This window comes from Rhodococcus spongiicola (assembly GCF_004011835.1).
Classification (GTDB): Bacteria; Actinomycetota; Actinomycetes; order Mycobacteriales; family Mycobacteriaceae; genus Prescottella; species Prescottella spongiicola.
Genome location: NZ_RKLN01000001.1, coordinates 461,374 through 575,162 on the forward strand (window position 1 = coordinate 461,374; position 113,789 = coordinate 575,162).

Genomic DNA, 113,789 nt, shown 5'->3' on the forward strand with positions numbered 1-113,789 from the left:
ACCCCAGTTCGCGAATCGGCCAATCGCAACGAATACGGCCAGAGCCAGCAAGACGACGTTCACCGGCAGCATCTGAATTTCGTTGCGCCGGATGTGGAAGATCATTGCCCCGACCTGAACGATCGCCAGTCCGGTCGCCGCCAACGGCGTCAGCACCTCCGCGATGCCAGTGGCCTGCGGAAGGATGAGGCCGATTGCGCCCAGCAGTTCCGCTGTCCCGATCGCGCGGACCGATCTGGCGGACAGATCCCGGGCCCAAGCCGTTCTCGGGTTCTCGATGAGCTTCTCGTACGGCACCGCCACCTTCATCAGGCCGGCCCCCAGATACACGACGGCCAGGACCACGGCGACGACCCACAGGGTGACGTTCACAGTTCCTCCTCAGGTCGGCTGAGATGCACTGCCCACCCGATTCTCCACCGCGAGCGCGCCTGATTGGGAGGAATCGCGAATCGTCGGAGTTGGGGAAGTCAGGCCGCGATGGTCGGCGCGATGACTTACATGGTTGTCGGCGCCGTAGAGTTGCGTCGCCGCTGTCTCTGTGGCTGGGCTTGTATCCCCGGTGTCTGCGTTGTGGTGGTCGGATTCGGGCGTCGAGGAGATAGTCGAGGTCTAGGTCGACGGGCGAGTAGTGGGGGTCGCGACGATCCGGCTGCCGGTGAGTCCGGCGAGGAGATCGTCGTCGATTCCATCGCGCAGGCAGCGGCCGGGTGTCGGGTCTCCGAGCTTCCCCTGGGGCTCGGTGATGGTGATCCGGGCGGTCGGGTCGACCCGTTCCAGCTGGCCCGGGCCTGCCCGACCTGCCTGGCGGTCCAATAGCCGAGGGTCTTGCGGCGTCTTGCGGCGGTGATACTTTCGGCATAGGCAGGCCAGGTTGGACTCGATGTCAGCCCGCCCGAAGCAGGATCGTCTTGTCCGCGCGGGGTGGGATTGACCGATATCGGCGCTCGGCCGCGGCGCCGGCGAGCCGCCCTGGTCGGCGTATGTGAGCGTCAGAGCCTGCCGCCATGTGGCGGCGGCAAGATCGCGAGCGCGGTCGGCGTCGATGGGGCCTTGGCCGATTGCCTTCAGTGCTTCTCGAAGTACCTGCTCTAGTTCCCGTATCCGAGCGCCCGCCGCACCGTGAGCGCGTCGTCGAAACTCGGGTCCGACGGGCTGCCGTGCAGTTCGATCCACACCCCCTCGGTCGTCTCGTCGACCCGGGCGAGGCCGGTCAGCGCCGCGCTGTCGAGGTCTATATCGTGGCCAACGTACGTCAGCCAGCCGACGGGGCGTTCGCCGCGTCGTGCGGCACGAGCGTTGATTCCCTGTGCCTTGCGGAAGGGGTGGGTAATGACAAAGCCGTAGTCGGCATCCCAGGGTTCGACGATTGCGGCGAGTGATTCGCGTAGCGCAATCGGGTCAAGCGACTCTGGCGAAGCCCAGTCTGGGTGCGGGAACTCGAGCAGGATATTGTTCCCCAGCGTGTCGTCTGCACCGCACCGGATTTCGAGTTTCACTGGGTGCCCATCGTGGAGCCGTGCGAAGCGCACTGTGAAGCCACCACCCGGCATGAGCTCGCCTCGGTCGTTACGCAGCGCTGTCGATTCCACGTAGTCCGCGAGGGCGTCGTCCGCAATCGGTACAGGGTGCAGATCCTCCGGGGCGCTGGCTTCGGGCTTTGAGATTCGCCAGCTGGTGTAATAGCCCTGGATGTCTGGAAGACCGGCGAGTGTGGCGCGGATTGCGTGCGCACACTCGAGCGGGGTCTGTGCGCGACCACCCCAACGGGCGTTCGAGTAGAGCCGTTCCATTTCTGCCCCTTCGTTACTCTGCCGGCACCCAAACGACGTCGATTCCGTCGATTCCTCGTTCGTCAAGCAGGCGTTCGATCGCTTCCGCTGACTTCTCTTCAGCAACCCGCCACTCTATCGTCGCGTCCCCTCCGCTGGCTTCCACTGCGCGGATCTGACGTTGCGCTTGGTCTACAAGGCTTTCGTCGCCTTTCCACCAGGGTTGGAAATTGCCATCCTTGTCGAGGAACTGGTCATACCCGGGACCCTTAGCTTCGACTAGTGTCCCGGGCTCGTCATCTCCACCTGCTTCCCAACCGTCGAACTTGACACCTTCGACCTCGTACTCGGTGCCGGACGATGCGCCAGTGACCTGTTCCTCGTATGCCTTCGAGCGGTCGGAGACACCGTCCCGATTGACCTCAGCCCACTCCCCCGGCCCGTTGTCTGAGAGGAACTGTGAAGGGATGTGGGAGAGGATGTCTTCGATGGAAGCGATGCCGTCGAACTTGTCGATGAGGTAGGCGATGACAGCGGCACCGGTGACCACACCGGCTGCGACGAGCGCCCAGGCCGTGATCTCGACGGCTACACCGAGTCCAGCGATCGCGACCGGCAAGAACCCTCGAACGTTGCCGTTGGTGAGAGTCAGAAGTTCGATGGCCTGGTCGATCGCGGTGGCGGCGTCGGTGTCGGCTGTAGCGAGCGTTCCGAGGCCACTCGAGATTTCCTGCACCCACTCGTCGATGACGGCCTGATCGACGTCGCCGGAGCCGGGTGTGACCACCCAGTCGTCAGTGACGACGAGGCCCTCTGCTTCGGCGTATCGCGCTGTAGCGAGGAGTCGTTGTCGTGCGGTGTCGAGGTCCGCGATGGCGGTGATCCCGTTCTTGCGTAGCACGCGGAGGGCATCCGCGCGGTCGATGGCGTGGCCTCTGATCTGCGCCAATTTCTCGACAGCGGCGGCGTGCGCGTCTCCTGTCCATCCTCCGGTGTCGGGCAGGTTCGCCAAGCGCAGGTTGAGTGCTCCGAAATGGTCTTCGATCTGGTCGGCAAGGCCAGCGAGGGCTGAGAGTGCGTCATAGGGGACGTCGGGGTGCCAATTGGCTATCTGGTTCCGTCCGTAGCCCCCGGAAAGTTCCATCAGCCGGGCTCGATCGCATTGAGGTTCGCTGTGGTGACATATTCGGTCGTCTCGTAATCATCGGCGGTGTCGGATAGGGCGGCGGTGGTCGCTTCGAGATGTTCGGTGAGTTCACCGAGCGTGACGGCAATGGCCGCATCTGCGTCGGAGAGTGCCCTGGCTGCGACTGATCCGGTCAGGTGCTCCGAGGCGCCGGCGAGGCGATCGATGGTGACCTCGGCAGCAAAGTAGTCGCGGGAATGAATGAACTCACTAGCGAGTGCGCGTAGTTGTGCCGGGTCGACTTCGAGCGGCGTACTCATGGATCCCCCCAAGGACTTCGTGGCAGCGAGTATGTCAAGCGAGGAGAATTCGGACAAACCGCACCGTACGCGTCGAAGCGGCACGTGCGGCCAGCATCCGTGGTTTGGGCAGCGAGGACGCCGAAGCAAGCCAGGATCAACTTCCCGCATTCCAACGAGGTCTGTTGTCATGGCTACCAGCGGGCACGGGAGTAGAACCGAGTGTGCCCTGGCGAGAGGAATCTTGTCGACCAGGTCAGGCCGCCATGGTCGGCGCGATGACCTCCATCTGCTCGATCACCAGCTTGATGGCCTCGGGCTGACGGTCCGGCGGGTAGCCGTGTCGAGTGAGTAGTCGCTTGATCTGCGATCGTAGCCGCGCCTTGACGTCCTCCCGGACGGTCCAGTCGGTGGATGCGTCGCGCCGCATCACCGCGACGAGGTCACGGGCGATGTCGGCAAGCTTGCCCTCTCCCTGCTCCTCGACCGCAGACTCGTTCTGGGCGACAGCGTCGTAGAAGGCGAGTTCGTTCTCGTCCAGCGGCGGTGTGAACTGGCTTCCTCGATCAGATTCGGCGGCGACTTCTTTGGCCATCTCGACCAGCGCGGTGATCACCTCCGCGGAAGTCAGTTGGCTGTTGGTGTACTTGACCATCAACGCCTGCAGTCTCTCCGAGAATGCGCGCTGGCGGACGACGTTGTGCTTCGCCGCCTTCCGGGACTCGTCCGTGATCAGCTTTCGCATTGCCTCGATCGCGAGGTTCGGGTTCTTCGCTTGCTGGGCCCGACGGACGAAGTCGACGTTGATGTCCTTCAGCGACGGCTTCGGCATGCCGGCCGCGTCGTAGATGTCTAGAACCTCACCGGACTCGACGGATGCCGCCATCAACTGGCGCAGCGCCCGCTGCACGTCCTCCGGTACCGCCTGGCCTCGTGCGTAGCGATCCTCGGCGTCAAACTTGGCCATGTAGACGCGAACTTCCTCGAAGAACTTCGCGACCGGTGCCTGCTCCCGCAGCGCCTCGTGGCTGCCACAGATCGCCCACACCCGAGACAGCTGCGACGCGAACTTGCGGTAACGAGCCGCGAGGGTCTCCTGCCCCTCACCCACCTGGTTCTCTGGATTCCGGGGATCACGCAGGTAGTTGACGGTCGCGTTGGCGGCGTCGAAATAGGCGCGGGGACCGGGCCTGTGCAGCTGCTCGCGCCAGTCGAATCCGTGCAGGATGTTCTCGATAATCTTGATGAGGTTCTTGGCGGTGTCGACCGCGGCACCGATGTCCTTGCCGATCGGCTTGTTCGCACGGTCGGCCTCGGTGTATTCAGCGAGCGCCTGCGTGAGATTGTCGGCGACGGGCGCGTAGGCGACGAGAAGCCCGTCCTGCTTGCCGCGGAAGGTCCGGTTGACGCGGGCGAGCGCCTGCATCAGCAGCGCACCCTTGAGCGGCCGGTCCAGGTACATCGTGTGCAGTGGCGGCGCGTCGAAACCGGTGAGCATCATGTCCTTGACGATGACCAGTTCGAGTTCGTCGTCGATGTCCTTGAGCCGCTTTTTGATCGCCGCGTTCTCGGAATCGCGCCGTACATGGTCGATGATCGGCGATGTGTCGCTAGGGTTGCCGGAGTAGACGACCTTGATCTTTCCAGTGGAAAGATCGTCGCTGTGCCAGTCGGGGCGCAGCGCCACGATCTCTCGATACAGGTTGGCGCAGATCTCCCGGGTCGCACCGACGATCATCGCCTTCCCCGCCGCAGCCGGGTTCTTCTCCGAGCCTACGAACGGGTTCATCGCCGCACGCCGCGCCTCCCAGTGCTCGACGAGATCGCCGGCGAGCTTCTTCAATCGGGTCGGCGCACCGTAGACCGCGTTGATGACGGCGACGCTCTTCTCGATTCGGTCGCGCTCGGTGTCGTCGAGGCCGAACGTCGCCTCATCCGCCGAAGCGTCAATGTCCTTCTCCGAGACGTCCTCGGCGAAAGACACTTTCACGAGCCGGCTCTCGAAGTAGACCGGGACGGTGGCACCGTCCTCGACGGCGCGGGTCAGGTCGTAGATGTCAATGTAGTCACCGAACACGTCTCGGGTGTTGCGGTCCTCGAACGAGATCGGGGTTCCGGTGAAGGCGATCAGCGTGGCGTGCGGCAGCGCGTCACGAAGGTGCCGCGCGTACCCGTCGAGGTTGTCGTAGTGGCTGCGGTGCGCTTCGTCAACCATGACGATGACGTTGCGGCGATCGGTCAGCAACGGATGGCTGGCGCCCGAATGCCGTTCGTCTGCGGTCCGCCCGAACTTCTGCAGGGTCGTGAAGTAGATGCCGCCCGTGGTGCGCCCGGACAGCTCCTGTCGCAGCTCCTCACGCTTGCGGATCTGCTTGGGCTGCTCCGGCAGCAACCGGGACCGCAGGAAGGTCTCGTAGAGCTGGCCGTCGAGCTCGGTGCGGTCGGTGATCACCACGATCGTCGGGTTGGCCAGCTGCGGGTGCCGGATCACCTGATTCGCGTACAGCTCCATTTCCATGGACTTGCCCGAGCCCTGGGTGTGCCACACGACGCCGGCCTTGCCGCTGCTCCCGACGGCTTGCGCCGTGGAGCCCACTGCCTTGGTGACGGCAAAGTACTGGTGTGGCTTGGCGACTCGCTTGAGCAGTCCGTTCTCGTCGTGGTCGAACGCGGTGAAACTGCGTAAGAGCTGCAGGAAGCGTTCCTGATTGAACAGGCCGTGGAGGGCGGTGTCGAGCGGTGTCGCACCGTCGAGGGTGTCGGTGGTGACGGGTTTGCCGTAGTCGTCAACGTTCCACGGAGAGTAGTGGTTGAACGGGGTGAACGGTGTCCCGTAACGAGCGGTGATGCCGTCCGATATCAGGTTGAAGACAACGAACCTGAAGGCGAGCGGGAACTCCTTCAGGTAGGTGCCCAACTGCGCATGCGCCTGGACCAGCCCGGCATTCTCTGCGCCGGCCTTCTTGAGTTCGACGATGCTGACCGGCATCCCGTTCATATACAGGACGATGTCGAATCGCCGACGGTGATCGCCCTTGACGATGGTCACCTGGTCGACCGCGAGCCAGTCGTTCTGGTCCGGGTCCTGAGACAGCAATCGGATGGTGGGCGTGACCTCCTCACCCGCGTCGTCGACGTAAGAGATCTTGCGCAGTCCCTCGGTGAGGAAGCCGTGGATCGTCTCGTTCTCGGCGATGGCGTCGCTCGACCGAGCATTCGCGATCTCAGCCACGGCCTGATCGACGACGTGTTCGGGGAGGTCCTTGTTGAACCGCACGATCGCCTGCCTCAGCCGCGGCACGATCAGCAGCTCGTCGAGTGACGCACGCTCTTCGTTGCCCGGTGCGATTTCCGTCCCGCTGAGGTGCTTCCACCCCAGTTCCCCGAGGACGTCCAGAGCCATCTGCTCCCAATCGTTCTCGGTCAATCCACGGCTCTCGATCACTGCCATGCCCTCCCTCGAGTCATCACAACACGGCAAACAGTACCGGCCGGACACAAGCGGGTCTGACGGCAGCGGCAGACCAGTCGATAACCCCGGTTATCGGCGCAGCACTTGGCTCTGCATCCGAGTCGTTCGCAGGATATGGACATCACTTCGACCGAACCAGGGAGTCTGTCTGTGACTGTGCCTATCGACCCCAACCTTTCACCCGTTGCTCCAGTCGAGCCCGAGCAGCGGACGCCGGCTCGGCGCCCCTTCTGGCTGGGTGTGGGTGTCGGTGTCGTCGCAGCGGCGACCGTCGGTGGTATCGCGTTCGGCGCGGTCGCCGGTGTCCGCGCTCTGAGCGCGCCGGCGACGTTCGAGATCACCGGCACGCTCACGCTGAACGGCAAAGCGACCACGACCGGACTGCCGACCGGATTCTCGTGCGCCGGCACCAGCGGTTACGACGACCTGTCTCCCAATGCCGCAGTGAAGGTTTCCGACGAGTCCGGAACCCTGCTCGCGAAGGGCCACATGATCGGAAGCGTCGGAGGTTCCGGCTATTGCATCTTTGACTTCGCCGTCACCGACGTGCCCCGAGGCAGCAAGTTCTACGAGGTCGAGATCGCCCGCCGTGGCGGCCTCTCCTACACCGAAGTCGAAGCCGAAGAAGGTCTGTCGCTGTCGATCGGCGACTGACCACCATCCCTCAACCCGTTCCATTTGAAAAGGACATCAGCATGACCATTCCTCAGCAGCCCTTCCAGGGCCAGCCCGTGCCCCAAGCTCCTCAGCAGCCGATCAACAAGAAGTCCAAGAAGTGGCCGTGGATCGTCGGCGTGATCGCCGCATTCATCGTGATCGGCGCGGTCTCCGGCGGAGAGGACGACAAGAAGTCGACGGACGCAGCGTCCCCTGCCGAGGTCGCCGCTGTCGACGCGGTCTCGTCCGCCGCCCCTGCACCAGCCGCCCCGGCTCCGGCACCGGCTCCGGCTCCGAAGCCGGTGCCCGGGATGGGCACGCCCGTGCGAGACGGGAAGTTCGAGTTCGTCGTCACCGATGTCGTCACAGGGCTGAGCACAGTCGGGGACAACCCGTTCCTCACCGAGCAGGCACAGGGCCAGTTCGTGGTCGTGACGATGACGGTGCAGAACACGTCCGACAAGCCGAAGGGACTGAGCCCGGACAACCAGGAGATGTATGACACGCAGGGCCGCAAGTTCACCGCCGACACGATGGCCGGCATCGCCCTCGATTCGGAAGTGTCGATCTGGGACGAGATCAACCCCGGCAACAAGGTGACGATGAAGGTCGTCTACGACATGCCGGCCGACGCCGTGCCGGCCGAAATGGAACTGCACGACTCGATGTTCTCGGGCGGTACTCGCGTCGCCCTCAAGTAAAGACTGGTCCTGGCGGGCGCGAGCGCTGGGGGGTGCACGCGCCCGCCAGGACCTCTTCGCAACACCCGGCGTCAGAGGGTGGGGCCTCGCCGAGGTGCCGATTTCGGCACCTCGGCGAGGCCCTTGTCGTGTGCCGGATTCCGGCGTGTCGAGGCAGTGTGTCGTCGCCGGAAACCAGTCCGCCCTCCACGTCCGCGCGCGGGGACACTTAGGTCGACGTGTTCCAGCGTTGCTTGAGGTCGTCCACGGTCGGGGTGGATGTCTGACGCTTCCCAGCGCCGGGCTTCGACGACTGCTTGCGCGGTCGCTGAGACCGCGGCGGTGTCATACCACGTTCTCGGCGCCGGGCAGCCAGCGCATACATCGCTTCGCGGCCTTCGGCACGAATCTTGGCCACACCCGGCACCTCGCTCGCTGCGGACACCGATTGTTCGAGTGGACGTGCGTTGAGCGCCGCGAGTGCCCTTCTTGCAGAAGCGACCTCGCGTTCGAGATGAAGGCATTCGGCACAGCACCATCGGTCCTCGAACCGCTCGAATCTGCCTTTCGGGGACTGGCATACACCGCACCTCTTGGGCTGAGGCATCTTCGACTGTTTGGCTGCCGGCGCCGATCGTGGCTGCGCACTCTTCTCCGGTACCGGGTCGGACTGCGCAGCCGCCGGAGGCGCTGACGGGGTCGGCTCAGTAGGCCCAGGTGGTGTGAGACTGGCAAGTTCCGCTCGGAGAAGCGAAATCTGCTCGCGCTTGACGACAATCAGATCGGAGAGTTCCGGCGCAAGACCTGCGGGCGATTCTTCGAGGTAGCGAAGTTCGTTCTGGGCCCGCGAGATCTCGGTCTCGAGATCGGTGAACCGCCGCCGTTTGGCAATCGCCTTCTCACACGCATCGAGGCCACCGTCCGGCAGGGTTGACTTGCCGAAGGCCGCCATCGCCAACTCGGTACGGGCCCGATTCCAATCCTTGACCAGCTGCTGGAGGTCGACCTCGAGGGATTCTTCTTCCCGGACGAGTTCGAGCGCGTACTCGAGTTCGTCGGCCAGTTTCTGCGCTGCCGCCCGCGCTTGCTGGAGTAGGACGTCGAGCTTGTCAGTGGGCGTCGTCAATTCGGGTCTCCCTCGCAATGGATGCGGTCGATGCTGGGTCAAGAGCAGTCGCCGGGCTCGCCGTGCTTGACGACGGAGAGCATCGCATCGCCCTCGTCGATCGGGATTCCCGGCGCCGGGCTCTGCTCGACGACCACCCAGTTGCGGTCGGATATCTGCATGCGTCCCTTGCCCGTCGCGTCCTGACTGCGAGAGAAGAAGACACCGGCTTCCTGAATCGTGTCCTGAGCGGCCTGCAGATTCATACACGTAACGCTTGGCATGAACACCTGTGCCGACGGCGTCGAGGCGGAGGCTGACGACTGTTCGGCGTTCGGGCCCGGTTCGGCGGGGGCAACCGGCATAGCCGCGGACGGAACAGCGGGCATCGGTGTTGCGGTGGTGCTAGACGGCGACGCGGATGACGCGTCGTCAAGGCCATCACTGATGTCGCCGATGATGCCGATCAGGACCAGCGCAGCCGCCATGAGCGATGCGGCGACGACACCTTTCCGGATGGGCCTCTTTGCCGGCGGCTCCGGTGGGGGCGCGAATGCTGCCGAGGCATCCCCGGCCAGGAACGCCTCGTGGCCGGCCTGCGCCCTGGCGGCCAGGGCATCGTTCTCGGCCTTGGCCCGAGCGAAATGGTCGCGGATCGGCCGGCCGATAGCGAGGTACCACAGCCCCGCGGCGAACAGCAGGAAGATCACGACGGAGCTGAGGTCGAGTTGGACCAGGCTCACGATCGCCAACCAGGTGCACACACCGGCGAAGAAGCCGGCGACGACGCGGAGATATGGACGGATGATGTTCATGATCTTCCTGCTTTTGGATGCAGTTGGAGCGGACTGGTCTCCTTGTATTCGAGATCGGGCCAGAGACCTAGCAGCGCATCGACAAAGCGTTCTCGTACACACTTTCCCCGGAAGTCCGGCCTCTCCCCCAGAGGCTCGAACGCCGATTCGATGTCAGGCACCGATACCGCGAACTCGGATCTCTGAACTAGGAGGTAGTAATACCGGCGTGGTGGAAAGGCAAACGAGTCCAGATAGGTGTGGACGAGCCTGCCGGGTTCGCTGACGCCCCCGTTTCGGCGCGGACTACCGGTCTTGGTGCCGTCCACGAGGACGATGTACTCGTCGGTGTCGTACTTCACCGACTCCTCACCGTCCCGACTGAGTATGTCGATCTGGTAGTCAAGGCTGTCGACGATCCCGTACTTCTCGGAAAGCTCGTCGGCCCTGGCCTCCGCTTCTTCTGTCAGCTTGACGTCCCGGTCCACCGGGCACAGGTGTATGACAGTCGGGCGCGACGACCTCTCGGCTCCGATGTCCGGCTCGGCGAGTTCTTCGTCATCGGGCTCGATCCCCGCTTCGTCATCGTCGTCGACGTCCGGTGACGCGGTTCGATCGATTCCGAACTGCTCGATGAGATGCTCGAGGTCGGCAAGCTTGAGTGGTGTTGCCGCGCTCTTCCATTCGATCAGCGCAGCACGAACCTCATCCAGGCACTCTCCATCGGCGAGGGCGACCGATTCGAACAGTCTCGTTGCCGACGACTGCGACAGGTTCGCCGATCCGATCACTGCGAACGCGTCGTGTTCGGTGCCGACCGCTTCGGCCAAGATCATCTTGGCGTGCAATCCTTTCAGTGAGTACACCTTGACACCGGCTTTGACCCAGGCAAGCAAGACGCGCGGGTCTGTCGAGCCGGCCCGCACCGTCCTCCGGTCGGCGTCGACGATGATTGCGGATCCTCGTTGAAGATCCAGGACAGTTGACGCTTCACCGCCTACATAGGCGACGGCAGCGGTGATCGACCTTGAATAGGGCTTGAGCAGAGGAGTCAGTTCGTCCCAGATGTTCTGGCCGGCAATGACCCGTGCGGTGCGGTCACCAAGTACATCGGACATTCACTGGCCTGCTTTCTGCTGAATCTCGGGGACCCGATCGACGCCTGTGATGCAGCTGTCGGTCACAGCACCGCCTCCACTTCGCGCTCCGCGTCGCGGACGCGGAGTTCGCCGGCCATCAGGCGTGGGAGGAGCGCATCGCGCGTGGCGGCGAGGGTTCGGGACTCGTCACGTGCGACACCGAGGCGCTTGACGAGTGGGACCGCGATTGCACCCCAGCGGTTCAGTGCTGTCGGTTCGACCGAGCAAAGTGGGTATTCAGTCAAGTCGTTTGCGGACAACCGCTGTCGGCCAGATGTCCCCACCATATGCCGGATCGCGAAAGTTCGGAACCGTTCACTCGTCGCAAGGAAATACGATAGCTCCGAGGGTATTCCGGATTTAGATCGGATCACAATGTACTCAGTGGAACCAATCGCGACCTCCCCTTCGTCCAAGAAGTCGACGTAGCCAGTCTTCCTGTTCTGCAGACACGGCGTAATTCGGGCCAGAAGTGTGTCGCCGTTCATGAAACGCGCTCCACCCTTCGCCGGACGCGATTCCCAATCCTCGACCATCATCGAACTGGTCGGAAGCTTCTGCATGTCAACGTAGGTCGGTTCCGATTCTGTGACACGCGGACATACCGGATTGAGGTCGAAGTACTCAGTGAGCGCGCTCGCGCGTTCACCGTCGACCCCTCTATCGAAGCCCAGGAGTTGAAACTCCGCTGCAAGCACCGCCTCCGCCACGCCAGCGAGCTTGCGGTTCGCGGCAATCTTGTCGTCGAGGGCGCCGAGGACCTCGGCGATGGCGCGCTGCTCACCGATCTCCGGCAACGTGATTGGTATGCCCCTCAACGAGCGAAGAGGCTGACCAATACCTGGCGTACCGACCGTGGAAGCGCGATCCAACAATTCCTGTCGACCACGGCCTCTGAAGTAGTAGAGAACATACTTGGGATCGGCAATTGCCTTGTCACAACTGAGCTTCATCATGCTGGATGACAACAGGCATTCCCTACCTCCCATCAGACCGACAGCGCCAATGGCACCTCGATGCGGGAACACCAAGTCATCCGGTCGCACGATCGCGCTTGAGAGCGAGCTCGCGACTTCCTCGGAAACGAAGACAGGGTCATCGAGGCTTATATACGGTGCATCCTTGATGTCTTGACCACGGATGACCGGAACACCCTCTGTCGTGTACATGTCCGACTTCAATCTTGAACCGAATGGGCCAATCGCGACCGATCGAGCACCAGACGCCGCTATCGCGTCAATGACCGTTCGCCGCCACCCGTGCGGGAGATCAATCTGCCCTTGACTCACGACACCCTCCCCAACTGCTCACGCACTACAGCCTGCAGTCGCGCCGACTCGTCGAACTGCTCGAAGAGCTCCTTCTTCAACCGCTCCAACTTCTCGGCGATCGGCTCCCCATCGTCTTCGATCGGCGGAGCACCGACGTAGCGACCCGGCGTGAGCGCGTAGTCGGTTTCCTTGATCTCCGCGAGTGTGGCCGAGTAGCAGAATCCGGGCTCGTCTGCGTACTCGACTCCCTTTGCGGATTCCGTTCCGCGCCAGGCGTGGAAAGTGCCCGAGATCTTGGCGATGTCATCGTCACTCAACGCTCGTTCGGCGCGGTCGACCATGTAGCCCAGGTTCCGCGCGTCGATGAAGAGCGCTTGGCCCTGTCGGTCGATCTTGCCCTTCGGTCCGACAGCTTTGTCCTTCGCGAAGAACCACACGCACACCGGGATACCGGTGCTGCGGAACAACTGCGTCGGCAGAGCGATCATGCACGACACCAGGTCGGCCTCGACCAACCTGGCTCGAATGTCGCCCTCGCCACTGGAGTTCGACGACATGGACCCGTTCGCCATAACCACACCTGCACTGCCCCGCGCGGACAGCTTGGAGATGATGTGCTGGATCCACGCGTAGTTGGCGTTACCAGCCGGCGGCACACCGAACTTCCAGCGCTTGTCATCTTCCTTGCGGGTCCAGTCCTTGATGTTGAACGGTGGGTTGGCAAGGATGTAGTCCGCCAACAGATCCGGATGTTTGTCCTGTGCGAACGTGTCCTCCCACCGGTCACCCAGGTTGCCGGTGATGCCGTGGATAGCGAGGTTCATCTTCGCCATCCGCCACGTGCGCTCGTTCAGCTCCTGCCCGTAGACGGCCACCTCGCTCGGATTGCCGCCGTGCCGTTCTATGAACTTCTCCGTCTGCACGAACATGCCACCCGAACCGCAGCACGGGTCGTACACCCGGCCGCTGTACGGCTCGAGCATCTCCACCAGTACCCGCACCACGCTGGCGGGGGTGTAGAACTCGCCGCCCCGCTTACCCTCGGCGCGGGCGAACTTCTCTAGGAAGTACTCGTACACCTCACCGAGCAGATCCCGGGCCTTCGTGGCGCCGTGGCCGGTGAAGCGCGTGTCGTTGAACAGGTCGATCAACTCGCCGAGTCGGCGCTGGTCGACGTTGTCCCGGTTGAAGATCGTCGGAAGCGTGCCCGCGAGAGTCGAATTGGCCTCCATGAGCGCTCGCATCGCGGCATTGACCAGTTGGCCTACCGTCTGCCCCTCGACACCGGCCGTTTCCTGGATACCCTTTGCGTTCTGCGCCAGGAAGCCCCACCGCGCCGTCTCCGGCACCCAGAACACGCTGCTGCCCAGGTACTCGTCCTCGTCGTCGATCAACGTCGCGATCTGGTCCTCGTTCAGCCCGTCCGCGACCAGCTCCGCACGGATCTGCTCCCGCCGCTCATCGAACGCGTCGGAAACGTACTTGAGGAACACCAGACCCAAGATCACATCCTTGTACTGGGAAGCATCCATGGAGCCGCGCAACTTGTCCGCGGCCTTCCACAGCGTGTCCTTGAGTTCCTTCATCGTCGACGGCGCGGAGACCGTGTCCTTCGTGGTCTTTTTCCTCGGGGGCATCGTCAGCCTTTCTCTGTGACGGTCTCTGGTGCCGGTGCGACGGTGAGCGCGCCGTGCGCCACACCGTCCACCAATGTGGTGGTGAGGTCTTCGAGTGTGTCGAGCAGTGTGCGCGCGGTGGCGCGGCGGGTACGTAGGTCGGCGAGGGCTGCGGTGATCGCGGGCACCTCGTCTGGGTGCACCCGTGGGATCTCCCACTTCCGCCACGCCGATCCGTCACGGATCGCACCGGATGGCTTCTCTGTCGTTACTCGTGAACGGATATGTCGGGCAACGAGTTCTGGGATCAGCCCCGAACGTTGTGGGTCGCTGATTCGCAGGATCCGCGCCGGTGACTGCACCACGGACGCTCCCTCGTGATCGACGAGCGTGCCGAACGACGAACCGACGCAGAAGACGATGTCACCCGGCTCGGTGTAGCGCGCACTCGCGTACTTCGCGGTCAGCGTCAGTCGGTCGATCCCCCGCTCGCCGATAGCGCAGCGCCCGGTCACCTCGTCCACGCCGATCACCGGCACCGTGCCGTCCAACTCGATGTCGTCGGGGTCGATGCGGCACCCCGACACCACACGCATCTCCTTCGTTTTCGCCAACTCCCCGGCCGTGAGCATTCGCCGGGCGTCGGACTCCCGGTACTCGACCCGCAGCCCGAGCCCTACCTCGATCCCGACGGCGGCGATGTCGGCGTCACCCACCAGTTCGAGCACCCGTGCGGCGGTCTCCGCCGGTATCGGCCGCAGACGGTGGACGCGGGGCAATGCGACGAGTGAACCGGAGTCCGCGAGAAGATCGGACGTCCGACGCGCATGACCGAATCGGAACGCGTGCGCCCGCACTGCCCGCGATGATCCCATCGCCGCCGCGACATCGGCCATCACGCCGTCGATCACGTCGTCGGACAACTCGGCGGCGCCGAGATCGGCCAGCATCATGTGACGTTCCGCTGCCGGCACGGAATAGTCGACCGCGCCGAGGACCCATAGCGCCATCGACGAGCCCGGCCGCGCCGGCAACAGCCCCTCCGGCAACCGGATCGCGGCACGCAGATGGCCGGACCGGAGCAACCCGGAACGGATCGACGCGCACTCGCGATCACGCAGCGGATCGACCAGCACGGCGGCCGGACCGATGATCACCGCACGCTGACCCGGACCCATCTGCATGGCGATGTTGTCGATCTCGCCCAGGATCTCGGTGTCGGTGTAACCAATGGTCGTCGGCGACGGATACTGCGTCACGAACATCCCCGGCCGTTCGAGGCTGAACCCGTCCTCGAAGCCGCTCTCCGGGGATGGAATTCGCACCGCCCGGTGCACGGCCAGCCGCCGCCGCGCACGCCGCGCGCCGGCGGTGTCCGAGGCTCTGGTCATGACGGTCAGGTCGCTGAACTCTGGGAGCGAATCGCGCACGGCGACGAGTAGGTCCGTGCTCTCCGGTGCCGGGTCGACGAACAGTGGATGCTCCCCCTCGGCCAGCGCCACACACAACCGCGCACAGAGCGTGCGGGCGCCGGCGCCGAGGGTGGTGTCGGACAGGGCCGACCACCTTTCACGGAACCTTCTCGACATCAGCGCCTCGAACGCATGCGCCGGGGTGAAAGCGGCGTCGGCCATCTGATCCACGTGGGATGCAACCACGGCGAGCTGTTCGCCCAGCGCGTCGGCCTCGGAGTAGAGGAACTCGTCGTCCGGGTCGAGTTCGTCGACCTCGTCGAGCAGGTCGTCCGGGTCGAATTCACCCAGCTGCTCCCCCAGCAGGGCCTTGACGCACAGCAGCGCAGTGATGCCGTCGGCAACCACCACCGGATCGACCCCGGAGGCGTGCTCGAACGCCGCATACATCGCCAGGTCGCGAGCGAACGAGTCACTGTTGCCCAACCCGCGCGCTTGCACCCAGTCGGCGACTTCGTGCGCGTCGAACTTCTCGATGCGGCCGTCAACGGTGACCGGGTTCGGAAAGGGCTGATCGCCGCTACGGGATCGCCTCACCCACGTCGTGACGACCGGGCGCTGCACCTTCGCGAGGGTGGCGATGTCTCGCTTGGTGAGGAGGAGCGTCGGCAACGCGGTCGTCTGCTGCACGCGACATACCCCCTCCGAAAAGCCCACGGCCCCGATTGGTGGCCGCCCGAGAAATCTAGCCGATCAAAGGATCCGACAGAACCCCTAGGTCACGCATGGCGCGATAACCCGGGTTATCGCGCTCTTTGCAGACTCTGTCGGATGGGCCAGGCACTGTGTCCAACATCCGGTCAATCAATGTGAAGGAGGCCCCGTTGCTCGCCGTCATCCACATCCGCCGATACTCGAGTACGCAAGACGACCTGGTCCGCGCCGTCGCCGCATGGCAGGTGAACGGCGCGGTTTCGACCCGGCAGTTCGAGTATGCCGACGCAACCGATGCGTCCTACTACCGTGCCGGTCTCGACGCCTTCGCGCTGCTCCTCGATATGTCGACGGTGACGTCGGAACCTATCCTCCTCCACATCACCGACAACAAGCTCCGCAACGAAATCGACGCCGTCGTCGAGTCTTTCCCGTCGGTGACGATCGTCGACGTCGCTCGCGGCGCGGTACTGGATCTCACTCACGCCGCGCTCGACACCCTCGTTTCGCACCACCGCTACCTCGTGGCGGCCGACGAGGAACTCGAGCGCGCGGCGGCAGAGGAAGAACGTGCGCGTGTGGCGGCGGAAGAGGAACGAGAGCGTGAGCGGATCACCGCGCTGCCGGTGCTGACCGTCGCCACCGACGCGTCCAAGTCACGCCGCCGGGGAGTCGGCGTGGCCTGTGTCAGTGAGGACGGCGTCCGGCACCAGAAGATGGTCCCGAACGTCACGACGGTGCTCGAGGGTGAGTTGCTCGCGATCGAGCTCGCCATCGACCGCTTCGCCGAGCGGCGGCTCCACATCCTCACCGACAGTCAGAGAGCCTTGCAGCACCTCGGTGTCCTGCAGACTAAACGGTGGCCGCTGCGCCTGACCGTCGGCGAAAAGGCCGCCGTGGCCCGTATCCAGGAGGCGATGCAGGGCCGCAAGATCCGGCTGTCGTGGGTTCGCGGACACGACGGACACCTGCTCAACGAGACCGCTCACCGGCTCGCCATGGCGGTGCGCCGCGCCCACGAGGCCCGCATCCCTGCGGAGACCCGGCGGGCCATCGCCGAGCAGATCGTCGAACCGCTGCGTGTTGCGGCCTGAGCGCTCCCTGAGTGCTCCTTGCCGAGTTCGCTCAGCCAGAAGTACCGTCCGCGAATGTTTTACGACCGAGACGGTATCTCGCTCAGCTTCGGCTCGGATCGACGATCACGATCGCCTTGCCGGCGACCGCGCCCCCGACCAGGTCTGCCAAGGCTCGTGGCATCTCGTCGAGTGCATAACGGTGGCCGACCATCGAGACCACCGAGCCGGCCACTAGGAACTCCGCGAGCCGCTCGAGGTGTTCTCGACGCTCGGCGCTGATGAACGTCGTCAGCCGCTGCCGCACAAAGGGCGAGAGCGATACGGCCCGGAACTGACGGCCGACGCCGCCGGTGAAACGGCCACCGTTCTCGCCGCCGCAAATCACGAGCGTTCCGGTCGGCTCGAGGATGCGACGAAGCCGATGGACCGGCGTGTTACCCCCGATGTCGACGATCAGATCGAATCGGCCGGGGAGGCTGGTGACTTCAAGCTCCCGGTAGTCGATGACCGAATCGGCACCGAGCGACCGCACAAGGTCGAGTTTGGCGGCGCTGGCCACCCCGGTCACGTGGGCACCGAGCGACCGCGAGATCTGGACAGCGAACGAACCGACGCCACCCGAGGCGCCGAGCACCAACACACGCTGGCCGGCGCGAATGCGTCCGACATCGACGAGCGCAAGCAAAGCGGTAATCCCCGAAACCGGTGCAGCTGCCGCTTGATCGAACGGGATCCGAGCCGGTTTGCGGGCGAGCTTGCCCGGATCGGCGACGGCGTACTCGGCGTACGAGCCGTCGGCGACGCCGAAAACCTCATCGCCGACAGCGAAGTCGGAGACATCGGCACCGACAGCCTCGATGATGCCGGCCACGTCGGAGCCCAGCACCGGCTGTTTCGGACGGCGGACCCCGAACCCTGCAAGGCGCACCAGATAGGGCAGGCCGGTCGCCAGGTGCCACACGCCGCGGTCGACTCCGGCCGCGACGACGCGAACGAGCACCTGGTCGGGTCGGATCGACGGACGGCGTACCGCGGCGATCTCGACGGCTTCGGGACCTCCGTACTCCCGGCGAATGGCGGCGCGCATCGACGTCGGCCGATCGAGGGCGGGGCGGGACTCGGTCATCTAGGGGCTCCTCTCATGCTCGGTTGACCGTGGCGTACTTAGTACGGCTCACCCTCCGGTACTCTAGGCGTACTTAGTACGTTCTGTAAACCGTTGAGGTTGGAGGGGCCCGTGACCGACGAACCGACGACCGCCGCAGGAGCCGTCAGGCGGGCACGTCTCACCCGCGACCGGGTGATTCTGGGCGCTGTCGAACTGGCCGACCAGATTGGCGCGGACCAACTCACGATTCGCCGACTCGCCGCCCATCTCGGAGTGAAGCCGATGGCCATCTACCACCACGTCACCAACAAGGACGAAATCCTCGACGGCATGGTCGACCTCGTGTTCGGCGAGATGAAGCGCCCACCCGTCGAACAGCCCTGGAAGGACGCGATCCGGGTGCGGTGCCAATCGGCACGAGAGGTGTTGCGGCGGCACCCGTGGGCAACTCCCCTACTCGACGGACGCAGTGCGCCGGGGCCGGAAACCATCGGCCACCACGACGCCGTGCTGGGCTGTTTCCGGCGGGGAGGTTTCTCGATCCGGCTCACCGCCCACGCCTACGCTGTCGTTGACAGCTACCTCTACGGCTTCGCGATTCAGGAGGCGTCTCTGCCCGCCACCGGGGGCGACGACATGAGGGCGCTCGCCGAGGATATGATCGAGGCCTTCGCCGGCGCGCCGCATCTCGCGGAGCTGACGATGCAGCACGTCCTGCAGCCGGGCTACGACTTCCGGGACGAATTCGACTTCGGGCTCGAACTTGTCCTGGGCGGCCTCGAACGTGCCCTCGCAGACGAATCTTCCGGACCCCTCTGACCCCCATCAACCGGGTGTCACAACAACCCGATCGAACTCGACCTCCGCAACTTGCCCGACGACGTTTTCGGCAGAGACCCCGGACCGAGGACTGCAACGGTGCGGGGTCGCACACCGACCTCGGCAACGATGGCGTGCGCGACGTCGCGCTCGATCCGTTTGACCTCCTCCGGATCGTCAATTGCGTTGGTCTCCACCGCAACAGCGAAACTCTCCCGCTTGTCGTTGGCATCGAGACGGATGGCGACCGCATTGCCGGCGCGCACACCTTCGACCGACCCGGCCGCACGTTCGATATCGGTGGGATAGATGTTGCGGCCGCCCATGATGATCACGTCCTTGACGCGCCCGCACACGACGACGAGACCGTCCTCGGTGAAGTATCCGATGTCGCCGGTGTTGATCCAGCCATCCTCGTCCTGCGTCGCAACCGGCCCGTCGACGGTGAGATACCTAGGGGTGACTGACTTTCCGCGCAACTCGATCACCCCGACCGCACGCCGCGGCAACTCCAGGCCATCCCGCGCGACGACCCGCCCCTCGAGACCGGGAACGAGTGGCCCGAGTGTGGCCATGGGCCGGGCGTTCGCCCGGTCGGAGCGCACCGCCAGACTGGCGGCTTCGAGCAGGTCCGGGTCGACATGGTCGAGGACCAACCCCTGCCCCGGTTCGGGCACCGACACCGCCAGGGTCACCTCGGCCATACCGTATGTCGGTGCGAGAGCCAGCGGGTCAAGGCCGAAGCGGGCGCCGGCCTCGGCGAGCGCGACCATCGTGTCGGGGTCAACAGGTTCGGCTCCGTTGAGCATGCACCGCATCGAAGACAGGTCGTACTCTCCGGGACCCGACTGCGCGAGCCGGCGCGCCAACAGCGAGTACGCGAAGTTCGGTGCGGCGGTAACGGTTCCGCGGTACTTGCCCATCAGCTCGGCCCACAGCAGGGGCGTCTTGAGGAAGTCCAGTGGAGTGATGTGGACGGTGGTGGCGCCGACCTGCATGGGGACGGTGAGGAACCCGATCATGCCCATGTCGTGGAACAGCGGCAACCAACTGATCATCACGTCGCGTTCGGTGTTGAACTTGACGCGGTCGATCATGGCGTAGGCGTTGGCGTAGAAGTTGCCATGCGTGAGCTGCACAGCCTTGGGCGATCCGGTGGACCCGGATGTCAGCTGCTGCAGCGCGATGTCGGTCTCGGCTGGGTCGATCGGATCGATCTCGCGGCCCGCCCGCATCGTCTCGATCGGGATGACCTTGATGCCGCGTTCGGTGAGCAGCGGTACGGCCGCCTCGAACGGCGCGGCGACGATCACCGCCGCCGCCGAGATCATCCGGATGACCGTCTCGGTGTCCTGTGCCCACACCTCCAGATCGGTGCGTGGGGTCGGCTGGTGCAGCATCGTCACCGAGGCACCACGCATCCACGTGGCCTGACAGGCCGGCGCGATGTCGGCGGGCATCCCGGCGAGGACCCCTATCGCGTCGCCGTGACCGATGTCGGCGTCGGCCAACGCCCCGGCCATGCGGCGGGCGATGGCGTGCACATCACGCCAGGACTGTCGGAGCGGCGCATCCGGCTCACCCGTGATCAGGGCCTGCGAACTGGTCGCCGCCGTGGCATACATCTCGTCGGTGAACTTGCTCATCCAAGGCTCCTACCGTCCTCTGCGGACACTACGACCCACTGCCGTTCTGTGGGACGTATCTCGACAAGCGGTGCCGACCTGTTACCGCAGTTCTCAGCCCGCGTACCCTGGTGGCGGTTCTCACCAATCCCCCGGCCCCGACTTCCGAGAGGTTCACCGTTGAACAGCGCGCCCGACTCGGCCGAGATCACCACCGCCGAGAAGGCGTCTTCGACGGGTGGCCCCAGCGGCACGGCCGGTAGTGGCCCCAGCGGTACGGCGCCGACATCCCTCGCGGCCGAGGCCGCCCGTCGCCGCACTTTCGCCGTCATCTCGCACCCGGACGCCGGTAAGTCCACGCTCACCGAGGCTCTTGCGCTCCATGCGAAGGTCATCTCCGAGGCCGGTGCCGTGCACGGCAAGGCCGGTCGCAAGTCGACCGTGTCCGACTGGATGGAGATGGAGAAGGCACGAGGCATTTCGGTGTCGTCGACGGCCCTGCAATTCAACTACCACGCCGAGGGCACCCCCGAGGACCAGATCAACGTCGTCAACCTGGTCGATACCCCCGGCCACTCCGACTTCTCGGAGGACACGTACCGCGTCCTGACGGCCGTCGACGCGGCGGTGATGCTCATCGACGCCGCGAAGGGCCTCGAGCCGCAGACGCTCAAGCTGTTCCAGGTTTGCCGCCACCGCGGCATACCGGTCATCACGGTGATCAACAAGTGGGACCGGCCCGGCCGTACCCCGCTCGAACTGCTCGACGAGATCGACGAGCGCATCGGCCTCACGCCGACACCGCTGTTCTGGCCCGTCGGAATCGCGGGCGATTTCCGTGGTCTGCTCCGCCGTGGTGATGACGGAGTTGCGGAAGAGTACATCCGGTTCACCCGCACCGCAGGCGGCGCCAAGATCGCTCCCGAGGTACGGATGACGCCGGACGAGGCTTCCGCGCAAGAGGGATCGGAGTGGGCGACCGCGGCCGAGGAGAGCGAACTCCTCTCGGCCACCGGACAGGACCACGACCAGGAACTGTTCCTCGCCGGCCAGACATCGCCGGTGATCTTCGCCTCCGCGATGCTCAACTTCGGCGTCCGACAGATCCTCGACACCCTCATCGCGCTCGCCCCCGCACCGGGCGCCCGCAAGGACGTCGCCGAGGGTGCCCGCGAGGTGACCGACCCATTCAGCGCGGTCGTGTTCAAGGTGCAGGCCGGCATGGACGCCGCCCACCGCGACCGGTTGGCGTTCATGCGTGTCGTATCCGGCGTGTTCGAGCGGGGCATGGTCGTCACCCACGCCCAGACCAGCAAGCCCTTCGCGACCAAGTACGCACTGACGGTGTTCGGCCGTGACCGCTCCACCGTCGAGAACGCCTACCCCGGCGACATCGTCGGCCTCGTCAACGCGAACGCGCTCGCGCCCGGGCACACGCTGTTCACCGACAAGAAGGTCGAGTTCCCGCCGATTCCATCGTTTGCGCCCGAGCACTTCTCGGTTCTGCGGGCCGAGAGCGCGAGCAAGTACAAGCAGTTCCGCCGGGCCGTCGACCAGCTCGAATCCGAGGGCGTCGTGCAGATCCTGCGCAACGACATCCGTGGTGACGCCTCCCCGGTCATGGCGGCCGTCGGCCCCATGCAGTTCGAGGTGGTGGCCGCACGCATGAAGGCCGAGTTCAACGTCGAGGCGCGGATGGAACCGCTCGGCTACGCCCTCGCACGGCGCACCGACGCCGCGTCCGCGACCGAACTCGGGAGACAGCGCGGCGTCGAGGTCTTCACCCGCACCGACGGCGTGCTGCTGGCGCTGTTCAGCGACAAGTGGCGGCTGCAGTACATCCAGAAGGAGATGCCCGAGCTCACGCTCGAACCACTGGTCGCCGCGGGCGATCAGTGAGCCCGCTGCCCAGCTGTTCCTACCCCGCGTGTTCCTGCGCCACGTATTCCTACCCCACGGAATGAACCACCGACCGGTCCGGTTGGATCCGGTATGGCAGAAGTGACACATGACACAGCGACACACGACACAGTCACACACGACACAAAGGGAACGCCCAGCTACGGAAAGTTCGGGGTGTGGCGGCATGCTCTCGGATTGAGACCCGAGGTGGGTGCGGAGATCGAACGGCTCGGCTACGGAGCCATCTGGGCGGGCGGATCGCCGCCGGCCGATCTCCAGGTGATCGAGGATCTCATCGCCGGAACCGAGAGCATCACCGTCGCGACCGGCATCGTCAACATCTTCTCGGCTCCCGCTGACGAGATCGCGAAGTCTTACCACCGGATCGAATCCCGTCATCCCGGACGTTTCGTGCTCGGTATCGGCGTCGGCCACCCCGAGGTACCGGGAATGGGTGCCGAAAAGCCGTACGACGCGCTCGTCCGCTATCTCGATGTCCTCGACGACGCGGGCGTCCCGAAGGAGCGCCTCGTGCTGGCCGCGCTCGGCCCCAAGGTGCTGAGGCTCGCAGCCGAACGATCCGCCGGCGCCCACCCGTACCTGACGCCGCCCGAGCACACACGGCAGGCCCGCGAGGTCCTCGGTCCCGGCGTGCTGCTCGCCCCCGAACACAAGGTGGTCCTGTCCACCGACACCGACGCCGCCCGCGCGGTCGGACGCGAGGCCGTCGAGAACCCCTACCTGCACCTGCGAAACTACCGCCGTAACCTCGAACGCCTCGGCTTCCCGACCGCGGAACTCGACGGCGGCGGCAGCGATCGCCTTATCGACGCCCTCGTCGCCCACGGCGACGCCGAGACCGTCGCGTCTCGCCTCACTGCACACCTGGACGCGGGAGCCGACCACGTCTCGGTGCAGGTGCTTCCGATGGCCGGTGATCCGATTCCCGCCCTGCGGGAACTGGCGACGGCCTTGGAACTGGCCAGAACCTAGACCCGCGCCGGATTCTCACGAGACCCTCTCCAAGAACCCCTGCCTCGCGAAACCCTTTCTCACGAAACCCTAAGGACTCGTCAAGAAGAACCGAGGTTCGCGCACCTAACTTCGTCGCTGTGGAAGCAGCCCGGACCACCAAACCAGCCCGGACCACAGTGCACGAGGAGAACACATGCGAATCAACGCCTTCAGTAAGACGACTCGACGCAACGCGACGATTGCCGCAGCCTGCCTCGGTGCTGCCGCGATCGCGGCTCCCGGCTTCGCCTGGGCCCAGAATCCTATCGCCGACACCTCCCCCGAAGTGGTCACCGCCGACGCTGCGGCCATTGGCGATGCAGCGGTCACTCGCGATGCGGTGGTCACTGGCGATGCAGCGGTCACTGCCGCTGCCCAGTGGATGGAAATCACCGACCCCGGCAATGCCCCTGAAGGCTGCTACTCGATGGTGGAGGTCGAGATTCCCACAGAAAAAGAGATTGCTGCGGAGGACGTACAGCTCCTGATCCCCGAGGACGTCCTCGAGGAGTCCGATCTCGCAGGCAAGATAGCCGAGTTCGGTGACGTGGAAGTGCTCCCCGGAACCGAACATGGAGTCCAGCGGTATCAGCTCATCGACGGGGAGACGAACACGCCCATTGCAACGGCCATCTGCTGAGCACCCCCCGAACCGGTGCTGCGTACTCGAAGTACGCAGCACCGTCTTTGGTGAATGCAACACACTCGGTACTCGAAAGTACTTCCAATGGACGGCGATCCAACCCCACTCCTTTGGGACTGGCAACGACGCTGGAACTCCTGATGGAGGCATGATGGATCGAGTGACAGACAGTGCCCGCATCCTGCTCGTCGACGACGACCCCAAAGTCCTCACCTCCCTCACCCGGGGGCTCCGACTGTCCGGTTTCGAACTCGAGACCGCGGAAGACGGAGCTGCTGCGTTGCGGGCAGTCGCGGCCTCTCGTCCGGACGCGATCGTGCTCGACGTGAACATGCCGGTGCTCGACGGCGTCGGCGTGGTCACCGCATTGCGGGCGATGGGCAACGACGTTCCGATCTGCGTGCTCAGCGCACGCAGTACCGTCGGCGACCGGATCGCGGGCCTCGAGGCCGGCGCGGACGATTACCTCACCAAGCCATTCGAACTCGGCGAACTGGTCGCTCGCCTGCGCGCGCTATTGCGCCGGGCACCCCGCACCCCGACACCAGCGGGCACGGTCACTGTCGGCTCTCTCGAAGTCGACGTTCCGGGTCGGCGGGTCCACGTCAGCGGCGAACGCATCGAACTCACCAAACGAGAGTTCGACCTGTTGAGCGTCCTCGCGGAGAACGCTGGGATCGTGCTCAGCCGGGTTCGGCTCCTGGAACTGGTGTGGGGCTACGACTTCGACGCAGACACCAACGTCGTCGACGTGTTCGTGACCTACCTACGGAAGAAGCTGGAGGCCGACGGGATGCCACGGGTGCTGCACACTGTTCGCGGAGTCGGGTTCGTCTTGCGGGAGCAGCCGTGAGCACGCGCCGCCGCTCCGTGTCGCTGCGCACGCGGGTGGCACTGGTCTCCGCGCTGGCCGCCACCATCGTCATCGCCGCGATCGGCGTGGCGTTCGCAGTCTTCCTGCGAGTCAACGGGTCCGAGCAACTCGACAGCACCCTGGATTCGGTGTCGTTGAGCTCTCCGACATCGTTGGGCTCCGCCCCAGGGATTCCCCCTCAGCAGTACAACCTGGTGATACCCGAACCGGGCGCCCCTGTCGACTACAACACGGTGCGGACAGAAGTCGTCGACGGCAGGCAAGTGCGCCTACGAGAAGTTCCCGTCGCCGGGGTCAATGACGCATACGTCGAGGTCTCAATTCCCGAAGATGCCCTCAGTCGCGCGATTCACGAGCAGCAGTGGCGGGTCGCGGGGGCCTCGCTCGCGGCCATCGCGGTTGCCGCTGGTCTGGGCTGGCTGATGGCCGGACGAGCAGTGAGACCGCTCGAGCGACTCGCCGCCGCCACCCACACGGTGGGCGACGAGCTACCTGCGGCGCTACCGGACGTCCACGGGGCCCGTGAGGCCGAGGAACTCGCAGATGCCATTCGGCACATGCTCGAACGAATAGGCAAGGCCCAGAGCCGGACCCAGGAGGCACTGGGTGCGGCGCGTGACTTCGCGGCGGTCTCGGCGCACGAGCTGCGTACGCCGCTCACCTCGATGCGGACGGACCTCGAGGTCCTCGCGACGATGCGCCTGACGGAGGAGCAACGTACCGAGATCCTGCGCGAGCTCCGGGCAACGGAACGACAGATCGAGTCGACCCTCACCGATCTGGAAAGCCTGGCCGTCGGGGATCTGTCCGACACTATCGATCTCGAGGACGTCGACCTGGCGGAACTCGCCGACCGCTGCATACAGGAGGCGTCCCGGCGTCTGCCCGACGTGGCCCTCGAACTGTCGGCACCCCAGTCGCTGCCGATACGTGGGCTGCCGTCGGGGCTTCGCCTGGTCCTCGAGAACGCGATCACCAACGCTGCGAGGCACGGACGTGCCGATCGGATCGTGGTCACTGTCGCGGAGAATGACGTCCGCGGCTACACGGTGACGGTCGACGACAACGGAATCGGCGTTCCCGAGCGCGAGAGGGCGACGCTGTTCGAACGATTCGCGCGAGGATCGTCCGCCCACCCCGACGGATCCGGACTGGGTCTCGCGCTCATCGCGCAGCAGGCGTCGCTCCACGGGGGCACCGCCGAACTGACCGACGGCCCACTCGGTGGTGCACGCCTGCGACTCGACCTGCCCGCGGCCCAGGGCCCCGGGACCCCAGAGCGATGACTACTCGGCGGCGGACTACTCGGCGGCGCGGGCAGCCTGAATGAACAACGCGTCGATCGCGATCGGGTCGATCTCGTCGACGGTCGGCGGGTTCCAGCGCGGGTTGCGGTCCTTGTCCACCAGCAGCGCCCGCACACCTTCGATGAAGTCGTGGTTGCGGGTTACCTCCGCGCCCAGCGCAAGTTCGAATGCCAGGCACTCTTCGAGCGACTGCTCAGCACCCTGACGGATCAGCTTGGCGGTAACCCACAGGCTGCTCGGCGACGGCGACATCATGGCCTCGCGGGTACGGACTGTCCACTCGTCGTCACCGGTCAGGCGCGCGAGCATCTCCGGGACCGTGCCGGATCCGAAGACGCGATCGATCTCGTCCAACTGCTCTGCCAGCTCGGAGGGCGGCGCGTCCTCCGTGTGGGCGGCCAGCGCGGCCGAGACGTCGCCCTTACGGATCTCGTCGGCTAGTGCCCCGAGCTGCTCCGACGGGACGAAGTGCGTCGCCAGCCCCGCGGTGAGGGCGTCGGCCCCCGTTGCACGAGCCCCGGTGAGACCCAGGTACATCCCGGTCGACCCGTTCAGACGCGGCAGGAAGTAGCTGGCGCCGATGTCGGGGAAGAAGCCGATCGCAGGCTCCGGCATCGCTAGAGAGGCGCGTTCGGTGACGACACGCACGGAGCCGTGGACCGAAATGCCCAGCCCACCACCCATCGCGTGCCCGTCGATGAGCGCGACGTAGGGTTTCGGATACTCGGCGATGAGCGCGTTGAGCCGGTACTCGGCGGCGAAGAACTCGTGCACCGCATCGTGATCGCCATCCAGCGACGCCTGCCGCACCGACTTGATGTCGCCGCCCGCGCAGAAGGCACGTTCGGACGAACTGGTCACCAGAACCGCGTCGATCGCGTCGTCGTCCCGCCACTGCATCAGCGGGGTGTACATATCGCGGATCATGCTCGTGTCCAAGGCATTGAGGGCGTCGGGCCGGTCGAGCACGATCTCCGCGACGGAGCCGTGCACGTGGGTCTGGATGAACGAGGTCATCGCGTCTCTCTTTCCATCGAACGATTCACGGCCACAACGCGTCGGGGCGCCACCGGACGCCTTCACCCTGTGGGGTGCGCCGGTAGAGAACACGCAGGTGCCGCCGGTCCGGATCGGCATGCCAGAACTCGACCGTGTCCGGAACCAGGCACCAAGCCTGCCAGGTACCCGAAACCGATGACGGATCGGCCTCCACTTCTGCCACTGCCGCCCCGACCGCATCGTCGTACTCGGCGACGTCGGCGAGGATCTCGCTCTGCCTACTCGCCGCGGCGACCGCGCGGGCCGTGACCGACCGGTCCCGGAAGTCCCGCGCGCTCACGTCGGCGTCGCCGCGTTCGACTGTGCCGCGCACCCGCACCTGACGACCGTGTTCGCGCCAGTAGAACGTCAGCGCCGCAGCCGGGCTCGCGAGGAGTTGCCGCGCCTTGGGCGAGCGTAGATCCGTCGAGAACCACCACCCTCGGGCGGTGACGTCCTTGAGTAACAGCGTGCGGGCATCGGGAACCCCGGCGGCGTCGACAGTCGAGAGCGTTGCGACGTGGGGTTCGACGACCCCGGCGGCGGTCGCCTCCTCGAGCCACGACAGGAACAGCGCGACCGGGTCGGCGGGCAGTTCCGAATCGCCCGGCATCGGCAGGCCGGTGCTCGGCGGCGACGCTCGCGCCCCTGGGAAGGCGCGGATCCAGCTGCGGGTGTCCGGGAACGAGGCGCGCGATGGAACGGTCACCGGGCGACCCTATCGGTCGGGTGCCTCCGCCGTCGGACCCGACAATATCCAGCGGGGCAGCACCAGAGTCACCGACGTCGCACCGGCCCCGGGCGCCGTCAACCCCATTCCCGGGAACTCCTCGGCCAGGTAGATCATCCCGGCCTGCAGCCGCAGCTCGGCGTGCCCGATTTGACCGTCTTCCAGGACGAATGGCTCCCCGTCCAGTTCGGCCCCGAATGTCTTGCCATACCATTCGATGGCTTCCCTCGCCCCGCGGACTGTCAGGTACGGCAGGGCCCCCGATGCCGGAAAATCAGTCACGGCGCGATCTTGGACCCCGACTGCGGCGACCCGATCAGAGCCCACCGGTTGGAGGTGAGCCGGAAGCTGGGCAGGTCCGCCAGCGAGTACACCGACTCGTAGGTCCGCTCGTACTCCGTGTGCGCGATCTTCCACCGTCCCGCCGCGTCCTTCGCATAGCGGTCCTGGTAGAACGCCGCGCCATGCATCATCAACTGGTCACCGGGCACCACAACCGTGTCGGAGAGGTACCAAATGCCCGTCGCGGTGTCGCCGTGCACGTCTATCTCCGGATGCCCACAGTGGTGTTCGGTGATGACGTGCGGACCGAGCGTGTCCTGCATAAACGACACGAATCCATCCCGCGAGTCGAATCGCAGATGCTCGGCGTAGGTTGCCGTCGCGTCCGGCATGAGCGTGTCGGCGAACTCCGCCCACGACTTCGTGTCGAGGGCACGCACATACCGGTACTTGAGCCGAGTGATCTCGGCAATCGCCTCCAGATCCACAGTGCCCGCCCTCCACCCCGTGTATACGGTACAAGTGCAGGCTAACCGGCCTCGTAGCTTCTTGGGGTGTGTAGCGGCACTATCGTTGCCGTGCAGCGACACCAGTACGCATCTGGGACAGCAGCGACTCGGGTGATCACTCGAGTTCGGAGGCGAGTTCCATCCACTGCTCCTCAGCAGCCTCCTTCTCGGCCACGATCTGTTTGAGTTCGACGTCGAGGGCCATCAGTTTCTCCGGATCTGTCGCGGCCTCTGCCAGTTGCGCGTGCAACTGTTCCTCCCGGTCGGCGAGCTTGGACACCACTCGTTCGAGCCGCGCGAGTTCCTTGCGGGCCGCCCGGTCGGCGGCCCCGTTCGGAGCTGACTTCGGCGCGGCCGTCCCGGCGTTCGACGCCACCGAAGGAGCCGTCGCCTGTGCCCTTTCGGCGAGAATCGCGCGTTTGCTGAGGTATTCCTCGATGCCGCCGGGAAGGTTGGTGAGCTTGCCATCTCCGAACAGCGCCCAGGTGGAGTCACAGATCCGTTCGATGAGGTAGCGGTCGTGGGAAATCACTACCAGCGTGCCGGCCCAACCATCGAGCAGATCCTCGAGTTGCTGCAGTGTGTCGATGTCGAGGTCATTGGTCGGCTCGTCGAGCAAGAGCACGTTCGGTTCGCTCATCAGCATCCGCGTCAACTGCAGCCGACGACGTTCGCCACCGGACAGGTCAGCGACCGGCGTCCGCTGACGCGCCGGTGAGAATCCCAGCCGTTCAGCGAGCTGGCCGGCCGAGATGTCCTTGTCACCGAGAGTGATCCTCTCGGCAACGTCCCTGACAGCCTCGAGCACCCGCATGTCCGTCGGTAGATCGTCGAGTTCTTGGCGGAGCCATCCGATCTTGACGGTCTGGCCCTGAACACGTTTACCCTCCGCCGGCATCAACTCCCCCGCCAGGGTGCGGAGCAGCGTCGTTTTGCCGGAGCCGTTCACCCCGACCAGACCGACGCGTTCACCGGGCGCGAGGCGCCACGTCAGGTCGCGGACCAACTCCCGACCGTCAGGCGTGACGAGCTGCACGTTCTCGAGTTCGACGACTACACGCCCCAGCCGGCGCTTGGCGAACGACGAGAGGGCTATCGAGTCACGTGGCGGCGGGACGTCGGCGATGAGCGCCTCGGCCGCCTCGACCCGGTATCTCGGCTTGGAGGTGCGGGCCTGCGGCCCGCGGCGCAGCCACGCGAGTTCCTTGCGCGCGAGGTTCCGGCGGCGCTCCTCCGCCGCGTCGGCCTGGCGGGCCCGCTCGGCACGCGCGAAGATCCAATCGTTGTAGCCGCCGTCGTAGCTCTCGACACTGCCGTGCACCACCTCCCACGTGCGGGTGGCGACGGTGTCGAGGAACCAGCGGTCGTGAGTGACGACGACGAGGGCGGACCGTCGCGACACGAGGTGTTCGGCCAGCCACTGCACGCCCTCGACATCGAGGTGGTTGGTGGGCTCGTCGAGCACCAGTAGATCCAGATCCTGGACGAGTGCGGCGGCCAGCGCTACGCGGCGACGCTCCCCGCCGGAGAGCTCGTCGACGTTGGCGTCGAGGCCGAGGTTGTCGATCCCGATACCCCCGAGAATGCCGCGGATGCGGGCGTCGCCTGCCCACTCGTGGTCCGCGACACCGAGCGGGCCGAGAACCACCTCGCCGACCGTCGAACCCGATGGCAGCACGCCACGCTGGGTGACCACCGCCATGCGCAGCCCGCCGACACGGCTGACCCGGCCCGAGTCAGGTTCCTCGATCCCCGCCAGCACCTCGAGCATCGTGGTCTTGCCGCCGCCGTTGAGTCCGACGACTCCGATGCGTTCACCCTCCTGCACGCCGAGCGAGACGGAATCGAGCAGCGGCTTGATGCCGAAGGATTTCGAAACCTGCTCGAGATTGATCAAATTCGCCATCAGTGGCTGCCTTCCCGCTCGGGATCGATCACGCGCGCTCCCGACACGGGCCCACTCGCGACGCGTACGGTGCGGCACACTCCCGCACCCGAGAGTTCCGCCCCCACCGTCACCGCGGACTCCGCGTCGGCGCACAGGAACGCGCACGTCGGGCCGGAGCCCGACACGACGCCGGCCAACGCGCCGGCGGTCACACCGGCCCGGAGCGTGCGCCGCAGTTCCGGGGCCAGCGAGAGCGCCGCCGGTTGGAGGTCGTTGCCGAGCAGCGGCGCCAGCGCGGTGGCGTCGCCGGACGCGAGGGCATGCATCAGGTCCGCGGCGTCGCCGACGCGCGGCGGGTGGCCTTCGGCCCGCAGCTGGTCGAGTTCCCGGAACACCGTGGGCGTCGACAGTCCCCCCTTGGCCAGGGCAAGCGCCCAGTGGAAGGTACTGCGAGACAGGACGGGCAGCAGTTTCTCCCCGCGCCCGGTGCCGACGGCGGTGCCGCCGTGCAGGCTGAAGGTGACGTCGCTGCCGAGCCGTGCCGCGAACCGGTCGAGGGCGGGCCGGTCCAAACCCAGCCCCCACAGATCGTTCAGCGCCACCAGCGCGGCCGCGGCATCGGCGCTGCCGCCGGCCATGCCGCCGGCGACCGGGATTCCCTTGACGATCGAGATCTCGACGTCGGGTTCGATGCCGGCTTCAGCGGCGAGCATCTCGGCGGCCTTCCAGACCAGATTGGTGTGATCCGTGGGCACCGAGTCGGCCCCCTCCCCGCGCACTCTCACCGCAAGTGTCTCAGCGGGGAAGACGGACACGTCGTCGGTGAGCGAGAGCGCCTGGAAGACCGTTGTCAGTTCGTGGTAGCCGTCCTCACGCAGGTCACCGACGGCCAAGTGGAGGTTGACCTTGGACGGCGCCCGCGCGGTGACGGAACGTGGAACAACGGAGAGCACGAGTTCCAACAATAGGCGCTCGACGTGAGGCGCCGAGTACGCGCCTCACCGGCCACACCACCACCTAGTGCGCTACGACGGGGTCCGGCCCGGGACGTCCAGCCAGTGTCCGCCGACGTCGTTGCGGATCCACTCGACCTCGAGCCGCCGGTCGGCTATCGCCCACCGCCCGTCGCGACGCTCGAACCGGTCGAGGTATCGCAGCCAGACGGTGAGGAAGCCGCGGTTCGGGTTGCCCGCATCGGCCGCGTTGGTGTGCTGCGCCATCGCGTAGGTCTCGGTATCGGCCGTGTCCCCGGCCAGCTCGATCAGCTGATTCCCGGCAAAGTGGAAAGTGCGGTCGAACAATCCGAAGCCTGCCGGGTCGGCCAGGAACTGCATGAAGTTGTCGACATCACCCTGATAGAACGGCGCATAGTTGTTCTGCGCGTCGTCGTGGAAGCAGCGTCGAACCAGCGCCCAGTCCCGCCGGTCAACGCCCCGGAAGTAGCGGAGCAGCACGTCACCGATCTCGGCGCGATCGCTGAGTTCTTCGGGCGTCACATCGACTCCTTCCCTCTCTTCGGGTGTTGCCGAACACTAACGCCGACGGGCGCCGCCGAGGAGACGAATCGGGACACGACTCCCGGATACGCGAAACGGGGCACTACTCGTGCGAGCAGCGCCCCGTTCACATCGCAAGATGCGGATGGATGTCAGATAGTGGTGACGTCCGTAGCCTGCGGGCCCTTGTTCCCCTGGCCGATCTCGAAGCGCACGCGCTGGTTCTCCTCGAGGGTGCGGAAGCCGGAGGTCTGGATCGCCGAGTAGTGGACGAAGACGTCGGCGCTGCCGTCGTCAGGCGCGATGAAGCCGAAGCCCTTCTCAGCGTTGAACCACTTGACGGTGCCTTCTGCCATGTTTCTTTCTCACCTTGTCCGAGTGCGAACTCGGGAACCCCGGTCGGGGCCCCGGGCCGGTGTCACACGGCGGCTTGCTCGAATCTCCCAGTGGAGATCCGTCCGCCCGCAACTTCAGGATTTGCGAGCGTGGACTAACACAAACACAAAAACTACGACCGTGGACAAGTGAACCACAGCGGAGTCCGGGCCCTCGCGGCGCACCTGCCTAAGTCTCCCGAGACGTGATGATCATCTCTTCCGAGCTCTTGCCAAGCCATACCCCCGGGGGGTACTTTGATACCTGCACGGGGTAGTGGTACCAACGAATAAGGAGAACAGAATGAGCACTGCCGAGTACACCGTCACGGGCATGACCTGCGGGCACTGCGTCGCCTCGGTGAAGGAAGAGGTCGGCGCTATCGCCGGCGTCACCGACGTGGCCGTCGACCTGCCGTCGGGCCGCTTGACCGTCGCGTCCGCTGCCCCGCTCCCCGAGTCCGCGGTCACCGCCGCCGTCAAGGAAGCGGGCTACACGGCCCAGCCGATCTGAGAAAACCGATGCCAAGGTCGATCGCGCCCAGCTCCCACGCCAGGGAGCTCGCGATCGCCTTCCCCGCGAGCCTCGGCGCGGGCTCCGGCGATAGCCAGTAAGGAGGACTCTGATGCCTGTCAGCGATCTCGCTGCCAGTCGTAGCGACACCATCGAGCTCTCGATCGGCGGAATGACGTGCGCCTCATGCGCGGCGCGGATCGAGAAGAAGCTGAACAAGCTCGACGGTGTCACCGCAACCGTCAACTACGCCACAGAGAAGGCGAAGGTCGCGTACGACGACACGGTCAGCACCGACGACCTGGTCGCGACCGTCGAGAGTGCCGGATACACCGCCACTCTGCCGGCGCCCCCAGCCACCGACGAATCCGGCGCCGACGAGGACTCGCAAGACCGTGAACTCGGGGCGTTGCGGACCCGCCTGATCGTCTCCGCCGTCCTGTCGGTTCCTGTGATCGCGATGGCGATGATTCCCCCGCTGCAGTTCACGAACTGGCAGTGGCTCTCGCTGACGCTGGCCGCACCGGTGATCGTGTGGGGCGGTCTACCGTTCCACCGCGCGGCGTGGACCAACCTGCGCCACCGCACCGCGACCATGGACACCCTCATCTCGCTGGGCACGTCCGCAGCATTCGTGTGGTCGGTGTACGCCCTGTTCTTCGGCACGGCCGGCACCCCCGGCCTGAGGCACGCGTTCGAGTTCACCATCAACCGGATGGACGGTTCCGCGAACATCTACCTCGAGGTCGCTGCCGGCGTCATCACGTTCGTGCTCGCGGGACGGTACTTCGAGGCCAAGTCGAAGCGGACCGCGGGCGCCGCGCTGCGCGCGCTGCTCGAACTCGGAGCCAAGGAGGTTTCGGTTCTACGCGGCGGTGTCGAATCACGAATCCCCGCAGACCAGTTGCGAGTGGGCGACCTGTTCGTCGTGCGCCCAGGGGAGAAGGTCGCCACCGACGGCGTCGTCGTCGAAGGTAGCTCCGCGGTCGACATGAGCATGCTGACCGGCGAATCGGTGCCTGCCGAGGTGGGCGTGGGCGACGAGGTCGTGGGCGCCACCGTCAACGCCGGCGGACGACTGGTCGTTCAGGCACGTCGAGTGGGCAGCGACACACAGCTGGCCCAGATGGCCGCGCTCGTCGAGGACGCTCAGAACGGCAAGGCCGAGGTCCAGCGTCTGGCCGACCGGATCTCCGGGGTGTTCGTACCCATCGTGATCGTGATTTCGATTGGCGCGCTGGTGTACTGGATCGCCACCGGCAGCCCGCTCCAGGCGGCGTTCACCGCGGCGGTCGCGGTGTTGATCATCGCGTGCCCGTGCGCATTGGGTCTGGCAACCCCGACGGCGCTGCTTGTCGGAACTGGACGCGGCGCCCAGCTGGGTGTGCTGATCAAGGGTCCGGAGGTGCTCGAGACCACGCGGGGCGTCGACACCATCGTGCTCGACAAGACAGGCACCGTCACCACCGGCAAGATGACGCTCGTTGACGTGATCACCACCGATGGCGTCGACCGTGACGAGGCACTGCGACTGGTTGGCGCCCTCGAGAACGCATCCGAGCACCCGATCGCGCAGGCAGTCGCCACCGGCGCAACCGACAACGTCGGACCGCTACCCGCCGTGGAGGACTTCGTCAACGTCGAGGGCAAGGGTGTGCAGGGTGTGGTCGACGGCCACGCCGTCGTCGCCGGGCGGGAGGCGCTGCTGGCCGACTGGTCACTGCACCTGCCGGACGACCTCGCCCGCGCCAAGCTTGAGGCCGAGAAGCTGGGCCGGACCGCGATCGCGGCCGGATGGGACGGCAGAGCTCGTGCGGTGTTCGTGGTCGCCGACGCCATCAAGGACACCAGCGCCGAAGCGGTGCGACGCTTCAGGGCACTGGGCCTGACCCCGGTGCTGCTGACCGGCGACAACGAAGTGGTCGCCCGGACTGTCGCAGCACAGGTCGGGATCGACAGCGTCATCGCCGAGGTGTTGCCCGGTGACAAGGTCGATGCGGTCAAGGGACTGCAGGCCGACGGCAAGGTGGTCGCGATGGTCGGTGACGGCGTCAACGACGCGGCCGCACTCGCGCAGGCCGACCTGGGCCTGGCGATGGGTACCGGCACCGACGTGGCGATCGAGGCCGCCGACATCACCCTGGTCCGCGGTGACCTTCGGGCGGCCGCCGACGCGATCGAGTTGTCCCGCAGAACCCTTCGCACGATCAAGGGCAATCTGTTCTGGGCCTTCGCCTACAACGTGGCGGCGATCCCGCTCGCGGCGGCAGGCCTGCTGAACCCAATGCTCGCAGGTGCGGCGATGGCGTTCTCGAGCGTGTTCGTCGTCAGCAACAGCCTGCGGCTGCGGCGATTCAGCCCGTCCGCATAAACCGCGCGACAGTCGAAGGCCCGGAGGGAGCTATCCCTCCGGGCCTTCCCGCTGTCCGCTGCTACGCGCGAACCGTTTCGGCACAGACCGTGAACAGGCGTTCGTCGTAGACGAACCCTCCCTCCGGGCACACCGTGGGATCGGAGACACCCTCGATGATCTCTGTCACCCGCTCGACGCTGGACGCGTTCGGGTCGTCGCAGTCCACACGCTGCGGATCGTCGTCGTTGGTGGCGGGCAGGCTCATGCACCCGCCCTCGACCCAATCGACGTCGAGACACAGGACGCCGACATCACTGCCGAACATGCTCTCGGAGTAGATCTGGTCGACGTCCGACGGACACTGCTCGGAGTCCTTCGCCTTGGCCACCACCTTGTAGTTGGACCCCTCGCTGGCGCAGACAGCTTCGGCGATCGTTGCGGAATCCATGGTTCCACCCAGACGCACGCAGTCACCGATCTCGACATCGAGGTCGACCCGGCCACCACGGTCGCTGCCTTCCTGGCCCGCGATTGCCGATTCCGACGTGCTCGGTGAGGAGGACTCAGACGCTGCGTCTGCCGCCGTCGCCGTGCCCTCCGCGGATCCGCCGCAGGCCGCGGCCAGCATCGTCGCCGCCGCCACAGCGCCGGCACCGACCGATCGTCTCACTAACGTCCACATTGCTCGTCAAACCTTCCCCTCAACCACTCCGGCGGAGACCAAGCCCCGGCGATCGTTCACGCAGCGATCGCGCGCATCATTGTGATAGAAGGAAACCGTTCGGCACGAATCGTGCAGGTCGAGCGGGCTACCAGGTCGAGCGGCTGGGGGGCGTTCGGTGCGGTTGCGGGGAGCCAAGCGATAAGCGAAGGCCCGGAGGGCGACGTTCGATCCCCTCCGGGCCTGCCCACTGGTCGCGGCTACGCGCGAACCGTTTCGAGGCACACCGTGAACCGTCGTTCGTCGTAGATGAATCCTCCCTCCGAACACGGCTCGATGCCGGTAGCACCCTCGACTATCTCTGCGACCCGATAGACATCACTCGCGTCCTGGTCGCCGCAGTCCACACGCTGCGGTTCGTCGTTGTCGCTTTCTGGAACGCTCATGCACTCGCCGAGCACCCAATCGACGTCGAGACACAGGACGCCGAGCTCGTTACCCAAAATGCTCTCGGAGTACCACTGGTCGACGTCCGACGGGCACTGCTCGGTCTCCTTCGCCTTGGCCACCACCTTGTAGTTGGACTCGACACTGCCGCAGGCAGCTTCGGCGATCGTGGCATCGTCCATGGTCCCACCCAGACGAACGCAGTCACCGATCTCGACATCGAGGTCGACACTGCCGCCGCGGTCGCTGCCTTCCTGGCCGGCAGCCAACTCCGACGTGCTCGGCGAGGAGGACTCAGAGGCCGCGTCTGCCGCCGTCGCAGCGCCGTCCGCGGATCCGCCGCAAGCCGCGGCCAGCATCGTTGTCGCCGCCATGGCGCCTGCACCGGCCGATCTCTTCAGTAACGTCCACATCCGCTCGTCAAACCTTCCCCTCAAACCACTCCGGCGGAGACCAGGCTCCGGCGATCGTTCACTCAGCGATCGCGCGCATCATTGTGATAGAAGGAAACCGTTCGGCACGAATCGTGCAGGTCGAGCGGCCCAGCAGGTCGACCGGCTAGGAGGCCTTCGCCGCCGCAGCCAAGCGCACGAAGGCGGCAGCGTCGAGCTTCTCACCACGCGTGGAAGGTTCGATACTTGCGGCGACCAGACGTCGCTCCGCCTCCGCGGGCGATCCCGCCCACCCGGCGAGCGCAGCGCGAAGTGTCTTGCGACGCTGCGCAAACGCTGCGTCGATGACCTCGAAGACCCGACGCCGGTGTGCGGCGTCCAACGGCCAGGGCTCCTCGGTGTAGCGGTCGATGCGGACCAGACCGGACTCCACCTGCGGCACGGGCCAGAACACGGCCCGTCCCACGGCTCCGGCACGCTTGACCGTGCCGAAGAAGTTGGCCTTCACGCTCGGCACGCCGTACACCTTGCTGCCCGGCGCTGCAGCGAGCCGGTCCGCAACCTCGGACTGCACCATCACGAGCGCGGTGCGCACCCCGGGGAACTCGGCGAACAGATGCAGGAGCACCGGCACCGCGACGTTGTAAGGCAAGTTCGCGACCAGTGCGGTGGGCTCGCCGGGAACGTCTTGGGGCATCACCCGCATCGCATCGGCGCCGACCACGCTCAGCCGATCGGCCAGTTCGGGCGCACGATCGGCGACGGTCTCGGGTAGGCGCGCCGCCAGTCGGGGATCGATCTCGACGGCAACCACCTTGTCGACGACGTCGAGCAACGCCAGTGTCAGCGAGCCGAGACCCGGGCCGACCTCGAGCACGGTGTCCTGCGGGCCGACACCGGCCGACGTGACGATCCGGCGGACAGTGTTGGCGTCATGCACGAAGTTTTGGCCGAGTTGCTTGGTGGGGCGCACCCCGAATTCCTCGGCGAGGGTGCGAACCTCGGCGGGACCGAGCAGTGCGGCAAGTCCACGCGGTGAGGCAGGGGGCGGTGCGGCGTCTGACACCCGACGAACCTAACGCACGCAGCGAATGGTCAGCGCAGGCCCAACCGACTGCTGCACGAAGGCCACGCACCCCAGCCCTGCGTCTGCTGCGTGCGGGTCGCGATCGCAATCTGCTCCTCGCGGGTCGCGAGATCCGCACGCGGCGCGTACTTCAGTCCGCCCTGCCGTTCCCAAGTTCCCTGGTTGAACTGCACCCCACCGTAGTAGCCATTGCCGGTGTTGATCGACCAGTTCCCGCCAGCTTCGCACTGTGCGAGCGCGTCCCACGTCTCGCCGTTCTCCACCGGCGGCACCTCGGTGCCCGGCTTGGCGCCGACCCGCACGATGCTGGGTTGGGCCGGCGTCGTGACCGTGGTCGCCACCGATTGGCGACCGGTCTCGACCCCGTTGACGGTGGCGATCTCATATGTGACTTCTGCCACGCCCGGAACGCCCGGTTCCTCGACGACCGAACGGCTCATGTTCATCGTCGGATCCTCGAATCGCTCTTCCGGCGGCTCGACCGGCTCGGTGAGCACCACGGTCTCGACCCGGGAACGGGTCACATCGATCGTCATGCCGTCGGTGATCGGGGTGTCCGCAGGGGGAACGACGGTGTCCGCCTGCTCGAGCGGAGCGCCGTGTGCGGCGAGGAAGTCGCCAACCGTCGGCGCCGCGAGCCGGATCACCTTCGGGTCGGTGGCACCGTCGACCAGGTTCACCGAGCGCGGATTCAGCACCTCGAGATCCGCGCCCTCCAGCGGGAGTCGTTGCGAACGGGAGGCGGAGACGTGCACGTCCGCGGCGAGGTGGAACTGGTTGAGTGCTTCATCGACGGTGATCGCCGTGGTCCACACGGTGCGCTCCTGACCGTCCACCGTGAGCACGAGTTCGCGGCCGCGGCGTAGGACTACGGTGTCTCCGTCGTGCAGGGCCGCATCCGATGCGGGAGCAACGAGGTCGCGCTCTCCGAGTGAATACCCGGCTGCCGAAATCGCGCCACCGACGTTCGACGACATCGTGCCCAACGTGATCAATTCGCCGTCCACGTCGACAGTGACGGTCTTGTGTTGAGCGATAGCCATTCCGCTACCGACGGTCAGGGTTGCGAACGTCGCGGCCGCCACGCTGTACAACAGCGGCGAGCGGCTCGAGTTGATCTTCGCCAGCGACGACATCGTTAATTCCTTACCGGAGACCCAACTTTCGCGTACAGGCCGGCCAAGCACCCCATCCCTGGGTTGCCTGCACCTTCATGGCGACAGCGATCTGCTGCTCTCGTGTCGCCTGATCCGCGCGCGCCGCGTACTGCGTTCCGCCGAATCCTTCCCAGGTGCTCTGGGTGAACTGGAGGCCACCGAAGAACCCGTTGCCGGTGTTGATCGCCCAGTTGCCTGTCGCCTCACACTGGGCGAGCAGGTCCCATACCGAGCCGTCCGACACGGACGGTGCCGACGGCCGGGGCTTCGTGCCTACCCGTACGACCGCCGGAATGGCCTCGCGGACCAACGAAGACGATAGCTCCTGCCGATCCGTCTCGACACCGTTGACGGTCGTGACCGTCATCGTCACGGTGCGCTCGCCGGGAACACCGGGGTTCTCCACGGCGGTCTGCCCCTCGGTCAGCTCGGGGTCGTCGACGCGATGCTCGGGCGCCGGGACGGGCTCTGTCTCCGTGCGCGTCTCAGTGCGGTTGCGGGTCACGACGATGTCGAGGCCGTCCGTGAGCTCGGTGTCGTGAGCCGGCTCGACCGTGTCGCCCTGCTCGAGCGAGGCGTCGGTGACGGCGAGGAACTCGCCGACCGTGGGTGCGGCGGCCCGTGTCTCGACGGACGGGGCCCCGCCGTCGGAGATCTTCACGGTCTTGGCGTTGACGACGTCGAGCGCGATACCCTCGATCGGGATGCGCTGGCCGCGTGATGCCGATACGTAGGCGTCGCCGGCGAGGCTGAGTTGGCGCATCGCGTCGTCGACGGTGAGCGCCGTCGACCACGCCGTGCGCGGTTCGCCGTCGACCGTCAGCGCGATCTCACGGGCGCGCCGAAGGACAACGGTGTCGCCGTCGGACAGAATCGAGTCGGCGTTGGGAGCGACCACGTCGCGCTCGCCGATCGGATAGCCCGCTGCTTCGACGGCGGAACCCACCTCGGACTGCAGTGTGCTGAGCGAGATGTATTCGCCGTCGACGTCCAGGGTGATCGTCTTCTGTCGGGACACGACCAGCCCACCACCGACCAGCAGCGTCGCGAAGACTGCGGCGACCACAACGTAGAGAAGCGGAGACCTTGCGGTGTTGATCCGGGCGAAGAGCGACACGTGAAGTCCTGGGGCCGACAGCAAATTCGATAACAGCAAGGTAACGACATGGCGTTGATCTGGCAACTATCCCGTGTCGGCCGCCACATTTCTTACACAAAGATCTCTACCACATCGCCTGTCGGCCACGAAATAGCCACGGTATTGCTGGCAGCCTGGGTGCCCACTCCTCATCCACAGATGCGGGATCCCGTGTGTAACGGTCAGAAATGGGCGGAGCGGCCGAGCGTCAGCTGCGCGACGGCAGCCGGTAGACCCGCTCGGCCGTCGCTGTCGACTCCTTGGCCAGCTCGACCGGATCCTCGCCACGCCCCTCGGCCAGCGCCCGCAACGTATACGGCAGGCAGTAGGGCTGGTTGGGTGCCCCGCGGAACGGATGAGGGGTCAGGAACGGCGCGTCGGTCTCGACCAACAACTGATCCGACGGGACCAGAAGCGCGGCCTCCCGCAACGCCTTCGCATTCTTGAAACTGACTGTGCCGGAGAAGCTCAGCACGTAACCGGCCTCGACGCAGGCTCGCGCCATCGCCGCATCGGACGAGAAGCAGTGGAAGATCACCGTCTCGGGCGCGCCCTCCTCGTTCAAGACCCGCAGCAGGTCGGCGTCGGCCTCGCGGTTGTGGAGCATCAGCGGCTTTCCGAGACGCTTCGCGAGGTCGATGTGCCAGCGGAAACCATCTTCCTGCTCTTCCGGTGTGGCACAACCGTCGAGTTTGCCTGGCCAGTAGAGATCCAGCCCGGTCTCTCCGACCGCCACCACCCGCGGGTCCGCGGCGAGGCGCTCGACCTCGGCTTTGGTGGCGTCGTCGAGTGCGTTTGCCCGCGTCGGGTGGAGCGCGACAGCCGCGAATACTCGGCTGTCCCAGTTCGCCGCGTCGACGGCGAACCGCGCGGCAGCCAGATCGTCGGCCACCGTGACAACCCGTTCGACGCCGACGGACTCTGCGCGGTCGACGATCTCAGCCACCGTCGCGGCGTCAGTCGCACCACACGCGTCGAGGTGGGTGTGGGCGTCGACGAGTGGGAAGAGCGGCTCAGGCAGGTCCGGGGCAGGACGATCTTTAGGCACGTCGATAGAGTAGGCGCACCATGACTGCGCCCTCCTCGCCTGCCCAGCCGGCCGTGCCCTCCTCGCCTGCCCAGCCGGCCGTGCCCTCCTCGCCTGCCCAACCGGACCGGCCCCCGTTCTATCTGACGACCGCCATTGCGTACCCCAACGGCGCCCCCCACATCGGGCATGCCTACGAGTACATCTCGTCGGACGCGATCGCGCGCTTCAAGCGCCTCGACGGATACGACGTGTTCTTTCTGACCGGTACCGACGAGCACGGGCTGAAGATGCAGCAGACCGCCTCCAAGGAGGGCATCGACGTCCGCGACCTCGCAGCGCGCAACTCGGACGTGTTCCAGGCGATGGACCAGGCCCTCGACATCTCGTACGACCGGTTCATCCGGACGACGGATGCCGATCATCTCGAGGCGAGCAGGGCGATCTGGGAGCGCATGGTCGAGGCGGGCGACATTTACCTCGACACATACTCCGGCTGGTACTCGGTCCGCGACGAGGCCTTCCATGCCGAGGAAGAGACCACGATCCTCGACGACGGTTCGCGTATAGCCAACGAGACCGGCACACCCGTCGAGTGGACCGAGGAGTCGAACTACACGTTCCGACTGTCCAAGTACCAGGATCGCCTCCTCGCGCTGTACGAGGAAAACCCCGACTTCATCGCGCCGGCCACGCGCCGCAACGAGATCCTCAGTTTCGTCAAGAGCGGACTGAAAGATCTGTCGATCTCGCGTACCACGTTCGACTGGGGCGTCCAGGTACCGGGAAACCCGGAACACGTCATGTACGTGTGGGTCGATGCGCTCACCAACTATCTGACGGGCACCGGGTTCCCGGACACCGACTCGGAGACGTTCCGCAAGTACTGGCCGGCGAACCTGCACATCATCGGCAAGGACATCACCCGGTTCCACACGGTGTACTGGCCGGCGTTCCTGATGTCGGCGGGCATCGAGCTGCCGGAGCGTGTCTTCGTCCACGGCTTCCTGTTCAACAGGGGCGAGAAGATGTCGAAGTCGGTCGGCAACGTCGTCGACCCACTCGCGATGGTGGAGCAGTACGGCCTCGACGCGGTCCGTTTCTTCCTGCTGCGCGAGATCTCGTACGGCCAGGACGGCAGCTACAGCCACGAGGCGATCGTCACCCGGATGAACGCGGACCTGGCGAACGAGCTGGGCAATCTGGCGCAGCGTTCACTGTCGATGGTCGCGAAGAACTGCGACGCACAGGTCCCGACACCCGGCGAGCTCACCGACGAGGACTGCGCACTGCTGGCGCAGGCGGATGCGCTACTAGAGAAGGTCCGCGCCGAGATCGACGTGCAGGCACTGCACCTCGCGTTGGACGCCATCTGGCAGGTACTGGGAGAGACCAACCGGTACTTCTCGCAGCAACAGCCCTGGGTACTGCGCAAGACCGACCCCGCCCGGATGGCGACGGTGCTGTACGTGACGCTCGAGGTGGTGCGCATCGTCGGCCTCCTCGTTCAGCCCGTGATGCCCGGATCCGCCGAGAAACTCCTCGACCTGGTCGGTCAAGCGCCCGACGCACGCACCTTCGCCGATCTCGGCACGCGCATCGCGCCCGGCGCGGCGCTGCCCAAACCAGTCGGCGTGTTCCCCCGCTACGTCGAGGAGTCGACTCCCGAGTGATCACTCCGAGCGGCCGCACCTAGTGGCGGCTCCGACTGGCCGCTCCGACTGGCTCTGGGCGGCTCTGAGTGATCATTCACCGAAAGTTGTCGGTCCACCCGTGCACACTCGCACGCATGGGGAGAAATAGAACATACTTTCGAACAGGGGATCGCCTCACCGACGTACCACCACGGCACCGATCGGCGGCCGGACTCATCACCGCGCTCGCCGGCGCATACGAGCGGGGCTGGCAGCCGGCCGACATCATGCATGTCACCCGTCGCGCGCTGGGAACCAGAACTGCCCCGACTGCTGCCGCCGCGCTGCTGTTCGAGGCACGCGCATCGCAGACAGAAGCGCTGGCGCCGCAGGACTGGCGTATGCAACTCTCACGGATCGCGGATGCAGAACCCGACGCGGCACGGTTCGCCGAGGGACTGCCGGCGCGCTGTGAGCCCGACGACTTCGCAACGGCCCTGGACGCGGTCGACTGGCAGATCGGGGTGCGCGAGTGGGTCGACCTGACGGCGCTTTGGCTCGAGTTCCCCCGCCTGAACCGGCTGTGCGAACCCCCGTCGGCGTGGCCTGACGTGCGAGTCCAACACCACGCACCCGACGCAAAGGCCACCGACCACAGAGCGCTGAGCAGGATCCGCCGACTGCTGGCCAAGGCCGAGGCCACCGAATTCGTCGAGGAAGCAGAGACACTCACGGCCAAGGCCCAGGACCTCATGACGCGATACGCCATAAGCGCCGCGCTCCTCGACAGCGTCGACAACAACGGCGTCGACCCGGTATCCCTCGCGGTGCGCAGCCACCGCATCCATCTCGACAACCCGTACGTACGGGAGAAAGTGCATCTACTGACGGCGATCGGCGAGGCGAACCGGGTACGGACGGTGTGGTTCGACAGGTTCGCGATCGCGACCGTCGTCGGCAGCCCAGTCGACCTCGAGCAGGTCGACCTGCTGTTCACGTCGCTGCTGGTCCAGGCGACCCGGGCGATGCATGCGGCTGGCGCGGACGAGCGGGGAACGTCCCGGACAGGGGCATTTCGCAAGGCGTTCCTATTCGGTTTCGCGGTGCGTATCGGTCAGCGACTAAAGGAGACCGACAGTCGCGCCACCGCCGAAGCCGCCGTGGACGCGAATGTGCGGATCGACGACCTGCTCCCGGTGTTGGCCATGCGCTCCGCGGCCGTCGACGCCGAGTTCGACCGGTTGTTCCCTGCCACCAGAGCGTCCGTAAGTCGAAGCGTCGACGCCGACGGATGGTTCGCCGGTCAGTCCGCCGCTGATCGCGCCTCGGTGGCAGCAGGCGAACGCCGGATCACCCGATGACGCACTGCCGCACCGGGGGTGCGTGCCGGGTCGCCGCCGCGGACCGGTGCGGGCAGAACCGTCGGCCCATGGAAAGCTGGACCAATGCGGATCGAGCGACTCGGAGACGGTGGTCGGGCCGCCGACGTGCTCCGGGCGCTGGCTCGGCGGGCTCGGTCGCGGCAGCTTCCACCGCCGGCCGGCCTGATCGGGCGATGGTTCGACACTGCGGCCGTCATCGCGCCCAGTGTCCGGGCGGAACCATGCGACCCCGACACCGCGTTCGCCCTCCCGCCACGCGTCACGCGTGAAGCTTCGTCAGCCGACGGACCACTCGTCGGCGGCGGATGGATCGGCTACCTCGGCTACCCCGACCGGAGAGGTGCACTGCCGGCCGCGGCCGGCGGCTGGACCGATCACGTCGTGCGCCTGGACTCGTCGGGATGTTGGTGGTTCGAGAGCCTTCTGGACGAGCCGTGCCCCGACGACGTTGCTCGGGCGGTGCTCCGCCCGGAGGTTCCCCCTGCACCGTGGCACATCGACTGGACCGAACCTGACCGGCATGCGCACCGCCGAGGCGTCGAGGACTGCCTCGACAGTATCGCCCGCGGAGACGTCTACCAGGCGTGCGTGTGCGCACGGTTCCACGGCTCGAGTTCGGGTCGACCCGTCGACTTCTTTTCCGAAGCGGTCGATCGGACCCGGCCCGCCCGTGCGGCTTTCGTGCAGGGTCGGTGGGGCGCCGTCGCCTCGCTGTCACCGGAACTCTTCCTCTCGCGGCGCGGCCGGACCGTCACCTCGAGCCCCATCAAGGGCACCCTCCCCCTCGACGCGGATCCCGCGCTGCTGCGCAACTCGGTCAAGGATGTCGCCGAGAACGTGATGATCGTCGACCTCGTCCGCAACGATCTCGGAAGGGTCGCCGAACCGGGATCGGTCCGCGTGACCGATCTCTTGCGGGTCAAACCAGCTCCGGGGGTGTGGCATCTGGTCTCCACCGTGGCAGCGACGGTTCCCGACTCGGTCGACACCGGGGAGCTACTGAGGGCCACCTTCCCGCCGGCGTCTGTCACCGGGTGCCCCAAACACTCAGCTCGACAACTCCTCTCGGTCTGGGAACCGGACCCGCGCGGCGTCTATTGCGGCACGGTCGGAATGCACAGCCCCGTCGCGGGCCTCGAACTCAACGTCGCGATCCGCACGGTCGAGTTCGACGTGAACGGCGACGTGGGACTCGGCGTCGGCGGCGGGATCACGATCGATTCCGATCCCGACGCCGAATGGCAGGAATGCCTCGACAAAGCGAAGAGCATCGTGACACTCACGGCTCCACGCACACACCACGCCCCAACTCAGGCATCTCGATGCTCCCGGACTGATCCGGTTCCGGTTCGGACGTAGCAGTGCAGATCCGGGTGGTGACGGAGTCCGCGTCGAGTCGCCACGTACGCAACACACCGTCACCGCCACCGGCGACCACCAGATCGACCCGCGGCAGGAACGCCACCTGCCAGCGGCCCTTACCGATCGTCGTCAGCGGTCCGCCGACTGGCTCGCCGTTGTCGTCCGCGATGTCCCACAATCGGACCGAGCCGTCGACAGCACCGCTGACGACAAGCGAACCGTCGCCGTTGAACGCGACGCTGTACACGGTGCCGGTGTGACCGCGCAGGGGTTCGGCACGTTGGGTGAACCCGCCGTCCTCACCGCGATCCCACAGCAGCAGCGTGTGATCGTCACTCGCGGTGACCAGTGTCGAGCCGTCGGGGCTGAATGCCAGCGCGTTCACGCCACCCTCGTGCCCGGCACCCCGCAGCGGACGCGGAGTCGGGGAAGACAGGTCGGTGACATCCCATACATGGATGTCGTTGTCGTCCGCGCTTGCCGCCACGAGCAGGTCACCGTCTGGGCTGAACTGTGCGGTGCGCACGAGATTGCCCGGACCTGTCAGGCTCGACCCGATCTTGACCGGCGCACGGGGATCCTCGATGTTCCACAGTGCGACGCTGAAGTCGTCGTCGCCGATCGCCAGTGTCCGGCCGTCCGGGCTGAACGCCATCTCGAACGTGAAACGGGTGTCCGTGGCGATGGGCGGCCCGAACCGCACCGGTCGGCCCGGATCGTGCACGTCCCACAACTGGACGTGCCCACCCGAGGTCTGTGTGGTGGCGAGGATCCTGCCGTTCGGAGAGAGTACCGCGACGTTCGCGCCGCCAAACGGACGCGGAACCCTTATCGTCCCGGTCGGCTCCACCTGGCCCCGCTTGTCGACCGACCACAGTCTCACCGCTGGGTCGTACCCGGCAGTCACGAGCAGCGATCCGTCCCGATTCATCGAGGGCAACGTCATGGCCGCACCGGACACTGGGACTGTGCCGGGCGCCAGTGTCCAGATCCGGACCAGCGAATCCTGGCCGCCGGTCACGATCGTGGACCCGTCCGGGGAGAACGCGAGCGCGGGCACACCGCCACCGTTTCCGGTGAGGCCCGGCTTCATCTCGCGCAGCGCGCGCGTCGCCCGATCCACCGACCACAATTTCGCGGTCCCGTCCCACGATGCACTCGCGAGCGTCGTCCCGTCAGGAGCGAACGCGATGGTCCAGATCCCGCCGGTATGGGCCGAGACAGGTGCACCGATCAGCCGGACCTTGGCAAGGTCGGTGGTGTCGAAGATGCGGATCAGTCCGTCGTCGCTGCTGGCGGCGAGGCTGCGACCATCGGGACTGAACGCGACCGAGTGCACGACATCGTCGAAGCCCGACAGCTCACGCCCGATCTGGACCGGGCGCGCGGGATCGGTGATGTCCCACAACCGGATAGTGCGGTCGTCACTCGAAGTCGCGAGGATCGTCTCACCCCGGAACGAGACCGTCCGCACCGCGCCGGAATGACCCCGCAGCGTCCAGGTGGGCAGCTCGCCGATAGCGGGGGCGGAAGTATCGAACAGCGTCACGGAGCCGTCATCGTGGGGAACCGCGAGCAATCGACCCTCGGGGCTGAATCGCACGTTGTGGACCGCGCCGGGCGCGGCCCGAACCCCGTCGACGAGCGCTCTCGGTTCCGAAGGGCTGGTGATGTCCCAGATCCAGACCTTCCCATCGCCGCTGCCCGCCGCTAGCAGTCGGCCGTCCGGGCTGAACGACACCGAGGCCATGTACTGATCGGATCCGCCCAGCTCGGGGCCCACCTGGACGGGGTCGGAGGGATCAGCGAAATCCCACAACCGCACCGTCCGGTCGTCGCTCGCAGTCGCGAGCAGATGCCCGTCCGGCGAGATAGCCACCCCGTAGATGGGCCCGGTGTGGCCGGCCAGGGCGCGTGAGATCGGGGTGTTCTCGGTGGCCACCAGCCGGGAGAACGCGTCGTTACTTCCGGGGCGCATCTGCCAGGCCTCGAGCGACAACTGCGCGGACGTGGTCGGGTCGCTCTCGCGGAGGGCGTCTGCCAGAGCCACGACCTGCTGGAACTGCGCTGTACTGCGCTCGTTCTCGGCACGCGACTTGGCCCCGAGCGCCGCGACGCCCATCACGACCGCGATGATGGTCGAGAACGTGAGAGCCGCCATAACGGTCCGCTCGAGTCTCACTTGCCGACGAACCTGACGCACGGACGCGTCGAGGAAGTCGGAGGCCGCGGGCGTCAGAGGTGCCGCGACCTCGCGCAGCAGGGTCTCGGGGGGTGCGATGGTGTCGGACCGCCTGGCGGCGTGCTCGGAGAGCAGGTCGAGCCGTCCGCGGTGGTACAGCAGGCTGTTACTACGCTTGGCGTTCTCCCAGTGGAGAGCATCGGTCTCGACCTGTTGCCGCAGCGCCGAGTACGAGCGGTCTTCCTGTATCCAGTTCGCGAGCCTGGGCCAAGTGACGATCACCGCGTCGTGAATCAACTCGACCTTGTCGCCGTCGACAACGAGCACCCTCGCGTTGACGAAGTGATCGATCACTCGGCGTGCGACGCCGGCGTCGTCGCCTTCGGAGGCGACGAGCTGTTCGAGCGTACGACGGTTCTTCACGTCGGTGCCGGTGTTCGTGACATACACCAGGCGCACCGTGATCGACCTGGCGAGAGCACGTTCCTGGTGACCGAGTTGCTCCCACGCACGTTCGGCGGCCGACGCGATGGAGCCGCGCACGCCACCGGTTGCGCGGTAATCCGCGATGGTCAGCTGGCCACCGTGCCGCCGTTCCCACATCGTGTCGAGAAGGTGGGAAACCAGGGGCAGTACGGTGCTGCTCCCCTCGCCGGCGGCGAGCACACCGAGATCGTTGAGGATCAGGTCGACCAGGCCGGCCTCGAGCTTGAGCCCGATCATCTGGGCGGGCTGTGTGATGACCTCGACGACGTCTTCGTGGCGCAGCGGCGAGACCGTCTTGCTGCGCTGTTCCAGTGCGGACGCGAGCACGGGGTAGGAGAGCGCCTGCGCGTAGAAGTCAGACCGCATTGTCGCGACGACAGACGCCGTCTCGGACGGCTCCTGACCAGGCAGTTCGATCGCAGCGTGGTCGAGCACCGTCAGAAACCGTGCTCGCTCCTCGGCGTCGTCACACTGGGTGAAGAGTTCCTCGATCTGATCGACGACGAGGAGTAGTTGCTTGGCACCCACCCGCTCCGCGGCGCGGCGCAGAGCTTGGCCGACCTGCTCGTGGTCGGGCGCCGCGACGCAATCGCCTATTTCAGGAATCGCGGCGACGAGCACGGCGAGCGGGTGCGCCCCGGGCGCGAACACAACGGGCGCGAAAGGAGTTTCGTGCTCGCTTCCACCGCTGCGACCACGCAGTTCCGGAATCAGGCCCGCCTGTACCAATGACGACTTGCCGACACCCGACGCTCCGGTGACCACGACCATGCCTTGGCCGTGAGCCGCCAACACGGTGCTGACCAGTCTGCGGACGCTGGGTCGTCGTCCGAAGAACAACCGCTCGTCCATTTCCCGATAGGGCGCGAGTCCTCGATAGGGCCGCGCGCCCGCGGGAAGTTCCTGGACGGTCGGTTCGGCACTGTCGCCGACGGAACGCGCGGAGGTGACTGCGTTGGCATTCCGCCACCACGCCTCCCACTTCCGCAGCGAGAAGAGCCCGTCCGTCGGCGGCGGGCCATCGTGGAGCGAATCGGCGGTCCGGATGAGGACCGTGAGGACCGGCCGAACCGACTCGAACGTGGCCGGTACCCGCTTGCCGGACCGCCAGTCGCTCAGCCGCTGGACCGACGCAGGCTTGTCTCCTCCCATCGACCGGGTGAGTGCCGCAGCTTCGGATACGACTTTCTTGAGCGGTGGGCCGCCGGCGGTCGCGAACAACAGCCGTAGTTGGTCGGCGAAGAACAAGCGCGCCGGCGAGACGGCCGGGTTCGTGCCGGACTCCAGTTTCTTCTCGGACGCCATCGCCCGTACTCCTCCTCGATCCTCGCTCCCCCGTTCCGCGCCCAGTTCCGCGGCCAATTTCGTGCTCCCCGAGGGCGCGGATATCCGCTCTAGTTCCGCTGCGGAAAAATTCCTCGCCGCACGCGAGCAGCGATGATAGCGCCCCGTGCGGACCCTTCGGTTTCGGGGCCATGGGCGAACGAGGCAAAGTCGACGTCGAGGCACAACGGCCCCGAGCCGGAGCGTGTTGCCTGTCGGGGCTGAAGAAAACGAGGGGTAGCCCCAGCGGGAACACGTGGCGATCGTGGGGCTGACGTTGCTATTGGGTGCGGCCCCGCCGATCCGGATACGTCGGCAGGGGGACGGCAGGGCCGCACCCCAGTCTCACAGCCCGGCAGCCTCAGTCCCGGCGCGCAGCAAGCTCAGTCCCGGCGCGCAGCAAGCACCGTCTGGTAGAGCTCTCTCTTGGAGACGCCATTGGTTGCTACCTGTGCACACGCATCCTTGAGTCGGACCCCGTCGGCAACGAGACCTTCTACCTCCGCAATCAGATCCTCGGGAGCCACCGCGGCCGGGCGCGCGCCCTCGAGGACCACCGTGATCTCGCCGCGGGCACCTTCGACCGCCCAGTCCGCCAACTCGGCAAGGGATCCGCGGCGGACCTCTTCGTAGGTCTTCGTCAGCTCCCGACAGACGGCCGCACGACGCTCCCCGCCGAGGACGTCCACTGCGTCGGCGAGGCAGCTGGCCAACCGGTGCGGCGCCTCGAAGAACACGCATGCTCGCGACTCGGTCCGCAACGTCTCCAGCCACGCGCGACGCTGCCCCTTCTTGCGCGGAGGGAACCCGTCGAAACAGAATCGCTCGACCGGGAGCCCCGACAGCGCCAGCGCCGTCGTGACCGCGGACGGTCCCGGTAAGCACGTCACCGAAAGGTCGCGCCCGACACACGCCGCAACGAGTCGGTAGCCGGGATCACTCACCGACGGCATCCCCGCGTCGGTGACGAGCAAGACAGTGCGCCCCTGTTCGATGTCCGCGACGAGCGCAGGCAACCGGGTGACCTCGACTTGGTCGTAGAAGCTCACGACTCGACCGGTAACAGTGACCCCCAGGGCTGCCGCGAGGGCCTTGGTCCGCCGGGTGTCCTCCGCCGCGACGACGTCGGCGGATCCGAGCGCGGCGCGCAACCGATCGGAGGCGTCACCGATGTCGCCCATCGGCGTCGCGGCGAGGATGAGACGACCAGCCATGGGTGACAGCCTACGATCGACACGTGACCCAACTGACGGACGAGCGCCCCGTGCCGTCGTCCGGCAGCGCTCATTTGGTCAGTCCGGCACCGCTCGCACCCACCCCCGACTTCGGGCCCACCGACCGCATGCGCGGCTGGATAGTCACCTTGGTGGTGACGGCTCTCGCCGCGATCACGCGGTTCGCGATGCTCAACTACCCGACCGACGGCGGAACGCCCGTCTTCGACGAGAAGCACTACGCACCACAGGCCTGGCAAGTCCTCACCGGTGGCGGGCTCGAGGACAACCCGGCCTATGGGCTGGTGGTGCATCCCCCGGTCGGCAAGCAGTTGATCGCGATCGGCGAGGCACTCTTCGGCTACAACGCATGGGGCTGGCGCTTCGCGTCGGCTCTCGCCGGGACGATCCTGGTGCTGCTGGTGGTCCGGATCGTCCGGCGCCTGAGTCGATCGACTCTGATCGGCGCGGTCGCCGGCCTTCTTCTGATCGTCGACGGCGTCACGTTCGTCTCGTCGCGGCTCGGGATGCTCGACATCTTCCTGGCACTGTTCGCCGTCGCAGCGCTCGGCTGCCTTGTCGTCGATCGCGATCAGGTACGGGAGCGAATGGCCAGGGTCCACTCAGAGGGCCGAATCGCCGTCTCGGCCTTCGGTCCTCGCCTCGGCGTGCGGTGGTGGCGGTTCGGCGCGGGCATCATGCTCGGACTTGCGTGCGGCACCAAGTGGTCCGGCCTGTACTTCATCGCCTTCTTCGGACTGATGTGTGTCGGCTTCGACATCGCCGCGCGCCGCGCGTACGGGGTTCGCCGAGCATGGGTGGGGACCGCCGTCCGGGACATCGGCCCGTCCTTGTACGCGCTGGTGCTCGTACCCCTCGCCGTCTACCTGGCGACCTACGGCCCGTGGTTCGCGAGCGAAACCGGTGTGGACCGGCATGCGGTCGGCAACCAGATCGGTACCGGCGGATCGTTCGCGTTCGTACCGGACGCCCTGCGGTCGCTGTGGTACTACAGCGGGAAGGTACTCGAGTTCCATTCGGGCCTGACGAATTCGGCGGGCAACCACCACCCGTGGGAGTCGAAACCGTGGACGTGGCCGATGGGTCTGCGCCCGATGCTGTACTACTTCGCCGAAGGCGACCACGTGTCCGGATGTGGCGGATCAGACTGCGTCAAGGCAGTGATGCTGATCGGCACGCCCGCGATGTGGTGGCTGGCGGTGCCGGTGCTCGCGTGGGGGCTCTGGCGCACGTTCATCAGCCGCGATTGGCGGTACGCGACGGTGCTCACCGGCTACGCCGCCGCGCTCCTGCCTTGGTTCGCGACACTGGACCGGCAGATGTACTACTTCTACGCGGTCCCACTTGCTCCGTTCTTCGTGATGGCGATCGCGCTCATCCTCGGCGAGATCCTCGGCAGCGCGAGTGCCTCACCCGAGCGACGGGGCACCGGACTGCTCGCCGTCTGCTTGTACCTGGGGCTCGCGGTCGCGAATTTCGTGTGGCTGTTCCCGATCCTCACGGCCTTGCCGATCACCCCGGAGATATGGCAATGGCAGCTGTGGCTGCCGAGCTGGCGTTGACGGTCGGTACCAACCTGCGCCTCGATCGTGGCGGGCCCCCAATCACGACGGGGCATAGATCATGAGGGGGAAAGGATGCGGGAGTTCTTGCCGGCGAATGCATCGACGCTGAAACGACCGGCTCCCACTCCGGCGATCATCAGCGACCCGGCGCCCAGCGCAAGCACCAACTCATAGCCGCCGTCGACGACGAAGATGCCGTTTCCGACGTGAACGAACCAGAACGCTCCCAGCATGACCAGAAACAACAGGACGCCGGCGATACGGGCCGCGAATCCGATCAGCAGTGCCACTCCGCCGACCAACTCGAATGTCGCGGCAATGATCGCGGCGATGTCGGCGAGTGGGACGCTCATGTCCGTGAACATGGCCTGAGTGCCGCTGATGCCCAAGTCGAAGAACTTCTGCCAACCGTGAGCGATGAAGATGACACCGATTCCGATTCGGCCGAGAAGCAGGGTAACGTCGCGGAACGTTGCCGAGTTCATGAGAGTCCTCCGGATGAGAATGGACACGCGGAGCAGCTGTCCGCTCGAGACCTACGGACTGAACCTACTGATTCGACCCGCGGATTCTGATTCGACCCGCGGATTCCCCTTCGACTCGAGAGTCCGCTTCGATTCGAGAGTCCGCTTCGATTCGAGATTCAGGGCCCCTTGAGTGCGGTCAGGACAAAGGTCGCCGCGTCCTCGTCGGAAATCCCCATCCGACGTACCGCTGCAACGTACTCCGTAGCCGCCTGCTGCGCCTTCGCCCGCGTCGGATCGCCGCACGTGGCGACGAAGGACCCGAGCCGCCCTCGTGTCTCGATCACCCCGAGTTGCTCGAGTTCTCGATACGTTCGGGCCACCGTGTTGGGCGCGATGCCCAGGTCGGCGGCCAATTTGCGCACGGTGGGGATCTTCGTCCCCGCGACCAGCTCTTCACTTCGGACGAGTTCGAGGATGCGCACCCGCAACTGCTCGAACGGCGGTACACCCGAGTCGTGGTCGATCTCGATCTCCACGGACACCCCTTTCGTCGCAGCCGCCGTTAGAACGCATGGATTCACGGTAACGCGGCCACGGCGTCGTGGACTGGCGTCGTGCCTTCGGTCAGCATCAACGTACGGCCCACCGCCACGGGCGGGTGGCTGTCCTGTCCCGACCCGAGGAGGGCCGCGACGACCGCGGCGACGTCGGCCCGTGACACGGTCCCACGCTCGAGCGGTGGCTCGGTGAGCGTCACCTCATCGGTCGGATCCTCGTCGGTGAGACCACCCGGACGCAGGATCGTCCAGTCCAAGCCGTCGCGTCGGCGCAGGTCCTCCTCGGCCGCCGTCTTCGCCTGAAGATAAGCGGCGAACACCTCGTCGATGCCCTCCGGGACGGTCTCCCCGGCACCGAAGGAGCTGACCTGCACGTAGCGCCGCACCCCGGCACGCTCGGCGGCCTCCGCGGTCAGCACCGCCGCGCCACGATCGACCGTGTCCTTGCGAGCGGAACCGCTGCCCGGTCCGGCGCCAGCGGCAAAAACCACGGCATCGGCACCGCGCATCAATTCCGCGACCTCGTCGACGGTGGCGTTCTCGAGGTCCACGATCGCCGGATATGCCCCGAGCGCACGCACTGGACCCTCGTGTTCGGGATTTCGGATCAGCGCCACTGCTCGGTCTCCCGAGGCGGTGAGCAACTTGATCAGGTGCCGGGCGATCTTGCCGTGGCCGCCTGCGATGACGATCCGTCGATCGGTCATGGTGGACTCCTTGGGTCGGGTTCGACATGGTGCACGCGCTCACTGCCCATTGTCCCGTGGACAATGGCTGCATGGCAGGCACAGGCGACAACACGAAGACGGACACCACGAAGACGGGCACCGCGAAGACCGCGACGATCTACCACAACCCCCGCTGCAGCACGTCGCGGAACACGCTGAAGCTCATCGAGGAAGCCGGCGTCACGGCGACCGTCGTCAAGTACCTCGACACGCCGCCCTCCCGAGACGGCCTGCGCAAACTCCTCGACGACGCCGGCCTGCGCCCGAGCGAGGCCATCCGCAAGAAGGAAGCACTGTACAAAGAACTCGGGCTGGCGACGGCTACGGAAGACGAACTGCTCGAAGCGATGGTCGACCACCCGATCCTCATCGAGCGGCCGATCGTCGTAACCGATCGTGGCACCGTCCTGGCGCGCCCCTACGAGAAGGTGCGCGAGATCCTCTAGATCGGTAGTCAGCCCAACGGATCGCGAGCGAGTGGGCACGCCATGCACCTTGGTCCGCCCCGGCCTGACCCCAGTTCGGACCCCGCTATCCGTACCACTTCGATGTCGGACGCCTCCATCCGGGCATTCGTCTCGGCGTTTCGCTCGTACGCCACAACGACACCGGGCGCCAGGGCGAGGGTGTTGTTCCCGTCGTCCCACTGCTCACGTTCGGCGACAACATGATCGAGCCCCGTGTCGATCACCCGAAGCTTGTCGATGCCCATCGCGACCGCGGCGGCCTCGAGGAACGGCTCCGGCCCACCGATGGCGACCAGCCCGTCCTTGTATCTAATTGTGTACGCCGACAATGTATCCCGCACTACCGGATACATCACCACAGTGTCGGAGTCGACCATGGTCAGCACCGTGTCGAGGTGCATCGACGCTCGGGTCTGCTCGATCGGTACCGCAAGCACGGTGTGCGCGAGCCCGTCCTCGAACACACTGCGTGCCAACGCTTCCGCACCTGCCGGCGTGGTACGTTCCCCAACTCCCACTGCAATCACGCCGGGTGCCAGCAGCAACACGTCTCCGCCCTCAACCGGTGCGGTGTGCGATTCGTATGCGCGCCGCACTCCGCGAAATCGCGGATGGTGCGCGTAGATCAGATCGGTCAACGACGCCTCCCGCACCCGCGCCGCGAGTGCAAGCGAGGTGATCGCGAACCGGCCACCGACCCAGAACGACGAGTCCCGCGTGAAGAGCAGATTGGGCAGGGGGTCGATGACGAAGTCGGCACCGTGATGCATCAGACGAACCAACGAGGGCGTCGCAGCGCCAGTGCCGATCGGCAACTCGTCGAACGTCATGCCGGCGGTGAGGATCGCGGACAATTCGACGGCGGGTACACCTCGCAGGTGGGCAGCCAGGTCCTCGGCCAGCGCGTGTCCGAGCTTGCGTGGGTCCACTGCAGCCGCGATACCCTGCATGCGCGCCGCCCCGCTCGTCGTCAGGGTTTCGGTGAGCAGGTCGGCTAGTAGCAGCACCTCAACGCCATGGCCGCGCAGCACGTCGGCGAAGGCGTCGTGCTCGTCCTGGGCGCGATCAACCCAGGGCAGTCCGTCGAACAGAAGTTGATCATTGTTGCGGGGCGTGAGGCGTTTGAGCTCGTCGCCGGGGCGATGCAGCAGCACCGCCCGCAGCGTTCCCACTTCGGTATCGACGCCCAACGCGGGTCGCTCTCGCGCGCTCATGGCTAAACGGTAGTCCCGCACACGACTCTCGGCACCCCACAATCCTCGACTATCGTCGGGGCTATCGGCACTGGGAGGCCCGACGCCGTGGACATGCAGGATTGGAACGCCAAAGAGCTCACCCCGGCACAGCTGTCCGACCGCAGCGGAGTGGCGGTCTCGGCGCTGCTGTTCTACGAGCGTGAGGGCCTGATCTCGAGCCGTCGGACGAGCGGCAACCAGCGTCGGTACAAGCGCGACGTGCTGCGCAGAGTCGCGTTCATCCGGGTGTCACAGCGTGTCGGTATCCCGCTCGCGGAGATACGCGACGCGCTCGCGATCTTGCCCGACGGCCACACGCCTACCCGCAACGACTGGGCCCGCCTGTCCGACCACTGGCACTCCGACCTCAACCGCCGGATAGAACAGCTCACGCGACTGCGTGACGATCTGACCAACTGCATCGGGTGCGGATGTCTCTCCCTCCCGAATTGCGCGCTGGCGAATCCGCACGACGAACTGGGAGAGGAAGGACCGGGCGCCCGAGACCTCGATGTCGAGCTTGAATGAACCCACTCGAGCCGGTTCAGGTGCGGAAGCCCCGTTCGCGAGAAGTGTTGTCGTAATTGTCGTTTCGTCGCCCGACGCGGTCCCTGGGACCGGTGGCAAGCCCCGGTGACTACAGCAGCTTACTGAACTGGTCGTTGGCCTTCTGCATCACGAACTCGTACGGGGGCGCGAACTTTCGGGCCCACCAATACCCGAAGCGGATGTCCGTCGACGTGTACACCATGAAGCGGTTCTTCTCTATGCCGGCGAGGATGCAATCGGCCACCCGCTCGGGCGTGACGGCTCGCTTCTCGAACAGACCGGTGAGCTTCATGATCCGTGGATCGGAGCGGTCCACGCCCGCGATCTCGACCGTGCCCACAAGGGGCGTACGAACCCCTCCGGGAACGACGAGGCTCACACCGATGCCGTGTCGCTTGAGGTCGAAGCGCAGCACCTCGGACACACCCCTCAATCCGAACTTGCTGGCGCTGTATGCGGCATGCCATGGCAGCGCTAGAAGGCCCGCCGCCGACGAGACATTGACCAGATGACCGCCCCGTCCAGCCGCGATCATCGGAGGCACGAATCGTTCGATGATATGGATCGGCCCCATCAGATTCACATCAACCATCGACTTCCAGTGGCGATGCTCGAGATTCTCGACGGTGCCCCACGCGGAGATCCCAGCGACGTTCATCACGACGTCGAGGCTGCCGAACTGCTCGTGGATCGTGTCCGCGAAGGCGGTGACCGCGTCGAAGTCGGAGATATCGAACGCGCGCGAGAAACTCACCGTGCCGCCCGCGTGGCCGACTGCCGCGACCGTCTCCGCCAGGCCTACCTCGTTGACGTCGGTTAGGAACAGTTCCGCACCCTGGGCGGCCGCAGCGAGCGCGGTGGCGCGCCCGATACCGCTGGCAGCCCCCGTGACCAGACACTTCCTACCGTCGAGCGTTTTGATCGCCATCGCGTGCTGTTCCCCCCGCCTTCGTCGATCGGTTTCGATCCGTGCCCGGCAGTGTACGTGCCGCGGCCGGTGCCGGGCGATCTTCGGCACCGATCCAAGACGAAGAGCGGAAGCTTCAGAGGCGGTGTGTCATTTCGTCCTGATAGTCGCGGATGGTCTTTTCGATTCCCTCCGCGTCCTCGGGACGCCCGTGGCTGCGGGCTTCATCCGCCCGCTCACGAAGCACGCGAATCGCCCTGCGCAATTCGTTGTCGCTCATTCTGCGGTCCATGGATCCAATTTTCCCTTACGGACACCTCCATTTTCCAGACCTCCGACTCGCCACGCGGTCGTCGCCACACCCCAGAGCCTGTCGAGCTATCGCAAGGCTATTGAGCTTTCAAAGGGCTGTTGCACCGTCGCGGGCGGAGTGAGGCATTGGCGGATCGAACAATCGATCAATCACCATTCTCGAGCTACCCTATGGCTATCTGCGGTGTTACTATCGTCGCGATGTCTGACTTCGCTGAGCGGCTCAACAGGCTCTTCGAGAGCGTCCATCCCCCGGGACGGAAGCCACACACGAACGCGGAGGTGGCGAATGCGCTCATCGCGGATGGCCACAAGATTTCGAAGCCGTACATCTCGCAATTGCGTTCGGGACAGCGGAGCAACCCCTCCGACGAGACGGTCGCGGCCTTCGCGAAGTTCTTCAAGGTGAAGCCGGCGTACTTCTTCAACGACATCTACGCCGCGAAGGTCGACCACGACCTCGAACTCCTGTCACAGCTGCAGGGCTACGCGCTGCGCAGGCTCACGACCCGCGCATTCGACCTGTCCGAGGAATCACAGTCCCTGCTGACCACGCTCGCGGAGAAGTTGCGAGCAGCGGAGGGCCTCCCCGAGATTCCACCAGACGCATCGACCTGAACAGGGGAAGCGCGGATACACTCCACAGCGCGCGAAAGATGCTACGAAACACGCAAAGAGGCCCCCTCCTACCGGAGGGGGCCTCTTTTCCAGTGGAGCTGAGGGGAATCGAACCCCTGACCTCTTCGATGCGAACGAAGCGCGCTACCAACTGCGCCACAGCCCCGAGCTGCGGCCCCACTAGCGCTGACCGCTCGCAAACTCTAACAGGACACGACGGCGGACGACGAATCACCTGCTCAGGCTACGCACGCCGGCCGGGAGCGGAATGCCGCGTCACCGTAATAGCCGTCACCGTAATGGCCAAGGCCGCCACAGCAAACGGGGCTATGTCGTTGCGGCGACCGGATCACATGCCGGACGCACGCCGCATCGCGTCGCCGTATTCGTCGTAGACGTCATACTCCTCGTACTCGTCAGCCCCCTCGAAATGCTCGAGGTGGTCGAAGACCGGATCTTCGTCGTCGACCTCGAGCACCACGGCGCCGGGACGACGCAGTCGGGACGGCACAAGGCGCAATTCCTCATCGGAGTCCGATTCCACCCCGAGTCGGGAGCGGACCAGGCGTGCTGAACGGCGGCGGCGGATCTCCTGCTCCAGATTGACCTGACGGCGCAAGTAGCCCAGGTAGCCGACGAGACTGCAGCTGAAGGCCGCAAAGGCCCACCACATTACGGCGCTGACAGCCATCGCCAGCGCTGCCGTGAGAATCGCTGCGAACATGAGTCCGAGGACTGCGCGCTGCCGAAACTGGTACCGCGCCGCGCTCGCGATCGCGTCGGCCTCAGGGTCGAATCCTCCGCGACCGCGCCGGCTCGGCACGAAATCCCGCGCTGTGTCGCGCTCGTAGTCGTCGTTCATCATCTCGGAATCCATCAACTCGGAATCCATCAACTCGGAATCGGCGTGAACGTCCATTCCGTCCTCCGCGTGTGTCGCGTACATGTCGTCACCATCGTGATCGGTGGGTTCGTAGTGCCAATTCGGATCGCTGCGATGTCCGACGGCCGGACCGCGTGCCAGGCGCTCGCGGCCCCCGTGAAACAGCACCCGGGTGGCGAGCGCCGCATCCGTCGTCTGACGGATTCGAGGTCGCTTGTTGACGAGCATCGGAACCAGGACGAACAGCCAGACGGCGACCAGCGCGATCCAGATGATCGAAGAACTCGGCATACCGGCGACCTCCTCCCATTCGTCGACCAGCACTGATGATGCCAAGACCCTGCTCACAGTAGTGGCATCCAGCCACCCGTTGCCGCAGGCGCGCCGACTCAGATTTCGCAGAAACCACACCCATCACTGACTTATCATTCGTCGAAACGAGATTGCGGGCTCGAGATCCGGTGGGTCGACCCCGGGTCTCCGATACGGCAAACCGGATAAAGCACACGAGGGGGAGGTATCGGACAGTTGCGTTCGAAAACGTGCCGGTTCCTTGATCGAATTAGCGACAACACGTAGCTGAAATCATACGAAGCTGTGACAAAGAATGGATACTGAACCCGACGAAAGCCGCTCGGCAGCCGTCCCGACTATGGCCTAGGCCGACGCCTGTCGGCCGAAACTCAAGACAAGGAATTCCAATGCGCGTGAATCACCGGTCTTCTCTCCGCCGTAGGCTCACCAAATCCGGCACCGCCGTCATCGCGGGGGCCGCGGCGCTCATGCTGACGGTCTCCGTCGGCACCGCAGGCGCCGGGATCACCTATCAGCCGGACAGTTTCAACTCACTCGAAACCCTGGACGGCTGGACACTCAACCTCGCACAGCTAGGACAATCCATCAACAGCGTTCCCCCGCTGTCGGGTGTCGCCACGTCGCGGGACATGTTCGCCAGCCAGCGAGCCATCGCGACCGTCACCGGTCAGGGCAGCGCCCCATTGACCGGCGGCGTGCTCGAGGTCGGCTACCAGATCGGCTACCAGGTGGACTTCGCAGGTGCCATTCTCGAAGCCGGTGCGGGAGTCGTACCGGCCGCGGCCGTCGCCATCGACTTCGGGAGCATCGACTTCAACCCATTCGACAACGTGGCGGTCGAGTTCGCCGTCGAGACCCCGATCGAAGGCGCGATCGCCTTGGAGGTCCTCCCCGGCGAGATCGCGACGGTCGCGGTACAGCAGAAGGAGTGCGTGTACACGCAGTGCGCGATCACCCTTCGTGACATCCACCTCGATCTCGACGGCGCAGTCGGGTTGGTGTCGGTGCGCTCGTACGCACTGTTCACCTCGACCACCGACCTCTCTGACGACGTCCTCATGAGCTACGGAGAAGCAATCATCGTCTGACGGTCATCGTGTGACACGGCCCAACGGCCCCGCCGGAAGCGAACCCGGCGGGGCCGTTCCGCGCCCGGGACTACGCCCAGCTGGCGCGTCCGGCGCGCACCAATCGATCGGAAACCGACCCGGGGACCTCCTCGACAGTCATCGCCACCAGCAAGTGATCTCGCCATTGGCCGTCGACGTCGAGGTATCGCCGCAACAGTCCCTCCTCGCGGAAGCCGACGTGTTGCAGGACGGCGCGGCTCGCGAGGTTCTCAGGCCGCACGGTGGCCTCGACCCGGTGCAGACCCATCGGACCGAAGCAGTGGTCCAGGCCGAGGGCGAGCGCCGCCGTCGCGACCCCGTGGCCACTCACCGACTTGTCCACCCAGTAGCCGATCCACGCCGAGAACAACGCTCCGCGGACAATGTTGCCGACCGTGATCTGGCCACGGAAGGAGCCGTCGACGTCGATGACCATCGGCAGCATCCGGCCCCGGCGTGCCTCCGCTCGCAGGCTCGAGCACAGCCCCGGCCACGCCGTGACGTGGTGCCGGTCGGCCCATGAGGCCTGCCCGGTCGGTTCCCACGGCTCGAGGTCCTCACGATTCTCGATGCGCAACCTGCTCCATACGGCGGCGTCCCGTAACCGAATGGGACGCAGGGTCACTCGGCCGGCGCGGACCCGCAGTGGGCCGACCCTGGCCGGCCAACCCGGATGAACGGACACTTTCCGCTCAGCCCCGTTGTGCAAGGAAGGCGACTTCAACCTCTTCTCCGGCGCGAATCTCGGTTACCTCCGGCTCCAAGTGAACCAGACAATTGGCCTCGGCCAAGGTCGCCAGCAGGTGCGACGAGGCGCCAGGTGCCCCGCCGAGCGCCTGGACGAGGTACTCCCCCGTCTCTTCGTCCCGCATGAGCTGGCCACGCAGGAATCCTTTCCGGTTCGCGATGGAGGTGATCGGAGCCACCGCGCGAGCGGTGACAATCCTCCGCATCGGGTGACGACGACCCAGCGCGATCCGGATGATCGGTCGCACCATGACCTCGAACACCACGAGCGCGCTCACCGGGTTCGACGGCAACAGGAAGGTGGGCACCTCGTCGCGGCCGAGCTGACCGAATCCCTGAACCGACCCCGGATGCATGGCCACGCGGTCGACCGTCAGATCGCCGAGGTCGGACAGTGCTTCGCGGACCTCGTCGGAGGCTCCTCCACCGACGGCACCTGCGATCACCACGATCTCCGAGCGAATCAACTGGCCCTCGACGACCTCCCGAAGATGCCGGGGGTCCATCATCGCGATGCCGACCCGGTTGACGTCGGCTCCGGCGTCGCGAGCCGCGGCAGCGAGCGCGTAGGAATTGACGTCGTACACCTGGCCCGGTCCCGGTGTCCGGTGGATGTCGACGAGTTCACCTCCGACCGAGATGACCGACAGGCGCGGACGTGGATGCACCAGCACCTTGTCGCGGCCGACGGCAGCGAGCAGTCCCACCTGAGCCGCGCCGATGATCGTGCCCGCCCGCACCGCGACGTCGCCGGGCTGAACATCGTCGCCGGCACGGCGCACGTAGTCGCCGGAACGGACCGGCTTGTAGACCTTGATACGGGCGTGCCCGCCGTCGGTGCGGTCCATCGGGAGCACCGCATCCGCCAGTGTCGGCAGTGGAGCGCCCGTGTTGACCCGCACGGCCTGACGCGGCTGCAACCGGATCGGCCGCCGCGATCCTGCCGCCACCTCCCCGACAACCGGGAGGGTCAGTTCGGTGGGCTCACCATCCTCGCCGCGGATGTCCGTGCCCGCGGCGAGGACGTCGACGCTGCGCACCGCGTAGCCGTCGATGGCGGCTTGGTCGAAGCCGGGCAGCGGCCTTTCGGTCACCACTTCTTCGGCGCACAACAATCCTTGGGCCTCGGAGATCGCAACCCGGACTGGCCGGGGCGCCACCGCGGCGGCTGTCACTCGCGATTGCTGCTCCTCAACCGAGCGCATGTGGTACCTCGTCCTCCCCACCCCGTCCACCCGCCCCTGTGCTACCGGAGTCTCACTCGCCGGACGGCTGGTTCAGACGATCGATCAGCCACTGGCGCAGAGACGGGCCGTACTCCTCGCTGTCCAATGCAAAGTCAACCGCAGCGCGCAGGTAGCCGCCGGGATTTCCCAGATCGTGTCGGGATCCACGGTGCACGACGACGTGAACCGGGTGACCCTCCTCGATCAACAGCGCGATGGCGTCGGTGAGCTGCAATTCACCACCGGCGCCGGGTGCGATCCGGCGCAGCGCGTCGAAGATGGCGCGATCGAGCAGATAACGGCCTGCCGCCGCATACGTAGACGGCGCGTCCTCCATCGCGGGTTTCTCGACCATGCCGGTGACCTTGAGGACGTCCGGGTTGGTCGCGTCCGGCACGGTCTCGACCTCGAAGACGCCGTAGGCGCTGACCTGTTCTTTGGGCACGTCGATCGCGCACAGAACCGTGCCGCCACGCTTGGCCCGGACCCGACCCATCGTCTCGAGCACACCACGCGGCATCACCAGGTCATCTGGCAGCAGGACAGCGATGGAGTCCTCGTCGTCGTCGAGCACCGACTCGGCACAACCGACTGCGTGCCCCAGTCCGAGGGGCTGCTCCTGGACGACAGACTCGACCTCGAGCAAACCCGGCGCCTTCCGGACCTTCTCGAGCAGATGGTGTTTCCCACTGGCCTCGAGCTTGCTCTCCAAGACGAGGTCCTCGACGAAGTGAGCGACCACACCGTCCTTGCCTGGCGATGTCACGATGACGAGACGATTCGCCCCGGAGTCGGCCGCTTCTCCCGCCACCAGTTCGATACCCGGCGTGTCGACCACCGGGAGCAGCTCCTTCGGAACGGTCTTCGTCGCAGGCAGGAACCGTGTTCCCATGCCCGCAGCGGGAACGACCGCCGTCCGAAAGTACCTGTTGTCATTGGTGACGGGATTTGTCATAACTCAACACCCTATCCACCAGCCTCCGCCGGCCCCGCAGCCAGTGGAGTGGTCCTAAGGTGACGATCATGCAATTGCCCTCCAAGGAGGAATGGCGAACACGCGTGCTCGCCGCACGCCGTGGGCTCGACGGCAGCACCCGCGCGGCCGAGACAGCCGCCTTGGTCTCGTCGATCACATCAGTGGTCGCGGAACTTGCCGGCGCTCATCGCAACCGAACCGTGTGCGCGTACGTCCCCGTGGGTTCGGAACCCGGCTCGGTCGAGATGCTCGCGTCGCTCCGTGACGCCGGATGGCGGGTGCTGCTACCCGTCACGGGAGAACCGGGGCCGCTGGAATGGGCCGAGTTCACCGGATCAGACAATCTGGTCCCGGCAAGCTACGGACTGCGTGAGCCGAGTGGACCGGTGTTGCCGTCGGGCGAGGTCGGAGCAGCGTCGGTGGTCTTCGTTCCCGCCCTGGCGGTCGACGAGCGCGGGGTCCGCCTCGGCCGCGGTGCCGGGTTCTACGATCGCACCCTGGGGTTGGCCGCCCGCGACGCCGCGCTCGTAGCCGTGGTCCGCGACAGCGAACTCGTCGCGTCCTTGCCGGCCGACCCGCACGACGTGGCGATGACTCACGCTCTGACGCCGGTGCGGGGATTGGTACGCCTGTCACCAGGCAAGCCCGACGAGGGCATCGCGTCGTCGGAATAGCCGACTGGCTCGCGCTGTTGGCACTGTCGACTGTAGAGTGCCGACACCTGCCGTCTACTCAATGCGCTACACCTGCGGAGGACCCCTGTGCCCACCTACTCCTACGCCTGCACCGAGTGTGACAACCGGTTCGACATCGTGCAGTCGTTCACCGACGACACGCTGACCGCCTGCCCGGAGTGCTCCGGCAAGCTCCGCAAACTGTTCAATTCGGTCGGCATCGTCTTCAAGGGCAGCGGCTTCTACCGCACCGACAGTCGGGGCGGCTCGAGCACTGCGAGCGAGTCGGCCACAGCGAGCAACTCATCTACGAGCAAGGCGAGCGGCTCACCTGCGAGCACCTCCACATCGACCCCCGGCGCCTCGTCCAGCTCGACCACCCCCGCCGCCGGCTAGCCCGCTTCGGGGTTCTCCACAGCCCGCCGTTCGTCCACAGGTGGGTTCCGAACACCGGTCGAGGCGGGTTCCAGGCCCGTTCCCAGGCCTATGGTTCCGGTCATGCCCCGCGACGTGTTCCGTCGGCGCGACACCGGATCCCTGGCGCCGACTCTCAGTGGTCGGATCGGCCGGTTCTTGCGCCCGGACTGGGCTCGGGCGGACACCGCTCGAAGGGTCACCGCCGGACTCCTCGCGCTGCTGGCGCTCGTCATGCTGATACGCGACGGCCGCGGGGAGACGGGTGAACCCGTCGTCGTCGCGGCCCGCGATCTCACGCCGGGCCACGTTCTCGCCGCCGAGGATGTCCGGACCGTCGACCGTGCCCGCACCGAAGTTCCCGGCGCTGCAGTACAGGATCAGGAGGCTGCGGTCGGACGCACCGTGTCCTCGCCGGTCCGGAGCGGCGAGATCCTCACCGACGTCCGGTTACTCGGCCCCCGTCTCGCCGAGGCCGCCGTCGGGTCCTCCGACGCCCGCGTCGTCCCCGTCCGACTGTCGGACTCCGGTCTCGCCGAGCTGATCCGGGAAGGCGACCGCGTGGACGTCCTGACGGTCGGCCGTGCCCGGGACGTCGACGCCTCCCAGCCGACAGTGGCTACCGTCCTGGCCTCCGGTGCGACCGTGGTGCTGGTAGCGTCCGAGCACCCGTCGGCAGGCCGTCGGGACCCGGTCGTGATGCTTGCACTCCCTGCGCCCGCTGCGAGCGCGGTTGCGGCAGCGTCGCTGACCGACGCGATTACCGTGACACTGCACTAGTTCCGCTATGACCACAGTCCCGCCATGACCACGGATCCAATCGGCCGAACTCAACCGTGATGCCGAAGTCAACCGTGGTGTGGCGGCACCTGACGCCGCAACCATTCGTCCTGCCCGCCATCCGACGACGGTGCGCGGTCGGGGGAACGTTCGTCCGTGGTCTGCTCCGGCAGGATCACCCCGAAAACGGCGTCCAGGCGTGCCCGGTCGATTCGACGCCGACCCGACGACGGAGACTGCCTTGTCCCCGCCGCCGCGGCGGATCCGTTCTCTTCCCCGGGCATGCCTGCCGCCTCAATCCTCGATGCTCGACAGCTGCCCGATGACGTGGCTGGCCAACGGGGTGAGTGTGGCCATCCCGTCCCGCACGGCGGCCCTCGACGACGCGAGGTTCACCACCAGGGTGCTACCCGAGATCCCGGCGAGCCCACGCGAGAGGACCGCGTCGACAGCGCCGCTCACGAGCCCGGATGAGCGAAGTGCCTCACAGATGCCGGGCAGTTCCCGATCGAGCACGTCCGCGGTGGCATCGGGCGTCACGTCACGTGGCGAGACGCCGGTACCGCCGACCGAGATCACCAAATCGACGCCACCGATCACCGCGGTGTTGAGCGCGTTGCGGATCTCCACCTCATCAGCCGCCACTGCGACAGTCGCGTCGACCAGGAATCCGGCTTCGGTGAGTAGTTCGGTCACGAGCGGGCCGGTCGAGTCGACGTCGCCGTGCGCGGTCCGATCGTCGACGATTACCACGAGCGCACGTCCGACCAGCGGTGCTTCGAGTTCCATGGCCCCTACCGTAGTGGCCGCGTCCTCCGCTGCACCCGCCACCGTCGGAACCTGCTGAAGAATACTTCGCAACATCATCCGTTGTCCGTCCTTCATCAGCGGCCACCCTGGGGCTGTGCGGCGAGCTGAACGTCGACGGTCTTCGTCTCGCCCGACTGATCCTTGTAGGCCACCTTCACCGTGTCACCGGGGGCATGGGACCGGATGGCCGCGATGAGGGAATCACCGGTCGTCACGACACGATCATCGACCTTCGTCACCACGGCTCCGGCCGGAATGCCGGCCTTCTCCGCTGGGCCGCCGGGGGTGACGTCCAGCACGACCGCACCATCCGAATCGGTGCCCCTCGCAGAGACCTGGACTCCGATGATCGGTTGTGTCGCGGTGCCGGTCTTGGAGAGTTCGTCCGCTATCCGGCGGGCCTGGTCGACCGGAATCGCGAAGCCGAGGCCGATCGAACCGCCCTGACCACCCGCAGTGGCGATCGCGGTGTTGACGCCGATGAGCTGGCCCTCCATGTTGACCAGGGCACCACCCGAGTTACCGGGGTTGATCGCGGCGTCGGTCTGGATCGCGTCGATGACGGTGTTCTGGTTCCCGGCCTCCCCGCTGGTCGAGACTGGCCGGTCGACTGCCGAGATGATGCCGGAGGTGACTGTGCCGGCCAGGCCGAGCGGCGAGCCGACCGCGAGCACCTGCTCACCGACCGCGACACTGTCGGAGGCCCCCAATTCGATCGGGGTCAGATCGGACCTGCCATCGGCCTTGATCACCGCGATGTCCGACGTTGGATCCGTTCCCACCAGCGTGGCGGGAGCGGTCGTGCCGTCGGAGAACGCGACCAACAGCTGGCTCCCGGGTCCGCCACCGGTGACCACGTGGTTGTTGGTCATGATCAGACCGTCGGAGGAGAGGATGACACCCGACCCCTCACCCTGGCCGCGGGTTCCGGCGACCTGGATCTGGACGACACTCGGGACGACCTTCGCGGCAACCGCTTCGATGGAGTCCGCCGGCGCGGTCGATGCGTTGCTCATGGGGGGCTTGGAGGCGTCCAGTGCGTTCGTCACCGGGACGGTGGTCTGGTTGTTCGACGTCGCCAGCGAACCGACGATGCCACCGATGCCACCGCTCACCAGGGCCAGGGCGATCGCACCGGCGATCAGCGCGGTCCTGCCCACCCGACGTGGTTCGTCGGTCGTGGTCGCGCCGGTGGCCGGTTGCACGCCGGTCGCACCGACGTTGGGGAATTGTTCGGTGGGCGGGTGCTCGGACCGATACCCGTGCTGCGGATATCCCTGAACCGGAGCTCCGGGGTAGCCCTGGTTCTGCGGCTGGTAGGCACCGCCCGGCTGCCACGGGTTATGAGGCGCGAACTGGTGCCCCGAGCCCTGATGGGGAGTTCCCTGCTGTGGGCTGCCGGGCTGCGGGCTGCCGTGCTGCTGCGGGTTGTCCTGCTGCGGGGCTCCGTGGTCGGGGCCACCGTGCGGGTTGCCACCGTGCGGGTTACGGTCGTCGGTCATTGCACCACCTTCTGTCATGACCGCCTGTGTAGGGCTCTGTCCGGTCGTGGACTTCAGATTGCCTGTCGCAGCTGAGAAGCCCCTGAGACCCTGCTTCCAGTTTCCCGTGCACTCGCTTCGGATTCCACCCACACCGTTCACAGGGGCCGGAAACACCCAGCTCAGCGGGCTTCGTCGGTGTCCGGTTCCCCCGGTAGGACGATGCGGATGAGCGCACCACCACGCTCGGACGTCTCGACGGCGATCGTGCCGCCGTGCTTGACGACGACCTGCCGGACGATGGCCAGACCCAGACCCGATCCGGGCATCGAACGTGACGCGGTGGACCGATAGAAGCGCTCGAAGACGAGTTCACGTTCCTCGGGTGGGATCCCGGGACCGGCGTCGTCGACGGTCAGCTCGAGCAGGCGGTCACCCACCTGCCGCATCCTCACGTCGACCCGTTCGCCCGACGGACTCCACTTCGCGGCGTTGTCGAGGACGTTGAGCACCGCACGGGACAGTCCGGCCTGATCGCCGTAGATGTACCAGGGGGTGGTGGCGGCCTCGAAGTCGATCTCGTTTCGTCGCCGTCGGGCCTTCTCGAGCGACCGGTCCACTACCTCGCTGAGATCGACGAGTTCGAAGACCGTCTCGGGTGCATCCTCGCGGGCGAGATCCACGAGATCACCTACGAGAGTAGACAACTCTTCGATCTGCGCCATGACGTCGGCGCGGAGCTCCGCCATGTCCTGATCCGGAATGGTAGGCGCCCCAGGACGACTCGAAGCGATCAACAGCTCCATGTTGGTACGTAGTGACGTGAGCGGTGTTCGCAACTCGTGCCCGGCGTCGGCTACCAGCCGGCCCTGTCGCGCCCGAGACTCCGAGAGCGCCCGGAGCATCGTATTGAAACTTGTTGTCAAACGGGCCAGTTCGTCGTTGCCGGTTACGGGAATAGGCGTGAGGTCGTCGGTACGGGCCACGCGTTCCGTCGCTGCGGTCAACCGTGCAATGGGTCTCAAACCGGTGCGCCCGACCGTGGTTCCGGCAGCCGCCGCCAGCACGACACCGCACCCGCCGACCACGAACAGCACCCAGGCAAGGCGGTCGAGGACGTCCCTGGTGGGCTGGAGTCGCTGCGCGATCACCAGTGTGCTGCCGTCGCGGGTTCGCTCGGCAAGGACCCTGTTTCCCCCGACGGTTCGCAACGACACGTCGCGCTGACCACTGGCGACCGCCAGCTCGGGCGGACCGATCGGGACCACGGAACCCGGTGGGACGTACTTGTTCAAATCCGAAAAAATAAGCGCCACACTGATATCGCTCGTGTACAGCGTCGCGCCCGCGATGTACCGCGGATCAAAGGTGATCAGGTCGTTGTCGACGATTGCCGCGGCCCTCGACTGCAGCTGTTTGTCGACGTCGGCGTAGAGCGCACGCGATACGACCGCGTAAGCAGCGACGGCCATTACAGCAACGGCGACGGCGACAACCGTTGCCGCGAGCAGCGTAACCCGCCACCGCAGGGACACCGATCGGGTCAACGGCATCGGCGGGCGCATCTCCTGCCGACTCGGCCGCATCGAACCGCTCGGCTTGCCCCGACCGTTCGGACGGCCGGCCCCCGCGTTCCCGAAGGGAGCAGTCATCACGGTGGCGTCTCCCGCAGGACGTAACCGACTCCGCGCACGGTGTGGATCAACCGCGACTCACCATCGGACTCGGTCTTGCGCCGGAGGTAACCGACGTACACCTCGAGCGCGTTGCCCGACGTCGGGAAGTCGTAGCCCCACACCTCCTCGAGGATCCGGCTACGCGAAAGTACCCGACGCGGGTTCGCCATCAACATCTCCAGGAGGGCGAACTCGGTGCGGGTGAGGCTGATCGACCGGCCGCCGCGCGTCACCTCGCGCGTCACCGGGTCGAGGGTCAGGTCCTCGAATCGCATCGTCTCGGAGTCGTCACCGACGGTGGGGGCCGCGCGCCGAAGCAGTGCCCGTAACCGGGCCAGTAGTTCCTCGAGGGCGAAAGGCTTCGGCAGGTAGTCGTCAGCACCGGCGTCGAGCCCGGCCACTCGCTCGGACACGGAATCGCGGGCCGTGAGAACGAGAATAGGCAAGTCGTCGCCCGTGCTCCGCAGCCGTCGGCACACCTCGAGCCCATCGAGACGAGGCATCATGACGTCGAGTACGAGCGCGTCGGGGCGTGACGCGGCGACCTTCTCGAGCGCATCGGCACCGTCGACGGCGAGGTCGATCGTGTAGCCGTTGAAGCTCAAGGACCGCCGTAGCGACTCTCGGACCGCCCGATCGTCGTCGACCACTAGAACGCGCATACCGACATTTTGGCCCGAACTGCTGAGATCCCGCTGAGAGGTCGCCGGTGAAGCACACGGCGTGTCGGCTCGGTCCAGTGCGATCCGGACCCCGGCAGGGTCCAATTCCCCCCATCGAAGCGTCCGCTCGCCCCGACCGGATCTCCCGATGTGGCGAACGCCACAGTGTCCACAGCGGTCTACGGCGCGGCACGGACCAGCCGCCGAGTGTCACAGGCGCGACGGATCGATCACGCCGAGTTGGATGCCGCGCACCAGTCGGCGCGGAACGCGAAACGTCTGGCCACCGACGGTGACGGTCACCAGGTCCGGCACGGACGCCTTCCACTGGGCCCGGCGGCTGTGGGTGTTGGCGCGGGACATGCGCCGCTTGGGTACCGCCATTGCTCAGACCTCCCGGGTCCCGCGACGCACCCGCCGCCCGTAGCGGCGCTCGAACTTCTCGACCCGACCCGCGGTGTCGACGAGGCGGTCCGTGCCGGTCCAGAACGGGTGGGATGCGCTGGTGACGTCGACGACGACGAGCGGGTAGGTGTGCCCATCCTCCCATTCCACGGTTTGCCCGGTCCGGGCCGTGGACCTGGTGAGGAAAGCGGTACCGGTGGTGGCGTCCCGGAACACGACGGGGCGGTAGTCAGGGTGAATGCCGGGTTTCACGATGCGATTTCTCCGTTCTTCTCGACTTCTCTGGTCATCTCGGCTTCTTTGTTCTCGAGGGCGCCGGGCGGTATGTCGGCGCACGGATCGGTATGGAACTCGCCGAACGGGTCGTCCCAGGTGGACCACGACAGCTGGTCGACGAGTTCGCGCTCGGTGAGCAATGCCCAGCCGAGCGCCGCGCTGATCGCCTCAGGTTCAGCGTCGTGGACCAGAATCACCAGCGAGGTGTCCCGGTCGCCGAAGCGCTCGTCCCAGCCCACGGAGGCGAGCGCCCGCCGTTCGGGATCCACGTCGAGCAGTTCGTCGTCCGTCATGTCGGCGAGCCAACGGTCGGCGGCGGCCACCCGCAGTCCTTCACCGGCGGATTCGAGCCATAGCGCGATGTCGGGCCGGGTAGCGAGCCAGAACCTGCCGCGCGCGGCCACGACGCCGTCGAGCAGGACGTCGATAGCCTCGTGCAACCGTCCCGGGTGGAACGGTCGCCGCGCGGTGAACTCGACCAGTGCGACTCCGTGGTCGGCGTCCAGGGGTGGGTGGCCTCGCAGCAGCGGCGAGTGGGCTCCGTCGACGCGACCGCGCCGGGCATCGACCCCGACACGCGACAGCAGGTCAGGACCGTCCGGCACGGCAGAGGTCGGGGCGCCGGGAGCGAGCCTCGTGAGCACCGCAGACACCTTGTCCGCGAGCCAGGGATCCGCGGTGTGGCTGTCGACGACGAGCGCGTCGGCGAACGCCACCTGCCCGACGGCGACCTGTGCGACGGTCCGGTCGTCGTCGAGGTCCTCGTCACCGGTCACCTCCTCCCACCACGGCTCGACATCGAGGCAGGTCACGACTGCCTCGATGCGGACGTCCCGGCCGGCGGGACCGTCGATCTGCCCGACCACATCGACCACCGGCACATGTTCGACCGCCCAGCACACAGCTTCCGGCTCGAGCGCGGAGTCGAGTTCGAGGACGATGCGGTCGACGGAGCTGCGCGAGTGCAGCCTCCGCAGCAGCGGCAGCAGGTCGTGGCGAAGCGTGCACGACACGCAACCGTGGGCCAGTTCGAGCACCTCGGTGGTTGTCTCCTGCGCATCCACCGACCCCGTCGTGAGGGTGCGACGCACGATGCCCTGACCTAGATCTCCTAGGTCGTGACGCACCACCACGGTGGATGCCTCCCGGTCGCCGAGGAAGGACCGCGCCGTCGCCTCTACCGGTCCACTCCGCCCGCTCACCACGATCAGCGGGGTGCGGCTCTTCGGATCAGCAGCCACAAGCGAGCACCTTTCGAAAACGATTGTCATTACCGACTGAAGACATTACACTCGACCCTCGGCTAACGACAATGATTTTCATCAACTGTGCTTTTCATCAGCTCGGATTTTCATCAACTCGGCCGCCCAGGCCGGAAAGGAGCACCCGTGTCCGCTCGCTGCCAGGTGACCGGCAGGCAACCCGGCTTCGGACGATCCGTCTCGCACTCCCACAAACGGACCACCCGGCGCTGGAACCCGAACCTGCAATCCAAGACGTACTTCCTGCCGGGAGAGGGCCGCCGGATCACCCTGCGCCTGACGCCGAAGGGCATCCGGACCATCGACCGCGACGGCATCGAGGCCGTCGTCGCCCGCATGCGGGCCGCTGGAGAGAAGATCTGAAAACCATGGCACGCAACGAAATCCGACCTCTGGTCAAGCTCGTCTCGACGGCTGGAACCGGCTACCGGTACTACACGCGGAAGAACCGGCGCAACGATCCCGACCGCTTGGTGCTGCGCCGGTACGACCCGGTGCTGCGCCGGCACGTCGACTTCCGAGAGGAGCGCTGAGCAGGTGGCCAAGAAGTCGAAGATCGCCAAGAACGAGCAGCGCAAGCAAATCGTCGCCCGGTACGCCCCACTGCGGGCGGAGCTGAAGGAGACGATCCGGCGACCATCCAGCACACCCGAGGAGCGCGCCGCAGCACAGTCCCGGTTGGCCCGGCTGCCGCGGGACGCGTGTCCGGTACGATTGCGCAATCGAGACGCCACGGATGGACGTCCGCGCGGCCACCTGCGAAAGTTCGGCCTCTCCCGTGTGCGGGTACGCGAGATGGCTCACCGCGGGGAGCTGCCAGGCGTACACAAGTCGAGCTGGTGAAGGAAGAACAATGGCAGTCAAGAGGGCACCGTCGAAGAAGGCTCGCAGCGAGCAGGGCCGCCGCCCCAAGAAGAACCCGCTGATCGCGGCCGGCATCGACACCGTCGACTACAAGGACATCAACCTCCTGCGCACGTTCATCTCGGATCGCGGCAAGATTCGCAGCCGCCGTGTCACGGGCCTGACCCCTCAGCAACAGCGTCAGGTCGCCACCGCCGTGAAGAACGCCCGCGAGATGGCACTGCTGCCGTTCACCAGCAGATAGGTCGCGGCACCGCGCAGATCCCGGCCGGCGGACGGTCGGCGCAACGGCGTGCGCCGATCCCGCCCCCGGGGTCGGGTCTAGACTCTCGCCGAGTTCTCGTTCGGTTTTGGAGGTGCCCGCCGCGTGTCGGGTGTGGTCGCCGGCTTCACGGTCATCTTCGTCGTCATCGCGGTCGGGTTCTTCCTCGGACGCAGTGGCACCCTCGGAGACCACGGACAGTTCGTCCTGAGCCGGCTGGTGTTCTTCGTCGCGACTCCGGCGCTGTTGTTCGACACCCTCGTGAACTCCGACCTGTCGGTCGTCTTCTCCCCCATCCTCGCGGTCGCGGCCGCTACCGCGTTCGCGGTCGCCGGAATCTATTTGCTGATCGTGCGCCTGTGGCTGCGCCGGCCACTACCGGAACTCACGATCGGCGCGCTCGCGTCGTCGTATGTGAACTCGGCGAACCTCGGCATCCCGATCGCCGTCTTCGTCCTCGGCAACGCATCGTTCGTCGCGCCACTGCTGCTGTTCCAGATCATGATCTTCTCGCCGATCGCACTGACCGTGCTCGACATCAGCACGATGCAACAGACCTCCTCGCGGATCGAGACGATCACCGCGCCGCTCAAGAACCCGATCGTGCTGGCGGGCGCGGCCGGGCTCGCGGTGGCGGTGTCGGGCTGGACCCCGCCGCAGGCGTTGATGCAGCCGTTCAGCTTGATCGGCGGCGCCTCGGTTCCCGGCGCGCTCCTGGCATTCGGGTTGTCCCTGTACGGAGTACGGGTGCTCGAGAAGGGGTCCAGTCCCCGCCGAGATGTCGCTCTGGCTTCGGTACTGAAGATCTGCGTCCAACCGGTTCTCGGGTACCTGATGGCCCGATACCTGTTCGGGCTCGACGGCCACGAGCTGTTCGCCATCGTCGTCGTCTCGACCCTGCCCACCGCGCAGAACGTCTTCGTCTTCGCCAGCCGCTATCAGCGCGGCACGGTGCTCGCTCGCGATGCCGCGTTCGTCACGACCCTCGCGTCGATCCCCGCCATCGCCCTCGTCGCAGTGCTGCTGACCTGAGCAGTGCTGCTTGACCTGAGTCGAGCCTGGGGCACGCTCAGCCCGATTACCGCCCTGGCCGGCGCAGCCGCATGTAGTCGCTGACGAGCGCGGCCCCCAGGCCGTCGAGGTCGGGCGCGACGACCCGGCCCCCGACGCGTTGCGCCATCCGGTCGACCACACGCGCCAGGCCGGGGTCGTCACCGAGCCGAAAGATCGTCACCTGCGCACCCAGTCGGGCGAGGTTGTCGAGTTCGCGCACCGTCAACCCCAGGGTCCGAACGCTGGGCGGGTAGTCGAAGAACGCCTCCCCGCCGGGTTCGAGGTGGGCGGTCGGTTCGCCGTCGGTGACGATGAGCACCACCGGCTGCGCGTTCGGGTGCCGGCGCAGGTGCCGGGCCGCCAGCAGCAGAGCGTGGTGCAGGTTGGTGCCCTGATCCCATGCCCCGTCCAGGCCCGCGAGTTCCGCCGCCGACAGCGTCTCGGCGTAGCGACCGAACCCGATGAGCTGCAACGCATCTCCTCGGAACCGCGTAGTCACCAGGTGGTTCAGGGCGAGCGCGGTGCGTTTCATCGGCACCCAGCGTCCGTCCATCACCATCGAGAACGAGGTGTCGACCAGCAGAGCCACCGCGGCCTGCGCCCGCTGCTCGGTCTCCACGATCTCGACGTCGGCCACCGTCATCCGCACCGGCATCCGGCCCGGCTCCCGCAGGATCGCGTTGGTCAGCGTCCGCGTGACGTCCCAGGACTCGGTGTCGCCGAACTCCCATGGCCGTGACGCCCCGGTCGGCTCGCCCATCGCGCCGGCGCGGCGGGTCTCCCGTTGTCCGCCGCGGTCCGACAGACGTCCGGCCACGTCCCGCAGGGCCGTCTGGCCGAGTTGCCGCATCGCCTTGGGCGACAGCCGCCACTGCCCGTCCGAACCACGATCGAAGAACCCCTGCTGCTGCAACGCCCGCTCGAGGTCCGCGAGGGTGCGAGCATCCACGACCGCCTGTTCTCCGACGTGGCGGGCCAGTGCCTCGGTGTCGATATCGTCGAGTTGCGCACCCGGATACTGTTGCGACAGTTGCTCTGACAGTCGTTCGAGTTCGGCGACATCCTCGACGGCCGACGTCCCCTCTCCCAGACCGAGGCTCTCGTCCCCTCGGAACCGTGCCGAACCGTTCCAGTCCTCGGCCGGGCGGGCGGCCTGCAGGTGCGCATCCAACCGGTTCAGCTGGTCCATGAGGGAGGGATCGCCGAAAGCCTGCTGTGCCAATGCATCCAGTTCGGCTCGCTGGTCGGGTGTGAGCGAGTTCCGTAATCGCTGGGCAGCGGCAGCTCGGCGCGACAGCGAGTCCAGCAATTCCTCGGTGTTCCGGGGGTTCTCGGGGAAGTACTCACCATGCTTGTCCATGAAGTCGTCGAACTGCTGGGTGGTGTCCTCACCACGAGTATGACTGTCCAACAGGGAGTTCAGATCCTCGAGCATCTCCCGAATCCGCTGGCGGTCTGCGTCGGTGGCACCCTCGAGCTGTCGCTTCATACCCGCGAACCGCTGGTCGAGCAGCTCCCGACCCAGCAGATCGCGGATCTTCTCGTAGTCCTCCCGGGCCGCGCTGCTGCGCCAGTCGTAGTCTGCGAGGTCTGCGACCGCCTGCGCGGTCGACGGTGGCAGTTCCTCGATCCGCATCTCCGCGAACCGCGCGTCCTCGTCGAGGGCACGGGCCAGGGTCTTGCGTTCCTCGAGCACGGCGTGGTCGAGCAACTCGCGAACCTCGTCGAGTGTTCCACCGAGATTGTTGCGCGACAGCAGTTCTCGCCGCCGCTGGTTGGCTCGCGCCGCGAGGTCGTCGAGGCCGCGCCGGCCGTCGAATCCGCGCCGCAACAACTCCCGCAGGGCCTGCCGCGGCGAGGCACCCTCGAGGACGTCGTCACCGATGACGGCCAACGCCTCCCGCAGGTCCACCGGAGGGGCCAGCGGATCGCCACCCTCGTACGGTCCGTACCGCGCGCCGCGGGACATCATGCCTCCCTGTACGAGTTCCGACTACGAATAGATCTACGAATAGATCGTCTGCCCATTGTCATCCGGGTTCTTCGAGATCCGCCGGGCTAGATAAAGACCCTCGAGGGCGAGTTCTGCGGCCGACGCCCGTTCCCCGTCGGTCGCGGACCCGAGCCGGTCCGCTATCTGGTCGAGCACCTCGAGTTCCGGCAATTCTCCGAGCAGTGCCTTCGCCGTGACGCGTTCGCCGGTCACCACCGGATGGCCACCTTCGATGGTGGTCACCAACGGCGCGAGGTCGATTCCGCCCAGTTGGGCGCGGACGGTGTCGGCGGTGGCGCGCCGGAGCAGGTGCTCGAGGATCTCGAGTTCGCGCCCCTCCTCCCCCGACTCGAACTCCACCTTGCCGCGCAGCACCTCGACGATCGTGCCGAGGTCGATCGGCCTGGCAACGGCGTCGGCCTCGCCGAGCACCGCACTGCGATGCACGGCGGCTGCGCTCACCGTCTCGGCACCGGCGACCGCGAAGCGAGCCGAGACTCCCGATCGCTGATCCACCGACGTCGATTCGCGCAGCAGCCGGGTGAACCGGGCCAGCACCTCGAGCAGATGGTGCGGCACGACGGCGTGCAGGTTCGCCTCCTGTTGGATCACCGCGATCTCGTCCCCGAGCAGCGACGGGTAGTGGGTGTGAATCTCCGCTCCGAAACGGTCCTTCAGCGGGGTGATGATTCGGCCGCGATTGGTGTAGTCCTCCGGGTTCGCGCTCGCGACCAACAGCACGTCCAACGGCAGCCGCAGCGTGTACCCACGAACCTGGATGTCGCGTTCCTCCATCACATTCAACAGCGACACCTGGATTCGCTCGGCGAGGTCAGGCAGCTCGTTGATCGCAACGATGCCGCGGTGGGCTCGCGGCACCAGGCCGAAGTGAATGGTCTCCGGATCGCCGAGGCTGCGTCCCTCCGCGACCTTGACGGGGTCGACGTCACCGACGAGGTCAGCCACCGACGTGTCCGGCGTCGCGAGCTTTTCGGCATACCGCTCGCTCCGATGTCGCCATGCGACCGGCAGGGTGTCCCCCAGCTCCGCGGCCCGGCGCAGCGAGATCGGGGTGATCGGCTCGTACGGGTGCTCGCCCAACTCGGAGCCGGCGATCACGGGCGTCCATTCGTCGAGCAAAAGGTACAGGGTTCGCAGCAGCCGCGTCTTACCCTGGCCGCGCTCACCGAGCAGGACGACGTCGTGTCCCGCGATGAGCCCCCGCTCCAGCTGGGGCAGGACCGTTTCCTCGAAACCCACGATGCCGGGCCACGGATCGACCCCGTCACGCAGGGCTGCGAGGAGGTTCTCCCGCATCTCGTCCTTGACCGAGCGCTGGATGTGGCCGGACGTGCGGAGGTCGCCGACGGTCCGGGCCAGGTGGGCGGGCGGTGTGGCAGTCACCACTCCAAGTTACGAGTGTTCTTGCAATTCGGCACCTGGTCGGCAATCCCGTGCGCTGCGGTCTGCCCGCTCTGATAGACACAGGGTCATGGGCGACAACGAAATCACGTTCACCACAGGTGACATCACCCTGCACGGCAGCCTGCGCCTCCCGGCAGGTTCCGGTCCCGACACACCCGCGCCGGCGGTGCTGCTGCTCGCCGGTAGTGGACCGACCGATCGCAACGGCGACAGCGCGCTCCTTCCCGGTTCGATCGGCACCCTCGGGTACCTTGCGGACCTGCTCGAACGACACGGCTTCGCGAGCCTGCGCTACGACAAACTCGGCAGCGGGGCCACCGGGCTCGGCCCGTACGAAGTCGAGGACATCGGTGATCTCGGGTTCTCCGTGTTCGTCGACGCCGCGGCCAGTGGACTCGAATTCCTCGGTGACCGGGCCGCGGTCGACCCGAAGCGGATGTACGTCGTCGGCCACAGTGAGGGCGCACTCATCGCACTCGCACTCGCCGACAGAGGAGTAGACATCGCCGGTCTCGGCCTCCTCGAGCCCATGGGCGTGCGGTTGCTGGATCTGCTGACGACCCAGATCGACACCCAGCTGGCCGCGGTTGTCGCATCCGGACAGCTCCCTGTCGAACTGGCCGACGAACTGCGTCTGGCCCTCGCCGGCGCGGTCGATTCGCTGCGCACCGAAGCGACGCTGAGCGACGACCTGCCCGATCCACTGCGCGCCGCCGGTCTGGTGCCGACGAACGCTCGGACGCTCGCGGAGGAGGATGCGCTCGACCCGCGTGAGCTCGCCGGGCGGCTGCCCGCCGGCCTGCCCGTCGTCACGAGTTCCTCTGCCAAGGACATCCAGCTGATTCCCGGCGACATCGACGCGCTCGACGCGGCCCTCGGCCACACCACGCTGACATCGGTGCGCATGACGACCTCGAATCACGTGCTCAAGGAGATCGGTCACGCGGTCTCCACCGGCGCCGACTACGTGCAGGCGCTGCCGTGGTCGACCGAGTTCACCGATGGATTCGAGGGCTGGCTCGGCACGCTCTGAGCGCGATCAGTGCGCGAAGTGGCGCGCACCGGTCAAGTAGAGCGCGACGCCAGCCTCGCGGGCCGCCTCGATCACCTCGTTGTCACGGACCGAACCACCCGGCTGGACCACGGCGCGGACACCGGCATCGAGCAGGACCTGGAGTCCGTCCGGGAACGGGAAGAACGCGTCCGAGGCGGCCACCGACCCCTTTGCGCGATCACCGGCACGCTGAACGGCCAGGTGCGCGGAGTCGACGCGGTTGACCTGGCCCATTCCGACACCCACCGAAGCCCCGTCGTGCGCGAGCAGGATCGCGTTGGACTTGACGGCGCGACATGCGCGCCACGCGAATTCGAGATCCGCGAGGGTCTTCTCGTCGGTGGCCTCACCCGCGACGAGCGTCCAGTCGGCCGCGTCGTCGCCATCGGCGTCGAGGACGTCACGGTCCTGCAGCAGCGCACCGCCGGAGATCGGACGCAGTTCGACACCGGTCGCGATGGGTGCGACGGCCTCGAGCACCCGGATGTTCTTCTTCCGCGTGAGCACCTCGATGGCACCCGGCGCGTACGACGGGGCGATGACGACCTCGGTGAAGATGTCGGCGACCTGCTCGGCCATCTCGACCGTCACCGTGCGGTTGGCGGCGACGACCCCGCCGAACGCGCTGACCGGATCGCACGCGTGTGCCTTGCGGTGTGCCTCGGCGATGTCGGCGCCGACCGCGATCCCGCACGGGTTGGCGTGCTTGATGATCGCAACGGCCGGCTCGGAGTGGTCGTAGGCGGCGCGCCACGCAGCGTCACCGTCGGTGTAGTTGTTGTACGACATCTCCTTGCCGTGCAGTTGCTTCGCCTGCGCAAGGCCCGCCGGGCCGGCTGGGCTGTCGTACAGGGCTGCCGCCTGATGCGGGTTCTCTCCGTAGCGCAGCACGGCCGAACGGTCCCACGTAACACCGACCCAGGCGGGCAAACGCGACAGTGCAGAGTCCGCCCCCGCAGAATCCGCCCCCGCAGAATCCGCAGTAGCGTCGTCCGCGACGGACTCGACCATCGTCGACGTCATCCAGGTGGCGACCGCGACGTCATACGAAGCGGTGTGCTGGAAGGCCTGCGCGGCCAGCGCGGTGCGTTCGGCCAGTGTGAATCCACCGGCCGCAACCGAAGCGAGCACGTCGTCGTACTTGGTCGGGTCGACGACCACCGCGACGGACGGGTGGTTCTTGGCGGCTGCGCGCACCATTGACGGGCCGCCGATGTCGATCTGCTCGACACAGTCGTCCGGGGTGGCGCCCGACGCCACGGTCTGGGTGAACGGGTACAGGTTGACGACCACCAACTCGAACGCCTCGATGCCCAACTCCTCGAGCTGCGCCAGGTGCTCCGGCTTTCGCGTATCGGCGAGGACGCCGGCGTGTACACGCGGGTGCAACGTCTTGACCCGTCCCTCGAGGCACTCCGGGAAGCCGGTCAGGTCTTCGACCCTGGTGACCGGAACGCCGGCCCCGGCGATGGTGGCGGCGGTGGAGCCGGTGGACACCAGCTCGACACCGGCCTGGTGCAGGCCGCTAGCCAGTTCGACCAGGCCGGTCTTGTCGTAGACGCTGACAAGTGCTCGGCGCACAGCCTTGCGTTCACTCACTTGGGATCACGGCCTTTCGTCCGTCTGAAACAACACCTCGAAGAGCGACGGCAGCCACGACCTCGGCCAACAGTCGTCGCTCGACAGTCTTGATGCGCTCGTGCAACGTGGCCTCGTCGTCGTCGGCCCGGACCTCGACCGGCTCCTGCGCCAGGATCGGTCCGGTGTCGATGCCGTTGTCGACGAGGTGAACCGTCGCCCCGGTCACCCTGACGCCATATGCGAGCGCGTCACGCACCGCGCGTGCGCCGGGAAACGACGGCAGCAGCGCGGGATGCGCGTTGAGGATGCGGCCCCCGAAACGCTCCAGGAACGCGGGCCCCAGGATCTTCATGAAACCGGCGCTGACCACAAGGTCGGGTGCGTGTGCGGCGACAGCTTCGGTCAATGCGACGTCCCACGCACCTCGGTCGGCGTGGTCGTGCAGCGCGACGCAGAAGTTCGGGATGCTCGCGTCGGCCGCGTGCTCCGCTGCCGCGCAGTCCCGATCGACCGCGACCGCGACGATGGTCGCGGGATAGCCCTCGGTCTGCGTGGCGGCGATGAGCGCCTGCAGCAGGCTGCCCGTCCCCGACGCGAGTACGACGATCCGGGCGGGCACTGCAGGCCGCAACTGGTCACGAGTGGCAGTCAGCGCACTACTCCTGGTTTCGCAAGACGGTTCCGGCCTCATCGCAGGCCGGGTAAGAGCCTAGTCTCCCCGGGATGCGGGACCGTCCGGCAGGTCGTCGTCAACCGACGGTGGAGTCGCCGTCTCGTCGACGACCTCGGTTTCGGCGGCCGTCTCGGGCGGTGACTGCGAGGTGGTCTCCGCCGTCGTCTCTGGTGTCTCGGTGTCCGCCGGCTCCGACTTCGTGCCCGCCTGCGCCGGTTCCTGTTCGCCAGCCGCGCGGAACCGCATCGTGGGCCGCTCGAGGCGCTTGACCTCGAAGACGGGGTCGTCACCGTCGGCGGGTGCCCCGTCCTTCGTAGCGGTTGCCCCCTCCGTCGACCCCGTCCAGCGTCCGTCGGACCCGATGCGGTTGCGTCGGGCGACAAGGGCGCCTACCAGCAGCCCGGGCACGACCAGCCAGGCGAACGTGATCAATCCGAGGACGCCGGGAACCACCCCGACATATCCGAAGGACCCGATATCGCCGCCGGCCAGGAATCCCACCAGGGCGGCGAGCACACCGACGCCGGCCGCTGCAGACGCGACCATGTACGCGGTTTCCTGCATGGGCAGTCTCGAACGCCCGCAGTCACGCCCGAGCAGTGCGCCAACCACCACCGGCACGACGAGCAGAACGGGCCACGCGCTGCCCACCATCTCGGCGGGAGTTCCTCCCAGAACCGGAACGGGCGGCACCGCCCCGGGGACGACCTCGAACAAGCTGAGTGACGTCCCGCCAACCTGCGCCGTGCCGCCGACGATCACCGCCGCCGCCCCGACCGCAACGTTGGGCAGATACAACACCGACAGCACGGTCTGTCCGAACACCCCGACGATGCCGAAGTCGCCATCCATCAGTGCGCCGACCTCGGACCACGACCACACCAGGGACGCGACCGTCGCCGCGGCACCAGCCGCGAGCAGCAGTCCGGCTGCCCGCGCTGCTGGGCGTACCGCCTCGGGAACCCAATCCGGTACCCCCAACCGGACACACTCGGACCGCCCGACGACCGACGCGACACCTGCGCAGGAGGCGCCGAGGTGGACACCGCCGACCAACGCGAGCGCCAGCAACGCGTTCGGCGACTCCAGCGCGGTCACCGCCGACGCATCGGAGATGACGGCGAGTGCGACGAGCGTCGCCGCGAGCGGTCCGGCGACTGCCGCTCCAACCACCCAGCTCGCCTCGCGTAGATCGGTCTCCCGCGTCACCGCACGCGCACAACCACGCCAGACAGCCCACACCAGCAACGCCGTGGGCAACAGAGGCAGGATCCCCAGCGGTGCATCAGCGATGCTGAGCGAAACCTGATGCAACGCAAGCCAACTCGCGGCAGCAGCCCCTGCCGCACCGGTCAGGTCACTGTTCGACGACACCAACGTAGCCACGACTGCAACGCAGATCAGGGCGACGGCGACGCCAGTCGGGCGCAACGCCACCGAGAGCAGGGCCCGGGTCCGGTCCGAGCCGGGACGGCTGGGGGTGTCACGGCGGTCGCCGCGAGCAAGCAGAGAAGTCATCGGATCGAGGGTCGCACCCGCGCTCAGCTACACCGCTCAGGCGCGCCGAGCCGTGGTGTGCCCCACACGATCACTTGTTCTGGTCGTCCGTCTTCTCGTCCTTGACGTCCGTCTTGTCGGCCTCGGCGCCCGTCTTGTCGGCCTTGCCCTCCTGCGCGGGCCGTGTATCGAATGCCTCCGTCGGTGCAGAGACCGCGTCCGGCGACGGCGCACCCGGCTGCGACGGCGGCTGCTGCCCCACCGGCGGTGTCGGCGACTGCTGCGGCATCTGGTGTGTGGGCTGCTGCGCCTGGTACGCCTGGAACTGTCCGTACGGTGTGGTCGGCTGCTGCGGATAGCCCGGCGGGGGCTCCTGCGCGGAGTGACCCCCGGCCTGACCGTATCCTGGCATCTGCTGCGAATACCCCTGCGGGGCAGGATAACCCGAGGAACCGCCGTAGCCCTGAGGAGCGCCGTAACCTGGTGGCGTCTGGGGAACGCTGTAGCCCTGCGGGTGACCGTAGGCTGCCGGATGTACGTGCGTGCTCGACGGTCGCCCCTGCGGCATCTTCACAATTCCCGTGGCGAACAGGAAGACCAATACCGCAGCGACAGCCTGGATGAACCCGATAACCAGGATCGCGATCCCTCCGCCTGCCAGACTGCGGCCATCAGGAAGGCTGAGCGTGAAGACGAACGACACCAGGAAGCCGACAAGCGACGCAACCGCCGCCGGAGCCACATAGTCCTGCTCGGGCAGTAGCGAGATTCCGGCCAGCAAGCCACCCGTCAGAAGGAACGCCAGTGGGATGCCTCCAATACTTTGGAACGCGCTCACCGTGACGTAGAACGGAGAGCCGACGTTGGGCGAACTCTCCAGGTACGGCGCGAACCCGAGCAGGAAGCTCACCACACCGAGCACCAGCACGCCTAGGCCGAGGTAGAACGACAGCCCCCGCGCCCCGCTCATGGCCGGCGGCTGCGGGGGCTGACCGAAGCTCGACCCTCCGTCGGAATAAGTCATGTCTGCTCCTAGTACGGGAACCACGGGTCCCATGAACGCTACCCGCAACGTCGGCAAAGCTGCCGCTTCTGCCTGTAAAGAGCCATTGTTCCAACAGGCGAGTCTTCCCAACAGGCGAGTCTTCCCGACAGGGCGGTCTCCCCCACAGGGAGCTCGGGCGGGCGGACAGGGAAGATGAATCATGCCTTTCACCCTGACCGCAGGTTCGGACGTGGTCGTGGAGACCGTGGTCAAGCATTCCCGGTTCGTCGCGACCCTGCGGCGGGTAGACAGCCCGACAGACGCTCAGGACTTCGTCGATGAGCAGCGGCAGTTGCATCCAAATGCGCGGCACCACTGCCGGGCGTACGTCACGGGCAACGGACCATCCGAACGTGCGGAGCGATCGAGTGACGACGGGGAACCCAGCGGGACTGCCGGGGTGCCGATGCTGCAGGTGCTACGGGCCCGCGAGTTGGTCGACGTCGCGGCGGTCGTGGCACGGTATTTCGGCGGTATCAAGCTCGGCGCCGGTGGGCTCGTTCGCGCCTATTCGGGCGCTGTGGCGGTGGCGGTGGACACTGCGACCGAGGCATCGCGGTTACGGAGCCGAGAACGTCTCGACTTGATGTCGCTCGTGGTCGGACACGACACCGCCGGCCGCGTCGAGGCCGAACTCCGCAGCCGAGGGGTCACGGTGGTCGCCACGGACTACGCCACCGCGGTGACCTTCACCCTCGCGACGCGGGATCCCGGGTACCTGGCCGCTGTCGTCGCCGAGCTCACCGTCGGCAGGAGCGAACTGGTGCCGGCGGGCGTTCGTTGGGTGGATACCTGAGACGTGAACGGCGCCCACCGTCGAGCGAAATGCCCTGGCGGCGAGCGCCGTTCGTGTGATCTAGTTCGATCAGAGGTTCTTCAGGATCTCCCGAGCGAGAGCCGCGGTCTCGGACGGCGTCTTGCCGACCTTGACGCCGGCCGCCTCGAGGGCATCCTTCTTGGCCTGCGCGGTGCCCGAGGAACCGGAGACGATGGCACCGGCGTGGCCCATGGTCTTGCCCTCCGGAGCGGTGAAGCCCGCAACGTAGCCGACGACCGGCTTGGTGACGTTCGCCTTGATGTAGTCGGCCGCACGCTCCTCGGCATCGCCACCGATCTCACCGATCATCACGATGACCTTGGTCTCGGGATCCTTCTCGAATGCCTCGATCGCGTCGATGTGAGTGGTACCGATGACCGGGTCACCGCCGATACCGATGGCGGTGGAGAAGCCGAACTCACGCAGCTCGAACATCATCTGGTAGGTCAGGGTGCCCGACTTGGAGACGAGACCGACCGGCCCCTTGCCCGTGATGTTGGCCGGGGTGATGCCGACGAGCGCCTCGCCCGGGGTGATGATTCCGGGGCAGTTGGGGCCGATGATGCGGGTCTTGTTGCCCTTCTCGACGTTGTAGGCCCACGCGTACGCGGAGTCCTGCACCGGGATGCCCTCGGTGATGACCACGAGCAGCGGGATCTCCGCGTCGATGGCCTCGACGATGGCGTCCTTCGAGAAAGCCGGGGGAACGAACGCGATCGACACGTCCGCGCCGGTCTCCTTCATGGCCTCCGCGACGGTTGCGAAGACCGGCAGCTCGACCGGGTTGCCGTCCTTGTCGGTGTGCGAGACCACGGTTCCGGCCTTGCGAGCGTTGACGCCACCGACGACCTGGGTGCCGGCCTTCAACATCAGGGCGGTGTGCTTGGTGCCCTCGCCGCCGGTGATGCCCTGGACGATGACCTTGGAGTCCTTGGTCAGGAAGATAGCCATTGTTCTGTGTGTCCCTTACTTCGCGGCGAACGCGAGCTCGGCAGCCTTGTCGGCGGCCTCGTCCATGGTTGCGACGACCGTTACCAGCGGGTGGTTGGCCTCGGCGAGGATGCGACGACCCTCTTCGACGTTGTTGCCGTCCAGGCGCACGACGAGCGGCTTGTTGGCCTCGTCGCCCAGGGTCTTCAGCGCGCCGACGATGCCATTGGCGACCGCGTCGCACGCGGTGATGCCGCCGAAGACGTTCACGAACACGCTCTTGACCTGCTGGTCACCGAGGATGACGTCCAGGCCCGCTGCCATGACCTCGGCGGATGCGCCGCCGCCGATGTCGAGGAAGTTGGCCGGCTTGACGTTGCCGTGCTTTTCGCCGGCGTACGCGACGACGTCCAGGGTCGACATGACCAGACCTGCACCGTTACCGATGACACCGACCTCGCCGTCGAGCTTGACGTAGTTGAGGTCGTGCTCCTTGGCCTTGAGTTCGAGCGGATCCGTCGCGTCCTTGTCCTCGAACTCGAGATGTCCGGGCTGACGGAAGTCGGCATTGGCGTCCAGCGTGACCTTGCCGTCGAGGGCGAGGATCTGGTCGTCGGGTGTGCGGACGAGAGGGTTGACCTCGACGAGGAGCGCGTCCTCCTTGACGAAGACCTCCCAGAGCTTCTGGATGGTGACCGCTGCGGCGTCGAGCACCTCGGCGGGCAGGTGTCCCTGCTCGGCGATGCTGCGCGCGAACGCGAGATCGACACCCTTGACTGCGTCGACGGGGACCTTGGCGAGGCGCTCTGGCTTGGTGGCGGCGACCTCTTCGATCTCCACGCCGCCCTCGACCGAGCACATCGCCAGGTAGGTGCGGTTGGTGCGGTCGAGCAAGAAGGAGATGTAGTACTCCTCCGCGATGTCACTGGCCTCGGCGACGAGGAGCTTCTTGACGAGGTGGCCCTTGATGTCGAGCCCGAGGATGTTCTCGGCGTGGGTCTGCGCATCGTCCGCGGTGGCGGCGTACTTCACGCCACCGGCCTTGCCACGGCCGCCGACCTTGACCTGCGCCTTGACCATCACGGGCTTGCCGATTTCCTCGGCGATCGCGCGAGCACCGGCAACGGTGTCGGTGACACGTCCGGCGGACGTCGGTACGTCATGCTTGGCGAAGAGTTCCTTCGCCTGGTATTCGAAGAGATCCATCTGCTCACCGTCTCGTCTGCGTTGACGCCCGCTCAGGGGTAGGAGCGGGTCCGTGTCGGACTCTAACGAGTTCAATCAATCAGCTATCGCTCGCCCACATGCTATGTGGCATATGTCACGCGACGGCCGCTGCACCCTCTGAGAATCCGATGAACTCCGGTAGCCTCAACCCCCACGACGCACCCGTCCGGCCGGGCGTTCTTCCAACGGCGCGACCGGATGCAGATCGGGAAGCAACGCAGCGAGGTAGCCCGCTAGATGAACGGGACCATTTGGGATGTTTGACATCCTCCCAGCTGACGTTGTGACGACAGTCACATCCTCCCATTTGTCCGGTCCTACAGGTTGCTCCATCGCAACCATTTCGTTACCGTCGGCTCGTCTAAGTCACAGACAGGTCACGGGCAGGAGGACGGCAGGGCAAATGCGCCACCGCACTCAGTTCAGCGCCAGCCGCTTCGCTCAGACTGCCCCGGACACCAAGATGTCCCCGGCTACACCAGTTCACGAGTTCAAGCGCCTTCACGAGTTCGAGCATCGCAATCCGGCGGCGGAGCAATCTCCGGACGGGCTTACGGACGGGGTCACGACCAGTTATCCGACTGTCTCGTCGGTTCGTTACACCGAAACCGAAATTCCTGAGCACAACTCCGTAGTCGACAGCGACGCCGACCCTGAGATCGTCGGCCACAGTGGAACCGAGAACATCGGGGGACCCGAGAACTCCGAGGGACCCGAGCGCCCGACCGCAAACGTCACCGCCCCCCGCCGCGGTGGCCAGCACCGCCTCCCCGCTCCACCCTCCGCCCTCAAGGGCCGTGCCGCTGTCGTTGCAGTCGCCGCTGGCGCAGTCGTCGCCGCCGGCCAGGCAGCGACCGATGGCCCAGCGAAGAAATCCGACCAAACCGAGGTCGAACTCACCGCCGCCAACTCCGTCGCCGCTACCGCCGCTCCGCAGGCCGCCCAGTTCAGCGACATCGCGCAGTCCTCCACGGACGAACAGTCCTCCACGGACGAATCCGCACCGCAGGTGCTCGCGCTCGCAAAGCCGACCGATCTGGGCCAGTTCTCGAACCTGCTCGCCAAGGGCCAGCGCTTCAGCGAGGAGCGGGCCGCCCGAGAGGCCGCCGCCCGCCGCCCGCTGTTCGTGCTACCCGCGACGGGCACCCTCACCTCGAATTTCGGCGCCCGATGGGGAAGCCTGCACGCCGGCGTCGACATCGCGAACGCGCTCGGCACCCCGATCTACGCGGCGGCCGACGGCGAGGTCATCGACTCGGGCCCGGTTTCCGGCTTCGGCATTTGGGTTCGTATCCTGCACGCCGACGGCACCATCACGCTCTACGGCCATCTCAACTCCACGCTGGTCACGGTCGGCCAGAAGGTCATGGCCGGCGACCAGATCGCCACCATGGGCAACACCGGCTTCTCCACTGGCCCCCACCTTCACTTCGAGGTCCACCTCGGCGGCGCGAACAAGATCGACCCGGTTCCGTGGCTTGCTACACGCGGGATCAGCCTCGGCTCCTCCTAGCAAGAGGCTCAGCCCCCTAGCAGGAACGCCGGTGCCGTAGAGCCCTGACGCTCGGGGCACCCCTTCCCCCATCCCGCCTCAGAGCTTGACCATCGGCACGCCGCCGATCAGCATCAACCGGACCTTGCCGGCGGACCCGAAGTCGATCGTGACGGTGGCGGTCGGTCCGCTCCCCTTCGTCTCGAGCACCTTGCCGAGACCGTACTTGTCGTGGCTGACCCGGTCGCCGACCGCGAGAACGAGATTGTTGCTGCGTCCGCGCGGAGCTCCGAATCCCGAACCGCCGGACGCGCCGAGACCCTGCCCACGCGGGCGACCGCCACCGATCGCTCCGCCGCCGAGTACGCCCGGATCCTCGCGTCGCCAGTTCACCAGCTCCGCCGGAATCTCTTGCAGGAAACGTGACTCCGGATTCGTGACCGGTTGCCCCCACGCCGAGCGGACAACGGCACGGGTGAGGTACAGCCGATGACGTGCCCGGGTTATACCCACGTAGGCCAGGCGCCGCTCCTCCGACAGCTCGGCTGGATCTCCGAGCGCCCGCATATGCGGGAACTGGCCGTCCTCCCAGCCCGTGACGAACACGACGGGGAACTCGAGACCCTTCGCGGTGTGCAGTGTCATCAGGGTGACGACACCCTCGCCCTCGTCGGGCAGTTGATCGGAGTCCGCTACCAGCGACACCCGTTCGAGGAATGCCGCGAGCGAGCCCGGGTCAGGCAGACCCTCACCCTCGACGCCCTCGCCGGAATCCGCATCATCCGCGGCGAACGCGGCCGCGTTGCGCGCATCGGAACTGAATTCTCTCGCAACGCTCACTAATTCGTTGAGATTGTCGATACGGGTGCCGTCCTGCGGGTCGCTGCTGGCTTGGAGCACCCGCAAGTACCCGGTTCGGTCGAGAACCGCCTCGATGATCTCGCCGATGTCGGTGAGATCGTTGCCGTCCGCATCGCTGGTCACCATCAGAGCGCGCAACCCGTCGACCAACTCGAGGAACGACGCGATCGCCTTCTGCGCCCGAGTGCCGAGCAGCGGCACGGTGCCGTCGGCTCCGGCGCGCAGGGCCTGCGCGAAGCCGATCCCCTTCTGCTCTGCGTACACCGACACGCACGCCTCGGCGCGGTCGCCGATTCCACGGCGCGGGGTGTTGAGGATGCGACGCAGGCTGACCGCGTCGTCCTCGTTGGCGAGCACCCGCAGGTACGCCACGATGTCGCGTACCTCCTTGCGTTCGTAGAAGCGCGTTCCGCCGACCACCTTGTAGGGGATGCCGAGGCGGATGAAGATCTCCTCCAGTGAGCGTGACGAGTTATTGGTCCGGTAGAACACCGCAACGTCGTTGAACTTCACCTCACCGGCGTCGACCAGACGGTCGATCTCCGATGCCACGAACTGTGCCTCGTCGTGCTCGTTGTCGGCGACATAGCCGATGATGAGTTCACCCTCGCCGGAGTCGGTCCACAGCCGCTTCTCACGACGCCCGGTATTGCGGGAGATGACCGAGTTGGCGGCTGACAGGATGTTCTGCGTCGACCGGTAGTTCTGTTCGAGCAGGATGGTCTCGGCCTGGGGGTAGTCGCGCTCGAACTCCTCGATGTTGCGGATCGTCGCACCACGGAAGGCGTAGATCGACTGGTCGGCGTCGCCGACGACGCACAGTTCGGCAGGCGTCACGGAGTGCGGGTCGTCGGTCGGCTCGCCCACCAGCTCACGCACCAGCACGTACTGAGCGTGGTTGGTGTCCTGGTACTCGTCGACGAGGACGTGCCGGAACCTGCGCCGGTAGTACTCGGCGACCTGTGGGTGCGATTGCAGCAGCGAGACCGTCTCACCGATCAGGTCGTCGAAATCGAGCGCATTCGCGGCCCGTAGACGCTCCTGGTACTGCGTGTACACGCGCGCTACGAGCTTGTCGAGGTCGTTGGAGTCCCCGTCGTCCGAGCCACGGTCGGCGGCTGCCGCCGCCTCCTGCGGGCCGATCAGCTCGTTCTTGAGGCTCGAGATCTTGGTGGCGAACAGCCGCGCGGAGTAGCGCTTGGTGTCGATGTCGAGATCCTTCGAGATCATCGCCAGCAGGCGGCGCGAGTCATCGGCGTCGTAGATCGAGAAGTTCGAGTTCAAGCCGGGCAGCAGACCCGACTGGGCGCGCAGGATCCGCACGCAGCTGGAATGGAACGTCGACACCCACATGCTGTTTGCGCGCAAACCCACCAGTCCCGCAACCCGCTCGCGCATCTCTGCGGCAGCTTTGTTGGTGAACGTGATCGCCAGGATCTGTCCCGGCCCCACGCCCCGCTCAGCCAGCAGGTAAGCGATTCGGCGGGTCAGGACGGCAGTCTTGCCGGACCCCGCGCCCGCAACGATGAGTAGCGGCGATCCCGAATGCAGGACGGCCTCCCGCTGCTGGGGATTGAGACCTTCGAGCAGGGACGCAGACGACGGCACCGCTGGGGAGCCCGAAATCGTGTTCATCGTCTGTCAACGCTACCGGCGAAGGCCGACACCGTGGCACAAGACCGATACCACTGGGCGAGAACGCGGCAACCCGCTTGGGTTGCACTCGTTCGCGTGGCAAACTGGAGCGGTGATCTCCGCTGTGCAGGAACCCCGGCCGGGCGCCCGATGGTGCTCGTCCCAGGAGCACTGGCGATTTCCCAGCGGGTACCGACCGACGGTGCCCGCGACTTGATCCCCCGCGAGCCCCGAGGTCCACACCGGATCCCGGGGCGTTCTTGTGTGAACGGGACCCGGATTCGTAACGGTCCGAGGGACTCGAACGAACCTAAGTTCTGACACGAGGAGAAAACTTATGAGCAGCCCGACCGCAACGCCTTCATCCCAGTCACCGGTGCCCTCGAGCAAGGCCGAAATCGACGAACTCCGCAAGGAGATCGACCGGCTCGATGCCGAGATCCTCGCTGCCATCAAGCGGCGCAGCGAGGTCTCCCAGATGATCGGCCGCACCCGCATGGCGTCCGGTGGCCCGCGCCTGGTGCACAGCCGGGAGATGAAGGTGCTCGAGCGCTTCAGCGAGCTCGGCCAGGAGGGCCATACCCTCGCGATGCTGCTGCTGCGCCTCGGACGCGGGCGGCTGGGGCACTGACGACTGGGGCACTGACCAGGGGCTCCTTCGCGGGACTCCCCGATCCGCTCAGGTGAGCGCTATGTACTTGGTGTCGAGATACTCTGCGATACCCTCGCTACCGCCCTCCCGGCCGAAGCCGGACGACTTGACGCCACCGAAGGGCGCCGCGGTGTCGGAGATGACACCACGGTTGACGCCGACCATCCCGGTCTCGAGGGCGTCGCAGACCCGTAGTGCACGGTCGAGGTCGCGGGTGTAGATGTACGCGGTGAGCCCGAACTCGGTGTCGTTCGCGGCGGCAATCGCCTCCTCCTCGGTGTCGAACCCGGTGATCGCCGCGACAGGACCGAACACCTCCTCACGCAGTATCCGTGCCCACGCGGGCACGTCGGCCAGCACGGTCGCGGGATAGAACCACCCCGGGCCGGCGGGGGCGGTCCCGCCGAGCAGGACCTTCGCACCGGCCTGTACCGCATCGTCGACCAGGTCGGTGACGGTGGCGAGTTGGTCGGCATTGACCAGAGGCCCGAGTGTCGTCTCGGGGTCGATTCCGGGCCCCAGCTTCGACGCCGCCATCCGTTCGGTGAGCTTCGTGGTGAACTCTTCGAGAACGGCGTTTGCGACGTGGAAACGGTTTGCCGCGGTACACGCCTCTCCCCCGTTGCGGAGCTTTGCGAGCATGGCCCCCTCGACGGCCGCATCGACGTCGGCGTCGTCGAACACGACGAACGGTGCATTGCCGCCGAGTTCCATCGAGGTGCGAAGCAGGCCTTTGGCGGACTTCTCCACCAGTTGCCGCCCGACGGCCGTGGATCCGGTGAACGTGAGCTTGCGCAGCCTCGGGTCCTCGAGCAAGGGCTCGGTGAACGCGCCCGCGCGCGACGTCGGCAGCACCGAGAGCACGCCCTGCGGCAGCCCCGCCTCGACGAACAGTTCGGCGAGCGCGAGCATCGTCAGCGGCGTCTCCGCCGCGGGCTTGACGATCATCGTGCAACCGGCGGCGAGCGCCGGTCCTATCTTCCGGGTGCCCATCGCGAGTGGGAAGTTCCACGGGGTGATCGCCAGGCAAGGGCCGACGGGCTGCTTGCTCACGAGAATGCGCCCGTTGCCTGCCGGGGCCGACTGGTACCGACCCGACATCCGGACGGCTTCCTCGGCGAACCAGCGGAAGAACTCGGCACCGTACTTCACCTCGGCTCGGCTCTCGGGCAGGGCCTTGCCCATCTCGAGCGTCATCAGTTGCGCGAACGTCTCGGCGCGGGCGGTGATCTTCTCGAACACTGCGCGGAGCAGTTCGGCGCGGTCGCGGGGCGGGACCCGGGCCCAGCTCGGCTGCGCGGCAGCGGCCGCGTCGAGTGCCCTGACCGCGTCGGCGGGGCCGGCGTCGGCGACCTCGGTCAGGACCTGTCCGGTTGCCGGGTCGTGAACGGGGTACGCGGCACCGTTCTCGGCATCGACCGGGGTTCCTCCGATCCAGAGTTTGGTGGGGACGGCGCGAATCAGTTGGGCTGGGTCCATATTCCCCATCATGCGCCAGCTTCCTGCCGGGTGAGAGTTGCCGAGAATGTCGGGTGTCGTGGCGATAAGCTGATCTTCCATGAGCACAGACATCGCCGGTACCGCGGCCTGGACGACCCTGGATGCGCATCATCGAGTGATCCAATCTGCCCATCTGCGAGACTTGTTCGCTCAGGATCCTCAGCGCGGAACCGAGATGACCGTGTCGGCGGGCGACCTGTACATCGACTACAGCAAGCACCGCGTAACCCGCGAAACCGTTGCTCTTCTAGTCGATCTGGCGCGTACTGCACGGGTCGAGCAGAGACGCGACGAGATGTTCGCCGGTGCCCACATCAACACGTCCGAGGACCGCGCGGTGTTGCATACCGCGCTTCGACTCCCCGCCGACGCCGAGTTGACGGTCGACGGCCAGGACGTCGTCAGCGACGTGCATGCGGTGCTCAGGCGCATGGGCGAGTTCACCGATCGTCTGCGGTCCGGCGAGTGGCGCGGTGCGACCGGCGAGCGAATCCGCACGGTCGTCAACATCGGGATCGGGGGCTCCGATCTCGGGCCGGCCATGGTGTGCGGCGCACTGCGCCACTACGCCGACGCCGGGATCTCGGCCCGGTTCGTCTCGAATGTCGACCCGGCGGACCTGGTGGGAACGCTCGCGGACCTCGATCCGGCCACGACATTGTTCGTCGTGGCATCGAAGACCTTTTCGACGCTCGAGACGCTGACGAACGCGTCGGCGGCCCGGCGATGGCTCGTCGACGAACTCGGCGAGGAAGCCGTGCCGAAGCACTTCGTCGCGGTTTCCACACATGCGGATCGGGTCGCCGAGTTCGGCATCGACACCGCCAACATGTTCGGCTTCTGGGACTGGGTCGGCGGGCGCTACTCGGTGGACTCGGCGATCGGCCTGTCGGTGATGGCGGTGATCGGCAAGGAACGGTTCGCGGAGTTCCTGGGCGGCTTCCACGCGATCGACGAGCACTTCCGTACCGCGCCGCTCGAGCAGAACGCGCCGGTGCTCCTCGGCATGATAGGGCTCTGGTATTCAAGTTTCTTCGACGCCGAATCCCGTGCGGTGCTCCCCTATTCGAACGATTTGGCGCGGTTCGCGGCGTACCTGCAACAGCTGACGATGGAGTCCAACGGCAAGTCGGTGCGCGCGGACGGTACCCCGGTCACCACCAAGACCGGCGAAATCTTCTGGGGTGAGCCCGGCACCAACGGCCAGCATGCGTTCTACCAACTGCTCCATCAGGGCACCCGCCTGGTGCCGGCGGACTTCATCGGCTTCGCCGAACCGACCGACGACCTGGCGACGTCCGATGGCACCGGCAGCATGCACGACATACTGATGAGCAACCTGTTCGCCCAGACCAAGGTGCTCGCGTTCGGGAAGACCGCCGGGGAGATCGCAGCGGAGGGCACTGCTGCGGAGCTGGTGCCACACAAGGTAATGCCGGGCAACCGTCCATCGACGACAATCCTGGCACCGCAGCTCACACCGTCGACGATCGGCCAACTCATCGCGCTCTACGAGCACCAGGTGTTCGTGGCCGGCACGGTCTGGGGCATCGACTCGTTCGACCAATGGGGTGTGGAACTCGGCAAGGCTCAGGCACTCGAACTCGGTCCGGTGCTGACGTCGACGCAGGCGCCTCGTCGGCAGTACGACTCGTCGACCGATGCCCTGGTGCGGTGGTACCGCGCGCAGCGCGGCCGGGTCGTCTGAACCGCACAGCTACGCCGCGTACGGGCGGCTCCAACCATCGGTCATGTAGACCCGCCCCGCGCGATCAACCAGGCGGGCGGCGAGGTCTTGCTCCTCGAGCCAGGTCACGGCACCTACACCGCGTTGGATCGCCGCGGCTGCCGCTCCGTAGGCCCACAGCGCGTCGTCGTCGATCACGGATACCTGCTCCCATTCCCCTCCGACCGGATTGTCGCGCCCGTAGCTGTCATCTGCGTGGACCGTGGCCATTGCGGTCCCCGCGTGCAACTCCACCGCTCCGTCCCCGGGGACGGGAATCTGCCAGCCGCCGGCCGGGGGGTGTCCGGCCGTGGCGACGACGGATCCGATCCGAACCATGACGCCGCACTCGAGGTCACTTGCAACCAGTGCAGCCGCCCGGTCCGCGGTGTCGGCCTTGGCGGTGTCGGCGATGTCGAAGAACACGCCCCACGGCGCGAGGACGGTTGCGTTATCGACCTGCACGTCGGCGAACGTGGGTTCGGGATGAATGGGAGGGATGCCCGAAGGCGAATCCTCGACCGCGAGTGGGCTCACGGCGCCATCGGTCATCCGGGCGACCCACAGGGCAGACCGCAACAACCGGGCCAACCGCGTGCTTACCTGTACAGGTGATCCTTGAGCCAGGTTGACCGCGTGGATCTCGGCGTCACCGCGTTGCAGACTGCACGCGGACTCCGCCTCGGCGAGCACCGTCACCACAAGATCCTCCGCAGGTCCCAGGGCAGCACCCTCAGTCACCTGGACTTCGATCTCCTCGTTCCAGGCGCTCCACCGGGTGACGACCATCATGACCGTGCTCCGTCCCTCTCGGAACTGTGCTGCACCCAGTATGCGCTTACGTCGCAAATGTCATGGTCAGGTCTTTTTGCCCCCGACCGCGGTGAGGGCGAACCGCACCAGGTCGTCGATCACGCCCGGATCGTCCCGGCCGGACGCGAGCGGGCCGGCCAGCACCTCAGCGGTGGCGCCGACCAACGACGCTGCGACGAGCGGCGCGTTCTGCGGCTCGAGTTCGCCATCCGCGATGCCGTCGACGACGGCAGCCTCGAAGGCGTCGGCGAATGTTCGCCGGAAGGTCAGCCGTTCGGTGTCGACGGCGGCGTCGACTGGTTCGGCCAGCAACGTGTACGCGAGTTTCGGATTCCGCATCGCACGTCTGCCGAACGTCTCGATGACCGCGGTGATCCGCTGGGCTGCTGACTGTCCGGGGCCCGCCGCGGCGTTCACCGCCGCCACCTCCCGACCGACGATCTCCCGGAATACCGCGACGACCAGATCCGACTTGCCGGAGAAGTGTGAGTACACGCTGCCCGTCGCCACCCCAGCGTGGGTGGCAACGGCGGCGATCGTCAGCCCCTGATAGCCCGACTCGGACAGTAGGGCGACCGCAGCCTGGAAGATCGCTTCCCGCTGTGCCGCGAGTCGCGCCTCGACGGCGGGCGTTCGACGATAGGCCATGCAATTAGTGAACCAGCACGAGCAGCGAACTTGCGATTCCACCTAGCCCGGCCCGCTAGCGCGGGTAGCGTCGAGAGCATGCCGGTGCGCAGCGAACGGTCTGGGCCGGTGACGACGATCGTGTTGTCACGGCCCGAGGCGCGCAACGCGGTCGACGGCCCCACCGCCGCGGCGCTGGCCGACGCTTTCCGCGCATTCGACGCCGACCCCGGCGCGGCCGTTGCGGTCCTGTGGGGCGAGGGTGGCACGTTCTGTGCGGGTGCCGACCTCAAAGCACTCGGCACGGAACGCTCCAACAATGTCACCCCGGACGGGGAGGGCCCGATGGGTCCCACCCGGATGCGATTGTCCAAGCCTGTAATCGCCGCCGTCTCCGGCCACGCGGTCGCCGGTGGACTCGAACTCGCGCTGTGGGCAGATCTGCGAATCGCGGAGTCCGACAGTGTGTTCGGGGTGTTCTGTCGACGGTGGGGCGTTCCGCTGATCGACGGTGGGACCGTCCGACTACCGCGGATCGTCGGGGCCGGACGGGCAATGGACCTGATCTTGACCGGACGCGCGGTGGGCGCTGACGAAGCCCTCGCGATCGGCCTGGTGAATCGTGTGGTTCCGGCCGGAGAGGCCCGAAATGCCTCCGAGGAGTTGGCCGCCGAACTTGCCCGCTTCCCGCAGACGTGCCTGCGGGAGGACCGGATGTCTCTCCTCGAACAGGAGGGCATGTGCGAGGACGAGGCCCTGGCGTCGGAGTTCCGGCACGGAATGGTTGCGGCCGCGGTCGACGCGCTCACCGGTGCGGCCCGGTTCACGGCCGGCCAGGGACGACACGGACGATTCGATCGGTGAGACCGATAGCTTCCAACCGCATGGACCGATTGACCACGGTCGACGAGATCTTCCTGCGCAGGCATCACGGCTATGGGGTCCCGATCGTGATGCAGGGCATTTGGCGCACCGCGGGCGTCGTGGACCCAGCAGTCCTCGGGTCGGTGCATGAGGAACTTGCTCTGGGCCCCCTGGGTCGCCGCGTCGTGCGTCCCAGGATGCCGGGTGCCCGGCTCCGATGGGAGGCGAGCACCACCGCCTACCCCCTGCGCTACGAGACCGACCCCGTCGACGACGTGGTGCGGTGGGCCGATGACCAATCCAATGCCAACGTCGATCCGGAGGTCGGCCCAGCGTGGGCACTGTCCGCCGCGCCGGTGGTGGGCGGTGGGACCGTGATCTCGCTGGTGTGCTCGCACGTCGTCGCCGACGCTCGTGGTCTGGTGTCGGCAGTCGAGACCGCGCTCAGCGGCCGCCCCCCGACCCCCGCGCCGCCGCGGACTTCGGACGTCGCGGACGCGGTACGCACCGTGGGCACTGTCCTGATCGGGGGCGCCAAGGCGTCCTCGAGGCTCGCTTTCAGCGCGAAACGGCGCCGCGAACTACGCGAGCACACCGACGCCAACCCGAGGCCGCAACCGGGCCGCACCCACGTCGTGACCGGGACGTGCACCACGATCCTCGATGTCGACGCGGCCGCGTGGGATGCGGCCGCGACCGCCGAGGATGGCACCGCGAACGGGTTGTTCATCGCCGTCGTCACCGGGATCGCGGGCGTGGCCGGTGTCCCGATGCCGCTTCACATCAGCGTGCCGGTCGATACTCGCAACGTCGATGCTGCTGGCAGAGGCGCAGTGGACAACAGCGCTGCGGACAATGCGGTGGTCATGACGGAAGTGGTTGCGAAACCAGAGGATTCCCTCGCCGACATCCGTCGGCGGAACCGGGACGCGTTCGAACGCCCGCCGATGGGCGCTCCGCCCGGATTCCCGGAAGAGACCTTGCAGATCCTGACCGATCGGGTCGCCCACCGCTTGACCTCCGGAGCCGGGGAGCGTGACGCGCTCTGCTCGAACATCGGCCGTCTGCCGGACACGCTCACGTCCCTGGGGCCGTACCGGACCACCGGCGTCGCCACCCGCGCGATGCACCCGGGACTGACTGCGGACCGGACCCCAACAACGACGACCCGGCTGTCGGCCTACCTCTGCTCCTACGGCGACACGTACACGTTGTCGCTGGTCGGGATGGATCAGCAGTACTTCGACGATCCCGAGCGGTTGCGCGATCTCGCGATCGTGGAACTGCGGAAGTGGGGGCTGTCGGCGCGGCCGTGGTGACATCCACCAGGGGAAACGGTGGCACCACATCTGGCTCCCATTGGCACCACCTGGTCGACACTGAGCCAGTTTGGTGCCATACTGGTGCCATGGACCTTTCGCCGTATGTAGCGGCTATCAGACGAGATCTCGCCATCGCGGCCGAAGCGGGCGGCGACGATGCGCGAGCACTCGCGGAACGGCTCACCGCCCCGTTGGAGCCCGCGCTACGACTGGCTTTGCTGGGCGTGCTGTCCGACGCCGCTGCCGAGATCAGTCGCGAGTTGGCTCCCAGATCAGTCGATCTGCTTCTAAGAGAGCACGAGCCGACGTTCTTCGTCTCCCCCCCGGCCCCCGAGTCGGCGTCCGATTCACCTCGGGGGGCGGACCTTCCGCCCGCCCCCACGTCGCTGGTTGACGACGGGCCGATGACACGCATCAATCTTCGTCTCCCACAACCGCTCAAGGATCGCGTCGAGGAAGCAGCTGAGGCAGCGGGAGTGTCCGTCAACTCCTGGCTAGTCCGCGCCGCGGTTGCTGCACTGGAACCGCGCTCGGCGGGCCGGAGAAACGCGGAGCGATACCTGGAGGCCGACGACGGCTACCCCTTGCGACCAGCCGGGACGCCGGAGGAACGGCTAATGCGCGCAATTTTTGGTCCCGACAGTCCCCTCACGAAACCATTCGACCCGGCCTAACGTTGATACATGGCTCCCGAAGAATTCGATGTCATCGTGATCGGAGGCGGGCCGGCCGGAGAGAATGCGGCGGCCTACGCCATTGCCGGAAGCGACCGCACCGCGGCCCTGGTGGAACACGAGTTGGTGGGCGGCGAGTGCTCGTACTGGGCGTGCATTCCCTCGAAGGCGCTGCTTCGGCCGGGTGAGGTGCTCGGCACGGCTCGGCACATGCCCGGTGTCGAGGAGAAGGTCAACGCGTACGGGTTGGACGTCGAGGCCGTCCTCTCACGCCGGGACGATTTCACCCACAACCGTGACGACTCGTCACAGGTGCTGTGGGCCGACGCGGCCGGCATCGACGTGATCCGGGGCAGCGCCGCGCTCACCGGTGTCCGGGAGGTCACGGTCGGCGAGCGCGTGCTCCACGCCCGCCACGCGGTGGTGTTGGCGACCGGCACCACCGCGAGCGTGCCCGACCTCCCTGGCCTGCGCGATGCGCTGCCCTGGACGTCCCGGGACGCGACGAACGTCCGCGAGGTGCCGAAACGTCTCGCGATCATCGGTGGGGGTGTCGTCGCGTGCGAGGCCGCGACATGGCTCCACGAACTCGGCGCCGAGGAGGTCACGCTCGTCGTGCGTGGGGCGGGGCTGCTCGAACGCAACGAACCGTTCGCCGGGGAACTCGTCGCCGAGAAGCTGCGCAAGCACGGAGTGAACGTGCAGCTCGGGACGTCGGTGCGGTCCGTCACCCGCGAGACCCCCGCCGACACCGGCATCGGGCGCGTCCACGGAGGCCCGGTCACGCTGACGCTCGGTGGCGAGGCCGGTGATCCCGACCTGACGGTCGAAGAGGTGCTCGTCGCGACCGGCCGAACACCCGCCACCGGCGGTCTCGGGCTCGAGCTTGTCGGCCTGCCGGACCACGGCTACGTCACCGTCGATGATCACCTGACGGTCAGAGGGGTGGACGGCAACTGGCTCTATGCCGTGGGGGACGTGAACGGACGGGCACTGCTGACGCACATGGGCAAGTATCAGGGCCGGGTGTGCGGAGACGTGATCGCGGCACGCGCGCAGGGCCGAACGCTAGACGGGCCCCGATTCGTCGCGTCCGCCGACCTCGGTCAGGTGCCGCAGGTGGTGTTCACGATGCCGGAAGTTGCCGCGGTGGGACGCACCGAAAGCCAGTGCCGTGCAGATGGACTCGACGTCGAGGTCGTGACCGCGGACATCAACGTTGCCGGGTCGGCGTTGTCCCGCGACGACTACTCCGGCCGAGCGTCCCTGGTGATCGACCGGGCCACCGACACGATCACCGGTGCCACGTTCGTCGGATCGGGCGTCGCCGAGCTCGTCCATGCCGCAACCGTCGCCGTGGTGGGGAGGGTTACTCTCGACAGCCTGTGGCACGCGGTTCCGAGTTTCCCGACGGTGAGCGAGGTGTGGTTGCGACTGCTCGAAGAGCGGCGGCTACTCGAGGAGCGACGGAAACCGTCGTGAACTCCGCACCCTGATCGGGTCCGTCGACCCTCAGCCAGCGAGCGCTCGGTCGTCGTATAGTCGCGATCATGCCCTCCAGCCTGGAAGTGAGCACAGCTGAAGGCCTCGTCCGGGGCCGGCGGATCGGCGATCTGCTGACCTGGCGCGGGGTTCCCTATGCGACGCCACCGGTGGGACCGCATCGCCTGCGGGCGCCGCTGCCGGTGCAGCCCTGGACCGGGGTCCGTGACGCCACCACGTTCGGCGACGCCGCGCCGCAGCCCCCGAAGGGCACCGCGCTACGGCCGGGCAAGCACCAGCCGACCTCGGAGGACTGCCTCACCCTCAACGTGGTCGCCCCCGCCTCGCCCAGTTCGACCCCGCGACCGGTGATGGTGTTCGTCCACGGCGGATCGTTCATGATGGGCACCACCGCATTGGGGATCTACCGTGGCGATCGCCTGGTACGGCGCGGCGACGTGGTCTACGTCTCGGTGAACTACCGCCTCGGGCCGCTCGGCTGCCTCGATCTCACCGAGTTCTCGACAGCGGAACGACGGTTCGACTCCAATCTGGGGCTGCGCGACCAGGTCGCTGCACTGCACTGGATTCGGCGCAACATTGCCGCTTTCGGCGGCGATCCTTCCAATGTCACGATCTTCGGCGAATCCGCGGGCGCCACATCGGTGACGACACTCATGGCCACCCCGGCCGCCCGCAACTTGTTCGCCCGCGCCATCGCCGAGAGTCCCGCGCCCGAACTGGTGTACGACGCGCACCGCGCGACACGGTGGGCACGCCAGTTCGTGACATTGCTCGGTAGCGACCCGTCCGATCCGTCCGCCGCGGCTCGAGCGCTCCACACCGCCACTCCAGCTCAGCTCGGCAAGGCCGGAAACCGTTTGACTGCAAAGGTACTCACCGAGACACCTGGACTGCACCCGTTCGGTCCCGTCGTCGACGGCGAGTTCCTGCCCGAATTCCCACTGGACGCGTTCGCGTCCGGGCGCGCGCACCCGGTGCCGATGATCATCGGCACCAACGCCCGGGAGGGCACATTCTTCCCCAAGTTCATGGACGGCCTGCCCACCAGTCCGGCCCGGATCGAGGCCATGTTCGAACTCACCGACCCACAGGCGCGAGACCGTGTCCTCGCCGCGTATCCGGGGTACCCGGACTCGACTTCGGCGATCGACCTCGGCGGTGATGTGACGATGTGGAAGCCGTCAATCGACATCGCCGAGGCGCATGCGGGCCACGCCCCTACCTACGGCTACCGCTTCGACTTCGCGCCGCGACTGATGCACTGGCTGGACCTCGGCGCAACCCACGCCTTCGAACTGTTCGCGGTGTTCGGCTACGGCGAGTCCGCCGCTGGGCGTGCACTCACCGCTCCCGGAGGACGCCGCGGGCTGCGCGCCGTCACCGATAGAGTGCAGGAGAATTGGATCTCGTTTGCCCACAATGGCGTTCCTGCTCCTTGGTGGCCAAGGTACGAGACCGAACTTCGCAAGACTCTCGTCTTCGATGCATCAACCCGGATTGAACGGGACCCGGGCCGGGAGAAGCGCCTGGCGTGGTCCGGGTATCACGGTTACCGCGGCGTGCCCGCACTGGACAGTGGACGGCGTCCGTGAGCGGCAACGACACCGACGTCGACGTCACCCTCGTCGAGGGAGTGGTCCGCGGTCGGCGTCTACCGGATCTGTTGTCGTGGCGCGGGATTCCGTATGCGAAACCGCCCGTCGGGCGACTTCGGCTACGCGCTCCCGAATCGGTCACACCGTGGACCGGCGTCTTCGACGCCACCGCGTTCGGTTCCGCTGCCCCACAGCGAAACCGGAATGGTGACGAGGATTGTCTGACGCTCAACGTTCTTCGTCCGTCCTCACAGAGCGATGCCGCGCGCCCCGTGCTGGTCTGGATCCACGGCGGCGCGCACATGACCGGAACGGCATCGGCGCCGGTCTACAGCGGGGCGTCCCTCGTGCGCCGCGGCGACGTGGTCTTCGTTTCGTTGAACTACCGCCTCGGGGCGCTCGGCTACCTCGATTTCCGAGAGTTCAGCACACCCGAACGCCCTTTCGAGGTCAACGTAGGTCTGCGGGATCAGATCGCCGCCCTCGAGTGGGTCCAACGCAACATCGCCGAGTTCGGCGGGGACCCGTCGAATGTCACGATCGTCGGTGAGTCCGCCGGCGCGAATGCGGTGTTGACGCTCATGTCCACCCCGGCCACCGAAGGTCTGTTCGCGCGCGGAATCGCGCAGAGCCCGCCGTCGGCCGCGACCAACGGCACGGAACTCGCCGCGAGGTGGGCCCGCGAGTTCCTCGACGTCGCGGGAGTGACGACGTCCGAGGCAAATGCGTTCCTCGCGGAAGCCGATCCTGAACTGCTCGTCCACACCGCCGCAAAGCTCAGTGCGCGCGGCGCCGACGAGGCTCCCGGCGTCCGGGTATTCGCGCCCGTAGCCGACGGCGCCCTGCTGCCCGAACCTCCGCTGTGGGCGTTCGAGGCCGGCCGCGAACACCGGGTACCGCTCCTGGTCGGCACGAACGCGCACGAGGGCCGGATCTTCCCGTGGTTCCTCGACATCCTGCCGACGAGCCGGCACCGAATCGAAAAGATGTTCGTGGAGACGGATCCGGAGATCAAGGCCCGGGTGATCAACGCCTATCCCGGATACCCGGGGCGGCGCGCCGCCCTCGACCTCGGCGGCGACGTGGTGTTCTGGGTGCCGACACTGCGGTTCGCTCAAGCCCACGCCCAGCACAGCGACACCTTCATGTACCGCTACGACTTCATGCCGCGGCTGATGCGACTGTTGGGCTTGGGCGCCACCCACGCGACCGACCTGGTCCCGGTATTCGGTGCGCGCACTCCGTTCGCCCGAGCGCTCACCGCCCTCGGCGGCCGGCGGGGTATGCGCGCCGTCACGGACACGATGCAGGGGCACTGGCTCTCCTTCGCGCGTACCGGCCACCCCCTCGACACGTGGCCGCGCTACTCCCCCGACCGCCGTGAGACGTTGATCATCGACGAGACCTGCCGAATCGAGTCCGATCCCCGGCGCCGCCGGCGAGAAGCATGGCTCGGGTTCCAACACCGTCACTGAGCGTCGACGCGATCACATCAGACACTGAGCGCGGATGCGATCACTTCAGACTCTGAGCGCGGATGCGATCACTTCAACAGACGTGACATTCGCCGGTCGGCGAGGATCTTCCCACCGGTCTGGCACCTCGGGCAGTACTGGAAAGATCGCTCGGCGTACGCCACCTCCCGCACGGTGTCCCCACACACCGGGCACGGCAGCCCCGTACGCGCGTGCACCGTCATCCCCGCACGCTTCTCACCCTTGAGCCGCGCCGCCTCCTGGCCGACCGATCGTTCGATCGCGTCCGCCAGTTCGGCGCGCATCGCGTCATAGAGCGCGTCCACCTCACCGGACGTCAGCTTCGACGCCGTCGCGAAGGGTGACAGCCGCGCCGCGTGCAGGATTTCGTCCGAATACGCGTTGCCGATCCCGGCGAGCAGCGACTGATCGACCAGCGCGGTCTTGATCCGGGCGGTGGTCCCGGCAAGGATCTCTCCGAACTCGGTACGGGTCACCTCGAGAGCGTCTGGACCGAGCCGGGCGATCCCCGGCACCTCCTGCGGGTCTGCCACCACCCACACCGCGAGCCGCTTCTTCGTCCCTGCCTCGGTCAGGTCGAACGCGGGCGTCTGCGCGTCGGGGGTGAACAGGTGAACGCGTAGCGCGAGCGGGCCCTTTCCCGGCTTCGGCGGTGTGGCGCTCGGGTTGTCGGTCCAGCGCAGCCATCCGCCGCGAGACAGGTGCGTGATCAGCCAGAGCCCGTCGCAATCGATCGCCAGGTGCTTGCCGAAGCGCCTCGCGCCGGTCACGTTCCTGCCCTGCAACGCGTTGATGGGCGGATCGACCGTCTTGAGCACGCTTACCGCGGCGAGGTCGACGCGGCCTACTACCGCGCCGACGGCTTCGTCGCGCAGGAACTGTGCCAGGGCCTCCACCTCGGGAAGTTCGGGCATGGGCTCAGCGTAGGCACGGACACCGACGCTCGGCAGGTGTTCAGCGGCGGATCAGGTAGATGTCCATGATCCAGCCCTTGCGTTCGCGTAGTTCGGCACGCACGCGGACGATCTCGTCCTCGACCTCCCGCAGGTTGCCGGAGATCAGGACCTCGTCGGGCAGCCCCAGGTAGGCGCCCCACCAGATCTGCACCTGGTCACCGGGGATGTGGGTGAAGCTGCACTCCGCGTCGAGCATCACCAGCGCGGTGTCGACGCCGTCGGGCAGGCCCTCCCGGAGCCGCCGTCCGGTCGTGATGTGGACGGGTTCACCGACCCTGTTGAGCACGATCCGGTGCTGAGCCGCCAGCGCCTGTGCACTGGTCACGCCGGGGATCACCGAGTATTCGAATGAGAGGTTGCCGCGGGCGAGGACGCGTTCGACGATCCGCAGTGTGCTGTCGTACAGCGACGGGTCACCCCACACGAGGATCGCACCGATACCGTCCTCGGCGGCGAACTTCTCCTCGAACAGCTGTGCACGGCGGTCGTGCCAATCATCGACGACGCCTGCATAGTCCGACGGGGTCCGGTTGCGCGGCGGGTCGATGATGTCGACGACCCGGTACTCGTGGTCCATGTGCTCGGCGAGGATGGTGGCGCGCAGGTCGACCAGTTCCCGCTTCTCCTCACCCTTGCCGATGACGAAGAACACATCGGCCCTGTTCATGGCCTTGACGGCCTGGATGGTCACCTGGTCGGGGTCGCCGGCTCCGATCCCGATCACGAGAAGCTCACGCATGCGTGGGACGCTACCGGCACGGGTCGGATGTCGGGACCGCGGAGCAGACTGTCCCGTCTAGACTGACCATCGTGCACACCCCCTACGAGGATCTTCTGCGCGTGGTCATGGACACCGGCACCGCGAAGGCGGACCGCACCGGAACCGGGACGCGCAGTGTCTTCGGGCACCAGATGCGCTGGAATCTGGCCGAGGGCTTCCCGCTGATCACCACCAAGAAGGTGCATCTGAGGTCAGTGGTGTACGAGTTGCTGTGGTTCCTGCGCGGCGAGTCCAATGTCAAGTGGCTGCAGGAGCACGGGGTCACCATCTGGGACGAGTGGGCCGACGCCAATGGCGAACTCGGTCCGGTGTACGGCGTGCAGTGGCGGTCGTGGCCGACACCGTCGGGCGAGCACATCGACCAGATCACCAAGACGATCGAGACGTTGCGGAGCAACCCGGATTCGCGTCGGATCATCGTCTCGGCGTGGAACGTCGCCGACCTCGACGACATGGCTCTGCAGCCGTGCCACGCGTTCTTCCAGTTCTACGTCGCCGAAGGCCGGCTCAGCTGCCAGCTCTATCAGCGCAGCGCGGACCTGTTCCTCGGCGTGCCGTTCAACATCGCCAGCTACGCTCTGCTCACCCACATGATGGCCCAGCAGACCGGGCTCGAGGTGGGCGAGTTCATCTGGACCGGCGGCGACTGCCACATCTACGACAACCATGTCGAGCAGGTCACCGAGCAGCTCTCTCGAGAGCCGTACCCCTACCCCACGCTGAAGCTGAACAAGCGCGACTCGATCTTCGACTACACCTTCGAGGACGTCGAGATCGTCGACTACCGGCACCACCCGGCGATCAAGGCGCCGGTGGCCGTTTGATGATCGGACTGATCTGGGGCCAGACCCTCGCCGGGGTGATCGGCAAGGACAACGCGATACCGTGGCGGATTCCCGAGGACATGTCCCATTTCAAGGAGACCACCCTTGGACACCCCGTGGTGATGGGCCGGCTCACGTGGGATTCGCTCCCGTCCCGGTTCCGCCCGCTGCCGGGACGTCGGAACATCGTCATCACACGGCAGGAAGAGTGGTCGGCCGAGGGCGCGCTGACCGCACACGGGATCGAGGAGGCTCTCACACTCGCGGGGGACACCGCCTGGGTCATGGGCGGTTCTCAGATCTATACGGCGGCAATGCCGTTCGCGGACCTGCTCTCGGTGACCGAGATCGACGCCGACATCGACGGCGACGCATTCGCTCCGAAAATCGGGGGTGAGTGGGTCGTCGGCGATGAGGGCGACTGGCGCATCTCCGATCCGTCCGGCCTGCGGTACCGCTTTCTCACGTACGTGCGCGCCTGACCGTCACCGCTTCGACGGTGGCCGAACCGTTAGCCCGATTGTCGGGTCTCCGCCGTCGTCGTGGGTCATACTTCGTGAAGAGCGTCCCCTTCGTCCCAGAGGTATCGGAGCAGCATGTGATGGACAAGACCTCATTGACGGCCCTGGCCCGCCAGCAGCTGAAGCTGGCGGCCACAATGTCGAGCGGACGCAGCTCGCAGACCGTCTTCGGTGGCCACCAACGTCACCTGCGCCAGACCGTGATCGCACTGACCTCCGGGCACAGCCTCGCCGAGCACGACAGTCCCGGTGAGGCAACCATACTGGTGCTCAGCGGCAAGCTGGCGCTGATCTGCGGTGAGGACTCCTGGAAGGGGTCCACCGGTGACATGCTGATCATCCCAGGGGCCCGGCACAGCGTCGAGGCGCTCGAGGACGTCGCCTTCCTGCTGACCGTCGCGAAGTAGACACGTCGCGAAGTAGACACACTGCACGGCGGCCTATGCTGCCTGCATGGTCGACGGCGCGAATTGGGACCTCGAGGATTTCGAGAACTTCGAGGAGGTCCTCGCCGACATGCGCAGTCGGCTCGTCGCCAGCGTCGCGACGCCCGCCCGGTTGCGCGAACTCGTCGAGGCCACCCTGGTGGTCGGGGCCGGGCTGGAACTCGATTCCACCCTGCAGCGGATCGTGCAGGCCGCGACGACCCTGCTCGATGCGCGCTACGGCGCACTCGGGGTGCGCGATCCCGACGGCGGCGGACTGCTGGAGTTCGTGTACGAGGGCATCAGCCCGGATGAGCGATCCCGGATGGGTCACCAACCGGAGGGCCGGGGACTGCTGGGACTGCTGATCGAGCATCCGCGGCCGGTGCGTGTCGCGCACCTGGGGCAGCACCCCGCGTCGGTCGGCTTCCCACCGAACCACCCGCCGATGGACAGCTTCCTCGGCATGCCGATCATCGTGCGGGGCACGGTGTTCGGCAGCATCTACCTCACCGAGAAGCGGTCCGGCCCGGAGTTCACCGACGAGGACGAGACCATCCTCGACGCTCTCGCCACGTCGGCGGGGGTCGCGATCGACAACGCGCACCTGTTCGAGGAGTCCCGCACCCGCGAACGCTGGCTCATCGCGCTCGCGTCGTTCAATTCGCGGCTGCTCTCCGGCGGCTCGATCGACGAGGCCCTCGACCTGCTCGTAACGCGTACCCGGGACCTGTGCGGCGCATCCGGCGCGTACGTGATGGTGCTCAACGACGACGGCGCCACCATCGAGGCGGCCTCGTCGAACGACGGTCCCCGAGCGGGTAATCACCTCGACCTGTCGGAGTCGGACCTGCTCGCGGTCGTCCGCGGGCGTCGGCCCGCCCTGCTCACCGCACGGGATCGGGTGGCCCCGTTCGCCGCAGCCGACGACGTCCGGGTGGCCGCACTACCGCTGTCCACGACGTCCGGGGTCGCGGGCCTGCTGGTGGTCACCCGGGAGGCGCAGGGATGGACGCCGGACGAGATCACCCGCCTGATCTCGATGGCGGACTCCGCGGCACTCGCGGTGGAGTTCGCCGATCAGCAGCATCAACGACGACAGCTCGACGTGCTGGCCGACCGAGACCGCATCGCTCGGGACCTGCACGACAACGTCATCCAACAGTTGTTCGCGACCGGCATGAGCTTGCAGAGTCTGCTGCTCGACGAGACCCACCCCGTCTCGGAGCCGGCGGCAGCCACGCTCGCGGAGACGGTCGCCCAACTCGACCGCACGATCCGAGAGATCCGCACGACGATCTTCGATCTGCACACCGCGGGCGAGCAGGCGCCGACGAGCCTGCGCCGACGGTTGCTCGACGCGATCGGCGACCTGACCACCCGGTCGGCGCTGACGCCGAACGTGCAGTTCACGGGCGCGATCGACACGCTGGTTCCGACGCGGATTCATCCCCACGCCGAGGCCGTGCTGCGCGAGGGTTTGAGCAATGCACTCCGTCATGCGGGCGCATCGACGATCAACGTCGCGATCGACGCCGCCGACCACCTGACGATCCGCATCCGCGACGACGGCGTCGGCGTGCCCGACAACCCGCGGCGCAGCGGCTTGGACAACCTGGCCCGACGAGCCGAGCAGTGCGGTGGCTCCTGCTCGGTGGTGCCGGGCGTCGATCACGGCACCGAGCTGACCTGGCGGGTGCCGCTGGGGTAGACCTCAGTCCCGCCGGTTGTTACGCAGTTCGGTCGCCAGCACCGCTGCCTGGGTGCGGCGCTGCATGCCGAGCTTGGCGAGCAACCGGGAGACGTAGTTCTTGATCGTCTTCTCGGCCAGAAACAGTCGCTCGGCGATCTCGCGGTTCGTCAGACCCTCGCCGATGAGGTCGAAGACGGCTCGCTCCTGGTCGGAAAGCTCGGCGAGCGGGTCGGTGGTGCGTTCGGACCGGATCCGCTGCATGAGCGCGGCCGTCGCGCGACTGTCGAGCAGCGACCCGCCCGCACCGACCGTCCGTACCGCCGAGATCAGATCCGTACCGAGGATCTGCTTGAGGACGAATCCGGAGGCGCCCGCCATGACAGCGTCGAACAGGGCCTCGTCGTCGGCGTACGACGTGAGCATGAGACAGCGCAGATCGGGCAGCACAGCCCGGAGTTCGCGACACAGTTCGACGCCGTTGCCGTCGGGAAGCCGGACGTCGAGGACCGCGACGTCGGCGCCACTGGACGGAATCCGCGCCAGCGCCTCACCGACCGAGGCAGCCTCACCCACCACGGTCAGGTCGGGAGCGCTGCCGAGGAGATCGACCAGCCCACGTCGCACGATTTCGTGATCATCGACCAGGAAGACTCGCGTCATCGGTGCCACCTTCCGTACTTGTCGGAAGAACGCTACCGCGCCGACCCAACGGACCGAGATGGCGGTAGGAGCACGCCCGCTGCGACCTAACTCGCGGAGGCCGCGTCAACCGTCCTAACATTTTTGTCGACAGTTGTGCTGCCGAAGGGAACCACGAATGACCACGGGTATCGAACAGCGCGAGTTCCAGACGGAGACTCGCCAGATTCTGGATCTGATGATCCATTCGGTGTATTCCAACAAGGACACCTTTCTCCGCGAGCTGATCTCGAACTCGTCCGACGCGCTCGACAAGCTCAAGCTCGAGGCATTCCGCGACAAGGACCTCGAGGCCGACACGTCGGATCTGCACATAGAACTGGCGGTCGACAAGGACACGCGGACGCTCACGGTGCGTGACAACGGCATCGGCATGTCCCGTGACGAGGTGATCGACCTGATCGGCACGCTCGCCAAGTCCGGAACCGCCGAGCTGCGTCGCAAACTGCGAGAGGCCAAGGACGCCGCGGCGTCGGAGGAGTTGATCGGGCAGTTCGGCATCGGCTTCTATTCGACGTTCATGGTCGCCGACAAGGTCACACTGCTGACGCGCAAGGCCGGCGAGAAGCATGGGACACGGTGGGAGTCGAGTGGCGAGTCCACCTACACGATCGAGACCATCGACGACGCCCCCCAGGGCACGACGGTGATGCTGCACCTCAAGCCGGAGGATGTCGAGGACCACCTCTACGACTACGCGGCCGAGAACAAACTGCGCGAGGTCGTCAAGCGCTACTCGGATTTCATCGCGTACCCGATCCGGATGGACGTCGAGCGTCCCGCTCCGAAGAGCGAGGATGAAACCGAGACCGAAACCGACACGCCGAAGACGGTCGTCGAGACCGACACGCTGAACTCGATGAAGGCGCTGTGGGCCCGCCCGAAGGACGACGTCACCGAGGACGAGTACAACGAGTTCTACAAGCACGTCAGCCATTCCTGGGACGACCCGCTCGAGGTCATCCCGATGAAGGCGGAGGGCACGTTCGAATACCAAGCGCTGCTGTTCATTCCGTCGCACGCACCGTTCGACCTGTTCTCGCGCGAGCATCGCGCCGGTATCCACCTGTACGTCAAGCGCGTGTTCATCATGGACGACTGCGAGGAACTCATGCCCGAGTACCTGCGCTTCGTCAAGGGCGTGGTCGATGCACAGGACCTGTCGCTCAACGTCTCTCGTGAGATCCTTCAGCAGGACCGGCAGATCCGCGCGATCCGCCGTCGCCTCACCAAGAAGGTGCTCACCACGATCAAGGACATCATGTCCGCCGATCAGGAGAAGTACCGGACGGTGTGGTCACAGTTCGGTCGGGTGCTCAAAGAGGGCCTGCTCTCGGACTTCGACAACCGGGAGACCCTGCTCGAGATCTCATCCTTCCAGTCCACCAACAGCGATGACGAGCAGACCACGCTGGCGCAGTACGTCGAGCGCATGCAGGACGGCCAGGAGCAGATCTTCTACCTCACCGGCGAGTCCCGCCAACAGCTCGAGGCGTCCCCGCACATGGAGGCGTTCCGTGCCCGCGGTCTCGAAGTGCTGTTGCTCACCGACCCGGTCGACGAGATGTGGGTGACGTCGGTCCCCGAGTTCGATGGCAAGCCGTTGCAGTCGATCGCGAAGGGAGAGGTGGACCTCGACACCGAGGAGGAGAAGAAGGATGCCGAGGCCAAACGGGAGGAACAGGACAAGGAGTTCGCCAGCGTCCTGTCTTGGCTGACCACGACACTGGAGGAACAGGTCAAGCAGGTGCGTCTGTCGACGCGCCTCACCGACTCCCCCGCGTGCATCGTCGGAGACGAGTTCGGCATGACCCCAGCCCTCGAGCGGATGTACCGGGCGTCCGGGCAGCAGGTGCCGCACTTCAAACGCATCCTCGAACTCAACCCCACCCACCCGCTCGTGGAGGGTCTACGCAGTGCGCACGCCGAGCGCGGCGACGATCCGGGCCTAGCCGAGACCGCCGAGTTGCTCTACGGCACTGCACTTCTCGCCGAGGGCGGTGAGCTGGAGGATCCGGCGCACTTCGCGAAGCTGCTTGCGAACCGCCTGGCACGCACCATCTAGACCCGACCACCGGCGGTTCCGCTCGGAACGCCCGCGGGAGTCCTACTCCAGCGGGCGTTCCGGCGCGAACAACCTGAAAGGTATCGGTGAACTGCCCGTCCACGTTCGGTGCAGCCACTCACTGTGCGTCCCGGCACCTCCGTTGCGACAACTGCTGGCCCGCGAGTGGGCCGGGTCGGCGATTGCCGGCGACGGCCGATCCACGTGTCACGGCAACATCATGTCCATGTGCAGGTGCATCATCATCATCTGACCCATTTCCATCATGTGCATGTCCATGTGCATCCCCATCATGTCCATCCCCATCATGTCCGTTTCCACAATCCTCACCTCCCTCCCACGAACTGTTCGTCTCAACTGAGATAGTCGACCGCCCATGCCGAGCACGAGGGCGCGCCAAGAGAGGAGGCGTCACGGGTGCATGGCCGACAGGTACTCGAACGGCACAGTGTCAGCGTTCTTGCGCGGCACGAAGATGGTCTCGACGGATGCGGTACTCGTCGACGTCGATCTCCCCGCGCGCGAAGCGCTCGTCGAGGATGGTTTCCGCGCTGCGCCTGTCAGTGTCGTTGGTCCCGTAGGGAGGATTGCGGTCCGAACGGATGCTGCGGAAGAGTGCCATCACCGCCACGATGACCAATGTCCAGAACGCGACCATCGCCAGGACCATCAGAACCCAGCCGCCCCAGCTCCATCCGTAGCCAAACCCGTCGTTCCACATCATGTTCGTTCGCCTCTTCTCGTCAGGGGTCTTACTTCTCCCGTCCAGCGTGGATTTCGAACCCGATGAATCGGTGAGGGTTCTGTGAAGTTTCGCTCAAGAAATGCCGGTCCAGGCCGGCCGCCACAGGATCGGAAGGGCAAAACCGACGATCGAGGGTGACGATGGAGAGCATGGATGACATGCCCGCCCTCACACCCCGGGATACCGCCGCACTTCGGGCTTTGGTGGTGGACGACGAGCGCCCGTTGGCTGCAGTGGTCGTGAGCTACCTCGAACGGGAGAACTTCGAGGTAGCAGTGTCCTACGACGGGATGGATGCGCTTGCCCGCGCCCGGGAGTTCGACCCGGACGTCGTGATCCTCGATCTGGGGTTGCCGGGTACGGACGGAATCGAGGTGTGCCGCGAGTTACGGACGTTTTCCGACGCCTACGTGGTGATGTTGACCGCTCGGATTGCGGAGATGGACAAGATCATCGGTTTGTCCGTCGGCGCCGATGACTACGTCACCAAACCGTTCAGCCCGCGGGAACTGGTAGCCCGAGTCCGTGCGATGTTGCGTCGACCCCGGAATGCGGCTACAGACGAGCCGCGCTCGCCCGTGCCCGGAGCACTCGAGCCGCGTGGGGGCGAGCCTCCACCGCGGGTGTTCGGGGCACTGCAAATAGATATCGCGGGTCGTGAGGTTCGTCTCAGCGAGCGTCCGGTGGGTTTGACTCGCACCGAGTTCGATGTGCTGGCGACGTTGTCGTCTCGGCCTGGCATGGCCTTCAGCCGGCGCCAGTTGATCGACTCGGTATGGGGGGAATCCTGGGTGGGCAACGAGCACCTCGTCGACGTGCACGTCGGTAATCTGCGCCGCAAGCTCGGCGACGACCCGGTCGCACCCCGGTACGTCACCACCATCCGCGGGATCGGATACCGGATGGGTACCGGTCGATGAAGGCGCCACACTCAACGGGCTCTCTCATCTCGGGCCGGGTGACTGGAGGCCCCGGCATTGGTCTGCGTCTGCTGTTGGCGCAATCGATGGTGGTCGTGGCGGGTGGTGCAACCTCGTGGGTGGTCGCAGGTCTGGTCGGCCCCTCGCTGTTCCGTGAGCACTTGGAGCAGGCTGGTCTACCGGACTCGTCCGAGGAGCAGTTCCATGCCGAGCAGGCGTACCGCTCCGCCACGGTAATTTCCCTGACAGTGGCCATCGGGGCGGCTGTCCTGGCTGTGCTTGTCGTGACCTGGTACTTCAGCCGGCGCCTGCAGCACTCGGTGAACGAGGTGTCCTCAGCTGCCACCGCAGTGGCCGACGGCCGCTATGGCATTCGGGTGTCACCACCACACCTGGGTGAGGACTTCAGCGCACTCGCCCGCGCGTTCAACCGAATGGCGACACGGCTCGAATCGGTGGAATCCACCCGCCGTCAGCTGCTCGCCGATCTCGCCCACGAGATTCGTACCCCCGTATCAGTGCTCGAGGCATACATGGAGGCGCTCGAGGACGGTGTCGAGACACTCGACACCGACACCATGACGATGCTCCGTGCTCAGATCCGCAGACTCGCCCGGTTTTCGGACGACGTCAGCGCGCTTTCCCATGCTGAAGGGGGCCTGAAATCGATCGAGCCGACATGGGTGGCTCCCGATGCAGTGATATCCACCGCGGTGATGGCCGCAGCCGACCGGTACGCAGCCAAGGAAGTGG

Annotated in this window: 108 protein-coding genes, 1 tRNA gene and 2 pseudogenes (2 of these 111 only partly in view); 45 read left to right on the plus strand and 66 right to left on the minus strand. The window is 66.5% G+C overall.

Features of this window, described 5'->3' with window-relative positions:
• The 6 genes from EF834_RS02145 to EF834_RS02170 all read right to left on the minus strand — a co-directional run.
• Window positions 1-372, minus strand: partial view of a DoxX family protein gene (locus EF834_RS02145; RefSeq protein ID WP_127945323.1) — the 5' portion only. 3 nt of this gene lie to the left of the window's left edge; the window shows 372 of its 375 coding nt (coding positions 1-372); the start codon lies at window positions 370-372; the stop codon falls past the left edge of the window.
• Between the two features lie 240 nt (window positions 373-612).
• The gene (locus EF834_RS02150) at window positions 613-816 is read right to left on the minus strand and encodes a hypothetical protein (RefSeq protein ID WP_127945325.1); all 204 of its coding nucleotides are present in this window, start codon (window positions 814-816) and stop codon (window positions 613-615) included.
• Between the two features lie 275 nt (window positions 817-1,091).
• Window positions 1,092-1,793, minus strand: coding sequence for an Imm52 family immunity protein (locus EF834_RS02155; RefSeq protein ID WP_127945327.1), 702 nt, complete (start codon window positions 1,791-1,793; stop codon window positions 1,092-1,094).
• Window positions 1,794-1,806: 13 nt separating this feature from the next.
• Window positions 1,807-2,916, minus strand: a complete 1,110-nt coding sequence (locus EF834_RS02160) for a Tox-REase-5 domain-containing protein (RefSeq protein WP_127945329.1) — start codon at window positions 2,914-2,916, stop codon at window positions 1,807-1,809.
• Window positions 2,916-3,218 carry a hypothetical protein gene (locus tag EF834_RS02165; protein WP_127945331.1) on the minus strand — a complete coding sequence of 101 codons (303 nt, stop codon included), beginning with the start codon at window positions 3,216-3,218 and terminating at the stop codon, window positions 2,916-2,918. The genes EF834_RS02160 and EF834_RS02165 overlap by 1 nt, the downstream gene beginning before the upstream one ends.
• A gap of 235 nt (window positions 3,219-3,453) precedes the next feature.
• Window positions 3,454-6,648, minus strand: coding sequence for a type I restriction endonuclease subunit R (locus tag EF834_RS02170; protein WP_127945334.1), 3,195 nt, complete (start codon window positions 6,646-6,648; stop codon window positions 3,454-3,456).
• Between the two features lie 171 nt (window positions 6,649-6,819).
• Here EF834_RS02170 and EF834_RS02175 point away from each other — a divergent pair, with 171 nt between their 5' ends.
• Together EF834_RS02175 and EF834_RS02180 are read left to right on the plus strand one after the other, a co-directional pair.
• Window positions 6,820-7,323 (plus strand): hypothetical protein, encoded by a 504-nt coding sequence (locus EF834_RS02175; protein ID WP_235870957.1) that lies wholly within the window; start codon window positions 6,820-6,822, stop codon window positions 7,321-7,323.
• 41 nt (window positions 7,324-7,364) lie between these two features.
• Window positions 7,365-8,027: a DUF4352 domain-containing protein gene (locus EF834_RS02180; protein WP_127945336.1), complete on the plus strand. Its 663-nt coding sequence runs from the start codon at window positions 7,365-7,367 to the stop codon at window positions 8,025-8,027.
• Window positions 8,028-8,235: 208 nt separating this feature from the next.
• On the opposite strand, the gene EF834_RS02185 is transcribed toward EF834_RS02180, so the two are convergent.
• The 6 genes from EF834_RS02185 to EF834_RS18415 all read right to left on the minus strand — a co-directional run bounded on the left by EF834_RS02185 (window position 8,236) and on the right by EF834_RS18415 (window position 16,033).
• A complete protein-coding gene (locus tag EF834_RS02185; protein WP_127945339.1) occupies window positions 8,236-9,132 on the minus strand; it encodes a hypothetical protein in 897 nt (298 codons plus the stop codon).
• A 38-nt stretch (window positions 9,133-9,170) separates the two neighbouring features.
• Window positions 9,171-9,926, minus strand: coding sequence for a PASTA domain-containing protein (locus tag EF834_RS02190; RefSeq protein ID WP_127945341.1), 756 nt, complete (start codon window positions 9,924-9,926; stop codon window positions 9,171-9,173).
• Window positions 9,923-11,023 carry a phospholipase D family protein gene (locus EF834_RS02195; RefSeq protein WP_127945343.1) on the minus strand — a complete coding sequence of 367 codons (1,101 nt, stop codon included), beginning with the start codon at window positions 11,021-11,023 and terminating at the stop codon, window positions 9,923-9,925. Before EF834_RS02195 ends, EF834_RS02190 begins: the two co-directional genes overlap by 4 nt.
• Before the next feature lie 62 nt (window positions 11,024-11,085).
• The gene (locus EF834_RS02200; protein WP_127945345.1) at window positions 11,086-12,213 is read right to left on the minus strand and encodes a restriction endonuclease subunit S domain-containing protein; all 1,128 of its coding nucleotides are present in this window, start codon (window positions 12,211-12,213) and stop codon (window positions 11,086-11,088) included.
• Window positions 12,214-12,329: 116 nt separating this feature from the next.
• Window positions 12,330-13,952: a class I SAM-dependent DNA methyltransferase gene (locus EF834_RS02205; protein ID WP_127945347.1), complete on the minus strand. Its 1,623-nt coding sequence runs from the start codon at window positions 13,950-13,952 to the stop codon at window positions 12,330-12,332.
• A gap of 2 nt (window positions 13,953-13,954) precedes the next feature.
• Entirely contained in the window at window positions 13,955-16,033 is a 2,079-nt protein-coding gene (locus tag EF834_RS18415; RefSeq protein ID WP_235870958.1) for a hypothetical protein, read from the minus strand.
• Between the two features lie 179 nt (window positions 16,034-16,212).
• Here EF834_RS18415 and EF834_RS02215 point away from each other — a divergent pair, with 179 nt between their 5' ends.
• Entirely contained in the window at window positions 16,213-17,151 is a 939-nt protein-coding gene (locus tag EF834_RS02215) for an RNase H family protein (RefSeq protein ID WP_127945349.1), read from the plus strand.
• Between the two features lie 82 nt (window positions 17,152-17,233).
• Here EF834_RS02215 and EF834_RS02220 read toward each other — a convergent pair whose 3' ends face one another.
• A complete protein-coding gene (locus tag EF834_RS02220; protein WP_206615157.1) occupies window positions 17,234-18,259 on the minus strand; it encodes an NAD(P)-dependent alcohol dehydrogenase in 1,026 nt (341 codons plus the stop codon).
• Between the two features lie 111 nt (window positions 18,260-18,370).
• Here EF834_RS02220 and EF834_RS02225 point away from each other — a divergent pair, with 111 nt between their 5' ends.
• Window positions 18,371-19,060, plus strand: a complete 690-nt coding sequence (locus EF834_RS02225; RefSeq protein ID WP_206615158.1) for a TetR/AcrR family transcriptional regulator — start codon at window positions 18,371-18,373, stop codon at window positions 19,058-19,060.
• Between the two features lie 17 nt (window positions 19,061-19,077).
• Here the strand turns inward: EF834_RS02225 and EF834_RS02230 are convergent, their stop codons facing one another.
• Window positions 19,078-20,706 carry a fatty acyl-AMP ligase gene (locus EF834_RS02230; protein WP_127945351.1) on the minus strand — a complete coding sequence of 543 codons (1,629 nt, stop codon included), beginning with the start codon at window positions 20,704-20,706 and terminating at the stop codon, window positions 19,078-19,080.
• Between the two features lie 159 nt (window positions 20,707-20,865).
• Between EF834_RS02230 and EF834_RS02235 the strand changes: the two genes are divergently transcribed.
• From EF834_RS02235 to EF834_RS02255, 5 genes are all read left to right on the plus strand, one after another.
• A complete protein-coding gene (locus tag EF834_RS02235; RefSeq protein ID WP_127945353.1) occupies window positions 20,866-22,584 on the plus strand; it encodes a peptide chain release factor 3 in 1,719 nt (572 codons plus the stop codon).
• A 93-nt stretch (window positions 22,585-22,677) separates the two neighbouring features.
• Entirely contained in the window at window positions 22,678-23,580 is a 903-nt protein-coding gene (locus EF834_RS02240; RefSeq protein WP_127945355.1) for an LLM class F420-dependent oxidoreductase, read from the plus strand.
• Between the two features lie 175 nt (window positions 23,581-23,755).
• Window positions 23,756-24,241, plus strand: coding sequence for a hypothetical protein (locus tag EF834_RS02245; protein ID WP_127945357.1), 486 nt, complete (start codon window positions 23,756-23,758; stop codon window positions 24,239-24,241).
• A gap of 154 nt (window positions 24,242-24,395) precedes the next feature.
• Window positions 24,396-25,097, plus strand: a complete 702-nt coding sequence (locus EF834_RS02250) for a response regulator transcription factor (RefSeq protein WP_127945359.1) — start codon at window positions 24,396-24,398, stop codon at window positions 25,095-25,097.
• Window positions 25,094-26,404 carry a HAMP domain-containing sensor histidine kinase gene (locus EF834_RS02255; RefSeq protein ID WP_127945361.1) on the plus strand — a complete coding sequence of 437 codons (1,311 nt, stop codon included), beginning with the start codon at window positions 25,094-25,096 and terminating at the stop codon, window positions 26,402-26,404. The genes EF834_RS02250 and EF834_RS02255 overlap by 4 nt, the downstream gene beginning before the upstream one ends.
• 15 nt (window positions 26,405-26,419) lie before the next feature.
• On the opposite strand, the gene EF834_RS02260 is transcribed toward EF834_RS02255, so the two are convergent.
• The 8 genes and pseudogenes from EF834_RS02260 to cspE all read right to left on the minus strand — a co-directional run bounded on the left by EF834_RS02260 (window position 26,420) and on the right by cspE (window position 32,724).
• On the minus strand, window positions 26,420-27,442 hold the full coding sequence (locus tag EF834_RS02260) for an enoyl-CoA hydratase/isomerase family protein (RefSeq protein WP_127945363.1): 1,023 nt from the start codon (window positions 27,440-27,442) through the stop codon (window positions 26,420-26,422).
• Between the two features lie 25 nt (window positions 27,443-27,467).
• Window positions 27,468-28,172, minus strand: coding sequence for a pyridoxine/pyridoxamine 5'-phosphate oxidase (locus EF834_RS02265; RefSeq protein WP_127945365.1), 705 nt, complete (start codon window positions 28,170-28,172; stop codon window positions 27,468-27,470).
• Window positions 28,173-28,229: 57 nt separating this feature from the next.
• A pseudogene (locus EF834_RS02270) lies at window positions 28,230-28,475 on the minus strand (VOC family protein); the annotation flags it as partial.
• Window positions 28,472-28,963 (minus strand): nuclear transport factor 2 family protein, encoded by a 492-nt coding sequence (locus EF834_RS02275; protein WP_127945367.1) that lies wholly within the window; start codon window positions 28,961-28,963, stop codon window positions 28,472-28,474. The pseudogene EF834_RS02270 and the gene EF834_RS02275, both read right to left, overlap by 4 nt.
• Window positions 28,964-29,099: 136 nt before the next feature.
• Entirely contained in the window at window positions 29,100-30,890 is a 1,791-nt protein-coding gene (locus tag EF834_RS02280) for an ABC-F family ATP-binding cassette domain-containing protein (RefSeq protein ID WP_127945369.1), read from the minus strand.
• Window positions 30,890-31,825 carry a 4-(cytidine 5'-diphospho)-2-C-methyl-D-erythritol kinase gene (locus EF834_RS02285; protein WP_127945371.1) on the minus strand — a complete coding sequence of 312 codons (936 nt, stop codon included), beginning with the start codon at window positions 31,823-31,825 and terminating at the stop codon, window positions 30,890-30,892. Before EF834_RS02285 ends, EF834_RS02280 begins: the two co-directional genes overlap by 1 nt.
• Before the next feature lie 72 nt (window positions 31,826-31,897).
• Window positions 31,898-32,368: a nuclear transport factor 2 family protein gene (locus tag EF834_RS02290; protein WP_127945373.1), complete on the minus strand. Its 471-nt coding sequence runs from the start codon at window positions 32,366-32,368 to the stop codon at window positions 31,898-31,900.
• A gap of 152 nt (window positions 32,369-32,520) precedes the next feature.
• A complete protein-coding gene (cspE, locus tag EF834_RS02295; RefSeq protein ID WP_127945375.1) occupies window positions 32,521-32,724 on the minus strand; it encodes a transcription antiterminator/RNA stability regulator CspE in 204 nt (67 codons plus the stop codon).
• 322 nt (window positions 32,725-33,046) lie between these two features.
• Here cspE and EF834_RS02300 point away from each other — a divergent pair, with 322 nt between their 5' ends.
• Entirely contained in the window at window positions 33,047-33,256 is a 210-nt protein-coding gene (locus EF834_RS02300) for a heavy-metal-associated domain-containing protein (protein WP_127945377.1), read from the plus strand.
• Window positions 33,257-33,368: 112 nt separating this feature from the next.
• A complete protein-coding gene (locus tag EF834_RS02305) occupies window positions 33,369-35,627 on the plus strand; it encodes a heavy metal translocating P-type ATPase (protein WP_127945379.1) in 2,259 nt (752 codons plus the stop codon).
• A 61-nt stretch (window positions 35,628-35,688) separates the two neighbouring features.
• Here EF834_RS02305 and lppU (EF834_RS02310) read toward each other — a convergent pair whose 3' ends face one another.
• The 6 genes from lppU (EF834_RS02310) to EF834_RS02335 all read right to left on the minus strand — a co-directional run bounded on the left by lppU (EF834_RS02310) (window position 35,689) and on the right by EF834_RS02335 (window position 41,539).
• Window positions 35,689-36,279, minus strand: coding sequence for an LppU family putative lipoprotein (gene lppU / locus EF834_RS02310; RefSeq protein ID WP_235870959.1), 591 nt, complete (start codon window positions 36,277-36,279; stop codon window positions 35,689-35,691).
• Between the two features lie 251 nt (window positions 36,280-36,530).
• A complete protein-coding gene (gene lppU / locus EF834_RS02315) occupies window positions 36,531-37,091 on the minus strand; it encodes an LppU family putative lipoprotein (RefSeq protein ID WP_235870960.1) in 561 nt (186 codons plus the stop codon).
• Window positions 37,092-37,275: 184 nt separating this feature from the next.
• Entirely contained in the window at window positions 37,276-38,175 is a 900-nt protein-coding gene (gene rsmA / locus EF834_RS02320; RefSeq protein ID WP_127945383.1) for a 16S rRNA (adenine(1518)-N(6)/adenine(1519)-N(6))-dimethyltransferase RsmA, read from the minus strand.
• Window positions 38,176-38,204: 29 nt separating this feature from the next.
• Window positions 38,205-39,332, minus strand: coding sequence for a resuscitation-promoting factor (locus EF834_RS02325; RefSeq protein ID WP_127945385.1), 1,128 nt, complete (start codon window positions 39,330-39,332; stop codon window positions 38,205-38,207).
• A 10-nt stretch (window positions 39,333-39,342) separates the two neighbouring features.
• Window positions 39,343-40,470, minus strand: coding sequence for a resuscitation-promoting factor (locus EF834_RS02330; RefSeq protein WP_127945387.1), 1,128 nt, complete (start codon window positions 40,468-40,470; stop codon window positions 39,343-39,345).
• Between the two features lie 229 nt (window positions 40,471-40,699).
• Window positions 40,700-41,539, minus strand: a complete 840-nt coding sequence (locus tag EF834_RS02335; protein ID WP_127945389.1) for a TatD family hydrolase — start codon at window positions 41,537-41,539, stop codon at window positions 40,700-40,702.
• Between the two features lie 20 nt (window positions 41,540-41,559).
• Here EF834_RS02335 and metG point away from each other — a divergent pair, with 20 nt between their 5' ends.
• From metG to EF834_RS02350, 3 genes are all read left to right on the plus strand, one after another.
• Window positions 41,560-43,191: a methionine--tRNA ligase gene (gene metG, locus EF834_RS02340; protein WP_235870961.1), complete on the plus strand. Its 1,632-nt coding sequence runs from the start codon at window positions 41,560-41,562 to the stop codon at window positions 43,189-43,191.
• 116 nt (window positions 43,192-43,307) lie between these two features.
• The gene (locus tag EF834_RS02345; protein WP_127945392.1) at window positions 43,308-44,513 is read left to right on the plus strand and encodes a DUF2786 domain-containing protein; all 1,206 of its coding nucleotides are present in this window, start codon (window positions 43,308-43,310) and stop codon (window positions 44,511-44,513) included.
• 84 nt (window positions 44,514-44,597) lie between these two features.
• Window positions 44,598-45,893: an aminodeoxychorismate synthase component I gene (locus EF834_RS02350; protein ID WP_127945394.1), complete on the plus strand. Its 1,296-nt coding sequence runs from the start codon at window positions 44,598-44,600 to the stop codon at window positions 45,891-45,893.
• On the opposite strand, the gene EF834_RS02355 is transcribed toward EF834_RS02350, so the two are convergent.
• Window positions 45,814-49,869, minus strand: coding sequence for an NACHT and WD repeat domain-containing protein (locus EF834_RS02355; protein ID WP_127945396.1), 4,056 nt, complete (start codon window positions 49,867-49,869; stop codon window positions 45,814-45,816). The two genes, EF834_RS02350 and EF834_RS02355, sit on opposite strands and share 80 nt — an antisense overlap.
• A gap of 401 nt (window positions 49,870-50,270) precedes the next feature.
• Window positions 50,271-51,101 carry a 16S rRNA (cytidine(1402)-2'-O)-methyltransferase gene (gene rsmI / locus EF834_RS02360; protein WP_127945398.1) on the minus strand — a complete coding sequence of 277 codons (831 nt, stop codon included), beginning with the start codon at window positions 51,099-51,101 and terminating at the stop codon, window positions 50,271-50,273.
• A gap of 74 nt (window positions 51,102-51,175) precedes the next feature.
• On the opposite strand from rsmI, the gene EF834_RS02365 reads away from it, so the two are divergent.
• Entirely contained in the window at window positions 51,176-52,684 is a 1,509-nt protein-coding gene (locus EF834_RS02365) for a dolichyl-phosphate-mannose--protein mannosyltransferase (protein ID WP_127946043.1), read from the plus strand.
• A gap of 59 nt (window positions 52,685-52,743) precedes the next feature.
• On the opposite strand, the gene EF834_RS02370 is transcribed toward EF834_RS02365, so the two are convergent.
• From EF834_RS02370 to EF834_RS02380, 3 genes are all read right to left on the minus strand, one after another.
• Entirely contained in the window at window positions 52,744-53,172 is a 429-nt protein-coding gene (locus EF834_RS02370) for a DoxX family protein (RefSeq protein WP_127945400.1), read from the minus strand.
• A gap of 158 nt (window positions 53,173-53,330) precedes the next feature.
• Window positions 53,331-53,690 (minus strand): GntR family transcriptional regulator, encoded by a 360-nt coding sequence (locus tag EF834_RS02375; protein ID WP_127945402.1) that lies wholly within the window; start codon window positions 53,688-53,690, stop codon window positions 53,331-53,333.
• A 41-nt stretch (window positions 53,691-53,731) separates the two neighbouring features.
• On the minus strand, window positions 53,732-54,418 hold the full coding sequence (locus tag EF834_RS02380; protein WP_127945404.1) for an NAD(P)-binding oxidoreductase: 687 nt from the start codon (window positions 54,416-54,418) through the stop codon (window positions 53,732-53,734).
• 71 nt (window positions 54,419-54,489) lie between these two features.
• On the opposite strand from EF834_RS02380, the gene arsC reads away from it, so the two are divergent.
• Complete coding sequence (gene arsC / locus EF834_RS02385; protein ID WP_127945406.1) at window positions 54,490-54,885, plus strand: arsenate reductase (glutaredoxin); 396 nt, start codon at window positions 54,490-54,492, stop codon at window positions 54,883-54,885.
• Window positions 54,886-54,893: 8 nt separating this feature from the next.
• On the opposite strand, the gene EF834_RS02390 is transcribed toward arsC, so the two are convergent.
• Window positions 54,894-56,120, minus strand: a complete 1,227-nt coding sequence (locus EF834_RS02390) for an arginine deiminase (RefSeq protein ID WP_127945408.1) — start codon at window positions 56,118-56,120, stop codon at window positions 54,894-54,896.
• Between the two features lie 93 nt (window positions 56,121-56,213).
• Here EF834_RS02390 and soxR point away from each other — a divergent pair, with 93 nt between their 5' ends.
• Entirely contained in the window at window positions 56,214-56,669 is a 456-nt protein-coding gene (soxR, locus tag EF834_RS02395) for a redox-sensitive transcriptional activator SoxR (RefSeq protein WP_164874068.1), read from the plus strand.
• 109 nt (window positions 56,670-56,778) lie between these two features.
• Here the strand turns inward: soxR and EF834_RS02400 are convergent, their stop codons facing one another.
• The gene (locus tag EF834_RS02400; protein WP_127945412.1) at window positions 56,779-57,618 is read right to left on the minus strand and encodes an SDR family oxidoreductase; all 840 of its coding nucleotides are present in this window, start codon (window positions 57,616-57,618) and stop codon (window positions 56,779-56,781) included.
• 115 nt (window positions 57,619-57,733) lie between these two features.
• The gene (locus EF834_RS18140) at window positions 57,734-57,877 is read right to left on the minus strand and encodes a hypothetical protein (RefSeq protein ID WP_164874027.1); all 144 of its coding nucleotides are present in this window, start codon (window positions 57,875-57,877) and stop codon (window positions 57,734-57,736) included.
• A gap of 233 nt (window positions 57,878-58,110) precedes the next feature.
• Between EF834_RS18140 and EF834_RS02405 the strand changes: the two genes are divergently transcribed.
• Window positions 58,111-58,527 carry a helix-turn-helix domain-containing protein gene (locus tag EF834_RS02405; protein ID WP_127945414.1) on the plus strand — a complete coding sequence of 139 codons (417 nt, stop codon included), beginning with the start codon at window positions 58,111-58,113 and terminating at the stop codon, window positions 58,525-58,527.
• Between the two features lie 93 nt (window positions 58,528-58,620).
• Here the strand turns inward: EF834_RS02405 and EF834_RS02410 are convergent.
• A tRNA-Ala gene (locus EF834_RS02410) sits at window positions 58,621-58,693 on the minus strand.
• 183 nt (window positions 58,694-58,876) lie between these two features.
• On the minus strand, window positions 58,877-59,701 hold the full coding sequence (gene sepX, locus EF834_RS02415) for a divisome protein SepX/GlpR (protein ID WP_127945416.1): 825 nt from the start codon (window positions 59,699-59,701) through the stop codon (window positions 58,877-58,879).
• 410 nt (window positions 59,702-60,111) lie between these two features.
• On the opposite strand from sepX, the gene EF834_RS02420 reads away from it, so the two are divergent.
• The gene (locus EF834_RS02420; RefSeq protein WP_127945418.1) at window positions 60,112-60,813 is read left to right on the plus strand and encodes an MspA family porin; all 702 of its coding nucleotides are present in this window, start codon (window positions 60,112-60,114) and stop codon (window positions 60,811-60,813) included.
• 70 nt (window positions 60,814-60,883) lie between these two features.
• Here the strand turns inward: EF834_RS02420 and EF834_RS02425 are convergent, their stop codons facing one another.
• Genes EF834_RS02425 through EF834_RS02435 form a run of 3 tightly spaced genes read right to left on the minus strand, consistent with a single transcriptional unit; the run spans window position 60,884 to window position 63,762 of the window.
• On the minus strand, window positions 60,884-61,519 hold the full coding sequence (locus EF834_RS02425) for a GNAT family N-acetyltransferase (RefSeq protein ID WP_127945420.1): 636 nt from the start codon (window positions 61,517-61,519) through the stop codon (window positions 60,884-60,886).
• A gap of 7 nt (window positions 61,520-61,526) precedes the next feature.
• A complete protein-coding gene (gene glp / locus EF834_RS02430; RefSeq protein WP_127945422.1) occupies window positions 61,527-62,786 on the minus strand; it encodes a molybdotransferase-like divisome protein Glp in 1,260 nt (419 codons plus the stop codon).
• A gap of 52 nt (window positions 62,787-62,838) precedes the next feature.
• Window positions 62,839-63,762, minus strand: a complete 924-nt coding sequence (locus tag EF834_RS02435; protein WP_127945424.1) for a UTP--glucose-1-phosphate uridylyltransferase — start codon at window positions 63,760-63,762, stop codon at window positions 62,839-62,841.
• A 68-nt stretch (window positions 63,763-63,830) separates the two neighbouring features.
• Between EF834_RS02435 and EF834_RS02440 the strand changes: the two genes are divergently transcribed.
• From EF834_RS02440 to EF834_RS02450, 3 genes are all read left to right on the plus strand, one after another.
• Window positions 63,831-64,457 carry a 5-formyltetrahydrofolate cyclo-ligase gene (locus EF834_RS02440; RefSeq protein ID WP_127945426.1) on the plus strand — a complete coding sequence of 209 codons (627 nt, stop codon included), beginning with the start codon at window positions 63,831-63,833 and terminating at the stop codon, window positions 64,455-64,457.
• An 87-nt stretch (window positions 64,458-64,544) separates the two neighbouring features.
• Complete coding sequence (locus tag EF834_RS02445) at window positions 64,545-64,853, plus strand: FmdB family zinc ribbon protein (RefSeq protein WP_127945428.1); 309 nt, start codon at window positions 64,545-64,547, stop codon at window positions 64,851-64,853.
• A 102-nt stretch (window positions 64,854-64,955) separates the two neighbouring features.
• Entirely contained in the window at window positions 64,956-65,651 is a 696-nt protein-coding gene (locus tag EF834_RS02450) for an SAF domain-containing protein (protein ID WP_127945430.1), read from the plus strand.
• Window positions 65,652-65,719: 68 nt separating this feature from the next.
• On the opposite strand, the gene EF834_RS02455 is transcribed toward EF834_RS02450, so the two are convergent.
• From EF834_RS02455 to mrf, 8 genes are all read right to left on the minus strand, one after another.
• Window positions 65,720-65,935: a hypothetical protein gene (locus tag EF834_RS02455; RefSeq protein ID WP_127945432.1), complete on the minus strand. Its 216-nt coding sequence runs from the start codon at window positions 65,933-65,935 to the stop codon at window positions 65,720-65,722.
• 10 nt (window positions 65,936-65,945) lie between these two features.
• Entirely contained in the window at window positions 65,946-66,440 is a 495-nt protein-coding gene (locus EF834_RS02460; protein WP_235870962.1) for a MogA/MoaB family molybdenum cofactor biosynthesis protein, read from the minus strand.
• A 95-nt stretch (window positions 66,441-66,535) separates the two neighbouring features.
• Complete coding sequence (locus tag EF834_RS02465; protein WP_127945435.1) at window positions 66,536-67,963, minus strand: trypsin-like peptidase domain-containing protein; 1,428 nt, start codon at window positions 67,961-67,963, stop codon at window positions 66,536-66,538.
• A 161-nt stretch (window positions 67,964-68,124) separates the two neighbouring features.
• A complete protein-coding gene (locus tag EF834_RS02470; RefSeq protein WP_127946045.1) occupies window positions 68,125-69,528 on the minus strand; it encodes a HAMP domain-containing sensor histidine kinase in 1,404 nt (467 codons plus the stop codon).
• Between the two features lie 65 nt (window positions 69,529-69,593).
• Complete coding sequence (locus EF834_RS02475; RefSeq protein WP_127945437.1) at window positions 69,594-70,280, minus strand: response regulator transcription factor; 687 nt, start codon at window positions 70,278-70,280, stop codon at window positions 69,594-69,596.
• A 210-nt stretch (window positions 70,281-70,490) separates the two neighbouring features.
• Window positions 70,491-70,664 carry a 50S ribosomal protein L32 gene (gene rpmF, locus EF834_RS02480; protein ID WP_127945439.1) on the minus strand — a complete coding sequence of 58 codons (174 nt, stop codon included), beginning with the start codon at window positions 70,662-70,664 and terminating at the stop codon, window positions 70,491-70,493.
• Between the two features lie 3 nt (window positions 70,665-70,667).
• A complete protein-coding gene (locus tag EF834_RS02485) occupies window positions 70,668-70,937 on the minus strand; it encodes a type B 50S ribosomal protein L31 (protein ID WP_127945441.1) in 270 nt (89 codons plus the stop codon).
• On the minus strand, window positions 70,934-72,202 hold the full coding sequence (gene mrf / locus EF834_RS02490; protein ID WP_408014442.1) for a ribosome hibernation factor-recruiting GTPase MRF: 1,269 nt from the start codon (window positions 72,200-72,202) through the stop codon (window positions 70,934-70,936). The genes EF834_RS02485 and mrf overlap by 4 nt, the downstream gene beginning before the upstream one ends.
• A gap of 147 nt (window positions 72,203-72,349) precedes the next feature.
• Here mrf and rpmB point away from each other — a divergent pair, with 147 nt between their 5' ends.
• The 5 genes from rpmB to EF834_RS02515 all read left to right on the plus strand — a co-directional run bounded on the left by rpmB (window position 72,350) and on the right by EF834_RS02515 (window position 74,381).
• Complete coding sequence (gene rpmB, locus EF834_RS02495) at window positions 72,350-72,586, plus strand: 50S ribosomal protein L28 (protein ID WP_127945445.1); 237 nt, start codon at window positions 72,350-72,352, stop codon at window positions 72,584-72,586.
• A gap of 5 nt (window positions 72,587-72,591) precedes the next feature.
• Window positions 72,592-72,756, plus strand: a complete 165-nt coding sequence (gene rpmG, locus EF834_RS02500) for a 50S ribosomal protein L33 (RefSeq protein ID WP_127945447.1) — start codon at window positions 72,592-72,594, stop codon at window positions 72,754-72,756.
• A gap of 4 nt (window positions 72,757-72,760) precedes the next feature.
• A complete protein-coding gene (gene rpsN, locus EF834_RS02505) occupies window positions 72,761-73,066 on the plus strand; it encodes a 30S ribosomal protein S14 (protein ID WP_127945449.1) in 306 nt (101 codons plus the stop codon).
• A 10-nt stretch (window positions 73,067-73,076) separates the two neighbouring features.
• Window positions 73,077-73,331, plus strand: a complete 255-nt coding sequence (gene rpsR / locus EF834_RS02510; protein WP_127945452.1) for a 30S ribosomal protein S18 — start codon at window positions 73,077-73,079, stop codon at window positions 73,329-73,331.
• Window positions 73,332-73,454: 123 nt separating this feature from the next.
• Window positions 73,455-74,381, plus strand: a complete 927-nt coding sequence (locus EF834_RS02515; RefSeq protein WP_127945454.1) for an AEC family transporter — start codon at window positions 73,455-73,457, stop codon at window positions 74,379-74,381.
• Between the two features lie 46 nt (window positions 74,382-74,427).
• Here the strand turns inward: EF834_RS02515 and EF834_RS02520 are convergent, their stop codons facing one another.
• Together EF834_RS02520 and EF834_RS02525 are read right to left on the minus strand one after the other, a co-directional pair.
• Complete coding sequence (locus tag EF834_RS02520) at window positions 74,428-76,371, minus strand: vWA domain-containing protein (protein WP_127945456.1); 1,944 nt, start codon at window positions 76,369-76,371, stop codon at window positions 74,428-74,430.
• A 36-nt stretch (window positions 76,372-76,407) separates the two neighbouring features.
• On the minus strand, window positions 76,408-77,802 hold the full coding sequence (locus EF834_RS02525; RefSeq protein ID WP_408014443.1) for an ATP-binding protein: 1,395 nt from the start codon (window positions 77,800-77,802) through the stop codon (window positions 76,408-76,410).
• Between the two features lie 85 nt (window positions 77,803-77,887).
• Here EF834_RS02525 and EF834_RS02530 point away from each other — a divergent pair, with 85 nt between their 5' ends.
• Window positions 77,888-78,853, plus strand: a complete 966-nt coding sequence (locus EF834_RS02530; RefSeq protein ID WP_127945458.1) for an alpha/beta hydrolase family protein — start codon at window positions 77,888-77,890, stop codon at window positions 78,851-78,853.
• 6 nt (window positions 78,854-78,859) lie between these two features.
• On the opposite strand, the gene purH is transcribed toward EF834_RS02530, so the two are convergent.
• From purH to EF834_RS02550, 4 genes are all read right to left on the minus strand, one after another.
• Entirely contained in the window at window positions 78,860-80,473 is a 1,614-nt protein-coding gene (gene purH / locus EF834_RS02535) for a bifunctional phosphoribosylaminoimidazolecarboxamide formyltransferase/IMP cyclohydrolase (protein WP_127945460.1), read from the minus strand.
• Complete coding sequence (gene purN, locus EF834_RS02540; protein WP_164874049.1) at window positions 80,466-81,146, minus strand: phosphoribosylglycinamide formyltransferase; 681 nt, start codon at window positions 81,144-81,146, stop codon at window positions 80,466-80,468. Before purN ends, purH begins: the two co-directional genes overlap by 8 nt.
• Window positions 81,147-81,164: 18 nt before the next feature.
• Window positions 81,165-82,646, minus strand: a complete 1,482-nt coding sequence (locus EF834_RS02545) for a cell division protein PerM (protein WP_127945464.1) — start codon at window positions 82,644-82,646, stop codon at window positions 81,165-81,167.
• A gap of 70 nt (window positions 82,647-82,716) precedes the next feature.
• Window positions 82,717-83,649 (minus strand): DUF5336 domain-containing protein, encoded by a 933-nt coding sequence (locus EF834_RS02550; protein ID WP_127945466.1) that lies wholly within the window; start codon window positions 83,647-83,649, stop codon window positions 82,717-82,719.
• Between the two features lie 181 nt (window positions 83,650-83,830).
• On the opposite strand from EF834_RS02550, the gene EF834_RS02555 reads away from it, so the two are divergent.
• A complete protein-coding gene (locus tag EF834_RS02555; protein ID WP_127945468.1) occupies window positions 83,831-84,466 on the plus strand; it encodes an IMPACT family protein in 636 nt (211 codons plus the stop codon).
• Window positions 84,467-84,535: 69 nt separating this feature from the next.
• Here EF834_RS02555 and sucD read toward each other — a convergent pair whose 3' ends face one another.
• Window positions 84,536-85,438: a succinate--CoA ligase subunit alpha gene (gene sucD / locus EF834_RS02560; RefSeq protein ID WP_127945470.1), complete on the minus strand. Its 903-nt coding sequence runs from the start codon at window positions 85,436-85,438 to the stop codon at window positions 84,536-84,538.
• A 15-nt stretch (window positions 85,439-85,453) separates the two neighbouring features.
• Window positions 85,454-86,623: an ADP-forming succinate--CoA ligase subunit beta gene (sucC, locus tag EF834_RS02565; RefSeq protein WP_127945472.1), complete on the minus strand. Its 1,170-nt coding sequence runs from the start codon at window positions 86,621-86,623 to the stop codon at window positions 85,454-85,456.
• 424 nt (window positions 86,624-87,047) lie between these two features.
• Between sucC and EF834_RS02570 the strand changes: the two genes are divergently transcribed.
• Window positions 87,048-88,157 carry a M23 family metallopeptidase gene (locus tag EF834_RS02570; protein ID WP_127945474.1) on the plus strand — a complete coding sequence of 370 codons (1,110 nt, stop codon included), beginning with the start codon at window positions 87,048-87,050 and terminating at the stop codon, window positions 88,155-88,157.
• A 78-nt stretch (window positions 88,158-88,235) separates the two neighbouring features.
• Here the strand turns inward: EF834_RS02570 and pcrA are convergent, their stop codons facing one another.
• Window positions 88,236-90,632 (minus strand): DNA helicase PcrA, encoded by a 2,397-nt coding sequence (gene pcrA, locus EF834_RS02575; RefSeq protein WP_127945476.1) that lies wholly within the window; start codon window positions 90,630-90,632, stop codon window positions 88,236-88,238.
• A 337-nt stretch (window positions 90,633-90,969) separates the two neighbouring features.
• Between pcrA and EF834_RS02580 the strand changes: the two genes are divergently transcribed.
• Window positions 90,970-91,263, plus strand: coding sequence for a chorismate mutase (locus EF834_RS02580; protein WP_127945478.1), 294 nt, complete (start codon window positions 90,970-90,972; stop codon window positions 91,261-91,263).
• A 48-nt stretch (window positions 91,264-91,311) separates the two neighbouring features.
• Here the strand turns inward: EF834_RS02580 and EF834_RS02585 are convergent, their stop codons facing one another.
• Window positions 91,312-92,775: an NAD-dependent succinate-semialdehyde dehydrogenase gene (locus EF834_RS02585; RefSeq protein ID WP_127946047.1), complete on the minus strand. Its 1,464-nt coding sequence runs from the start codon at window positions 92,773-92,775 to the stop codon at window positions 91,312-91,314.
• A gap of 67 nt (window positions 92,776-92,842) precedes the next feature.
• Here EF834_RS02585 and pgi point away from each other — a divergent pair, with 67 nt between their 5' ends.
• Window positions 92,843-94,492, plus strand: coding sequence for a glucose-6-phosphate isomerase (gene pgi, locus EF834_RS02590; RefSeq protein WP_127945480.1), 1,650 nt, complete (start codon window positions 92,843-92,845; stop codon window positions 94,490-94,492).
• A gap of 9 nt (window positions 94,493-94,501) precedes the next feature.
• Here the strand turns inward: pgi and EF834_RS02595 are convergent, their stop codons facing one another.
• Window positions 94,502-95,302 (minus strand): FAD:protein FMN transferase, encoded by an 801-nt coding sequence (locus EF834_RS02595; RefSeq protein ID WP_127945482.1) that lies wholly within the window; start codon window positions 95,300-95,302, stop codon window positions 94,502-94,504.
• A 66-nt stretch (window positions 95,303-95,368) separates the two neighbouring features.
• A complete protein-coding gene (locus EF834_RS02600) occupies window positions 95,369-95,971 on the minus strand; it encodes a TetR/AcrR family transcriptional regulator (protein ID WP_127945484.1) in 603 nt (200 codons plus the stop codon).
• 78 nt (window positions 95,972-96,049) lie between these two features.
• Here EF834_RS02600 and EF834_RS02605 point away from each other — a divergent pair, with 78 nt between their 5' ends.
• The 6 genes and pseudogenes from EF834_RS02605 (at window position 96,050) to EF834_RS02630 (ending at window position 103,386) form a co-directional block, all read left to right on the plus strand.
• The gene (locus tag EF834_RS02605; RefSeq protein ID WP_127945486.1) at window positions 96,050-96,814 is read left to right on the plus strand and encodes a crotonase/enoyl-CoA hydratase family protein; all 765 of its coding nucleotides are present in this window, start codon (window positions 96,050-96,052) and stop codon (window positions 96,812-96,814) included.
• Window positions 96,815-96,834: 20 nt separating this feature from the next.
• Window positions 96,835-98,133, plus strand: coding sequence for a hypothetical protein (locus EF834_RS02610; protein WP_127945488.1), 1,299 nt, complete (start codon window positions 96,835-96,837; stop codon window positions 98,131-98,133).
• Window positions 98,134-98,222: 89 nt separating this feature from the next.
• Window positions 98,223-98,678: pseudogene (locus EF834_RS02615) on the plus strand (ribbon-helix-helix protein, CopG family); the annotation flags it as partial.
• A 141-nt stretch (window positions 98,679-98,819) separates the two neighbouring features.
• Window positions 98,820-100,292: a dihydrolipoyl dehydrogenase family protein gene (locus EF834_RS02620; RefSeq protein ID WP_127945492.1), complete on the plus strand. Its 1,473-nt coding sequence runs from the start codon at window positions 98,820-98,822 to the stop codon at window positions 100,290-100,292.
• A 68-nt stretch (window positions 100,293-100,360) separates the two neighbouring features.
• Complete coding sequence (locus EF834_RS02625) at window positions 100,361-101,908, plus strand: carboxylesterase/lipase family protein (protein ID WP_127945494.1); 1,548 nt, start codon at window positions 100,361-100,363, stop codon at window positions 101,906-101,908.
• Complete coding sequence (locus EF834_RS02630; RefSeq protein WP_127945497.1) at window positions 101,905-103,386, plus strand: carboxylesterase/lipase family protein; 1,482 nt, start codon at window positions 101,905-101,907, stop codon at window positions 103,384-103,386. Before EF834_RS02625 ends, EF834_RS02630 begins: the two co-directional genes overlap by 4 nt.
• A 68-nt stretch (window positions 103,387-103,454) precedes the next feature.
• Here the strand turns inward: EF834_RS02630 and EF834_RS02635 are convergent, their stop codons facing one another.
• Entirely contained in the window at window positions 103,455-104,321 is an 867-nt protein-coding gene (locus tag EF834_RS02635; RefSeq protein WP_127945499.1) for an Fpg/Nei family DNA glycosylase, read from the minus strand.
• Window positions 104,322-104,361: 40 nt separating this feature from the next.
• Window positions 104,362-105,102, minus strand: a complete 741-nt coding sequence (gene cobF / locus EF834_RS02640) for a precorrin-6A synthase (deacetylating) (RefSeq protein ID WP_127945501.1) — start codon at window positions 105,100-105,102, stop codon at window positions 104,362-104,364.
• Between the two features lie 107 nt (window positions 105,103-105,209).
• Between cobF and EF834_RS02645 the strand changes: the two genes are divergently transcribed.
• The 4 genes from EF834_RS02645 to EF834_RS02660 all read left to right on the plus strand — a co-directional run bounded on the left by EF834_RS02645 (window position 105,210) and on the right by EF834_RS02660 (window position 108,625).
• Window positions 105,210-105,968 carry a thymidylate synthase gene (locus EF834_RS02645; protein ID WP_235870994.1) on the plus strand — a complete coding sequence of 253 codons (759 nt, stop codon included), beginning with the start codon at window positions 105,210-105,212 and terminating at the stop codon, window positions 105,966-105,968.
• A complete protein-coding gene (locus tag EF834_RS02650; RefSeq protein WP_127945505.1) occupies window positions 105,968-106,450 on the plus strand; it encodes a dihydrofolate reductase in 483 nt (160 codons plus the stop codon). Before EF834_RS02645 ends, EF834_RS02650 begins: the two co-directional genes overlap by 1 nt.
• A 119-nt stretch (window positions 106,451-106,569) precedes the next feature.
• Window positions 106,570-106,896 (plus strand): cupin domain-containing protein, encoded by a 327-nt coding sequence (locus tag EF834_RS02655; RefSeq protein ID WP_127945507.1) that lies wholly within the window; start codon window positions 106,570-106,572, stop codon window positions 106,894-106,896.
• Window positions 106,897-106,942: 46 nt separating this feature from the next.
• Window positions 106,943-108,625 carry a GAF domain-containing sensor histidine kinase gene (locus EF834_RS02660; protein WP_127945509.1) on the plus strand — a complete coding sequence of 561 codons (1,683 nt, stop codon included), beginning with the start codon at window positions 106,943-106,945 and terminating at the stop codon, window positions 108,623-108,625.
• Window positions 108,626-108,628: 3 nt separating this feature from the next.
• Here the strand turns inward: EF834_RS02660 and EF834_RS02665 are convergent, their stop codons facing one another.
• Window positions 108,629-109,267: a response regulator transcription factor gene (locus tag EF834_RS02665; protein ID WP_127945511.1), complete on the minus strand. Its 639-nt coding sequence runs from the start codon at window positions 109,265-109,267 to the stop codon at window positions 108,629-108,631.
• A gap of 157 nt (window positions 109,268-109,424) precedes the next feature.
• On the opposite strand from EF834_RS02665, the gene htpG reads away from it, so the two are divergent.
• Window positions 109,425-111,371, plus strand: coding sequence for a molecular chaperone HtpG (gene htpG, locus EF834_RS02670; protein WP_127945513.1), 1,947 nt, complete (start codon window positions 109,425-109,427; stop codon window positions 111,369-111,371).
• A gap of 207 nt (window positions 111,372-111,578) precedes the next feature.
• On the opposite strand, the gene EF834_RS18600 is transcribed toward htpG, so the two are convergent.
• Window positions 111,579-111,701: a hypothetical protein gene (locus tag EF834_RS18600; protein ID WP_268960894.1), complete on the minus strand. Its 123-nt coding sequence runs from the start codon at window positions 111,699-111,701 to the stop codon at window positions 111,579-111,581.
• Window positions 111,702-111,822: 121 nt separating this feature from the next.
• On the minus strand, window positions 111,823-112,095 hold the full coding sequence (locus EF834_RS02675; RefSeq protein ID WP_127945515.1) for an SHOCT domain-containing protein: 273 nt from the start codon (window positions 112,093-112,095) through the stop codon (window positions 111,823-111,825).
• Between the two features lie 161 nt (window positions 112,096-112,256).
• Here EF834_RS02675 and EF834_RS02680 point away from each other — a divergent pair, with 161 nt between their 5' ends.
• Complete coding sequence (locus EF834_RS02680; RefSeq protein ID WP_127946048.1) at window positions 112,257-113,036, plus strand: response regulator transcription factor; 780 nt, start codon at window positions 112,257-112,259, stop codon at window positions 113,034-113,036.
• Window positions 113,033-113,789, plus strand: partial view of a sensor histidine kinase gene (locus EF834_RS02685; RefSeq protein ID WP_127945517.1) — the 5' portion only. The gene runs 395 nt beyond the window's last position; the window shows 757 of its 1,152 coding nt (coding positions 1-757); it begins with the start codon at window positions 113,033-113,035; its stop codon lies off the right edge, out of view. The genes EF834_RS02680 and EF834_RS02685 overlap by 4 nt, the downstream gene beginning before the upstream one ends.

What these genes read in the sequence shown, in the direction of transcription:
- EF834_RS02230 (WP_127945351.1), bottom strand. Translation starts at nt 20,706, where the DNA reads ATGAGCAAGTTCACCGACGAGATGTATGCCACGGCGGCGACCAGTTCG.
- EF834_RS18140 (WP_164874027.1), bottom strand. Translation starts at nt 57,877, where the DNA reads ATGAGCGACAACGAATTGCGCAGGGCGATTCGCGTGCTTCGTGAGCGG.
- EF834_RS02530 (WP_127945458.1), top strand. Translation starts at nt 77,888, where the DNA reads ATGGGCGACAACGAAATCACGTTCACCACAGGTGACATCACCCTGCAC.
- EF834_RS02665 (WP_127945511.1), bottom strand. Translation starts at nt 109,267, where the DNA reads ATGACGCGAGTCTTCCTGGTCGATGATCACGAAATCGTGCGACGTGGG.
- EF834_RS02205 (WP_127945347.1), bottom strand. Translation starts at nt 13,952, where the DNA reads ATGCCCCCGAGGAAAAAGACCACGAAGGACACGGTCTCCGCGCCGTCG.
- EF834_RS02350 (WP_127945394.1), top strand. Translation starts at nt 44,598, where the DNA reads ATGCGGATCGAGCGACTCGGAGACGGTGGTCGGGCCGCCGACGTGCTC.
- EF834_RS02580 (WP_127945478.1), top strand. Translation starts at nt 90,970, where the DNA reads ATGAGCAGCCCGACCGCAACGCCTTCATCCCAGTCACCGGTGCCCTCG.
- EF834_RS02570 (WP_127945474.1), top strand. Translation starts at nt 87,048, where the DNA reads ATGCGCCACCGCACTCAGTTCAGCGCCAGCCGCTTCGCTCAGACTGCC.
- EF834_RS02465 (WP_127945435.1), bottom strand. Translation starts at nt 67,963, where the DNA reads ATGACCGACGACCGTAACCCGCACGGTGGCAACCCGCACGGTGGCCCC.
- pcrA (WP_127945476.1), bottom strand. Translation starts at nt 90,632, where the DNA reads ATGAACACGATTTCGGGCTCCCCAGCGGTGCCGTCGTCTGCGTCCCTG.
- EF834_RS02280 (WP_127945369.1), bottom strand. Translation starts at nt 30,890, where the DNA reads ATGGCGAATTTGATCAATCTCGAGCAGGTTTCGAAATCCTTCGGCATC.
- EF834_RS02675 (WP_127945515.1), bottom strand. Translation starts at nt 112,095, where the DNA reads ATGATGTGGAACGACGGGTTTGGCTACGGATGGAGCTGGGGCGGCTGG.
- EF834_RS02195 (WP_127945343.1), bottom strand. Translation starts at nt 11,023, where the DNA reads ATGTCCGATGTACTTGGTGACCGCACCGCACGGGTCATTGCCGGCCAG.
- EF834_RS02555 (WP_127945468.1), top strand. Translation starts at nt 83,831, where the DNA reads ATGCCTTTCACCCTGACCGCAGGTTCGGACGTGGTCGTGGAGACCGTG.
- EF834_RS02650 (WP_127945505.1), top strand. Translation starts at nt 105,968, where the DNA reads ATGATCGGACTGATCTGGGGCCAGACCCTCGCCGGGGTGATCGGCAAG.
- EF834_RS02165 (WP_127945331.1), bottom strand. Translation starts at nt 3,218, where the DNA reads ATGAGTACGCCGCTCGAAGTCGACCCGGCACAACTACGCGCACTCGCT.
- EF834_RS02600 (WP_127945484.1), bottom strand. Translation starts at nt 95,971, where the DNA reads ATGGCCTATCGTCGAACGCCCGCCGTCGAGGCGCGACTCGCGGCACAG.
- EF834_RS02305 (WP_127945379.1), top strand. Translation starts at nt 33,369, where the DNA reads ATGCCTGTCAGCGATCTCGCTGCCAGTCGTAGCGACACCATCGAGCTC.
- EF834_RS02520 (WP_127945456.1), bottom strand. Translation starts at nt 76,371, where the DNA reads ATGTCCCGCGGCGCGCGGTACGGACCGTACGAGGGTGGCGATCCGCTG.
- EF834_RS02400 (WP_127945412.1), bottom strand. Translation starts at nt 57,618, where the DNA reads ATGGCGATCAAAACGCTCGACGGTAGGAAGTGTCTGGTCACGGGGGCT.
- sepX (WP_127945416.1), bottom strand. Translation starts at nt 59,701, where the DNA reads ATGCCGAGTTCTTCGATCATCTGGATCGCGCTGGTCGCCGTCTGGCTG.
- EF834_RS02550 (WP_127945466.1), bottom strand. Translation starts at nt 83,649, where the DNA reads ATGACTTATTCCGACGGAGGGTCGAGCTTCGGTCAGCCCCCGCAGCCG.
- EF834_RS02645 (WP_235870994.1), top strand. Translation starts at nt 105,210, where the DNA reads ATGGACACCGGCACCGCGAAGGCGGACCGCACCGGAACCGGGACGCGC.
- EF834_RS02390 (WP_127945408.1), bottom strand. Translation starts at nt 56,120, where the DNA reads ATGAGCGCGCGAGAGCGACCCGCGTTGGGCGTCGATACCGAAGTGGGA.
- htpG (WP_127945513.1), top strand. Translation starts at nt 109,425, where the DNA reads ATGACCACGGGTATCGAACAGCGCGAGTTCCAGACGGAGACTCGCCAG.
- rpsR (WP_127945452.1), top strand. Translation starts at nt 73,077, where the DNA reads ATGGCAGTCAAGAGGGCACCGTCGAAGAAGGCTCGCAGCGAGCAGGGC.
- metG (WP_235870961.1), top strand. Translation starts at nt 41,560, where the DNA reads ATGACTGCGCCCTCCTCGCCTGCCCAGCCGGCCGTGCCCTCCTCGCCT.
- EF834_RS02160 (WP_127945329.1), bottom strand. Translation starts at nt 2,916, where the DNA reads ATGGAACTTTCCGGGGGCTACGGACGGAACCAGATAGCCAATTGGCAC.
- EF834_RS02595 (WP_127945482.1), bottom strand. Translation starts at nt 95,302, where the DNA reads ATGATGGTCGTCACCCGGTGGAGCGCCTGGAACGAGGAGATCGAAGTC.
- EF834_RS02610 (WP_127945488.1), top strand. Translation starts at nt 96,835, where the DNA reads ATGGACCGATTGACCACGGTCGACGAGATCTTCCTGCGCAGGCATCAC.
- cobF (WP_127945501.1), bottom strand. Translation starts at nt 105,102, where the DNA reads ATGCGTGAGCTTCTCGTGATCGGGATCGGAGCCGGCGACCCCGACCAG.
- EF834_RS02370 (WP_127945400.1), bottom strand. Translation starts at nt 53,172, where the DNA reads ATGAACTCGGCAACGTTCCGCGACGTTACCCTGCTTCTCGGCCGAATC.
- EF834_RS02180 (WP_127945336.1), top strand. Translation starts at nt 7,365, where the DNA reads ATGACCATTCCTCAGCAGCCCTTCCAGGGCCAGCCCGTGCCCCAAGCT.
- EF834_RS02635 (WP_127945499.1), bottom strand. Translation starts at nt 104,321, where the DNA reads ATGCCCGAACTTCCCGAGGTGGAGGCCCTGGCACAGTTCCTGCGCGAC.
- EF834_RS02345 (WP_127945392.1), top strand. Translation starts at nt 43,308, where the DNA reads ATGGGGAGAAATAGAACATACTTTCGAACAGGGGATCGCCTCACCGAC.
- EF834_RS02325 (WP_127945385.1), bottom strand. Translation starts at nt 39,332, where the DNA reads ATGTCGTCGCTGGCGAAGATCAACTCGAGCCGCTCGCCGCTGTTGTAC.
- EF834_RS02200 (WP_127945345.1), bottom strand. Translation starts at nt 12,213, where the DNA reads ATGTACACGACAGAGGGTGTTCCGGTCATCCGTGGTCAAGACATCAAG.
- EF834_RS02585 (WP_127946047.1), bottom strand. Translation starts at nt 92,775, where the DNA reads ATGATGGGGAATATGGACCCAGCCCAACTGATTCGCGCCGTCCCCACC.
- arsC (WP_127945406.1), top strand. Translation starts at nt 54,490, where the DNA reads ATGGCAGGCACAGGCGACAACACGAAGACGGACACCACGAAGACGGGC.
- rpmF (WP_127945439.1), bottom strand. Translation starts at nt 70,664, where the DNA reads ATGGCGGTACCCAAGCGGCGCATGTCCCGCGCCAACACCCACAGCCGC.
- sucC (WP_127945472.1), bottom strand. Translation starts at nt 86,623, where the DNA reads ATGGATCTCTTCGAATACCAGGCGAAGGAACTCTTCGCCAAGCATGAC.
- rpmG (WP_127945447.1), top strand. Translation starts at nt 72,592, where the DNA reads ATGGCACGCAACGAAATCCGACCTCTGGTCAAGCTCGTCTCGACGGCT.
- EF834_RS02475 (WP_127945437.1), bottom strand. Translation starts at nt 70,280, where the DNA reads ATGCGCGTTCTAGTGGTCGACGACGATCGGGCGGTCCGAGAGTCGCTA.
- EF834_RS02240 (WP_127945355.1), top strand. Translation starts at nt 22,678, where the DNA reads ATGGCAGAAGTGACACATGACACAGCGACACACGACACAGTCACACAC.
- EF834_RS02470 (WP_127946045.1), bottom strand. Translation starts at nt 69,528, where the DNA reads ATGCGGCCGAGTCGGCAGGAGATGCGCCCGCCGATGCCGTTGACCCGA.
- EF834_RS02220 (WP_206615157.1), bottom strand. Translation starts at nt 18,259, where the DNA reads ATGACCGAGTCCCGCCCCGCCCTCGATCGGCCGACGTCGATGCGCGCC.
- EF834_RS02460 (WP_235870962.1), bottom strand. Translation starts at nt 66,440, where the DNA reads ATGGAACTCGAAGCACCGCTGGTCGGACGTGCGCTCGTGGTAATCGTC.
- EF834_RS02660 (WP_127945509.1), top strand. Translation starts at nt 106,943, where the DNA reads ATGGTCGACGGCGCGAATTGGGACCTCGAGGATTTCGAGAACTTCGAG.
- soxR (WP_164874068.1), top strand. Translation starts at nt 56,214, where the DNA reads ATGCAGGATTGGAACGCCAAAGAGCTCACCCCGGCACAGCTGTCCGAC.
- EF834_RS02655 (WP_127945507.1), top strand. Translation starts at nt 106,570, where the DNA reads ATGGACAAGACCTCATTGACGGCCCTGGCCCGCCAGCAGCTGAAGCTG.
- cspE (WP_127945375.1), bottom strand. Translation starts at nt 32,724, where the DNA reads ATGGCAGAAGGCACCGTCAAGTGGTTCAACGCTGAGAAGGGCTTCGGC.
- EF834_RS02625 (WP_127945494.1), top strand. Translation starts at nt 100,361, where the DNA reads ATGCCCTCCAGCCTGGAAGTGAGCACAGCTGAAGGCCTCGTCCGGGGC.
- EF834_RS02420 (WP_127945418.1), top strand. Translation starts at nt 60,112, where the DNA reads ATGCGCGTGAATCACCGGTCTTCTCTCCGCCGTAGGCTCACCAAATCC.
- EF834_RS02440 (WP_127945426.1), top strand. Translation starts at nt 63,831, where the DNA reads ATGCAATTGCCCTCCAAGGAGGAATGGCGAACACGCGTGCTCGCCGCA.
- lppU (WP_235870960.1), bottom strand. Translation starts at nt 37,091, where the DNA reads ATGGCGGCGACAACGATGCTGGCCGCGGCTTGCGGCGGATCCGCGGAC.
- EF834_RS02250 (WP_127945359.1), top strand. Translation starts at nt 24,396, where the DNA reads ATGGATCGAGTGACAGACAGTGCCCGCATCCTGCTCGTCGACGACGAC.
- EF834_RS02620 (WP_127945492.1), top strand. Translation starts at nt 98,820, where the DNA reads ATGGCTCCCGAAGAATTCGATGTCATCGTGATCGGAGGCGGGCCGGCC.
- EF834_RS02545 (WP_127945464.1), bottom strand. Translation starts at nt 82,646, where the DNA reads ATGACTTCTCTGCTTGCTCGCGGCGACCGCCGTGACACCCCCAGCCGT.
- EF834_RS02450 (WP_127945430.1), top strand. Translation starts at nt 64,956, where the DNA reads ATGCCCCGCGACGTGTTCCGTCGGCGCGACACCGGATCCCTGGCGCCG.
- EF834_RS02405 (WP_127945414.1), top strand. Translation starts at nt 58,111, where the DNA reads ATGTCTGACTTCGCTGAGCGGCTCAACAGGCTCTTCGAGAGCGTCCAT.
- EF834_RS02605 (WP_127945486.1), top strand. Translation starts at nt 96,050, where the DNA reads ATGCCGGTGCGCAGCGAACGGTCTGGGCCGGTGACGACGATCGTGTTG.
- EF834_RS02355 (WP_127945396.1), bottom strand. Translation starts at nt 49,869, where the DNA reads ATGGCGTCCGAGAAGAAACTGGAGTCCGGCACGAACCCGGCCGTCTCG.
- EF834_RS02155 (WP_127945327.1), bottom strand. Translation starts at nt 1,793, where the DNA reads ATGGAACGGCTCTACTCGAACGCCCGTTGGGGTGGTCGCGCACAGACC.
- EF834_RS02190 (WP_127945341.1), bottom strand. Translation starts at nt 9,926, where the DNA reads ATGAACATCATCCGTCCATATCTCCGCGTCGTCGCCGGCTTCTTCGCC.
- EF834_RS02455 (WP_127945432.1), bottom strand. Translation starts at nt 65,935, where the DNA reads ATGCCCGGGGAAGAGAACGGATCCGCCGCGGCGGCGGGGACAAGGCAG.
- pgi (WP_127945480.1), top strand. Translation starts at nt 92,843, where the DNA reads ATGAGCACAGACATCGCCGGTACCGCGGCCTGGACGACCCTGGATGCG.
- EF834_RS02380 (WP_127945404.1), bottom strand. Translation starts at nt 54,418, where the DNA reads ATGACCGATCGACGGATCGTCATCGCAGGCGGCCACGGCAAGATCGCC.
- glp (WP_127945422.1), bottom strand. Translation starts at nt 62,786, where the DNA reads ATGCGCTCGGTTGAGGAGCAGCAATCGCGAGTGACAGCCGCCGCGGTG.
- sucD (WP_127945470.1), bottom strand. Translation starts at nt 85,438, where the DNA reads ATGGCTATCTTCCTGACCAAGGACTCCAAGGTCATCGTCCAGGGCATC.
- EF834_RS02260 (WP_127945363.1), bottom strand. Translation starts at nt 27,442, where the DNA reads ATGACCTCGTTCATCCAGACCCACGTGCACGGCTCCGTCGCGGAGATC.
- EF834_RS02245 (WP_127945357.1), top strand. Translation starts at nt 23,756, where the DNA reads ATGCGAATCAACGCCTTCAGTAAGACGACTCGACGCAACGCGACGATT.
- EF834_RS02170 (WP_127945334.1), bottom strand. Translation starts at nt 6,648, where the DNA reads ATGGCAGTGATCGAGAGCCGTGGATTGACCGAGAACGATTGGGAGCAG.
- EF834_RS02680 (WP_127946048.1), top strand. Translation starts at nt 112,257, where the DNA reads ATGGAGAGCATGGATGACATGCCCGCCCTCACACCCCGGGATACCGCC.
- EF834_RS02300 (WP_127945377.1), top strand. Translation starts at nt 33,047, where the DNA reads ATGAGCACTGCCGAGTACACCGTCACGGGCATGACCTGCGGGCACTGC.
- EF834_RS02435 (WP_127945424.1), bottom strand. Translation starts at nt 63,762, where the DNA reads ATGACAAATCCCGTCACCAATGACAACAGGTACTTTCGGACGGCGGTC.
- rsmI (WP_127945398.1), bottom strand. Translation starts at nt 51,101, where the DNA reads ATGGCTGGTCGTCTCATCCTCGCCGCGACGCCGATGGGCGACATCGGT.
- purN (WP_164874049.1), bottom strand. Translation starts at nt 81,146, where the DNA reads ATGAGGCCGGAACCGTCTTGCGAAACCAGGAGTAGTGCGCTGACTGCC.